General features: G+C 66.3%; 113 protein-coding genes, 1 tRNA gene and 7 pseudogenes (2 of these 121 only partly in view). 66 read left to right on the top strand and 55 right to left on the bottom strand.

The features are described 5' to 3' along the window. Together FGL25_RS15575 and FGL25_RS15570 are read right to left on the bottom strand one after the other, a co-directional pair. Positions 1–635, bottom strand: the start of a protein-coding gene (locus FGL25_RS15575; protein WP_138142212.1) for a class I SAM-dependent DNA methyltransferase. It extends 1,357 nt beyond the left edge of the window; the window shows 635 of its 1,992 coding nt (coding positions 1–635); the start codon lies at positions 633–635; its stop codon lies off the left edge, out of view. A 648-nt stretch (positions 636–1,283) separates the two neighbouring features. Continuing rightward, positions 1,284–1,913, bottom strand: coding sequence for a GIY-YIG nuclease family protein (locus tag FGL25_RS15570; protein ID WP_138142211.1), 630 nt, complete (start codon positions 1,911–1,913; stop codon positions 1,284–1,286). Between the two features lie 1,147 nt (positions 1,914–3,060). Here FGL25_RS15570 and FGL25_RS15565 point away from each other — a divergent pair. Both FGL25_RS15565 and FGL25_RS18035 read left to right on the top strand, forming a co-directional pair. Next, complete coding sequence (locus FGL25_RS15565; protein ID WP_046652720.1) at positions 3,061–3,324, top strand: hypothetical protein; 264 nt, start codon at positions 3,061–3,063, stop codon at positions 3,322–3,324. A 52-nt stretch (positions 3,325–3,376) separates the two neighbouring features. Next, the gene (locus FGL25_RS18035; RefSeq protein ID WP_125899619.1) at positions 3,377–3,991 is read left to right on the top strand and encodes an NYN domain-containing protein; all 615 of its coding nucleotides are present in this window, start codon (positions 3,377–3,379) and stop codon (positions 3,989–3,991) included. Positions 3,992–4,077: 86 nt separating this feature from the next. On the opposite strand, the gene FGL25_RS15555 is transcribed toward FGL25_RS18035, so the two are convergent. Beyond that, positions 4,078–5,229, bottom strand: a complete 1,152-nt coding sequence (locus FGL25_RS15555; protein ID WP_138142210.1) for a site-specific integrase — start codon at positions 5,227–5,229, stop codon at positions 4,078–4,080. Positions 5,230–5,542: 313 nt separating this feature from the next. Then, the gene (locus FGL25_RS15550; RefSeq protein ID WP_138142209.1) at positions 5,543–6,649 is read right to left on the bottom strand and encodes an AAA family ATPase; all 1,107 of its coding nucleotides are present in this window, start codon (positions 6,647–6,649) and stop codon (positions 5,543–5,545) included. A gap of 205 nt (positions 6,650–6,854) precedes the next feature. On the opposite strand from FGL25_RS15550, the gene FGL25_RS15545 reads away from it, so the two are divergent. Then, positions 6,855–7,232, top strand: coding sequence for a LysR family transcriptional regulator (locus FGL25_RS15545; protein WP_138142208.1), 378 nt, complete (start codon positions 6,855–6,857; stop codon positions 7,230–7,232). Positions 7,233–7,283: 51 nt separating this feature from the next. On the opposite strand, the gene FGL25_RS15540 is transcribed toward FGL25_RS15545, so the two are convergent. The 3 genes from FGL25_RS15540 to FGL25_RS15530 form a co-directional block, all read right to left on the bottom strand. After that, entirely contained in the window at positions 7,284–7,568 is a 285-nt protein-coding gene (locus tag FGL25_RS15540) for a hypothetical protein (protein ID WP_138142207.1), read from the bottom strand. Next, on the bottom strand, positions 7,565–7,951 hold the full coding sequence (locus tag FGL25_RS15535) for a hypothetical protein (protein WP_138142206.1): 387 nt from the start codon (positions 7,949–7,951) through the stop codon (positions 7,565–7,567). The genes FGL25_RS15540 and FGL25_RS15535 overlap by 4 nt, the downstream gene beginning before the upstream one ends. Positions 7,952–8,053: 102 nt before the next feature. Then, complete coding sequence (locus FGL25_RS15530) at positions 8,054–8,446, bottom strand: hypothetical protein (protein ID WP_138142205.1); 393 nt, start codon at positions 8,444–8,446, stop codon at positions 8,054–8,056. A 436-nt stretch (positions 8,447–8,882) separates the two neighbouring features. Between FGL25_RS15530 and FGL25_RS15525 the strand changes: the two genes are divergently transcribed. The 6 genes from FGL25_RS15525 to FGL25_RS15500 all read left to right on the top strand — a co-directional run bounded on the left by FGL25_RS15525 (position 8,883) and on the right by FGL25_RS15500 (position 19,045). After that, positions 8,883–9,134: a hypothetical protein gene (locus tag FGL25_RS15525; RefSeq protein WP_138142204.1), complete on the top strand. Its 252-nt coding sequence runs from the start codon at positions 8,883–8,885 to the stop codon at positions 9,132–9,134. A 126-nt stretch (positions 9,135–9,260) separates the two neighbouring features. Further along, entirely contained in the window at positions 9,261–11,651 is a 2,391-nt protein-coding gene (locus FGL25_RS15520; RefSeq protein ID WP_138142203.1) for a type I restriction-modification system subunit M, read from the top strand. Continuing rightward, positions 11,651–12,970 (top strand): restriction endonuclease subunit S, encoded by a 1,320-nt coding sequence (locus FGL25_RS15515; RefSeq protein ID WP_138142202.1) that lies wholly within the window; start codon positions 11,651–11,653, stop codon positions 12,968–12,970. The genes FGL25_RS15520 and FGL25_RS15515 overlap by 1 nt, the downstream gene beginning before the upstream one ends. 12 nt (positions 12,971–12,982) lie before the next feature. Next, positions 12,983–16,009, top strand: coding sequence for a type I restriction endonuclease subunit R (locus FGL25_RS15510; RefSeq protein WP_138142201.1), 3,027 nt, complete (start codon positions 12,983–12,985; stop codon positions 16,007–16,009). A 520-nt stretch (positions 16,010–16,529) separates the two neighbouring features. Further along, a complete protein-coding gene (locus tag FGL25_RS16910) occupies positions 16,530–17,837 on the top strand; it encodes a hypothetical protein (RefSeq protein WP_167493363.1) in 1,308 nt (435 codons plus the stop codon). Between the two features lie 149 nt (positions 17,838–17,986). Further along, positions 17,987–19,045: a ParA family protein gene (locus FGL25_RS15500; protein ID WP_138142200.1), complete on the top strand. Its 1,059-nt coding sequence runs from the start codon at positions 17,987–17,989 to the stop codon at positions 19,043–19,045. A gap of 98 nt (positions 19,046–19,143) precedes the next feature. On the opposite strand, the gene FGL25_RS15495 is transcribed toward FGL25_RS15500, so the two are convergent. The 7 genes from FGL25_RS15495 to FGL25_RS15465 all read right to left on the bottom strand — a co-directional run bounded on the left by FGL25_RS15495 (position 19,144) and on the right by FGL25_RS15465 (position 24,486). Further along, positions 19,144–20,298 (bottom strand): site-specific integrase, encoded by a 1,155-nt coding sequence (locus FGL25_RS15495; protein WP_138142199.1) that lies wholly within the window; start codon positions 20,296–20,298, stop codon positions 19,144–19,146. A 300-nt stretch (positions 20,299–20,598) separates the two neighbouring features. After that, a complete protein-coding gene (locus tag FGL25_RS15490) occupies positions 20,599–22,176 on the bottom strand; it encodes a hypothetical protein (protein WP_138142198.1) in 1,578 nt (525 codons plus the stop codon). A 160-nt stretch (positions 22,177–22,336) separates the two neighbouring features. Further along, positions 22,337–22,627 (bottom strand): hypothetical protein, encoded by a 291-nt coding sequence (locus FGL25_RS15485; RefSeq protein ID WP_138142197.1) that lies wholly within the window; start codon positions 22,625–22,627, stop codon positions 22,337–22,339. Further along, on the bottom strand, positions 22,627–23,007 hold the full coding sequence (locus FGL25_RS15480) for a hypothetical protein (protein WP_138142196.1): 381 nt from the start codon (positions 23,005–23,007) through the stop codon (positions 22,627–22,629). The genes FGL25_RS15485 and FGL25_RS15480 overlap by 1 nt, the downstream gene beginning before the upstream one ends. Before the next feature lie 97 nt (positions 23,008–23,104). Next, positions 23,105–23,401 (bottom strand): hypothetical protein, encoded by a 297-nt coding sequence (locus FGL25_RS15475; RefSeq protein WP_138142195.1) that lies wholly within the window; start codon positions 23,399–23,401, stop codon positions 23,105–23,107. A gap of 288 nt (positions 23,402–23,689) precedes the next feature. Continuing rightward, positions 23,690–24,127 carry a hypothetical protein gene (locus tag FGL25_RS15470; protein WP_138142194.1) on the bottom strand — a complete coding sequence of 146 codons (438 nt, stop codon included), beginning with the start codon at positions 24,125–24,127 and terminating at the stop codon, positions 23,690–23,692. Continuing rightward, complete coding sequence (locus FGL25_RS15465) at positions 24,124–24,486, bottom strand: hypothetical protein (RefSeq protein WP_138142193.1); 363 nt, start codon at positions 24,484–24,486, stop codon at positions 24,124–24,126. Before FGL25_RS15465 ends, FGL25_RS15470 begins: the two co-directional genes overlap by 4 nt. Positions 24,487–24,698: 212 nt before the next feature. Here FGL25_RS15465 and FGL25_RS15460 point away from each other — a divergent pair, with 212 nt between their 5' ends. Beyond that, positions 24,699–24,935 carry a helix-turn-helix domain-containing protein gene (locus FGL25_RS15460; RefSeq protein ID WP_138142192.1) on the top strand — a complete coding sequence of 79 codons (237 nt, stop codon included), beginning with the start codon at positions 24,699–24,701 and terminating at the stop codon, positions 24,933–24,935. Between the two features lie 65 nt (positions 24,936–25,000). On the opposite strand, the gene FGL25_RS15455 is transcribed toward FGL25_RS15460, so the two are convergent. Beyond that, positions 25,001–25,261 (bottom strand): helix-turn-helix domain-containing protein, encoded by a 261-nt coding sequence (locus FGL25_RS15455; RefSeq protein WP_138142191.1) that lies wholly within the window; start codon positions 25,259–25,261, stop codon positions 25,001–25,003. A gap of 172 nt (positions 25,262–25,433) precedes the next feature. On the opposite strand from FGL25_RS15455, the gene FGL25_RS15450 reads away from it, so the two are divergent. The 3 genes from FGL25_RS15450 to FGL25_RS15440 all read left to right on the top strand — a co-directional run bounded on the left by FGL25_RS15450 (position 25,434) and on the right by FGL25_RS15440 (position 28,400). Next, positions 25,434–25,811 (top strand): DUF4177 domain-containing protein, encoded by a 378-nt coding sequence (locus tag FGL25_RS15450; protein ID WP_138142190.1) that lies wholly within the window; start codon positions 25,434–25,436, stop codon positions 25,809–25,811. A 4-nt stretch (positions 25,812–25,815) separates the two neighbouring features. Next, complete coding sequence (locus FGL25_RS15445; RefSeq protein ID WP_138142189.1) at positions 25,816–26,304, top strand: hypothetical protein; 489 nt, start codon at positions 25,816–25,818, stop codon at positions 26,302–26,304. A gap of 89 nt (positions 26,305–26,393) precedes the next feature. Further along, a complete protein-coding gene (locus FGL25_RS15440; protein WP_167493362.1) occupies positions 26,394–28,400 on the top strand; it encodes an ATP-binding protein in 2,007 nt (668 codons plus the stop codon). Positions 28,401–28,562: 162 nt separating this feature from the next. Here the strand turns inward: FGL25_RS15440 and FGL25_RS15435 are convergent. From FGL25_RS15435 to hemC, 3 genes and pseudogenes are all read right to left on the bottom strand, one after another. Beyond that, positions 28,563–28,638, bottom strand: a tRNA-Thr gene (locus FGL25_RS15435). 47 nt (positions 28,639–28,685) lie between these two features. Then, the gene (locus FGL25_RS15430) at positions 28,686–29,384 is read right to left on the bottom strand and encodes a uroporphyrinogen-III synthase (protein ID WP_138142187.1); all 699 of its coding nucleotides are present in this window, start codon (positions 29,382–29,384) and stop codon (positions 28,686–28,688) included. A gap of 4 nt (positions 29,385–29,388) precedes the next feature. Beyond that, positions 29,389–30,272 (bottom strand): annotated as a pseudogene (gene hemC / locus FGL25_RS15425) (hydroxymethylbilane synthase). Between the two features lie 116 nt (positions 30,273–30,388). Here hemC and tsaD point away from each other — a divergent pair. The 3 genes and pseudogenes from tsaD to FGL25_RS15410 all read left to right on the top strand — a co-directional run bounded on the left by tsaD (position 30,389) and on the right by FGL25_RS15410 (position 33,008). Then, positions 30,389–31,579 (top strand): tRNA (adenosine(37)-N6)-threonylcarbamoyltransferase complex transferase subunit TsaD, encoded by a 1,191-nt coding sequence (tsaD, locus tag FGL25_RS15420; RefSeq protein WP_138142472.1) that lies wholly within the window; start codon positions 30,389–30,391, stop codon positions 31,577–31,579. Positions 31,580–31,621: 42 nt separating this feature from the next. Continuing rightward, positions 31,622–32,619: pseudogene (locus FGL25_RS15415) on the top strand (NAD(P)H-dependent glycerol-3-phosphate dehydrogenase). Then, positions 32,619–33,008 carry a Rieske (2Fe-2S) protein gene (locus FGL25_RS15410; RefSeq protein WP_138142186.1) on the top strand — a complete coding sequence of 130 codons (390 nt, stop codon included), beginning with the start codon at positions 32,619–32,621 and terminating at the stop codon, positions 33,006–33,008. The pseudogene FGL25_RS15415 and the gene FGL25_RS15410 overlap by 1 nt, the downstream one beginning before the upstream one ends. Positions 33,009–33,028: 20 nt before the next feature. Here the strand turns inward: FGL25_RS15410 and FGL25_RS15405 are convergent, their stop codons facing one another. From FGL25_RS15405 to FGL25_RS15380, 6 genes are all read right to left on the bottom strand, one after another. Beyond that, a complete protein-coding gene (locus tag FGL25_RS15405; protein ID WP_223850640.1) occupies positions 33,029–33,187 on the bottom strand; it encodes a hypothetical protein in 159 nt (52 codons plus the stop codon). A 72-nt stretch (positions 33,188–33,259) separates the two neighbouring features. Continuing rightward, positions 33,260–33,733, bottom strand: a complete 474-nt coding sequence (locus FGL25_RS15400; RefSeq protein WP_252970223.1) for a phasin family protein — start codon at positions 33,731–33,733, stop codon at positions 33,260–33,262. A 20-nt stretch (positions 33,734–33,753) separates the two neighbouring features. Continuing rightward, entirely contained in the window at positions 33,754–34,533 is a 780-nt protein-coding gene (locus FGL25_RS15395) for a creatininase family protein (protein WP_046652732.1), read from the bottom strand. 85 nt (positions 34,534–34,618) lie between these two features. Further along, on the bottom strand, positions 34,619–35,218 hold the full coding sequence (locus FGL25_RS15390; RefSeq protein ID WP_003166598.1) for a TetR/AcrR family transcriptional regulator: 600 nt from the start codon (positions 35,216–35,218) through the stop codon (positions 34,619–34,621). Continuing rightward, positions 35,218–36,810: a DHA2 family efflux MFS transporter permease subunit gene (locus FGL25_RS15385; RefSeq protein WP_138142185.1), complete on the bottom strand. Its 1,593-nt coding sequence runs from the start codon at positions 36,808–36,810 to the stop codon at positions 35,218–35,220. The genes FGL25_RS15390 and FGL25_RS15385 overlap by 1 nt, the downstream gene beginning before the upstream one ends. Further along, positions 36,807–37,928, bottom strand: a complete 1,122-nt coding sequence (locus FGL25_RS15380) for an HlyD family secretion protein (protein WP_138142184.1) — start codon at positions 37,926–37,928, stop codon at positions 36,807–36,809. The genes FGL25_RS15385 and FGL25_RS15380 overlap by 4 nt, the downstream gene beginning before the upstream one ends. Positions 37,929–38,065: 137 nt before the next feature. Between FGL25_RS15380 and nth the strand changes: the two genes are divergently transcribed. Further along, complete coding sequence (nth, locus tag FGL25_RS15375) at positions 38,066–38,830, top strand: endonuclease III (protein WP_252970222.1); 765 nt, start codon at positions 38,066–38,068, stop codon at positions 38,828–38,830. Between the two features lie 2 nt (positions 38,831–38,832). On the opposite strand, the gene FGL25_RS15370 is transcribed toward nth, so the two are convergent. Further along, on the bottom strand, positions 38,833–39,723 hold the full coding sequence (locus FGL25_RS15370; protein WP_138142183.1) for an ATP-grasp domain-containing protein: 891 nt from the start codon (positions 39,721–39,723) through the stop codon (positions 38,833–38,835). Between the two features lie 148 nt (positions 39,724–39,871). Between FGL25_RS15370 and FGL25_RS15365 the strand changes: the two genes are divergently transcribed. From FGL25_RS15365 to FGL25_RS15345, 5 genes are all read left to right on the top strand, one after another. Beyond that, a complete protein-coding gene (locus FGL25_RS15365) occupies positions 39,872–40,906 on the top strand; it encodes an adenosine kinase (protein ID WP_138142182.1) in 1,035 nt (344 codons plus the stop codon). A gap of 69 nt (positions 40,907–40,975) precedes the next feature. Further along, positions 40,976–41,695: a heme ABC transporter permease CcmC gene (gene ccmC / locus FGL25_RS15360; protein WP_138142181.1), complete on the top strand. Its 720-nt coding sequence runs from the start codon at positions 40,976–40,978 to the stop codon at positions 41,693–41,695. 12 nt (positions 41,696–41,707) lie between these two features. Further along, positions 41,708–41,860 carry a heme exporter protein CcmD gene (gene ccmD / locus FGL25_RS15355; protein ID WP_003166605.1) on the top strand — a complete coding sequence of 51 codons (153 nt, stop codon included), beginning with the start codon at positions 41,708–41,710 and terminating at the stop codon, positions 41,858–41,860. Next, on the top strand, positions 41,857–42,420 hold the full coding sequence (locus tag FGL25_RS15350) for a DsbE family thiol:disulfide interchange protein (RefSeq protein ID WP_138142180.1): 564 nt from the start codon (positions 41,857–41,859) through the stop codon (positions 42,418–42,420). The genes ccmD and FGL25_RS15350 overlap by 4 nt, the downstream gene beginning before the upstream one ends. 69 nt (positions 42,421–42,489) lie before the next feature. After that, entirely contained in the window at positions 42,490–42,720 is a 231-nt protein-coding gene (locus FGL25_RS15345) for a hypothetical protein (protein WP_076224635.1), read from the top strand. 51 nt (positions 42,721–42,771) lie between these two features. On the opposite strand, the gene FGL25_RS15340 is transcribed toward FGL25_RS15345, so the two are convergent. The 3 genes from FGL25_RS15340 to ftsY all read right to left on the bottom strand — a co-directional run bounded on the left by FGL25_RS15340 (position 42,772) and on the right by ftsY (position 45,254). Then, positions 42,772–43,434 (bottom strand): MarR family winged helix-turn-helix transcriptional regulator, encoded by a 663-nt coding sequence (locus tag FGL25_RS15340; protein WP_128719225.1) that lies wholly within the window; start codon positions 43,432–43,434, stop codon positions 42,772–42,774. A 234-nt stretch (positions 43,435–43,668) separates the two neighbouring features. Then, the gene (locus tag FGL25_RS15335; protein WP_003166610.1) at positions 43,669–44,313 is read right to left on the bottom strand and encodes an inner membrane-spanning protein YciB; all 645 of its coding nucleotides are present in this window, start codon (positions 44,311–44,313) and stop codon (positions 43,669–43,671) included. Between the two features lie 5 nt (positions 44,314–44,318). After that, positions 44,319–45,254, bottom strand: a complete 936-nt coding sequence (ftsY, locus tag FGL25_RS15330) for a signal recognition particle-docking protein FtsY (RefSeq protein WP_046652747.1) — start codon at positions 45,252–45,254, stop codon at positions 44,319–44,321. Between the two features lie 177 nt (positions 45,255–45,431). Between ftsY and FGL25_RS15325 the strand changes: the two genes are divergently transcribed. From FGL25_RS15325 to FGL25_RS15315, 3 genes are all read left to right on the top strand, one after another. Further along, complete coding sequence (locus tag FGL25_RS15325; RefSeq protein ID WP_138142179.1) at positions 45,432–47,480, top strand: NAD(+) synthase; 2,049 nt, start codon at positions 45,432–45,434, stop codon at positions 47,478–47,480. Between the two features lie 171 nt (positions 47,481–47,651). Then, positions 47,652–48,254, top strand: coding sequence for a DUF4168 domain-containing protein (locus FGL25_RS15320; protein ID WP_088410809.1), 603 nt, complete (start codon positions 47,652–47,654; stop codon positions 48,252–48,254). 64 nt (positions 48,255–48,318) lie between these two features. Next, positions 48,319–48,543, top strand: coding sequence for an alkylphosphonate utilization protein (locus FGL25_RS15315; protein WP_003166615.1), 225 nt, complete (start codon positions 48,319–48,321; stop codon positions 48,541–48,543). 128 nt (positions 48,544–48,671) lie between these two features. Here the strand turns inward: FGL25_RS15315 and FGL25_RS15310 are convergent, their stop codons facing one another. The 3 genes from FGL25_RS15310 to FGL25_RS15300 form a co-directional block, all read right to left on the bottom strand. Continuing rightward, complete coding sequence (locus FGL25_RS15310) at positions 48,672–49,565, bottom strand: alpha/beta fold hydrolase (protein ID WP_138142178.1); 894 nt, start codon at positions 49,563–49,565, stop codon at positions 48,672–48,674. Positions 49,566–49,627: 62 nt separating this feature from the next. Beyond that, positions 49,628–50,137 (bottom strand): D-glycero-alpha-D-manno-heptose-1,7-bisphosphate 7-phosphatase, encoded by a 510-nt coding sequence (locus FGL25_RS15305; protein ID WP_138142177.1) that lies wholly within the window; start codon positions 50,135–50,137, stop codon positions 49,628–49,630. Next, the gene (locus FGL25_RS15300; RefSeq protein WP_138142176.1) at positions 50,134–51,243 is read right to left on the bottom strand and encodes an AGE family epimerase/isomerase; all 1,110 of its coding nucleotides are present in this window, start codon (positions 51,241–51,243) and stop codon (positions 50,134–50,136) included. Before FGL25_RS15300 ends, FGL25_RS15305 begins: the two co-directional genes overlap by 4 nt. 201 nt (positions 51,244–51,444) lie before the next feature. On the opposite strand from FGL25_RS15300, the pseudogene FGL25_RS15295 reads away from it, so the two are divergent. Beyond that, positions 51,445–52,606 (top strand): annotated as a pseudogene (locus FGL25_RS15295) (DegT/DnrJ/EryC1/StrS family aminotransferase). A 5-nt stretch (positions 52,607–52,611) separates the two neighbouring features. Continuing rightward, on the top strand, positions 52,612–53,544 hold the full coding sequence (locus FGL25_RS15290) for a Gfo/Idh/MocA family protein (protein ID WP_128114678.1): 933 nt from the start codon (positions 52,612–52,614) through the stop codon (positions 53,542–53,544). A gap of 117 nt (positions 53,545–53,661) precedes the next feature. On the opposite strand, the gene FGL25_RS15285 is transcribed toward FGL25_RS15290, so the two are convergent. Continuing rightward, on the bottom strand, positions 53,662–54,117 hold the full coding sequence (locus FGL25_RS15285; protein ID WP_138142175.1) for a MaoC family dehydratase: 456 nt from the start codon (positions 54,115–54,117) through the stop codon (positions 53,662–53,664). A gap of 54 nt (positions 54,118–54,171) precedes the next feature. Further along, positions 54,172–55,144, bottom strand: a pseudogene (locus FGL25_RS15280) (threonine ammonia-lyase). Between the two features lie 64 nt (positions 55,145–55,208). Between FGL25_RS15280 and FGL25_RS15275 the strand changes: the two are divergent. The 6 genes from FGL25_RS15275 (at position 55,209) to FGL25_RS15255 (ending at position 59,492) form a co-directional block, all read left to right on the top strand. Beyond that, positions 55,209–55,517, top strand: coding sequence for a hypothetical protein (locus tag FGL25_RS15275; RefSeq protein WP_138142174.1), 309 nt, complete (start codon positions 55,209–55,211; stop codon positions 55,515–55,517). Continuing rightward, positions 55,514–57,022, top strand: coding sequence for a glycerol kinase GlpK (gene glpK / locus FGL25_RS15270; protein ID WP_138142173.1), 1,509 nt, complete (start codon positions 55,514–55,516; stop codon positions 57,020–57,022). The genes FGL25_RS15275 and glpK overlap by 4 nt, the downstream gene beginning before the upstream one ends. 24 nt (positions 57,023–57,046) lie before the next feature. Beyond that, positions 57,047–57,472, top strand: coding sequence for a phosphotransferase (locus tag FGL25_RS17740; RefSeq protein WP_252970221.1), 426 nt, complete (start codon positions 57,047–57,049; stop codon positions 57,470–57,472). Beyond that, complete coding sequence (locus FGL25_RS15265) at positions 57,393–58,109, top strand: phosphotransferase family protein (RefSeq protein WP_252970220.1); 717 nt, start codon at positions 57,393–57,395, stop codon at positions 58,107–58,109. Before FGL25_RS17740 ends, FGL25_RS15265 begins: the two co-directional genes overlap by 80 nt. Positions 58,110–58,198: 89 nt before the next feature. Further along, positions 58,199–58,675: an Rrf2 family transcriptional regulator gene (locus FGL25_RS15260; RefSeq protein WP_003166623.1), complete on the top strand. Its 477-nt coding sequence runs from the start codon at positions 58,199–58,201 to the stop codon at positions 58,673–58,675. 10 nt (positions 58,676–58,685) lie between these two features. Then, positions 58,686–59,492 (top strand): SDR family NAD(P)-dependent oxidoreductase, encoded by an 807-nt coding sequence (locus FGL25_RS15255; protein ID WP_138142172.1) that lies wholly within the window; start codon positions 58,686–58,688, stop codon positions 59,490–59,492. A 5-nt stretch (positions 59,493–59,497) separates the two neighbouring features. Here the strand turns inward: FGL25_RS15255 and FGL25_RS15250 are convergent, their stop codons facing one another. Next, on the bottom strand, positions 59,498–60,196 hold the full coding sequence (locus FGL25_RS15250) for a MarC family protein (RefSeq protein ID WP_138142171.1): 699 nt from the start codon (positions 60,194–60,196) through the stop codon (positions 59,498–59,500). A gap of 98 nt (positions 60,197–60,294) precedes the next feature. Here FGL25_RS15250 and pyrF point away from each other — a divergent pair, with 98 nt between their 5' ends. Beyond that, positions 60,295–61,017: an orotidine-5'-phosphate decarboxylase gene (gene pyrF / locus FGL25_RS15245; protein WP_138142170.1), complete on the top strand. Its 723-nt coding sequence runs from the start codon at positions 60,295–60,297 to the stop codon at positions 61,015–61,017. 81 nt (positions 61,018–61,098) lie between these two features. Here pyrF and FGL25_RS15240 read toward each other — a convergent pair whose 3' ends face one another. Further along, the gene (locus tag FGL25_RS15240) at positions 61,099–61,917 is read right to left on the bottom strand and encodes a hypothetical protein (protein ID WP_138142169.1); all 819 of its coding nucleotides are present in this window, start codon (positions 61,915–61,917) and stop codon (positions 61,099–61,101) included. A 207-nt stretch (positions 61,918–62,124) separates the two neighbouring features. Continuing rightward, complete coding sequence (locus FGL25_RS15235) at positions 62,125–62,367, bottom strand: DUF1674 domain-containing protein (RefSeq protein ID WP_040346456.1); 243 nt, start codon at positions 62,365–62,367, stop codon at positions 62,125–62,127. 97 nt (positions 62,368–62,464) lie between these two features. Here FGL25_RS15235 and htpX point away from each other — a divergent pair, with 97 nt between their 5' ends. The 7 genes from htpX to infB all read left to right on the top strand — a co-directional run bounded on the left by htpX (position 62,465) and on the right by infB (position 72,678). Beyond that, a complete protein-coding gene (htpX, locus tag FGL25_RS15230) occupies positions 62,465–63,466 on the top strand; it encodes a zinc metalloprotease HtpX (RefSeq protein WP_046652878.1) in 1,002 nt (333 codons plus the stop codon). A 173-nt stretch (positions 63,467–63,639) separates the two neighbouring features. Further along, on the top strand, positions 63,640–64,371 hold the full coding sequence (gene trmB, locus FGL25_RS15225) for a tRNA (guanosine(46)-N7)-methyltransferase TrmB (protein WP_138142168.1): 732 nt from the start codon (positions 63,640–63,642) through the stop codon (positions 64,369–64,371). Positions 64,372–64,461: 90 nt separating this feature from the next. Beyond that, positions 64,462–66,369, top strand: coding sequence for a methyl-accepting chemotaxis protein (locus tag FGL25_RS15220; RefSeq protein WP_138142167.1), 1,908 nt, complete (start codon positions 64,462–64,464; stop codon positions 66,367–66,369). Between the two features lie 167 nt (positions 66,370–66,536). Next, positions 66,537–67,133 carry a ribosome maturation factor RimP gene (gene rimP / locus FGL25_RS15215; protein WP_003166634.1) on the top strand — a complete coding sequence of 199 codons (597 nt, stop codon included), beginning with the start codon at positions 66,537–66,539 and terminating at the stop codon, positions 67,131–67,133. Further along, positions 67,133–68,875 carry a transcription termination factor NusA gene (nusA, locus tag FGL25_RS15210; protein ID WP_138142166.1) on the top strand — a complete coding sequence of 581 codons (1,743 nt, stop codon included), beginning with the start codon at positions 67,133–67,135 and terminating at the stop codon, positions 68,873–68,875. Before rimP ends, nusA begins: the two co-directional genes overlap by 1 nt. A gap of 18 nt (positions 68,876–68,893) precedes the next feature. After that, positions 68,894–69,568, top strand: coding sequence for an RNA-binding protein (locus FGL25_RS15205; protein ID WP_138142165.1), 675 nt, complete (start codon positions 68,894–68,896; stop codon positions 69,566–69,568). A 110-nt stretch (positions 69,569–69,678) separates the two neighbouring features. After that, positions 69,679–72,678, top strand: coding sequence for a translation initiation factor IF-2 (gene infB / locus FGL25_RS15200; protein ID WP_138142164.1), 3,000 nt, complete (start codon positions 69,679–69,681; stop codon positions 72,676–72,678). Between the two features lie 90 nt (positions 72,679–72,768). Here the strand turns inward: infB and FGL25_RS15195 are convergent, their stop codons facing one another. After that, positions 72,769–73,515 carry an SAM-dependent methyltransferase gene (locus FGL25_RS15195; RefSeq protein ID WP_138142163.1) on the bottom strand — a complete coding sequence of 249 codons (747 nt, stop codon included), beginning with the start codon at positions 73,513–73,515 and terminating at the stop codon, positions 72,769–72,771. A 139-nt stretch (positions 73,516–73,654) separates the two neighbouring features. Between FGL25_RS15195 and FGL25_RS15190 the strand changes: the two genes are divergently transcribed. From FGL25_RS15190 to pnp, 6 genes are all read left to right on the top strand, one after another. Then, positions 73,655–74,185, top strand: coding sequence for a hypothetical protein (locus tag FGL25_RS15190; protein ID WP_003166640.1), 531 nt, complete (start codon positions 73,655–73,657; stop codon positions 74,183–74,185). Between the two features lie 11 nt (positions 74,186–74,196). Then, a complete protein-coding gene (locus FGL25_RS15185; RefSeq protein WP_252970219.1) occupies positions 74,197–74,904 on the top strand; it encodes a DUF2459 domain-containing protein in 708 nt (235 codons plus the stop codon). A 66-nt stretch (positions 74,905–74,970) separates the two neighbouring features. Then, on the top strand, positions 74,971–75,423 hold the full coding sequence (gene rbfA / locus FGL25_RS15180) for a 30S ribosome-binding factor RbfA (RefSeq protein WP_046653043.1): 453 nt from the start codon (positions 74,971–74,973) through the stop codon (positions 75,421–75,423). 3 nt (positions 75,424–75,426) lie between these two features. After that, entirely contained in the window at positions 75,427–76,359 is a 933-nt protein-coding gene (gene truB / locus FGL25_RS15175; RefSeq protein ID WP_138142161.1) for a tRNA pseudouridine(55) synthase TruB, read from the top strand. 90 nt (positions 76,360–76,449) lie between these two features. Next, positions 76,450–76,719 (top strand): 30S ribosomal protein S15, encoded by a 270-nt coding sequence (rpsO, locus tag FGL25_RS15170; RefSeq protein WP_003166644.1) that lies wholly within the window; start codon positions 76,450–76,452, stop codon positions 76,717–76,719. A gap of 259 nt (positions 76,720–76,978) precedes the next feature. After that, positions 76,979–79,207 carry a polyribonucleotide nucleotidyltransferase gene (gene pnp / locus FGL25_RS15165; protein WP_040346467.1) on the top strand — a complete coding sequence of 743 codons (2,229 nt, stop codon included), beginning with the start codon at positions 76,979–76,981 and terminating at the stop codon, positions 79,205–79,207. Positions 79,208–79,363: 156 nt separating this feature from the next. On the opposite strand, the gene FGL25_RS15160 is transcribed toward pnp, so the two are convergent. Together FGL25_RS15160 and rph are read right to left on the bottom strand one after the other, a co-directional pair. Continuing rightward, positions 79,364–79,738: a hypothetical protein gene (locus FGL25_RS15160; protein WP_138142160.1), complete on the bottom strand. Its 375-nt coding sequence runs from the start codon at positions 79,736–79,738 to the stop codon at positions 79,364–79,366. Between the two features lie 67 nt (positions 79,739–79,805). Beyond that, positions 79,806–80,531 carry a ribonuclease PH gene (rph, locus tag FGL25_RS15155; protein ID WP_138142159.1) on the bottom strand — a complete coding sequence of 242 codons (726 nt, stop codon included), beginning with the start codon at positions 80,529–80,531 and terminating at the stop codon, positions 79,806–79,808. Between the two features lie 44 nt (positions 80,532–80,575). Here rph and FGL25_RS15150 point away from each other — a divergent pair, with 44 nt between their 5' ends. The 3 genes from FGL25_RS15150 to grpE are packed head-to-tail and all read left to right on the top strand — an operon-like array spanning position 80,576 to position 82,844. Beyond that, the gene (locus FGL25_RS15150) at positions 80,576–81,130 is read left to right on the top strand and encodes a GNAT family N-acetyltransferase (protein WP_252970218.1); all 555 of its coding nucleotides are present in this window, start codon (positions 80,576–80,578) and stop codon (positions 81,128–81,130) included. Next, positions 81,127–82,221: a heat-inducible transcriptional repressor HrcA gene (gene hrcA, locus FGL25_RS15145; RefSeq protein WP_138142157.1), complete on the top strand. Its 1,095-nt coding sequence runs from the start codon at positions 81,127–81,129 to the stop codon at positions 82,219–82,221. Before FGL25_RS15150 ends, hrcA begins: the two co-directional genes overlap by 4 nt. Beyond that, a complete protein-coding gene (grpE, locus tag FGL25_RS15140; protein WP_046653048.1) occupies positions 82,218–82,844 on the top strand; it encodes a nucleotide exchange factor GrpE in 627 nt (208 codons plus the stop codon). Before hrcA ends, grpE begins: the two co-directional genes overlap by 4 nt. 134 nt (positions 82,845–82,978) lie before the next feature. On the opposite strand, the gene FGL25_RS15135 is transcribed toward grpE, so the two are convergent. Both FGL25_RS15135 and FGL25_RS15130 read right to left on the bottom strand, forming a co-directional pair. Then, entirely contained in the window at positions 82,979–83,884 is a 906-nt protein-coding gene (locus FGL25_RS15135; protein ID WP_138142156.1) for a dienelactone hydrolase family protein, read from the bottom strand. Between the two features lie 73 nt (positions 83,885–83,957). Further along, positions 83,958–84,599: an alpha-ketoglutarate-dependent dioxygenase AlkB gene (locus FGL25_RS15130; protein ID WP_138142155.1), complete on the bottom strand. Its 642-nt coding sequence runs from the start codon at positions 84,597–84,599 to the stop codon at positions 83,958–83,960. A gap of 286 nt (positions 84,600–84,885) precedes the next feature. On the opposite strand from FGL25_RS15130, the gene dnaK reads away from it, so the two are divergent. The 3 genes from dnaK to dapB all read left to right on the top strand — a co-directional run bounded on the left by dnaK (position 84,886) and on the right by dapB (position 88,936). Continuing rightward, positions 84,886–86,793, top strand: coding sequence for a molecular chaperone DnaK (gene dnaK, locus FGL25_RS15125; protein ID WP_138142154.1), 1,908 nt, complete (start codon positions 84,886–84,888; stop codon positions 86,791–86,793). A 191-nt stretch (positions 86,794–86,984) separates the two neighbouring features. Beyond that, positions 86,985–88,190: a molecular chaperone DnaJ gene (dnaJ, locus tag FGL25_RS15120; protein ID WP_046653051.1), complete on the top strand. Its 1,206-nt coding sequence runs from the start codon at positions 86,985–86,987 to the stop codon at positions 88,188–88,190. Next, positions 88,187–88,936: a 4-hydroxy-tetrahydrodipicolinate reductase gene (gene dapB / locus FGL25_RS15115; RefSeq protein WP_138142153.1), complete on the top strand. Its 750-nt coding sequence runs from the start codon at positions 88,187–88,189 to the stop codon at positions 88,934–88,936. Before dnaJ ends, dapB begins: the two co-directional genes overlap by 4 nt. 76 nt (positions 88,937–89,012) lie before the next feature. Here dapB and FGL25_RS15110 read toward each other — a convergent pair whose 3' ends face one another. The 3 genes from FGL25_RS15110 to coaBC are packed head-to-tail and all read right to left on the bottom strand — an operon-like array spanning position 89,013 to position 91,153. After that, the gene (locus tag FGL25_RS15110; RefSeq protein ID WP_040347273.1) at positions 89,013–89,414 is read right to left on the bottom strand and encodes a BLUF domain-containing protein; all 402 of its coding nucleotides are present in this window, start codon (positions 89,412–89,414) and stop codon (positions 89,013–89,015) included. A gap of 48 nt (positions 89,415–89,462) precedes the next feature. Next, entirely contained in the window at positions 89,463–89,912 is a 450-nt protein-coding gene (gene dut / locus FGL25_RS15105; protein WP_003166655.1) for a dUTP diphosphatase, read from the bottom strand. Positions 89,913–89,929: 17 nt separating this feature from the next. Next, on the bottom strand, positions 89,930–91,153 hold the full coding sequence (gene coaBC, locus FGL25_RS15100) for a bifunctional phosphopantothenoylcysteine decarboxylase/phosphopantothenate--cysteine ligase CoaBC (protein ID WP_138142152.1): 1,224 nt from the start codon (positions 91,151–91,153) through the stop codon (positions 89,930–89,932). A gap of 133 nt (positions 91,154–91,286) precedes the next feature. Here coaBC and FGL25_RS15095 point away from each other — a divergent pair, with 133 nt between their 5' ends. Further along, positions 91,287–91,799 (top strand): S-type pyocin family protein, encoded by a 513-nt coding sequence (locus FGL25_RS15095; RefSeq protein ID WP_354702810.1) that lies wholly within the window; start codon positions 91,287–91,289, stop codon positions 91,797–91,799. An 11-nt stretch (positions 91,800–91,810) separates the two neighbouring features. On the opposite strand, the pseudogene FGL25_RS15090 reads toward FGL25_RS15095, so the two are convergent. Further along, positions 91,811–92,677, bottom strand: a pseudogene (locus tag FGL25_RS15090) (glutamate racemase). 329 nt (positions 92,678–93,006) lie between these two features. On the opposite strand from FGL25_RS15090, the gene FGL25_RS17735 reads away from it, so the two are divergent. From FGL25_RS17735 to FGL25_RS15080, 4 genes and pseudogenes are all read left to right on the top strand, one after another. Then, entirely contained in the window at positions 93,007–93,657 is a 651-nt protein-coding gene (locus tag FGL25_RS17735) for a hypothetical protein (RefSeq protein WP_252970217.1), read from the top strand. Beyond that, positions 93,654–93,980 carry a hypothetical protein gene (locus tag FGL25_RS17730; protein ID WP_252970216.1) on the top strand — a complete coding sequence of 109 codons (327 nt, stop codon included), beginning with the start codon at positions 93,654–93,656 and terminating at the stop codon, positions 93,978–93,980. The genes FGL25_RS17735 and FGL25_RS17730 overlap by 4 nt, the downstream gene beginning before the upstream one ends. Further along, positions 93,913–94,992 (top strand): M3 family metallopeptidase, encoded by a 1,080-nt coding sequence (locus tag FGL25_RS17725; RefSeq protein WP_252970215.1) that lies wholly within the window; start codon positions 93,913–93,915, stop codon positions 94,990–94,992. Before FGL25_RS17730 ends, FGL25_RS17725 begins: the two co-directional genes overlap by 68 nt. A gap of 237 nt (positions 94,993–95,229) precedes the next feature. Next, positions 95,230–96,194: pseudogene (locus FGL25_RS15080) on the top strand (magnesium and cobalt transport protein CorA). Here FGL25_RS15080 and FGL25_RS17720 read toward each other — a convergent pair. Then, a complete protein-coding gene (locus FGL25_RS17720) occupies positions 96,195–97,043 on the bottom strand; it encodes a phosphoenolpyruvate carboxylase (RefSeq protein ID WP_252970213.1) in 849 nt (282 codons plus the stop codon). Between the two features lie 91 nt (positions 97,044–97,134). Further along, positions 97,135–98,901, bottom strand: a pseudogene (locus FGL25_RS15075) (phosphoenolpyruvate carboxylase); the annotation flags it as partial. A gap of 317 nt (positions 98,902–99,218) precedes the next feature. Here FGL25_RS15075 and ffh point away from each other — a divergent pair. From ffh to FGL25_RS15055, 4 genes are all read left to right on the top strand, one after another. Next, positions 99,219–100,742 (top strand): signal recognition particle protein, encoded by a 1,524-nt coding sequence (gene ffh, locus FGL25_RS15070; protein ID WP_138142151.1) that lies wholly within the window; start codon positions 99,219–99,221, stop codon positions 100,740–100,742. 24 nt (positions 100,743–100,766) lie between these two features. Then, positions 100,767–101,264 carry a 30S ribosomal protein S16 gene (gene rpsP / locus FGL25_RS15065; RefSeq protein WP_138142150.1) on the top strand — a complete coding sequence of 166 codons (498 nt, stop codon included), beginning with the start codon at positions 100,767–100,769 and terminating at the stop codon, positions 101,262–101,264. Positions 101,265–101,374: 110 nt separating this feature from the next. Next, positions 101,375–101,902 (top strand): ribosome maturation factor RimM, encoded by a 528-nt coding sequence (gene rimM, locus FGL25_RS15060; protein WP_138142149.1) that lies wholly within the window; start codon positions 101,375–101,377, stop codon positions 101,900–101,902. Positions 101,903–101,970: 68 nt separating this feature from the next. Next, positions 101,971–102,675: a glutathione S-transferase N-terminal domain-containing protein gene (locus tag FGL25_RS15055; RefSeq protein WP_046653061.1), complete on the top strand. Its 705-nt coding sequence runs from the start codon at positions 101,971–101,973 to the stop codon at positions 102,673–102,675. Positions 102,676–102,721: 46 nt separating this feature from the next. On the opposite strand, the gene FGL25_RS15050 is transcribed toward FGL25_RS15055, so the two are convergent. From FGL25_RS15050 to FGL25_RS15040, 4 genes are all read right to left on the bottom strand, one after another. Next, positions 102,722–102,895 (bottom strand): YegP family protein, encoded by a 174-nt coding sequence (locus FGL25_RS15050; protein WP_076224443.1) that lies wholly within the window; start codon positions 102,893–102,895, stop codon positions 102,722–102,724. Between the two features lie 101 nt (positions 102,896–102,996). Beyond that, positions 102,997–103,560, bottom strand: coding sequence for a benzoate/H(+) symporter BenE family transporter (locus FGL25_RS17715; protein ID WP_252970212.1), 564 nt, complete (start codon positions 103,558–103,560; stop codon positions 102,997–102,999). After that, positions 103,503–104,168 (bottom strand): benzoate/H(+) symporter BenE family transporter, encoded by a 666-nt coding sequence (locus FGL25_RS17710; RefSeq protein WP_252970211.1) that lies wholly within the window; start codon positions 104,166–104,168, stop codon positions 103,503–103,505. Before FGL25_RS17710 ends, FGL25_RS17715 begins: the two co-directional genes overlap by 58 nt. 154 nt (positions 104,169–104,322) lie before the next feature. Beyond that, positions 104,323–105,120: an enoyl-ACP reductase FabI gene (locus FGL25_RS15040; protein WP_162200520.1), complete on the bottom strand. Its 798-nt coding sequence runs from the start codon at positions 105,118–105,120 to the stop codon at positions 104,323–104,325. Between the two features lie 154 nt (positions 105,121–105,274). On the opposite strand from FGL25_RS15040, the gene FGL25_RS15035 reads away from it, so the two are divergent. Beyond that, a complete protein-coding gene (locus FGL25_RS15035) occupies positions 105,275–105,616 on the top strand; it encodes a DUF2794 domain-containing protein (RefSeq protein WP_138142148.1) in 342 nt (113 codons plus the stop codon). A 137-nt stretch (positions 105,617–105,753) separates the two neighbouring features. Here the strand turns inward: FGL25_RS15035 and FGL25_RS15030 are convergent, their stop codons facing one another. Continuing rightward, entirely contained in the window at positions 105,754–106,500 is a 747-nt protein-coding gene (locus tag FGL25_RS15030) for a Bax inhibitor-1/YccA family protein (protein ID WP_003166666.1), read from the bottom strand. A 126-nt stretch (positions 106,501–106,626) separates the two neighbouring features. Here FGL25_RS15030 and thpR point away from each other — a divergent pair, with 126 nt between their 5' ends. From thpR to mmcB, 3 genes are read left to right on the top strand one after another with little or no spacing between them, the layout of a single operon-like run. Next, on the top strand, positions 106,627–107,166 hold the full coding sequence (gene thpR / locus FGL25_RS15025; protein WP_003166667.1) for an RNA 2',3'-cyclic phosphodiesterase: 540 nt from the start codon (positions 106,627–106,629) through the stop codon (positions 107,164–107,166). Further along, a complete protein-coding gene (locus FGL25_RS15020) occupies positions 107,163–107,729 on the top strand; it encodes a GNAT family N-acetyltransferase (RefSeq protein WP_138142147.1) in 567 nt (188 codons plus the stop codon). Before thpR ends, FGL25_RS15020 begins: the two co-directional genes overlap by 4 nt. 25 nt (positions 107,730–107,754) lie before the next feature. Further along, positions 107,755–108,201 carry a DNA repair putative endonuclease MmcB gene (gene mmcB, locus FGL25_RS15015; RefSeq protein WP_138142146.1) on the top strand — a complete coding sequence of 149 codons (447 nt, stop codon included), beginning with the start codon at positions 107,755–107,757 and terminating at the stop codon, positions 108,199–108,201. A gap of 4 nt (positions 108,202–108,205) precedes the next feature. Here the strand turns inward: mmcB and FGL25_RS15010 are convergent, their stop codons facing one another. From FGL25_RS15010 to FGL25_RS15000, 3 genes are all read right to left on the bottom strand, one after another. Next, positions 108,206–108,919, bottom strand: coding sequence for a M48 family metallopeptidase (locus FGL25_RS15010; protein ID WP_138142145.1), 714 nt, complete (start codon positions 108,917–108,919; stop codon positions 108,206–108,208). Continuing rightward, positions 108,885–110,165 carry a polyhydroxyalkanoate depolymerase gene (locus tag FGL25_RS15005; protein ID WP_138142144.1) on the bottom strand — a complete coding sequence of 427 codons (1,281 nt, stop codon included), beginning with the start codon at positions 110,163–110,165 and terminating at the stop codon, positions 108,885–108,887. Before FGL25_RS15005 ends, FGL25_RS15010 begins: the two co-directional genes overlap by 35 nt. A gap of 97 nt (positions 110,166–110,262) precedes the next feature. Further along, positions 110,263–110,644, bottom strand: the 3' portion of a protein-coding gene (locus tag FGL25_RS15000) for an SCO family protein (RefSeq protein WP_167493361.1). It continues 239 nt past the right edge of the window; the window shows 382 of its 621 coding nt (coding positions 240–621); its start codon lies off the right edge, out of view; its stop codon occupies positions 110,263–110,265.

The following is a 110,644-nucleotide window of genomic DNA, read 5'->3' as shown; positions in this document are numbered from 1 at the left end:
GCGCTCTGCACGAACATGCCGCCCGAACCGCAGGCCGGGTCCAGCACGCTGCCATGATCGGGTTCTATGGCGTTTACGATCATCTGCACGATGGAGGGCGGGGTGAAGAATTCGCCGCCGTCGTGAGCCCCCTGATCCGCGAACTGGGTCAGAAAATATTCGTAGATACGACCGAACACGTCCCCCTTGGCGCTTTGCAGCGCGGGGTCATTAAAGATGCGTAGCACTTCGCCCAGCACCTCGTTTTCAAGCTGCTGATACTCGTTCTTCGGCAGGACGCCTTTCAGGGCTGGATAATCCGTCTCCACCGCCTCCATGGCCGCTATGACTGCCGCAGCGCGGTCCGCCCCATCCGGGAGGCTAACCAGATAATCGAAGCGCGCTTCGGGCTGCAGGAAGATCGCTCCCCGGCTGGTGAAGTCTTCCTTGGTCAACGGGCGGACCACACCCCCCCGGCTGGGCAGCCCCGCTTCGATCTCAGGCTTCACGGCGAGGTAGCGGCTATAGGCGTGCCGAAGGAATATGAGGCCCATGACGGGCAGAAAGTACTCGTTACTCGCAAACTCGCTGTTCGCCCGCAGCTGATCGGCCGACGCCCACAGACGCTTCTCGACCGCTTCGATATTCGATTCCACTACCGGTACGCCCCTTTATGACCAGTCCTAGGCGTAGCAGCGTGGCGTTGTGCGCGACAAGAACGTCTGAAGGCTTAGCTTCGATCGTACCGTGCGAAGCCACCACCCAGCAGGGACCCACGCAACTACCAGCTGAAAGGGCTGCCCAGCTCAGAAGCCCGCGACTTGCTGGCTAGAGTGGCGCTAGAACGTGGTGCCGCTTGCGTGACTCGAACACGCGACCACCGCCCTACGAAAGCAAGCTCTCTTAAGAGCCCTTCCCACCGCATACCCACGGAACTCCCAAGCGGAAGCGTCTTCCGGCTTATCCCGGCCGGGCGTCAAAGCCAGTGGTGCCCTGGAAAGGTGGTGCCGCTTGCGTGACTCGAACACGCGACCCCCTCATTACGAACTCGTTTGAAGCCCGGCGGTCAAACCCAGCGCTGGTATGGCTTTGGATGCCATTGCGCATCCTGGAAGGTGGCACCACCCAAACACTTCCCATTCTGGCCCGATCGCGTGGTTCAATCGTTTCCTAGTTTGCGCGCGCTAACTCAGACCAAGTTCAAATTTCGACCTGCACCATACCTGCGGAGGTTCGCATTTGCGATCCGTTCCGGCGATCAAACGTCGGCCTCGTCATCGTGGGGATAGGTTGCTTCGTAGTGCTCAGATACCGATGCGACCATCGGCTGCCCTCCAATACCTGCCAGGCTGAACGGCATAGGGCGCGCCCGAAATGATCATCTGCGCGCGGGTCAGCGACACCACCTCGTCGCGCAGACGAACTTTCTTGGCTTCCACGATCTCGATGACGTCGCCGGTTTCGACGTGAACCAACTCCGATCCGATCGACAGACCCATCTCTTCGAAATTCAGTGGCGGACGCCGCTTCTTCTGTTCGAAGCTCCGTTCGGCTTCATACGCGCGAGGTTCTTCCTTCTTCACCTCACGCTCGGCGGCGGCTTCTGCTTCCGGCGTGAGGTCGGCACCAGGGAAGGCGTTCAGCAGTTCAATCAAGCGGAATGGCTCGATCGAGAAGAACTCACGGGCCGGGTTCACACGCTCTCGACCGAAGGCGACATGAAGCGCCTTCTCCACCTTCACTGCATCGTGGACCCGGCGGGCGACGGCCACACGAAACGGCAGGGGAACGCCTGTGGCCCGGCTCAACTCCGCCACGCGCCGTTCAACCGTGTCGCCCGATGTCCTGCCGATCTTCACGATTCCCGGCATGGCCTCGTTGGTGAGGACGTAAACGATCCCTTCGCCCATAGGGGATGATGCTAACTCGAACATGATGTCCTTATACGGTCATGAATACCTTCGCAGTACGAAATATAGCGCCCGTGAAGTTGTGTGTGATCAGGATTCAGCCGCTTCCCTCTTCTGCTCCCCTTCGCGTGTCACATCTTGTGACTGCGCGAGTAGGCGGGGATCATGAATCGCGCGCATATATGCTTCCCAAGCCCTTCGCTCCTCTACCGTGCCAAACGGAGCGTTGAAGTAAGCCATACCAGTCTCTCGCCAGCGCTGGATAAGTGCGGGGTCTTGATCAGGCGAGCCTTTGAAATCCTCTGGACCTGCCTTCCCTCCCATCTTGTCGAGCGCGCGCAATTTCGCCTCCCGCAGCAACATGGGAATTTCAGTAGGGTCGCCTGTAGCTGCCTCGAAAGCGGCATTATACTCGGCGATAGTTTGGGGACGGGGCTGTGGGTCTGGTGTGCCATGGGGGCCGCAACCGAAAAGAATTAGGGTTGAGCAAACCGCAGCAATGCCACTGCTATTCATTGCGTGGGCCCGGTCCTTCGACGGTGCCCTGTGTGCCCATCACTGACTCGAGTTTTTTCCCAAAATGATGGCCGACGAACAGAACTGCTGCAATTACTAGCGATACGCTAGCAAAGTTGGACCAGAGCATCTGTTCTTGCATCAAGCCTATGTTGTGCGTGCCAGAAGGCGCGGTGTCGAAGCCAGTCGCCACGGTCAGGCAGATTACACCCAGGATCAAGCAAGCCGCTGACAGATATCCGAGATTTAGGCGCTTCACGTCTCACTCCCTTCGCATTTGAGAAACCGGAGTTCGCCTGATTCGGTGGAGGTTGGAAGCTCGGCGGGGATGCGTCTGTCGGTTGTGAGACGAATACCCGCATGAGGTGCCTTCGCTCCGCTCTCTCACGGTGGCGCTCTAGGCTCAGGATTGTCGGCGATCAAAAAATAGCGCCCACCCGCACCCCTACGTGATGCCAGGACGCGGGCGAGGCGCTTGGGTTCAGGCCACCGGCTGCTGGGCTCTGCCGCCTCCACGGCCTTCAGAGTGTGTGAGCCACGAGCGCAACATAGTGTTATTTGATTGACTAGCGCGGACTAATGACGTTACACGAATTAAACAATTAGCGAGCGTTAATTGGGCGACCGCCTTGTTCGAGATCGTGGAGGGGACGAAATGAAGAAGCGGCATGAGAACGAGCTGAACCAGCTGCTGGAGAAGATAGCCTACGAGGGTCTGGCGGTGATCCCGAAATGGCAAATGGCCCTCTGGTATGATCAGGACCGATTTACAGTCGGTATCCGGCGGGACGTGCGGGAACGATGGATCGAACTGGCGTCCGAACTGCATTGGATTGAAGAAAAACCGCTCCACTTCGTGGAAATCAAGACGGACATTGTGCTGATGCACAACCCAGTTTTCTACGAGCACGACGAGTAGTCAAAAACCAGCGCGGCGTCTTTGCCGATGTTTTTACTGTTATGGGGATCTTATGACCACAGCTTGGTTTGTAGACGGGGGTTATGCGAGCAAGACTTGGCAGTCTGTGGCCGGTCGCGACCGTTTGGATTACGCGCTTCTGCGGCGGCATATAGAAGAAGACGCTGGAGAGGTCGTGGGGGACGCATATTATTTTGATTGCGACAATGATCCGCCGTCCGCTGGACAGACTGGCTTTCATCGGTTTTTAAGCTCTCCTCCTCCCCGCGGCCCGGGGTTGAGGGTGAAATTATACTGGCTTCAAAGCAAAGCTCATGAATGGCCCAAACATATGGGCGGAGGCCCAATCATACATCCTGTATCTGGCGATCAGTATGTCACGAAGACACAGAAAGCTGTCGATGTGGGTCTTTCGTTTCATATTATGCGGTCATTCAGTAAACGCGCTTGGAACAAGTTGTATCTCATTGCAGGTGATGGAGACTTTAGCGAAGTGATCCAGCATCTAGTCGAGAATGAAAACGTATCAGTCACTTTGATCGGTACTAGCAATTCCGTAAGCGGAGAGCTCGCTCCCTACGTCCGAATTATGGACTTCTCGGAAATCAAAGCGTCCGTAACAATGTCTGCACCTGCGAACGAATTTCCTCGATCAGTGGCGGTCTAATTCTCCTGCACTCCGCGCTACTGGAAAAAATATAGTGCCCACCCGCACCCCGACGTGATGCCAGGATGCGGGTGGAGCCCTTAAGCTTAGAACGCGGCCTGCTTTGCCGCCCCCGCCTCGACCGCCTTCAGCAGGGTGTCGTTGGCTAGGTGGGAATACCGCTGCGTGGATTGATAGCTGGCGTGTCCAAGGACCTTGCCGACGGCGAACAGATCCACGCCGCTGTTGACCATGAACGAAGCCGCACTGTGCCGCAGGTCATGCAGTCTCAGGCCCGGCAGTTTCGCCACCTCGATCGCCTTCTGCCAGCCGTGCTTGATCGACACGAAGGGCAGGCGGGTATCGGGGTTCGGCACGAGCCACGGACAGTCCTTGAAGCGCGGCAGTTCTTCGATGATTGCCAAGGCCGCCGTGGAGAGCGGCACATAACGCGACTTCCCGGTCTTGCTGGTCGGGATGAACCACGACCGGCGCTCGACATCGACATTCTCCCATCGGGCGTCCAGCAGTTCCCGCAACCGTGCCCCGGTGAGGAGCAGCAGGCCGACGATGTGCTCAAGCTGGGGGTTCTGAGACGCTGCCACCGCCTCCCTCAGCCGCGCCGCTTCCTCGGCCGACAGGAAGCGTTCACGACCGTTGTTCAGCGGTGCGCGGGGGATGCCCCGTGTCGGGTTTCGTTCAGTGCCCGGTATGTCCCAGCTTGCGCCAAGGACGAAGGACCGACCGAGCAATACCCTCAGCTTCTCCACTGACGCCGGAGCCAAGCCCGACGCCCGTTTTTCGCTCAGCCACTGAGCCACGGATCGGCTGTTGATGTCTGTCAGGCGTGTCTTTCCCCACTTCGGGATGATGTGGACCCGCATGCAGCTTTCGATATCGGCATAGGATTTCTGGTCCTTGGCGAAGGCGAGGTGTTTGGCCGCCAGCTCGCTATAGAGGGGGATCGACTTCGCCAGCGCCTTCTTCGCGCCGGGGTCGCCGCCCATTACCACCTCTGACCGAAGCTGCTGGGCCTTCTTTTTGGCGGCGGCGAAGGTGACGTCGTTAAAACCGCCAATCTTGTGCTGCTTCTGGCCGCCAGCCTGATCCTGATATCGCAGATAGTAAGTCTTGCCGCCGGTGCAGCGGCATTCCAGGACGAAGCCGGTGACGATGGTGTCGTACCAGTCGGTCTTCTTCTTGCCGACCTCGCAACCGGCGTTGGCGACGAAGGCTTGAGTCAGGTGTGCCTTGGGCATGGGTAATCTCCTTGCATGTTTAAGGGATCGGCGGGCGAGCGCCGAGGAGCCGCCGGGGAGGCGGTCAGTTGGGGTGGGGTGGTCTGGAGCGGGTCGGGCCCGCGAGGCCCCAGAGGCGGCCGCAGGGGCCACGCGTCAGGGGCGGGGATAGCCGGGCCATGGGGAGCCCGGAGCGTGCCCAGGCGGGCAGCAGGGGAGGGCGGCCGCAAGGGCGGCGCGTCGTGAGTTGGGCGGCGGAGAACCGCCCCAAATCCCCAGTTCCCCAGATCGTCAGCCAGTCAGGGTCGGTCGGCGTGTCTGGGGTTTTGGGGAATTAGGGAGTTGGGGTGCTGGGCCCCTCGGCTAGGCGATCTTTCAACAGGTAATAGGTGCGCTTGCCTCGAGCGCCTTTCTCGTAATTCCACAGATGCTTTTCGGGATCTGGCCCGGTGTATCGATCTAGGACGCGGTGGGCCTGTGCGCGGGAGACGTCGCCAGTGTGGGCAAGCGCCTTGATCATTTTATCCAGACCGACGTGCCCGTGACCCTGGGCAAGGTAAGCGCGGATGTAGACAATGACCTCGTCGTCGTTGGGTTGCTCACACTCGAGGGTGTGACCTTCCAATTCTTCTTGATAGACGGGACGGACAGATGCCAGCTTTTCGGCATACGTCAGGCCTTGCTCGGTGGAATAGGCATAGGCGACCTCCTGTGGGCTGTCCGCGCGGCTCTTCTGCTGGGTGAAGCGAATGACCCGTTCGGATGCCCCTGCGCTGCCCGTCATCGGTTCAGCGACATAGACGGCATCGAAGTCCTCGATGATATCGGTGGTGCCTTGATAGCGTATCGTGCCATCCGCGTTCCGGTTCTTGGCGGTATGTCCGAGGGCGATGATGGTGCCGCCCGCCATCACATACTCACGGCAGACCTGGGCGAAGCTGCTTGAGCGGCCCTTGTCCATGAGGTTGGTGAACTTCTTCAGGGTATCGATGACCACCACGGTTCCGCGAGCGCTGCCGTCCTGGGTGGCCTGAATGAGCTTGTCCACGAACTCATTGACCTTGAAGCCCTTGAGCCCGGGGGCCAGCATGTGGGCGTTCATAAGTTCTAAGATCTCGACCTTAACGGCCAAGCCTTTCCCGCTGTCGTCAGCGTTGATGTAGAAGAGGGCGTTTGGATCAAGCCTGCCCTCCTCAATGGCGTCCTGAATGAGCCGCATCACCGTGAGCGTCTTACCGGCGTTGGGCTGGGCGTAGATCATGGTCGCCTGACCCAGGAACATGATGTCGCCGAGCAGGGGCTTGGTGTCCACCGCCCTCGCATGGAGCTTCGCGGCGTCTCCTCTCAGGCTGTGTTGGATGAGTGGATTGGGCTTCTGAAATGGAGCCTTTGGCGTCGGTCCAGTGGGCTCGTCGGGGTGTTCGTCGGGGGCTCGATCCATCGCTCGATCTCCTTGGCTGCGTGATCAATGAGCGTGTTCTGACTGGGGAATTTTGAGCTGTAAACGAGAGCAAATTGCCGGTTTTCCAGCGGAAATGACATTTTCCTAGCGGACGATCCTTCCGTAAGAACCTTGCCAAAATCGTAGGCAAGATTAAATTTCGTTTAGGTTGGAGGGGGAGCGTATTCGTGAGGAGGAGGGCAGCATGGCGCTAACGCGACGGGAAGATGGAACCGAGTTCGGCGGCCTTCGAGTCGTTTGGCTGGAGGCTTTTGTGCGGTGTGCTCAAGCCAGAACACGAGCTGCGGTCGCCGCTCAGATGGGCATCGATCAGGCGACGGTGACGAAGCACATCAAGAAGCTTGAGCTGTGGCTGGCGAGGGGCCGTCTTCGTCCCTTGTTTGATGACAATGTTTGGCCAATTTCCCTGACCGAAGAAGGCAAGGAATTTCTGCCGCAAGCGGTGATGGTGCTGGAGTTGCTTCGTCGGGCTCGCATCGCCCCGGTCGAGATGCCGCAGGCGGATGCTTCGGTGGAGCAGGCTGAGCGCCCCAACTCCGCCATTGTGCAGGGAGGCGACTGAGAGGAAGCGATCCTTCATTGGCGCCGCTCCCTCTCTAATCCGTTTTGGTCTTCAGTGCGGGTGGTCGAGTTGCTTTCTCGGTGCCGGACTCCGCCTTCGCCCCGAAACTACGATGACGATACCGACGACCGCGAGGGCGACGATGCAGGCGAGAGGTTGAGCCACGGCTAGAGCGGAGAGCCCGAGGGTGCCGAGGAATGCCAGCGTTTTCTTAGGTCGGGCGATGAAGGAACCGATGAGGGTCAACAGCAGCAGTGCAGCTAACCCCACGGCCATCGCTCTGAGCACGGCCAGCACGACGCCCAGGATGAGCAGTACGAGCAGCTTGTTCATCATCCGCCCCGCGCCTCCTCGTTCCAGAAGTAGGCAAGGCATCGGTAGTGGATGCCAAGTTCGGTGCCGGGGCCGTTCTCGACGAACAGCCGAACGGGCATTCCCAGGGGAGGGGTGACGCTAATCTCGAACCAGAGGCCGTGGTCCTCGACCCAGTCGAAGGAAAGGTCATCGGCATCCTCGCCGGTGAAGGCGAACCCAAGGGCTGTGTTGATGACGTCCGGCGTATCGCCACCATGGATGACGATCAGGCTGGCGTCGGGATGATGTTTGGGGTGGCCGTAAAAATGCCAGCCCCGGAGGGCTAGCAGACAACGCAGTTTGGGATCGAGGTCGGGATCGCTCAGCGCGCTCGCCACCTCGGCAAGGTTGGTCAAGCAAAGCATAGGAAGACTCCTTCAGGCATGAAAAAAGCCCTCGCGGCGGTGCCGGAGAGCTCGGGTCGGATGGGTTGCCGTTATGGCTTGCGGGCAGTCAGCCTTGGCTGGTCAGGCTTCGGTTATCGAAGGCCGATTTGCGAAGCCGAGGCAGTTGAAGCGCAGGGTGTGATTGGTATCGGGATGGTCAGCCACGAAGACCAGCATCCCGAAATCGTCGGTGAGGACGTAGGCCAGCTCGAACCATGAGCCGTGGTCGTTGAACCACTCCCAGCCGGGCTGATTGGCCTGGTCCCAGGTGATGGGGAAGCCAACGGCGGCATGGATCTCCTCGGATTTATCGCCCGGCTGGACGGCAACGATCTGCAAAACCTCACCGAGGGAGCGATGTCGATCGGTATCCACCTGCCAGACCCTGAGGCCGATCAGGGCGCGGAGGGCGGGGTCGATGGTCGGGTCTGTGAGCGCGGCCGCAACAGCATCACGGTCGTTTAGGGAAAGCATGAGATGTCCTTTCAGGGCATGAAAAAACCCCCGCAGCGATGGCCACGGGGGTGGGTACAGATTGAGTTGGGGGGGGGGCGTCAGGTCGTCCTAGTGAACGGCCTTAAGTCAATGAAGCGCCAAGACTTCCTTCCTGCCCAGCGACAGGTTGGCATGAGTGGCATCATCTCTGACGAACTCAATGAGGCGGTCGCCTAGCGTGCCGAAAGCACGCTTAATGACAGGGTGGTGGCAGCGTTTGAAAGCCGTTCCCTCAGGCGCTTTGAGCGGGCAAACCTGACAGCGGCATGGTGACGCTGTGGGTCACGGTGGAGTACGAGTTGTCCAGAAGCCTGGCCTGCTCCCGGGAGCGGGGTGCCTTTCAAGGGCGTCAGCTTCAAATAAGATACCTTAATTCGCGCGATCACACGCGGTCGAAGCTAAGCGGGAGAAGTCTGTGCCGGAAGAGTTTGTCCTTGATCCGGATGAGGTCGCCGAAGCTGGGCGTATTATCCGAGGCACCCCGCCCGGCCTGTATACCTTGGCCAAACTCTATGGAGCCGAATGGGATATGAAGTTGAGCCCGACGACGTTTGGGGCGCGGTTCAAGGCGTCCGTGGTCGCCGGACGGCTGGGCGGTATCAGCCTGCATCCGGAAAAGACGGGAGCGAACGCGCTTCAGTACCGAGTGTATGATCAAGGGCGATAGCTGCTCACGATCGTTGCCGCGTGGCGCGAACCTACCTACGCTGTCCTTTCAAGACCAAAATAAAATTTGCGATTTAGGCTTGCAGCGCAGCGATAATAAAGAACTAAAGTACCGGGGCGTTTTATTATGAATTATGCTGTACACAATAAAATTGTATCATTTATTTGGTCTATCGCAGATGATTGCCTGCGAGATGTTTATGTGCGCGGTAAGTATCGTGACGTCATACTGCCAATGGTCGTCTTGCGCCGCCTCGACACCCTTCTCGAACCGACGAAACAGGATGTTTTGGAGGAAGTTCGCTTCCAGCATGGGGAGATGAAGGCGACGGAGCTTGATGACGCCCCTCTAACCGCAGCGTCGGGCTATGTTTTCTACAACACCAGCAAGTGGACGTTGAAGCAACTCTACGCCACTGCCACGAACAACCAGCAGATTTTGCTGGCCAACGTGGAGGAGTACCTCGGCGGGTTTAGCGATAACGTCAAAGAGATCATCGCCCGCTTCAACCTGCTCGAGCAGATGCGGCATATGGCGAACAAGCAGGTTTTGCTCGACGTCCTCGAAAAGTTCATTTCCCCTTACATCAACCTCACGCCCCATGATTCTGAAGACCCCGACGGCAACATGATGCCCGGTCTTTCGAACCTCGGCATGGGCTATGTCTTCGAGGAGCTGATCCGCAAGTTCAACGAAGAGAACAATGAGGAGGCCGGGGAGCACTTCACGCCGCGTGAGGTGATCCACCTGATGACCCACCTCATCTTCGACCCGATAGGCGGCCAGCTGCCTCCGGTGATGACCATCTATGACCCGGCCTGCGGCAGCGGCGGGATGCTGACCGAAGCTCAGAACTACATCAAGGACCCCGAAGGCCCCATCGCGGCCAAGGGCGACGTCTATCTGTATGGCAAGGAAATCAACGACGAGACCTATGCCATCTGCAAATCCGACATGATGATTAAGGGCAACAACCCCGAGAACATTAAGGTCGGCTCGACGCTAGCCACCGACGAATTTTCGGGCCATCGCTTCGATTTCATGCTGTCCAACCCGCCCTACGGCAAAAGCTGGAAGAGCGACATCAAGCACATCAAGGACGGCAACGACGTCATCGATCCGCGCTTCCAAGTCGAGCTGACCGACTACTGGGGCAAGATGGAAACCGTCGACGCAACGCCCCGTTCCAGCGACGGCCAGCTGCTGTTCCTGATGGAGATGGTGGGCAAGTTGAAGCCCATCGCCAACAGCCCCATCGGGTCGCGGATCGCCTCCGTCCACAACGGCTCCAGCTTGTTCACCGGAGACGCCGGCAGCGGCGAATCCAACATCCGCCGCTTCATCATCGAAAACGACATGCTGGACACCATCATCCAGCTGCCGAACAATCTGTTCTACAACACCGGCATCACCACCTACGTCTGGCTGCTGACCAACGCCAAGCCCGAGGCACGCCGGGGTAAGGTGCAGCTAATCGACGCCAACCTGATGTTCCGCAAGCTGCGCAAAAACCTTGGCGACAAGAACTGCGAATTCGCGCCGGAACACATTGACCAGATCACAGCTGCCTATCTCGCGTTCCAGCCGGTCGAACGACAGATTGACGCGAATGGCGATCCAACCGGCATCGCGGTGCAGATTTTCGACAACACCGATTTTGGCTATCACAAGGTCACCATCGAACGCCCCGACCGCCGCCGCGCGCAGTTCAGCGCCGAACGACTGGAGCTCCTGCGCTTCGACAAGTCCTTGCGCGAGCCGATGGAGCATTTGTGGGCCGAACATGGCGACAAGGTCTATGAGCCCGGCTTCCTGAAAGGCCACGCCAAGGCGATCCACGCCTGGTGCGAGGAGCGGGAGATCGCGCTGAACGCCAAGCAGCGGGTGAAGCTGGTCGACACAACTGTCTGGCTGCGCCAGCGCGATATGATCGAGGTCGGCCACCAGCTGAAGGAGGCGTTAGGCACCGAGGAAACGGCGGATTTCAACGTCTTCCGCGAGCAGGTGGCCAAGGTACTCAAGAGCCGCAAGATCAAGCTTACCGCGACCGATAAGAACACGATTCTGAACGCGGTCAGCTGGTATGCCGATGATGCAGAAAAGGTCATCGGCAAGACCCTGCGCTTCACGAAGTCCGAGCTGGAGGATGAGGCCGCGCGGCTGGGCTGCAGAATCGACGAACTGGGCGACTTCGGTCTTTATGCTCAGCCCGATGGCAGCTGGCTGACATTCGAGACCAGCACAGATTTGCGCGACAGCGAGGCGGTGCCGCTGAAAGACAGCATCCACCGCTATTTCAAGGCCGAGGTAAAGCCGCATGTGCCCGAGGCCTGGATCAACCTCGACACGGTCAAGATCGGCTACGAGATCAGCTTCAACAAGTATTTCTACCGCCACAAGCCACTGCGCAGCCTGGATGACGTGACGCGGGACATTCTGGCGCTGGAGCAAAGGGCCGATGGCCTGATCGCCGATATTCTGGGGGTGAAACCCGCCGATCTGTCGGAGGCGGTGTGATGACGCTCGCCGCTCTTGTCGCAGACGATGGGCATGCGCCCACCCCTGACCAGCTTCCGCGCTTCCCAGCCGAATGGAGGCTCGCTCGCTTCCGTCATGTGTTCAATTTCAACAAGGGGCTGACGATCACCAAGGAGAACCTTCAGGATGAAGGCATTCCTTGCGTGAGCTACGGGGACGTTCATTCGAAGTACGGATTTGAAGTTGACCCGGACCGTCATCCGCTAAAATGCGTTGACGCCTCCTACATGAAAAACAACCAGTCCTCGCTGCTCCGGCGTGGCGACTTCGTTTTCGCGGACACCTCTGAGGACATCGAAGGTTCGGGCAATTTCACCTGTTACAGCAGCGAAAGACAGGCGTTTGCGGGCTATCACACCCTGATCGCCAAACCAAAGGTGCCTATGAGCTTCCGTTTCATGGCCTATCTGCTGGACTCGACAACCTTCCGTGCGCAGGTGCAGACCGAGGTGACGGGGGTCAAAGTTTTCAGCATCAGCCAGGCGGTCCTCAAGCCAACCTTTGTGTGGTTCCCCCCGGAGCAAGAACAGGACGCCATCGCGGCGTTTCTGGATGAGAAATGCGCCAAGGTGGACGAGGCGGTGCGGATCAAGGAAGAACAGATCGCGCGCTTACGCGAGCGGCGGCAGATCCTGATCCAAGAGGCCGTCACTCGCGGCCTGAACCCCACCGCCCCCATGAAGGACAGCCGCATCGACTGGATCGGCCAGATTCCCGCGCACTGGGAGCAACTTGCGAACAAGCACATCTTCCGGCTCAGGAAAACTCTCGTCGGCAAGCGGTCATCCGAGTACGAACTGCTCTCGCTGACCCTGCGCGGCGTCATCAAGCGTGACATGGAGAACCCCGAAGGCAAATTCCCCGCCGAGTTCGACACCTATCAAGAGGTCCGCCCGGGCGATTTCGTGTTCTGTCATTTCGACGTCGAGGAAACGCCCCGGACCGTCGGGCTTTCCGAGTTCTTCGGTATGATCACCGGCGCCTATACCGTATACTCGGTAGCCGATGGCATCGATCCGCGCTTCCTGCTGCACTTCTATATCTTTGCAGACACCGACAAAAAAATGCGTAGCCTCTACAAGGGTCTGCGCAACACGATACCGAAGGAGGCGTTCGGCGCATTCAAGACGCCGCTGCCCCCGATCGAAGAGCAACGCGAGATCGTAGCCCACATCGACGAAGCGTCGCGCAAGATCGAGGATGCCATAGCGATCAAGGCAAACCAGATCGCTGCGCTCAAGGAATACAAGACCAGCCTGATCAACGCGGCGGTCACGGGCAAGATCAAGGTGGCGTAAGGGGGGGCGACCATGGTCAGCAACACCAAGGAAGTGGCTCTGGAACAGGCGATCCAGCGGCACCTGACAGGCCTGACGACCGAAGATCTGGCTGGCCAAAGCGCCCCGGCTGGCCATGGCCCCTTTCGTCTTGGCCTGCCCTCTGATTTCGACGCCGAATACGCGCTCGACACCCGTCTGTTGTGGGAGTTTCTGGAAACCACCCAAGGCAAAGAGCTGGCCAAGCTGAAGGCCCGCAATCCCGGTGACTGGAAGCGCAAGATCCTTGAACGCTTTGACCGGCTGATCAAGAAGAACGGCGTGCTGCATCTGCTGAAGAAGGGCCTCGCCGTCGATGACGCCTTCTTTGCGCTGATGTATCCCGCGCCGCTGGCCAGCTCGGCCGCCAAGGTGCACGAAAACTTCGCCGCCAACATCTTCAGCGTCACCCGGCAGGTCCGCTATTCACAGACCAACCCGGGCGAAGAGATCGACATGGTCCTCTTCGTCAACGGGCTGCCGCTGATCACCATCGAGCTGAAGAACGCGTGGACCGGCCAGACCGCCCGTTATCATGGGCAGAAGCAGTACCGCGACGGCCGCGACGCCACCCAGCCTCTGCTGCAGTTCGGCCGCGCGCTGGTGCACATGGCCGTGGACGCCGACGAGGTGTTCATGACCACGAAACTCGCCGGGCCCGCGACCTACTTCCTGCCCTTCAACAAGGGCCACAACGAAGGCGAGGGCAACCCGCCCAACCCCAACGGCCACAAGACCGCGTACCTTTGGGAAGAGGTTTTCACCAAGGAAAGCCTGGCAGGCATCATCCAGCATTTCGTGCTGCTGGAGGGTAAGACGACCGACCCACTGGCGAAGAAGACCCTAATCTTCCCACGCTATCACCAGCTGGAGGTCGTGCGCAGCCTACTAGCCCATGCCGCCACGACGGGCGTCGGGCACAGCTATCTGATCCAGCACTCGGCGGGTTCGGGCAAGTCGAACTCGATCACCTGGACGGCCTATCAGTTGATCGAGACCTATCCGACCAAGGCAGGCATTCCGGGCGCCAAGGGACTGGACCAGCCGCTCTTCGATAGCGTCATCGTTGTCACTGATCGCCGGCTTCTGGACAAGCAGCTGCGCGAGAACATCAAGGACTTTTCCGAGGTCAAGAACATCGTCGCCCCGGCGCTGCGGTCGGCCGACCTGAAATCGGCGCTGGAGAACGGCAAGAAGATCATCATCACGACGATCCAGAAGTTCCCCTTCATCATCGAAGGTATCGCCGACCTGAGTGACAAGCGGTTCGCAGTGATCATCGACGAGGCTCATAGCGGCCAGAGCGGCAGCGCGCATGACAACATGAACCGGGCGATGGGCGCGGGCGATCAGGATGCGGACGAGGATGATCCACAGGACCGGATCCTCGCAGCTATGCAGTCGCGGAAGATGCGCGGCAACGCCTCTTATTTCGCCTTTACGGCCACGCCCAAGAACACGACGCTGGAGAAGTTCGGCGAGCGCCAGGCGGATGGCAGTTTCAAGCCCTTCCACCTCTACAGCATGAAGCAGGCCATCGAAGAAGGCTTCATCCTCAACGTGTTAGCGAACTACACGACTTACAAGAGCTATTACGAGATCCAGAAGTCGATTGCCGACAACCCCCTGTTCGACACTAAGAAAGCCCAGAAGAAACTGCGCGCCTATGTCGAGCGCAGCCAGCAGACGATCAACACCAAGGCCGAGATCATGCTCGACCATTTCATCGAGCACGTGGTGACGCCGAAAAAGCTGCGCGGTAAGGCCAAAGGGATGATCGTCACCCAGAACATCGAGGCGGCCATCCGCTACTACAAGGCGGTGACCAAGCTGCTGGCAAATCGGGGAAGCCCGTTCAAGGCGCTGATCGCATTCTCGGGCGAAAAGGCCGTGGATGGGGTGACCTACACCGAGGCCGAGATGAATGGCTTTCCGGAGGCCGACACGCGGGATCGGTTCGATGAGGACGACAATCGGCTGCTGGTGGTGGCCAATAAATACCTGACCGGCTTCGACCAGCCAAAGCTGGCCACGATGTATGTGGACAAGAAACTGCAGCACGTTCTCGCTGTGCAGGCTTTGTCGCGTCTGAACCGATCGGCACCGAAACTTGGGAAGCGGACAGAGGATCTGTTCATCCTCGATTTTTTCAACGACGCGGCCGACGTTAAGGCAGCATTCGATCCCTTCTACACCGTCACAACCCTTTCATCTGCCACAGATGTGAACGTTCTGCATGAGCTTAAGGGATCTCTCGACCAGGTCGGCGTCTATGAATGGCGAGAGGTCGAAGAATTCGTCACGCGCTACTTCGCGGGTGAGGATGCTCAGGCGCTCAGCCCCTTGGTCGACGGGGCTGCGGATCGATTCGACCAGCAACTGGAACTGCCTGAGAAGGACAAGATCGACTTTAAGGTCAAGGCGCGACAGTTCGTCAAGATCTACGGCCAGATGGCGTCGATCATGCCGTTCGAGGTCATCGAGTGGGAAAAGCTCTTCTGGTTCCTAAAATTCCTGGTGCCGAAACTGAAGATCAAGGACCCGGACCAGGACATGCTGGACGAACTGCTGGAGGCGGTCGATCTGTCTTCCTACGGCCTCGAGAGGACCAAGCTGAGCCATACGATCGATCTCGACGCATCTTCAACCGAGTTTGACCCGCAGAACCCCAATCCACGGGGGTACCGGGATGGTGAACCCGAACGGGACCCCTTGGATGAGATTATCCGCTCCTTCAATGAAAGATGGTTTCAGGGATGGAGCGCGACACCTGAAGAACAACGGGTCAAGTTCATCAATGTTGTGAACAGCATTCGATCTCACCCTGACTATCATGAAAAGTACGAGGAGAACACCGACCCCTACAATCGTGGTTTGGCCTTAGAGAAAATGCTTAACGAGGTGATGCTCAAGCGCCGAAAGGAAGAACTTGAGTTGTATAAATTATTTGCATCTGATGCGGCGTTTAAAGCTGCATGGAGCGAGAACGTCAAAAGAATGCTGATGACTAACCTGCCGTAAGGCAATGCTTCCGGTTAGGAACTCATCGCGAATCTGAGCCGACATACAGCCATGCCATATTGGCCGACCGAGGTTGCTGAGCTGCGATAGGTGCCGCCCGCTATCTATGAGGCTGAAGGGCCTTCCACTAGGAACCCACGTAACTCCCAAGCGGAGGTGCCTTCCCGCCCATCATGGGGCGGCTTCCTATCTAACACTACTCAGGAAAGGTGGTGCCGCTTAGGTGACTCGAACACCTGACCCCCTCATTACGAACTCGTCGGAAGGAAAGCCATCAAACCCTGTGGTGGTAAGGGTTTGAGCGCCATTCTGGTGTCGTGAAAACAGCTCCTCCCACCTACTTCCCAGATTGGCTTGAAGGGGCGCTTAGACCGCTTCCTAAGTTAAGATCGATAGCTCAGTCCGATGTGAAATTTCGACCTACGCTATACCTGCGAAAGGTCCGGTCGGGGTGGTGGAGCGATGGGCGTTCTGGGAAAACAATGTGAGACACTGATGCCGCAGGGGAGGCAGGCCGTCCATGAATGCTTTAGAAGTTCAGATCGCGCGCTATCTTGCTGCCAAGGCCATGCAGCGCAGCCGGGTCACCTACCAAATGGTCGGGGACTGGGTGGGGTGGGGGCATCCAACAGGTAGGGGGCTCGGCCCTCACTTGGAGGTGATCCTTCACGAGCTGGCGGACAGAGGCTTGCCAGCTCTGACCCTTATTCTGGTTCCGAAGGGAAAGACACGCCCAGACGACGACGCCATGGGCCATATCCGGGCTAGGCTTGGCGACATCGACGTTGCAGCGGAGCAAGATCGCGTTTTCGATTTCGACTGGTCGGTCGTCCCGGAACTCGCGCCACGGCCGGACGAACTGCCCGTCGGTCGGCAGATGTGGCTCACCTCGTTCTGGGGCTTTGATCCCGCCGACTGGGGCTGCATTGGGTTTGCAAACGAAGGCAAGCGGAACGCCTTCCTCAGGGCCACCCGACCGGGTGTGCTGGTGGCCATTTACGTCACCAAGGGCAAGGGACCGGAAGGGATGCGCGGCAAGCTCGTCGGCGTGTTGGAAGTCTCTCATGAGGTCGGTCCAGCGCAGGCGTTCATCGCGGGCGATCGGTGGGCCAAAAAGGAGGCTGATCCGGAGTCTCGGGGCAAGTGGTCCTACGCCGTCAGGGCAACCCGCGCTTGGCGCGTGGTTCCGGAGGACTGGAAGCCGATCGAAGAAATCCTGCCCACGGCGTATGCAAGCGCTGACCCGCAGTACATCGGTTCTGACGGGGTTTCGGTGCCACCTGAGGAGGCCGGCGCGCTACTCGCCCTCGATGTCTACGAGGTTCCGGTCTACGGGCAATCAGGAGAGATAGACGCCTCAATCACGACCCTTGAACGCTCGGTTTCGAGCGGCCGTGCTGGGCCAGTCGCTACCCGCCCATTCTGGGTTGGTGAACCTGACGGGCCTCGCCACCTCTACATCTTCACGCTGGAAGGCGACCTATCGGTCTGGCTCGGCCGATCACCGGCTGAGATTGGCGATCGAAAAATCATCAAAGTGGGCTTCTCGAAGAGTCCCCTCGCCCGTCGCGATCAAATTCAATGGGCATATCCTCAGGGATCTTACGTGTGGAAGGTTTTCAAGCCCGACGACCCTTACGCGACTGGCCCATGGCCCTGCGGCGATGTCGCTCGGGCAGGTGAGGACGCAATGAAGGCGCGACTTATCGACGATGGTGCTGAGAAACTTGGCGGTGAATTCTATCTGACCGAGGAGTGGTCGATCCACTACGCTTGGTCGGCGGGTCAGCGTGTCGCTAGAGAGATTGCCGATCGCCTATCAGAGTGAGAACCGCGTCCGACGTGACGCCAGTTGTGGGTTCCGCGCATGTGGCAAGAAAAATTATGAGTAAACAGCCTATGTGTGCGATCACCGCGCTCTAGGCCGACACGAAGCTTCGGGACCGGCCAGCTCGCTTCGATTTGCAGGGAAGTTCAATGGCTGTTTATGCGCTCTGGAATAATAAGGGTGGCGTTGGAAAGAGTTACCTGACGTTTCAGGTCGCCTGCGAGTACGCCAGGACTCATCGGAATCAGAGGGTGCTCGTGATCGATTTGTGCCCTCAGGCGAACTCGTCGAGCATGATCTTAGGTGGAATGGTTCGCGGAGAGGTGGCTATTGAGAACCTTGCCGGTCAGACTCCACCTCGCACGATTGCGGGATACGTCGCTGACCGCGTGGTAAGCCCTTATGTCAATACTCATTCTGGTGCGAACTATCTGACGCAAGCCAGCACGATCAATCATTCCGTTCCGGACAATCTTTACATTGTATGCGGCGATGAAGAGCTTGAGATGCAGGCAGCAAGCGTTCAGTTGGCGTGTGCTGCAGGACCCGCAGATTCTTGGAGGATCGTGCACACTTGGATTCGGGATCTTATAGAAGATGTTCGCTCTTCTTGGGGGCAGCAGGATATTACGGTATTTTTAGACTGTAATCCAAGTTTCACTATCTATACGGAACTCGCCATCGCTGCATCTGATCGGCTGATCATCCCGTTTTCAGCGGATGGGTCTTCAAAGAGAGCGGTCCGGTCCGTGTTGTCGCTGGTTTATGGAATTTTGCGCCGCCCTGGACAAATTCAATCTCAGTTTAACAGAAATATTCAAACATATCGCATGGCGCTGCCGCAAATATACTCATATGTTGGCAACCGTCTCACACAGATGAACAATAGTTCTGCTAGCGCATTCAGGAATGTAGTTACAGAGATATTTTCTGAAGTATTTCGTGTTTGGCAAGCAAATCCCGGGTTGTTTTACGTTCATCCAACGGGCTCCCCAGCTCCCACTACAAGACAAGGTTTTCGGACTATGTTCGAGGAGCAGATCAATGACGCCAACACAGCGTCCGTTGTATCGGGAGCTTTGGGCATTCCGATCTGCTCGCTAACAGCAGGACAGAAACAATTCGCCGGACGTTCGGCGCAAGTCAATCAATCGCAACTGGATAAACAGCAGCCAAATATTCGGAATTTTGTTGCGAAAATCGAGTAAGAAGCGTCGATCACACAATTTGAGCTTGTGCATGTGAAAAAATAAGCGTCCCACCCGCACCCCGACGTGATGCCAGGATGCGGGTGAAGCGCTTGGGTTCAGAAGGCCGCCTGTTTCGCCGCCCCGGCCTCGACGGCCTTCAGCAGGGTATCGTTGGCCAGGTGGCTGTAGCGCTGGGAGCTCTGATAGCTGGCATGACCCAGCACCTTGCCGACGGCGAACAGATCGACGCCGGAATTGACCATGTTACTAGCCGCGCTGTGCCGGAGATCATGCAATCTCAGCCCCGGCAACTTCGCCTCCGCAATCGCATGCTGCCAGCTATGCTTGATCGACACGAACGGAAGTCGGGTTTCCGGGTTCGGCACCAACCATGGGCATCCTTTGAAGCGCGGCAGCTTCTCGATGATCGCCACGGCGGGCGTGGACAACGGCACATGGCGCGACTTGCCGGTCTTACTGGTCGGAATGAACCATGACCGACGTTCGACATTAATGTTCTCCCATCTAGCCTCCAGCAGTTCTCGCAACCGCGCCCCTGTCAGGAGAAGCAGGCCAACGATGTGCTGAAGCTGGGTGTTCTGGGACGCCTCCACCGCCGCCTTCAGCCGCACCGTCTCCTCTGGCGTCAAGAATCGTTCGCGGCTGTTGTTTAAAGGCTTTCTGGGGATGCCCCGTGTCGGGTTCCTTTCGGTGCCGGGAATGTCCCAGCTGGCCCCCAGGACGAAGGATCTCCCCAGGACTACGCGTAATTTCTCGACCGAAGCCGGAGCTAAGCCGCCGACACGCTTTTCATTTAGCCACTGACTGACGGACTGGCTGGTCATGTCGGTGAGGCGGGTCTTGCCCCACTTTGGAACGATGTGGACGCGCATGCAGGATTCCAGATCGTCGTAGGACTTGAGATGGATCTTGGCGAAGGCGAGGTGCTTGGCGGCGAGTTCGCTGTAGAGGGGGATGGACTTCGCCAGAGCCTTCTTCGCGCTGGGGTCGCCGCCCATCACCACTTCCGACCGAAGCTGCTGGGCCTTCTTTTTGGCGGCGGCGAAGGTGACGTCGTTAAAGCCGCCGATCTTGTGCTGCTTCTGGCCGCCAGCCTGATCGATATAGCGCAGATAGTAGGTCTTGCCGCCGGTGCAGCGGCATTCAAGCACAAAGCCTGTTACGGTATCATCATACCAATCTGTCTTTTTCTTACCGACTTCACAACCGGCATTGGCGACGAAGGCCTGGGTCAGACGAGCCTTGGGCATGGGTGGTTTCCTTGCGTGATTAATGGTCGGCGGACGAGCGCCGTGAGCCGCCGGGAAGGCGGTCGGATGGGGGGGGATCTGGAGCGGATCTGGCTCGCGTAGCCCCCGAGACGGCCACAGATGGCGCGCATGGGGGGCGGGGATGGCCGGGCCATGGGGAGCCCGGAGCGAGCCCAGGCGGGCTACGCTCACTGCCGTTCGGGTGGCGGAGGCCGGGTCAAAAGAGGGGAAGGGGCGACTCCCCCTTTTCCCCTTTCGGTCGGCCTCCGCCGGGTCCGATGCGGCGATGGAGGGTCGCCGCTATCCGACGGCTATCCTCCAGGAGCGTCGTTCGGAACTGTCGCCAGGCTCAATGCGAAGCTGGTCAGCCCTTCGACCTCGGTTCTTGCTGAGAAACCAACCAAGCTTGCCCCGGTTGATGTACCGACCGTCCATGATGGGAAGGTCCTCAAGGGCCTCCATCAAGGCGGGATGTTCTTCAGCCTTGGCGATAATCTGGCGAACCGTCACAGATTTGGTGCCGAAGACATCGAACCAAACCTCCAACAGAGCAGCCAGCGCCTGCCGGTCAGGGTCGTGTGAGACCTGATCGATCAAGCTTTGAGCCGGGTCGGGCAGCCCCATCCAGATCAGGGGCTGTCGGCACAGACGCGACCATTCATCGTATGTGCCGATCGGAGGACATGCGGCCATCGGCTCTCCCGCTGCGCGGAATGCCGAGATGATGGTCAGGACGCAGGCTACAGCTCGGGCTCGGTGGCTCTTCATGTCGCCCACCGGATCGTTGCGAAACGACCGAAGGGCTGGAGCTTCATGGCGAGGAGCGAGACGTATCGAAACCACCCGTCGCCTGAGATCGCGCTCAGGTTCGATGTTGTTGCCCGTGCCGAGAAACAGCGCCCGTGTGAGGACTGTCGCGCTGCGGTTGGTGCCCAACATACGTTCAGTCGTGGTGGGACTGGTCAGCATCCGGTTGATCGCGCCGAACGGCTTCCAGTTGGTCTGCATATCGTCAAAGACGACTGCAGCTGGTTTCTCGTTCAGCACAGTGACGATCAGTTTGCCTGCTTCGTCCGCTCCTGTCGGGTAGCTGACTCGGTAAGGCTCATCCGGACCGGCGAACAGCGCGATGATGTCCGCCAGATAGCTTTTGCCGCTGCCAGACGTGGTCGCGGTGATGTTGAACGCTGGTGCGACGGACAGAGCGGGACGGACTACGGCGGTGAATATCGCTGAAAGTGCAGCGGATCGGTCCGCATCCGTCTCGAATTCGAACTCATCCAGGAGATGGTTCAGATAGTCCATCGCGGGTTCGGCATAGTCTCTGCTGGAGTTCTCCAACCCGCGATAGTCCGACGGATCGAAAGCGCTATACACACCCGTTCCAGGGTCATAGCCCGGTCGAGTTATCAAAGTGCCGTCCTCGCCGAAGTAGGGCTGACGGGCTATCCCGTTCAGCGGCTGGAGGTGGTGACGGTCCTGGCCGAACAGCAGCGCTTTGACGACGCCTTGAGGCGGGTCGCAGCGAAGCCAGAGGTTGTCCCGCCCCTTCCGTTCCCAGTTGATGGACGCGGAGAGGAAGGTTCTCAGGGTCTGTTCGTTCACCAGTTCGGTTGTGATCCCGCCGCCAGCCTTTTTGACGATCCGCAGCAGACCGCTTCCGCTGGTGTAGTAAACGCCGGTGTCGGCCAGCACCTTCTCGGCATCGGAACAGTTCAGGTGCATCTCACCCGGTGAAACACGGATAGTCGGTTTGTCCGGATAGGAGCCTGGATCGGCTATATTCGGTCCTGGTGGACTGATGGATGGCGCGCCGTCATCGGTCGGCGGGGAGCTCCTTTTTTCAATGTCATTTTCATTGGGATTTGGCTCGGTCATAGATCCTCGCAGAGCCCTTCCACGGGATGTGGTAAAAAGGGTTAAATCAACGGGATCGCGGACGTCATAAAAAGCGACGTATAATCAGGACGTTGTGGCGATTTCGAAGAATGGCGCGAACGGCCCTGAATTTGGCTTCAAAGCCGTCCGTACCATGAGCTTATTTCCTGGCTGGTTTGCAGAAGATATGAAGCGGCTGAGCCTTACGTCTTTGCTTCGCTAGAATGATAGCTACGCCTATCACCGTGAAAGCAGCGATGAAGGCGAAGGGCTGGGCGACCGCGAGGCTCGACAGGATCAAGGTGCCCAGAAACACCATCGTCTCCCGAGGTCGCGCGACGAACGCGTGGACCAGCGCCAGCAGCAGGACGACGGCCAGCACCATCAGCAGGGTGCGAACCAACGCCAAGGCCATGCAGAGGATGAGGAAGGCGAGCAGCTTCTTCACCATCAGCAGGCCTCCTCGGCCCAGAAGTAGGCAAGGGATCTGTAGTGGACGCCCAGTTCAGTACCTGGACCGTTCTCGACGAACAGCCGGACGGGCGGGCCGAAGGGAGGGGTGATGACGACCTCGAACCAGAAGCCGTGGTCTTTCACCCAATCAAAGGCCAGGTCGTCCGCATGTTCGCCGGTGAAGGCGAATCCCAGGGCGGTGTTGATCACGTCTGGCGTGTCGCCGCCGTGGATGACGATCAGGCGGGTGTCGGGATGGTGTTCTGGATGGCCGTAGATGCGCCAGCCCCGAAGGGCCAACAGACGACGCAGGTCGGGATCGAGGTCAGGATCGCTCAGCGCGCTCGCCACCTCGGCAAGGGTGTTCAGGCAGAGCATAGGGAAGGTGTCCTTCGGGCATGAAAAAAGCCCTCGGGCGAAGTGCCGGAGAGCTCGGGTCGGATGGATTGTCGGTTCGCCAGTCGGCGGTGGTGGTTCAGGTCTTGTCCGCCTCCGGTGATCGATCAGCGACGCCAAGGCAGTTGAAGCGGAGGGTGTCGTTGGTCTCGGGATGATCCGGCACGAAGACCAGCATCCCGAAGTCGTCGGTCAGGACGTAGGCAAGCTCGAACCATGAGCCGTGGTCGTTGAACCACTCCCAGCCGGGCTGCTCGGCCTGGTCCCAGCAGATCGGATAGCCGACGGCGTCATGGATGACCTCGGCCGGATCGCCGGGCTGGACGACGACGATCTGCAGGATGTCCTTCAGGGGACGCCTGCGGTCGGTATCCACTTGCCAGATCCTAAGGCCGATGAGGGCGCGTAGATCGGGGTCGAGGGTAGGGTCTGTGAGTGCAGCCGTTACGGCGTCTCGGTCGGTGAGTGAAAGCATGGTCTGGATAGCCTTTCCGGGCATAGAAAAACCCCCGCAGCGCGTGGCCACGGGGGTCGGTGAAGTGAGATTTGAAGTGCCCTCAGGCGGGCGCAGTGAACGGGCTCAAAGTCGATGAAGGGCTACGACTTCCCCGCCTCGCAGACGGAGGAAGGGCAAGGCAGCCTTCATGCGGGTCGGCCCGACCGCTTACCTTGCCGCAGGGACGCTTGGCGACAGAGCCGTGGCGGCCTGAGAAAGCCGTTCTCTCAGGCGCTTAGATCGCGACATGCCCGATAGCGGCATGGTCCCGCTGTGCGTGACGTTGAAGTAGTAGCCGTCCTGCACAGAACCATCACCAGAGCGGCCCCTGGACGGAACCATGGTGGCGACGATCTGGTGGCTGTCGAACAGGAACTTGATGGTGGCCTGATAGCCCTTGTTCGGGTGTTCAACGCGCACGATAGGATCGCTGCCGAACTCCACGTTCATGGCGTCCACCAAGATTTGGTCGGCCTGAGCTTCAGAGATCAGGAACACAGGCTCGCTTTGGCTGACATAGGTGCCCGGCGTCCGTGCGGGTGCTGAGGCGCAACCGCTAAGGGCCAGAACACCGGCGTAGAGAACAGCAGAAACAACGGCTCTCATTGGACACCTGTTTGGGCAGGCTTAGGCCTACGGCCACGTGTCAAGAAGAGGACGCCGCCACCGACAGCCAGGGCCACGGTGCCCCAGAGCAGGAGCGACTGATAGAGGGCCATTCTGCGGTAGGTGACGTGGAGGTCTGGTGAGGTCAGGGCGTAATGCATCTTATACTCTTCTGCCTCTTTGTACTCCTTGGAGGCATAGCCTGCGTCAAATCCAAGTTTGCTGACGAGCTCTCTCTGGAGTTCGATCTGACTCTCAAATTTTTTCAGCGGCAAGTAGTGAGACGCCCATAGGCCTCCAACGACGACATAGAAGGCAGCAATAGCAGCCAATCCTATGCGGACTACATTCTTATTCATCTGGTAGTTCTCATTTGTCTTGTGTGAGATGCGCCAGGACTTGCACATCATATAAGATGCCGAGATCTGCGCTCGGCGTTGCATCAGGTGTGGGCTTGGTTGGCTTGCACTTGGCAGAGCAGCAGCGACGTTCCCCCAAAACGTAAATAACCCGATCTGGGATATCCCGATTTAGGTTTTAGCGGAAGTGCCTCATCTCGGAGGGGCGCTCTTTGCCATCATCGATCTTCACGCAGCGGCATCAGGAGTTCATCACCTTCATCGCTTCAGTAAGGAAGGCAGCCGAAATCACTCAGGTCGAGCTTGCGGAGCGATTGGGGAAGCGACAGAGCTTCGTGTCGAAGGTGGAGCGCGGCGAGCGGCGGATCGACGTGATCGAGTTCTGCCAGATCGCCGAAGCCCTCGGTCAGGATCCGGCGAAGCTTCTGCAGAAATTCATCGACCAGTAGCCCCAAGGCTGCGCTATTGAATCGACGATCATGCCGGAAAGACCTCGGCCCGAAGTCACTCGTGATTACACGTCAAGTTTGGCCGGAAGGCTGCGTAGGAGTTTGTCGAATAGCTGACGTTCGTCGACACCGATCGCGCGCGCTATGGCTATCAGATCAATGACATTCATCTGACGTTCGCCGACCTCGATCTTAGCTAGCCAGCCGTGGTGGGTCTTGCCGAGACGGCTTTCTACCTCTCGCTGCGTCAGGCCCTGAGCTTTGCGAGCGGTTACTACAACTTCGACTGCCGCTCGGTACTCCGGCGATGAAACCCACTTCCGCATTAGCCGTGCCTTCCAAGGGAGGAAGACCTGCGCTAATGGCCGTCACCGCTGGTTCTATTTCGGTACCAACGTGCTGTGAGAATTTGGTCGCAGCGGACATTCCTAAAGGAAGGCTAGCGAACGTTGCGATCATCAACTATCAGCGTTCTTTGTGGTTCGCTGCGGGGGGAAAATGGAATACGAATACAAGGTGATCGATGTAGCGGACGGAGCCATCAGCTCCCTGCTGCTTAATGAAGGGCGGATCGAGACCGATGTGCTCGAATCCTATCTCAATGCGATGGCGGCTGAGGGATGGCGGGTGGTCTTCATGGCCAATGTCATGCAGCGCCATCTGGTCATCAGTGATCGTGAAACGTTGATGGTGACATTCGAGCGGCGTGTGCCTGAAGATCAGAGAGAGGCCCGTGCAGCTCGTGTCCTCGACGATGTGATCGCAGCCGAGGACCGCGCCAAGGTTGTCGGTCGCAAGGCTGCAGCAGGGACTGTCGGTCTAGCGTTGGGCGGTGTCTTGCTGGGTGCAGCGCTATCGGGCGGCGATGAGGCGTAGAGCTATGGATTTTCAGTCCCAGGTTGCCGCGCGGCGTGCCGAACGCGAACAAGTCGCGAGAGAGGCTCAAAAGATAGCGTCCGAACAGGCGCGGACTCAGGCCTTGGCCGAACGCGCGCAGCGTGAAAATGCGCTGGAAGCCATCGCTGCCGATCTTTCAAATGATGACATCAAGGTAGTTCGGCAGGGCGAGGATCTTACCATCCTACAATCTTCAACGCCTACGCTCGATCTGGAGGGGCTGCGTCGTTCCAAGATCGACAAGTTGCTGAAACACGAGGCCCGCAAGATGTGGTCGCCAGCAGAGAATTGGCAGGTGATCGGCCTTATGGTTGCTGGTGTCTTCCTGCTTCCGTGGTTCTGGGTTCTTGGGCTCCTCGTCTTCGGCGTCGGCGGGGCACGGCGCTGGGCCCTGAACAATCGATACCGGGCGCAAGTGCGCCGACAATACCCCGTGCTGTTCCCGCCCAACCAGCCAAATGGCGCGGTTTGATTCGCTGAACGACCTGGCGAACACTGGGAGGTATCCACTGGGGGTTGTCACCGCCCACACATAGCTGCTCTATGCGGACGCGAGGGCAGATGGTCGACAATACAGAGCACTTTCCGGTCGAGGTTCAACCCGACTTCGTCGATAAACAGACGCGCGCGAGACCGATTCCGGCTCTGTCTGAGTTGATCTGGAATGGCCTCGACGCCGATGCGACCCGGGTCTCTGTCGAGTTAGAATACGGGGATCTTGCCGGCGGTCTGTCGAAGATTGTGGTGCACGACAACGGCAAAGGATTCCCGCGTTCTGAGGCCAGAGGTTTATTCAAGAATCTGGGCGGATCGTGGAAGCGCGGCACACGGCAAACTCCGAGCGGCCGTCAGATACATGGCCAGGAAGGAAAGGGTCGCTACAAGGCTTTCGCCCTCGGTCGCGCGGTCACATGGCATGTCACGCACGAAGAGGCTGGCGACGCATCGTCGTTCGAAGTGTCGCTGTTTTCGGACAATCTGACGGACGTTGCAGTTACGCCGCAGCGCCCAGCCGGTACGCCAAGAACAGGCGTGACGGTCGCTGTTAGCGACTTGCATCACGACTTTCGCGTGTTCGAAACAGAGGAGGGGCTCCAAGATTTAGCTGAGACTTTCGCTCTCTATCTGTCAAACTATCCGAACGTACAGATCGAGGTCGCCGGTCGGCGGGTCGATCCTGCGACCGCAATGGTCGGTGAGCCGGTTACGATCGAGCTCGAGCCTATCGTCTCCGACGAAGGGCCGCACCCGGCGTCGCTGCAGATCATTGAGTGGAAGTCAGCAACCAAACGGGCCCTATATCTCTGCTCAGCAGATGGCTTCCCGCTCGACACCTCCGAGACCCGCTTCCACGTTCCTGGCTTCGCGTTCTCAGCTTACCTTCGATCCGATTACATCAGTCGACTTCAGGAAAAGGGGCTGCTCGGCCTCGGAGAACTAGACCCACGGCTTGCCGAGGCTGTGGACCAGTCTCGTGAGGCAATCAAACGGTACTTCCGCGAACGGGCAGCCGCTGACGCAAAGTCAATCGTGGACGAATGGAAGGCCGAGCAAGTCTATCCCTTTGAGGGCGAACCAGTCACCACGGTCGAGAAGGCAGAGCGCCAAGTCTTTGAGATCGTCGCCGCGCAAGTCCAGCGCATTGCGCCAGAGATTGGCGGTGGTAGCAAAAAAGGAAAAGCGCTTCACCTTCGGATGTTGAAGACGGCACTCGAGCGCGGGCCGGAGGAACTTCAGATCATCCTGCGCGAGGTGCTTGACCTGCCGGTCGCCAAACAGAAGGAACTTGGCGCGCTGCTGCAGGAGACGTCGCTTTCCTCGATCATCTCCGCAGCCAAGACGGTCGCCGATCGCCTGAAGTTCCTTACGGCGCTGGAAACCATCATCTACGACCCCGAAAAGAAGGGCCGACTTAAAGAGCGAACTCAGCTTCATAGAATCCTTGCTCAGGAGACTTGGCTCTTCGGCGAGGAATATAATCTGTGGGTCAGCGATCTCGGCCTCCGACAGGTTCTGAATCGGCACAAGGAACACCTCGATCCGAGTCTGGTGATCGATGAACCGGTGAAGGTTCATGGTCAGCGGACGGCTATCGTCGATCTTATGTTCTCGGCGCAGTCCAAGCGGCATTTGGCCGAGGAAGTTGAGAACCTCATCGTTGAACTCAAGGCACCCGAGGTTGATATCGGCTGGAAAGAAACAGGTCAGATTCTGAAGTATGCCCACGCCGTGGAAAATGATGACCGCTTCCATCGAGTCAAAAACGTCAGATGGCATTACATAGTCATCTCAAACGCTTACGATTCGCAGACGGCGGGGTTAATCAATTCTGTCGACGCCGAGCGTCGTTTAATAGGGCGATCCGCCACTGGCACCGTTCAGGTTATGACTTGGGGTGAGCTCATCCAAGAAAACCGGGCGCGCCTGCTTTTCTTCCAGCAGCGTCTTGAACACTCGGCTGGGGAAGGCGAGGCGCTCAAATACCTTCACGAGAAACACGCCGCCCTGCTGAAGGGTGTCGTTGATGAGTCAGATTGGGTTGAGGAACAGCCTCCTGCTGAGGCTTAAGCCCGACAACGGATCGGTTGGATCGACCGAAAGCACGGAGGCTAATGGTCGAATCAGTAGCGGCCAAAAGGCCTCCCCACCGCATACCCACACAGCTCCCAAGCGGAAGCCACTTCCGGCTTATCCCGGCCCGGCGTCAAAGCTAGTGATGCTCTGGAAAGGTGGTGCCGCTTAGGTGACTCGAACACCTGACCCCCTCATTACGAATGAGGTGCTCTACCAGCTGAGCTAAAGCGGCCCCGGCGTCGTTCGCGCGCGAAGGCGTGAACGAGCGAGGAGGGCTCTTTATACGGGAGCGGAGGGCTTGCCAAGAGCCGATAGCATCGCCGGTTCGTCTGGTGCGGCGGCGATGCGGATTTGCGCGAAATCGAAGGGGCGCAGGGGGATGGCGGCCGCTTCGGATATGCAGATGGCGACGCGGCCGGATGAGGCGGCGCGAGGCAGATCGGCGGCTAGCGCGCGGGCGGCGCGGGGGGAGTGGAGCATGACCGCGTCGAAAAGCTCGGGAGCGGGCGCCTGGGTCTCGAAGGCGGCGTAGACGGGCAGGCGATGGACCGGGCGGTCGGGCAGCAGGGCGGGCAGGTCGCCCGCCGGTTCGCGCGCGCCGGGGGCCAGCAGGGGGCCGGGTGGGGCTGCGGCCGTGATCAGGCGAGCCAGGGCGTGGATGTCGCCGGCGGCGGAGCGCACATCGGCGAAGCCGGCGGCGCGGGCGGCCTCGGCCGTGGCGTCGCCGACGGCGAAGACGGGGTGGTCGCGAAAGCGCGGGATCAGGGGGGCGAAGGCTTCGACGCCGTTGGGGCTGGTCAGGGCGAGGGCGGCGACGGCGGCCGGGGCAGGCGCGGCGTCGAGGGCGCCGGGCAGGGGCGCCAAGGTCAGCAAGGGCGCGACGAGCGGGGTGAAGCCCAGCGCCGTCAGCCGGTCCGCCGTGCGGGCGGCGCCCGGCTCGGCGCGCGTGACCCAGACGCGGCGGATCGGCGGCGTCATGACCCTAGAGCGCGATCTTCTGGTCGCCGGCGACGGCCTGGATCTGACCGCCGAGGTCGAGGCCCAGGGCGCGGGCGGCGGCGTGATCGACGTCGGCGGCGATGTCGCCGGAGCGCGTCCAGCGGCTCGACCCGTCGGGGCTGAGCATTTCGGTGCTGAGGCGCAGGCGGTCGTCCGCGATGTGGGCGTAGGCGCCGATGGCGGTGCGGCAGGAGCCTTCCAACGCGGCCATGGCCCCCCGCTCGGCGGCGACGGCGAGGGCGGTGGGGGCGTGGTTCAGGGCGCGGGTCCAGGCGGCGTCGACGTCGCCTTCACGCGTCTGCAGGGCCAGGGCGCCCTGGCCCGGCGCGGGCAGGAAGGCGTCCAGCGGCAGGCGCTGGCGGATGACCTCGCCGAGGCCGAGGCGGTTGAGGCCCGAACAGGCCAGCAGGATGGCGTCGAAATCGCCGTCGCGCAGCCGCTTCAGCCGGGTGTCGACGTTGCCGCGCAGCATCTCGATGTTCAGGTCGGGACGCAGGGCCAGGGCCTGGGCCTGACGACGCAGGGAGGCGGTGCCGAAACGGGCGCCCTGCGGCAGGTCGGCGAAGGTGGCGTAATGGTCGCTGATGAAGGCGTCGCGGGGGTCTTCGCGCTCGGGCACGGCGGCGATGGCGAGGCCCGGCGGCTGTTCGGCGGGGACGTCCTTCATCGAGTGGACGGCGACGTCGACGCCGGCTGTCCAGCAGGGCCTCCTCGATCTCCTTGGTGAACAGGGCCTTGCCGCCGATTTCGAGCAGGCGACGGTCCTGGATGCGGTCGCCGGTGGTGACGATCTCGACCAGAGGAACCAGGGTTTCGATCTCGGCCTCGGGCACGCCGAGGGCGCGGCCGATGGGCGCGCTGCATCATGGCGGACTGGGCCAGGGCCAGGCGCGAACGTCGGGTGCCGATGCGCAGGAGAGGTTGAGTCACGTCGAGACGCCGTTGCGAAAGGGGGGGCGGGTCGCTAACTCCGCCGAATGAAGATGGACGCGGACTATAGCAGGGCGACGGACGGGGCAACCGAACGCGGGTCGGACGGTTTGACCGTGCTGGGCCTGGAGACCAGCTGCGACGAGACCGCCGCCTCGGTGGTGCGGCTGTCGGCGTCGGGCGCGCAGGTGCTGTCCAGCGTCATCCATAGCCAGATCGACGACCATGCGGCCTATGGCGGGGTGGTGCCGGAAATCGCCGCCCGCAGCCATGTGGAGATGATCGACGGCGTGACGCGCCGGGCCATGAGCGAGGCCGGGCTGGACTGGAGCGCGCTGGACGGCGTGGCGGCGACGGCGGGGCCGGGGCTGGTCGGCGGGGTCATGGTGGGCCTGAGCTACGGCAAGGCGGCGGCGCTGGCGCGGGGCTTGCCGCTGATCGCGGTCAACCATCTGGAAGGCCATGCAGTGTCGGCGCGGCTGGGGGCGGAGACGACCTATCCCTTCCTGCTGCTGCTGGTGTCGGGCGGGCACTGTCAGCTGCTGGAGGTGCGCGGCATCGGCGACATGAGCCGTCTGGGCACGACCATCGACGACGCGGCGGGCGAGGCCTTTGACAAGATCGCCAAGGCCATGGGGCTGGGCTATCCGGGCGGGCCGGCGCTGGAGAAGCTGGCGGCGTCCGGCGACGGGTCGCGCTTTGATCTGCCGAGGGCGCTGCTGGGGCGCAAGGATTGCGACTTCTCCTTCTCGGGGCTGAAGACGGCGGCGTCGCGCCTGGCCCAGATCTGCGAGACGGAACAGGATCGGGCCGATCTGGCCGATGCGGTGCAGAAGGCGATCGCGCGCCAGCTGGCCGAACGCTCCGAGCGGGCGATGAAGGATTACGCCGAGGCGCATCCGGAACTCGCTGACGGCGCCCTAAAGCAGCCGAGCCCCGTGGGCGAGGCGATAGGGCAAAAAGAAAGACTGTTTGTCGTGGCGGGCGGGGTCGCCGCCAACAAGACGATCCGGCGGACGCTGGAGGATCTGGCGACCAAGCACGGCTTCGCCTTCCTGGCGCCGCCGATGGCCTATTGCACCGACAATGCGGCGATGATCGCCCTGGCGGGGGCTGAGCGGCTGGAAAAAGGGCTGACGTCGGACATCGATGTCGCCGCCCGGCCGCGATGGCCTCTGGACGAGACGCGCGCGAGCGTTGATCCTGTGCACAAGAAAACGGGCCGCAAGGGCGCCAAGGCTTAAAGCGGCCTGGCTCTCGGCGGGGGTCGGGGGACCGGAGAAGACATGGAATTTCATACGGCAGGCGTAATGGCGGCGGCGCCTGGGGCACGGCCCTGGCGCAGAGCGCGGCGGCGGCGGGTCTGGCCGTCATCCTGCAGGCGCGCGAGCCCGAGGTGATCGAGAGCATCCGCACGCGCCGGATGAACGACGCCTTCCTGCCGGGGGTCGAGTTGGATTCGGCCATCAACGTCACCTCGGACCTGGCGGATCTGGCCGACTGCGACCTGATCCTGGCCGTGCCGCCCGCCCAGCATATGCGGGCGACGTTGCAGGCCTTCGCGCCCTACGCCCGGCCGGGCCTGCCGATCATCCTGTGCTCCAAGGGCATTGAGCGCGGCTCGCTGAAGCTGATGACCGACGTGCTGGCCGAGACGATTCCCTCGGCCACGGCCGCCGTGCTGTCGGGGCCGAGCTTCGCCGCCGAGGTGGCGCGGGGCCTGCCCAGCGCCGTGACCCTGGCCTGCGCCGATGCGGCGATGGCCGAGGCGCTGGCGGGCGCCCTGTCGGGGCCGGTCTTCCGCCCCTATTACGCCGACGACCTGATCGGGGCCGAGACGGGCGGGGCGCTGAAGAATGTGCTGGCCATCGCCTGCGGCATTGTCGAGGGCCGCGAACTGGGGCGCAGCGCCCATGCGGCCGTCATCACCCGCGGCTATGCCGAGATCGTCCGCGTCGCCACGGCCCTGGGCGGCAAGGCCGAGACGGTGGCCGGGCTGTGCGGCGTCGGCGATCTGGTGCTGACCTGCTCCAGCCCGCAGTCGCGCAACATGAGCCTGGGCCTGGCCCTGGGCCAAGGCCTCAGCGTCGAGCAGGCGCTGGAAGGCAAGCGCTCAGTGGCCGAGGGCTATGAGAGCGCGCCGGCCGTGCGCGAACTGACCCGCAAACTGGGCGTCGACACGCCGATCTGCGAGGCGACGGCGGCGGTGCTGGCGGGCGAGCTGACGGTGGATCAGGCGATCGAGAGCCTGATGAGCCGCCCGCTGAAGCCCGAGCGCGAATAGTGGCGCAAGAGGGTCCGGCGGCCGAGACGCAGGAGCGCAAGCGGGTCTGGAAGACGCCGCCGAACGTGGCCCTGTGTCTTGAGGCGGACATCAATGATCCCGGCTCGCGCGGTTTCGTGCTGCAGATCGGCGAGGCCTTCTTCCACGGCTTCGTGGTGAAGAAGGACGGTCGGGTCGCGGGCTGGGTGGATCGCTGCCCGCACGCGGGCTTTCCCATCGCGGTGGAGCTGGACCGCTATCTGACGCCGGACGGCTCGCTGATCCTGTGCGGTTGGCACGGGGCGGCGTTCGAGCCGCTGTCGGGCGCCTGCGTCTCCGGACCCTGCGCGGGCGGCAAGCTGACGCCTTGGCCGGTCGAGGCGCGGGACGGGGTTATAAGGACGGCGTAAGGGCGGAAGCCGCGTCCCGCCTATTCCTTCGGGACCAGCTTGGGATCCTTGGTGAAGGCTTCGTCGACCTCTTCCTCGGTGATCCGCTTGGAGGGGTCGCCGGGCTGGTTGAGGTTCTGCTCCTCGGTGCCGTCGCCCATCATGCCGGGGTGGGGGTCTTTGGGGTCTTTCTCGGCCATGGTGATCTCCTCCGCATGGATGCAAAGGCAATCCGGCGACAGCGCGGGGCGTTCCATCACGCCCGCGCGAGGTCAGCGCTTCAGGCGTCGCGCATTGGCCGTGGCCTTGGCGTGGACGGGGGCCATGGTCTTAGCCTGCGCCTTCAGCGCCGCGCCGTAGAAGGACCAGCCGTCGTTCAGCGCTCGGCTCCAGGCGCCCAGGGCCCAGTCGGTCTGGGCGGCGGCGAAGGCGAAGGGGGTGTCGGCGCGGGCCAGTTTGGCCAGGCAGTCGGCGGCCTCGGCCCCCTCGCGCGCGGCCAGACGCCCGGCGCGTTCGGCCAGGTCCAGCGCGCCGGTATAGGCGGCCCCGGCCGAGGCCGTCATGGCCTCGACCTTCTCCACACCCATGCGGCTGAGTTCGGCGTGGTCGGCGCGCAGGGGGTCGGCCAGAGCCTCGCCCATGATCTCGAACCGTCGCGTGATGACGGCGGCCGAGGCCTGGGCCAGTTCCTGACCGGCCTGGGCGTTGCGCAGGGCGTTGCGGGCCGTCTTCTGCATGGGGCTCATGCAACGACCCTGGGCTGGTTTCAGGCGACCGGCAAGACTTCTTGCGCGAAGTCGGTCAGGTCGCGGATCAGGGCCGGAACGGCGGCGTCGATGATGCGCTGGCCCTTTTCCGGGGTCGCCTGGGCCGGGTCCGAGCCGATGCGGCCGTCGGGGAAGCGGGCGCGATAGTCGTTGGCGTCGCGGATCGGGCCGAAGGGGGCGATCTTCGGCTCATAGGCGGCGGTCTTGATCCGGTCGGGATAGCCGGCCTGGGTCACGGCGATCTCGGACGGGGTGGCGTGGCTGCCGTGGCCGGTCGGGAAGATGTCCTCGCACAGCTTCTGCACGCCTGGCAGATCCCACCAGTTGCGCAGCTTCAGCACGAAGGGCGGACGCTCGGCCCAGGGCTCGGGCGTGAAGGACCAGTCGGCGTAGATTTCGGCGAAGGCGGCCTCAATGGTGGCGACGTTGCCGCCGTGGCCGTTGAGGAAATAGATGCGCTCGAAGCCGTGGCGCGTCAGCGACGACACCCAGTCGGCGATCGCCGCCATGAAGGTCGACGGGCGCAGGGTGATGGTGCCGGGAAACGCCAGGTGGTGCTGGGCCATGCCGATGTTGAAGGTCGGCGTGACGATCAGGCTGTCGTCGCCCTTTTCGGCGGCGTGGGCGATGATCTCGGGGCACAGCCAGTCGGTGCCCAGCAGGCCCGTCGGCCCGTGCTGTTCGTTCGAGCCGATCGGCACGATCACCGTCTTGGACAGAAGGGCGCCGGACTTCAGGCGCTCGTCGATCTCGGGCCAGGACGACAGGTGGATCAGCATGGGAAGGACTCCGACGGGCGGGAGGTGAGGGGACTGGGGGCGGCTTTACGCTGATCCGCCTTCAGGGCCAATCGAGCGCGAACGCCTATTGCGGCGCGAAGGCGCGCACGAAGCGACGGGCGGCCTCGCGGGCGCGGGCGGGGATGTCGTCGATCTCGGGGTGGGGCAGGCCCAGCACCGAGCGCAGGTGGCCGTGGCCCAGCACCATGCCGGTGAACATCTCGGCGGCGGCGACGGGATCGGGCGCGGACAGGCGGCCCAGGCGGTCCTGCTCCTCCAGCCAGACGGCCAGACGGCGCAGGTTCTGGCCGGGCCCGGCGTCATAGACGACGCGCGCCAGCTCTGGCGCCTCGGGCGAGGCCAGGGCCATGCCGCGCAGGGCGACGCCGCGCCCCTCGATGCAGACGCGCCGGATCAGGGTCTCGGCCACGCTTGCCAGGGCGGTCTCGACATCCATGTCGGAGGCGAGGGGGGCCAGGGTCTCTTCCGAGCGTTGGGCCGCCAGGTCGCGGGCGATGTCCGTCTTGGTCGGATAGCGGTTGTAGAGGGTCTGTTTGGACACGCCCGCGCGCCGGGCGACCTCGGCCATGGAGACCTTGGCGCCCTTCTCCATGAAGAGTTCGGCGGCGGCGCGCAGGATGGCGCGGCTCTTGTGTTCGTCGATCTGGCCGAGGGCGCGGGGCATCAGTGGGCGTCCGTAGGAGCTGCGGAGGGATTGGGCTTGGCCGGTTTGGACAGCAGGGTCAGGAAACCGGCGCAGGCGCAGCCGATGGCTAATAGGGCGAAGGCGTCGCCGAAGGCCAGGGTGGTCGCCTGTTTCTGCAACAGGCCGTAGATCGCCTTCATCGCCGAGGCCTGGGGGTCGATGGAGCCGGCGAAGCGCACGGCCATGCCCGCCATCATGTCGCGCACCCCCTGATGGGTCTGGTCGATGGCGCTGGTCAGCTCGACCATGTGCAGGGCGGTGTTCTGGGTCAGGGAGGTGTTGAGGATGGCCAGGCCGAAGGCGCCGCCGACGTTGCGCGACAGGTTCACCAGGCCCGAGGCGTTCTTGACCATGTGCGGCGGCAGGGTGGCCATCGTCACCTGCTGCGAGGCGATCATGGCCAGCATGACGCCGGCCCCGCGCATGGCCTGGACCCCGGCGAACTCCCAGAAGCCCCACTGATCCGTCACGATGCGGGCGTCCCACATGCCCCAGGCGGCCATCATGAAGCCCACGAACATCAGGATGCGCGCATCCACCGCCCGCACCAGCCGCCCGGCGATGGGGCCTGTGGCGAACATGGCCAGGCCGGAGACGACCATGGTGGTGCCGACCTCGGCCGCCGAATAGTCGCGCACCCGCCCCAGGAACAGCGGCAGCAGGAAGGTGCCGCCGAACAGGGCCGCGCCGACGATGAAGGTCATCAGCACCCCGACCACGAAGTTGCGGTTGCCGAAGGCGCGCAGCTCGACGATCGGATTGCGGTAGCTGAGCGAGCGCCAGACGAAGGCCGGACCGCAGACGGCGGCGACGACGCTGAGCAGCAGGATCATGTCGTCGGCGAACCAGTCCTCCTTGGAGCCCTCTTCCAACACGAACTGCAGGCTCATCAGGAAGGCGGCCATCAGGGCCAGGCCCAGCCAGTCGAAGCCCTTGGACAGGCTGGGGTCGCCCTTGTCGAAATGGGCGTAGCGCCCGACCAGGAACAGGACGATCGCGCCGGGAAAGACGTTGATGAAGAACAGCCAGCGCCAGCTGAGCCATTCCGTCAGGTGCCCGCCTAGCGTCGGGCCGACGGTGGGGGCCAGCGTTACGATCAGCCCCATGATGACGCTGGCCGTCACGCGCCGCTCGGGCGGGAAGGCGGTGAAGGCCACGGCGAAGACGGTCGGGATCATGGCCCCGCCGACGAAGCCCTGGAGCGCGCGAAAGACGATCATCATCTCGATCGACGACGACAGGCCCACGGCCACGCTCATCACCAGGAAGCCGAGACAGGAGGCCAGAAACACCTTCTGCGTGCCCCACAGCCGCGACAGGTATCCCGACAGGGGGATCATCACGACCTCGGGGATCAGATAGGCGGTCTGGATCCAGCTGATCTCATCGGCCGAGGCGCCGACCCCGGCCTGGATCTGCGGCAGGGAGGCGGCGACGATCTGGATGTCCAGAATGGCCATGAACTGGCCGATGACCATGCCGGCGAAGCCGAGCAGCAGGACGGTCCAGTTGATCTCGGGCTGATCGGCGGGGGCCGAGGCCGCCGCTGTCGGGGCCGCCGTCTGGCTCACCGGGCGGAGCTCGGGGCGGCGGCCTGGGCCAGGGCCGTCTCGCCCATGTGGGCCTCGGCGAAGGCAGGCCCGCCCTGGCTCTTCAGGTCGACCTTGACCTCGACCGACAGGCCGGGCCGCAGGATGATCGGCTGGCCCGAGGCGTCGCGCTGGACGACGATGCGGACGGGCACGCGCTGGGTGATTTTGGTGAAGTTGCCGGTGGCGTTCTCGACCGGGATCAGGGCGAATTCCGAGCCGGTGGCCGGGGCGAAGCTGTCGATACGGCCCTGCAGCGACCGGCCGGGGAAGGCGTCGGCCTTGATCTCGACCTCTTGGCCCAGACGCATCCGCCCGACCTGGGTCTCCTTGAAGTTGGCGACGACATAGGTGTCCTGCAGCGGCACTACGGACATCAGCTGGCCGCCCGCCTGCACCACCTGGCCGAGGCGCACGCCGCGCGCGCCGACGACGCCCGCGACCGGGGCGCGGATCACCGTGCGGTCCAGCGTCAGCTGCGCCTGATCGACCAGGGCGCGCGCCTGTTCGACGGCGGCCACGCTCTGCTGGCGCGAGGAGCCGAGGACGGCGGCGGTGCGCTGTTCGGCGGTCAGGGCGGCCTGGGCCTGGGCGACCGAGGCGCGGGCGGTCTCGGCGGCGGCGCGCTGGGTCTCGATGCGCTGCTGCGACACCCAGCCCTGATCGGCCAGCTTGCCGTAACGGTCGACCTCGGCGTGGGCGAGGTTCGCCTGGGCCTGGGCCTGGGTCACGGCGGCGGCGCGGGCGGCGATCGTGGCCTGCTCCTGCTCGGTCCGGGCGTCGACGTTGGCGACGGCGGCGGTCAGGGCCGCCAGATTGGCCTGGGCCTGGGCCAGGGCGGCGCGGGCGTCCGCGTCGTCCAGCCGGACCAGCACCTGACCGGCCTCGACGCGCTGGTTGTCCTTGACCAGGACTTCGACCACCTCGCCGCCGATGCGCGGGCTGACGGCCACGGTGTCGGCCTGGACGAAGGCGTTGTCGGTGCCTTCCCAGCGCTGCTTGCCCTGCCACCAGACCACGCCGCCGATAATCAGGCCCAGGCCGACGACGCCGGCGACGATCAGGGGCAGGCGCTTCTTGAACGGGGCGGGGAGGGCCATGGGGGAGACAGCTCGCTTCAATTTCGCGCGTAAAATGGACGGCGCAGTCCAGAATACAAGGCGCGACTGCGATTTTTTGTCGCATCGTCGCGAGCGCGCGACATTGACGCCGGGCGCGGGGAAGGCGAAGCGGGGGCATGGCTCCGTTGAAATCCGCCTCCCGCCAGAAGAAGGCCGTTCAGAAGGCCGGGCTGACCCCGCCGCCGGGCAAGCGTTCGCGCCAGCCGAAGAAGGCCCCCGTCGGCGCCGTCATCAGCTGGCCGCCGGATGAGGACCGGGTGGAGGAGATCTTCGTCCGCCTGTCAGGCGTCATGCCCGATCCGAAGACCGAGCTGGACTTCGTCAATCCCTACACCCTGGTGGTGGCCGTCGCCCTGTCAGCCCAGGCGACCGACGTGGGGGTCAACAAGGCGACCAAGGCCCTGTTCGCCGTCGCCGACACGCCGCAGAAGATGCTGGCCCTGGGCGAGGAGGGGCTGATCCCCCTGATCGCCTCCATCGGCCTTTACCGCACCAAGGCGAAGAACGTCATCGCCGCCGCCCGGATGCTGATCGAGAAGCACGGCGGCGAGGTGCCGCTGAAACGCGCCGACCTGCAGGCCCTGCCGGGCGTCGGGCGCAAGACCGCCAGCGTGGTGCTGAACGAACTGGGGATCGAGCCGGCCATCGCGGTGGACACCCACGTCTTCCGTGTTTCGCACCGGCTGGGCCTGGCCAATGCGGCGACGCCGGACAAGGTGGAGGTCCAGCTGCACCAGGTGGTGCCCGAGGCCTGGCTGCCCAAGGCGCACCACTGGCTGATCCTGCACGGCCGCTACACCTGTCTGGCGCAGCGGCCGAAGTGCAGCGCCTGCGTGATCTCCGATCTGTGCCCGTCGCGGGCCAGCTTCATGGGCGTGTAGGCTTAACGCTCCAGCTGCGCCCGCACCGCCTGACCGAAGCGGGCGCCGGCTTCAGGCGCGGCGGCCAGGTAGAAGTCCGGCTCGATCAGTTCGGCCTCCATCAGCACCCAGTCGCCGTCGTCGTCCTTGGTCATGTCGATGCGGGCGTAGAGCAGGTCTTCGTCGATGGCGGCCAGGGTGCGTTCGGCCAGATCGAGCGCGCCCAGGGGCGCGGCCTTTAGCGCCTGGTATCGGCCGCCGTACTGGGTCTGGATGCGGAACTCGCCCGCCGCGCCGGGGCGCTTGTTCACGACGTGGCTCAGTTCGCCGCCGAAATAGAGCAGGGAGGTCTCGCCCTCGGTCTCGATGGCCTTGAGATAGGGCTGGATCATCGTTCCGCCGACGGGGGCGTCGGCCAGGGCCGCGTCCAGCAGGTCGCCCGCCGCCACCCGCAGGGTGCGCCAGGCGCCGCCCGAGACGGTCGGCTTGACGATCAGGGTCTCGGCCCCCGTGGCGGCGAAGGCGGCTTCCAGAACCGCAGCGTCGACGTGGTCGGCGAAGATCGTCTCGGGCACGGCGACGCCTTTTTCCGCCAGGCGGGCCAGATAGCGTTTGTCGGCGTTCCAGCGCAGGGTCGCGGCCGGATTGGCCAGGGGCGCGCCCGCCTCGGCCCAGGTCGTGCAGGCCTGGACCCAGTGGTCGTGATCCTGATGATAGCCCCAGACCAGCAGCGGCAGGACCAGGGGGAAGTCCATCAGGGCGCGGGCGTTCTCGACGTGGTCGGTCCAGGGCGTCGGCCGCGCCGTGATCCCCGCCGTCGCCAGCGCCTCGCCCAGCCGGTCCAGCACGCCGGGCCACAGGGTCGAATAGGTGGGGTCGGCCGGATCGGGGGTCAGGACGGCGACGTCGGTCATGGGCGCGGCTCCGCATGGCCCGGCAGGGCGGTGTGCAACAGGTCCATCGGCTTTAGGCCGCCGCCGGATCGGCGTGAAGGGCCGCTTTTCGCACGAGGGCAGGGCCGGCGCACTGGCGCGCAGCCGTCTCGCCCGCTATGGGGCGGACATGACCCAATCCCTGCCCGCCTTCGCCCAAAACGCCCGTTTCGACGTCTGCGCCCTGGGCAACGCCATCGTCGACGTCCTGGCTCCGTGCGATGCGGCCTTCCTTGAGGCCAAGGGCCTGATCCCCGGCTCGATGCAGCTGGTCGACGAGGATCAGAGCGCGACCCTGTATGACGCCATGGCGGCGGGGGTCGAGGCCTCGGGCGGTTCGGCGGGCAACACCGTGGCGGGCGTCGGCTCGTTCGGCGGGCGCGCCGCCTATATCGGCAAGGTGGCCAAGGACACCCTGGGCGAGGTCTTCAGCCACGACATCCGCGCCGTCGGCGTCCACTTCGACACCCCCGTGCTGGAAGACGGCGCGGGCAAGGGCTTCGGCACCGGCCGCTGCCTGATCAACGTCACGCCGGACGGCCAGCGCACCATGTGCACCTTCCTGGGCGCCGCCAACCAACTGACCACGGCCGACGTCGACGCGGGCGTGATCGGCGACAGCGCCATCGTCTATCTGGAAGGCTATCTGTTCGATCCGGCCCCGGCCCGCGCGGCTTTCGAGGCCGCCGCCGCCGCCGCCCATGCGGCGGGCCGCAAGGTCGCCATCACCCTGTCGGACAGCTTTGTCGTCCACCGCTGGCGCGCCGAACTGCTGGCCTTCATCGAGACCTCGGCCGACATCGTCCTGGCCAATGAGGCCGAGCTGCACGCCCTGTTCGAGACCGAGGACTTCGACCACGCCGCCGCCCACCTGGGCCGCATCGTCGAGGTGGCGGCCGTGACGCGCGGCGCCGCCGGTTCGGTGCTGTTCCGCGGCGGCGAGCGGGTCGAGGTCGCCGCCTATCCGGTCGAGAAGGTCGTCGACACCACGGGCGCCGGCGATCAGTACGCGGCGGGCGTTCTGCTGGGCCTGTCGCGTGGCCTGTCCCTGGCCGAGGCCGGGGCTCTGGGTTCGCTGGCCGCGTCGGAGGTCATCGCCCACTGGGGTCCGCGCCCGATGGTGGGGCTGAAAGACCTGGCGGCGCAGCACGGCCTGAGCCTCTAAGAGCCGCGACAAAGGGTCGGACGTCGCGCCCGCTTGCCGTGGGGCGCTGGGCCGCGTAATCGGCGGCCCATGTTCGGCCTCGCCAATCCCGACCGCTTCATGCGCTTCACCGGCCCCTTGGTGCCGGTGTTGTGGATATGCGCGCTCGGCCTGCTGCTGCTGGGGACGTGGTTCAGCTTCGCCGCGCCGGGAGACTATCAGCAGGGCGACACCGTCCGCATCATGTTCATCCACGTTCCGGCCGCCAGTCTGGGCCTGATGGCATATGCGGCGCTGGGCGTGTCCAGCTTCTTCGCCCTGGTGTTCCGCCATCCGCTGGCCGATGCGGCGGCGCGGGCGGCGGCCGTGCCGGGCGCGGCCTTCACGGCCCTGGCCCTGGTCACCGGCTCCCTGTGGGGCCAGCCCATGTGGGGGACGTGGTGGGTGTGGGACGCGCGCCTGACCAGCGTGCTGGTGCTGCTTCTCTTCTACCTCGGCTACATGGCCCTGCGCGCCTCGATCGACGATGAGGCCAAGGCGGCGCGGGCGGCGGCGGTGCTGGGTCTGGTCGGCCTGATCAATCTGCCGATCGTTAAGTTTTCGGTCGACTGGTGGAACACCCTGCACCAGCCCGCGTCGCTGCTGCGGTCGGGCGGGACCAGCGTGGACCCGGTCTTCCTGCCCGCCCTGCTGACCATGATGGCGGCCTACGCCGTGCTGTTCGGGGCGATCTGGCTGACGTCGATCCGCACCGAGGTCCGTCGCCGCCGCGTTCTGACCCTTCGCGCCCGCGCGGCGCTGGAAGCCTGATGGAGGCGCTTCGTGCTTGATCTGGACATGAGCCCCTACGGCGCCTTCGTCTGGCCCGCCTGGGGGATCAGCGCCGTGGTGCTGGCCGCCCTGTCGGCGCGCGCCCTGATCGCGGCCCGTCGCTGGAAGCGCGAGCTGGCCCGGCTGGAGGCCGCGCGCAAATGAAACGTTGGCTGTCTCTTGCGCCCATCGTCGTCCTGGCGGCGCTGGGGATCTTCCTGATGACGCAGATGGACCGGATGGCGGGCGATCCCGCTGCGGGTCCGACCTACAAGCCGGACGCCCTGGTCGGCCAGCCGATCCCGGAGACGACGGTCCTGCCTATCCTGGCGGGCGGTAAGGCTAGCGACGACCTGCTGGACCTGAAGACGGCGGGGGTCGGCAAGCCGATGATCGTCAACCTGTTCGCCAGCTGGTGCGCGCCGTGCCGTCTGGAGCATCCGCATCTGATGACGCTGAAGGAGCAGGGCATCGCCGTGGTCGGCGTGGCCTATAAGGACGATCCCGTCGCCACCGACGCCTTCCTGGAAGAGCTGGGCGATCCCTACCGCCTGGTGCTGGTCGACCGCGAGGGACGCGCCGGGCTGGACCTGGGCGTGTCGGGCGTGCCCGAGAGCTTCGCCGTCGACGCCTATGGGACCATCGTCGCCAAGTCCTCGGGGCCGATCCTGACCGACGCCGATCTGAAGAAGCTGACCGACGCCCTGAACGCCCCGGCGCGTTGAGGCGATCGCGCGAAACAGGGTGAATCGCGCATTAACCATATCTAGACGAAGCGCGGGCATCCTCAGCCCATGTCCGCGATTTCGTCCGAGCGGCCGGCCTTTCCGCCCCAGGCGGGCGGTGCGGCCCACGCCCTGAGAACGGCCCAGTCGGCCTTCTTCCGCCAGGCCATGGGGTTGGCGGCGCCGATGGCGGCCGAGGAGACTGCGCGTCCCGCTGCAGCGGCTGCTGCGCCGGTCGAGCAGGCGGCGCCGACGTCGCGCCTGCAACGCCCCGGCTCCCTGCTCGACATTCGGGTTTAGGGCGCAGCCTCAATACCCCGCTCATCCCGGCGGACGCCGGAAGGGAAGGACTTAGCCTTCAGCCGCGTCCTTGAGCGGAACCACGACGGCGTCGGCGACGTCGTCGGTCTGTGCTTGCTCCACGACCGGCTCGCCCTTTTTCTTCTTCTTGCCGCGGCCGTCGGTCTTGCCGTCGCCCTTGCGGGCGGCTTTTTCCGCCTTCTTGGCGTCCTTGGCGGCCTTCTTCGCCGCCTTGATGTCGGCGCGAGCCTGTTCGGGGGCGGCGTCGGCGGCGTCGGACAGGCTGCACAACAGGTCCAGGAAGCTGTCGCGCTTGGACTTGGGCAGCAGGCCCATGATCCGCTTGTCGGCGGCCTCGACGCGCGGGCGAGCGGCCAGCAGGGCGGCCTCGCCCTCGGGCGACAGGCGCACGGCCTTGGCGCGCGCGTCCAGCGTCGAGCGTTCCCGCTCCAGCAGGCCCTTGGTCGTCATCCGCGCCACCAGGTCGGCCAGGGTCGAGCGGTCGATGCCGGTGGCCTTGACCAGATCGGTCTGAGTCAGGCCCGAGCGGGCGGCCACGGCCTCCAGCACGGCGAACTGGCGCTGGGTCAGGCCGTCCGGCCCTGCTTCCTCGGCGTAGATGTCCAGCGCCAGCTGCAACGCGCGGTGCATCAGATGGCTGGGCGATTCCGCCAGCCCGCCCTTGATCTTCGCCTGCTTGCCCGACTTGATCATCGTCTTCGTCCCCGAACAGCCCGATACCGGCCGTGGCCGGATGATGCTGCAACAGCTAACAGCCCGGCTTAACGCTTTGACGACGTTAAGGCTGACGGTTTGAAGACATTTAGTTGGTGGGCCTACCGGGCTTCGCCCTACTTGAGGCCCAGAATGGGTGCGTGAACGGGCCACTCACTCCGTCATCCTCGGGCTTGACCCGAGGGTGACGGCGAGAAGCGAGACGCTCTGAACCTAGAGGCCCGTGTCGGGGGAGACGGGGCCGCGTTCCTCGTCCTTGGTCATGTTCTTCAGGATCAGCGGCACCTGCGACAGGCCGAAGATGGAGGCCGCGATCCACAGCACGCCGCGGAAGGCCGTCCAGACGCCGTTGGGATCGGGCGTCCCCAGGTTCAGCGTCGACCAGATGGCGGTGACGGCGGTCGGGCTGCGGAACACCTCATTGGCGATGGCGACGGCCAGGAAGTAGAGGCCGTAGCGGAAGGTCAGCTTGCGCCAGGCCTCATCCGTCACCTTGATGGCCGAACCCAGCAGGGCCTTGAACGGATACTTCTTCAGCGGCAGCGAGCCCAGCAGGACGGCGGCCAGCAGGCCGTTCTGCACCGTCAGCTTCAGCTTCACGAACAGATCGTCGTCGGTGACGATGGTCAGGATGCCGAACACCAGGGCGAAGCCGCCGGTGATCAGGGGCATGGGCGCCAGGCGCCGCTCCAGCACGAAGCCGACGGCCAGGGCGATGATCGAGGCGATGACCAGAACCCAGGTCGCCTTGATCATGTCGCGGGTGATGAAATAGGCGGCCATGAAGGCGACCAGGGCGCCGAAGTCGACGGCCTGACGAATCCACTGCGGACGCTTGGTTTCGGTCGCTTCACTCATACGCTTCAGTCCTCAAGCCCGACCAGGGATCGGGAAAACGCGCGGGCGTCGAACGGTTGCAGATCCTCGACCCCTTCGCCGACGCCGATCAGCTTGATCGGGGCGTCCGAGGCCTGGGCCACGGGCACCAGGACGCCGCCGCGCGCGGTGCCGTCCAGCTTGGTCATCACCACGCCCGAGACATAGGCGGTGCGGCCGAAGATCTTTTCCTGCTCCAGCGCATTGCGGCCGACGGTGGCGTCCAGCACCAGCAGGGTTTCGTGCGGGGCGTCGGCGTCGACCTTCTTCAGCACGCGCACGATCTTGAGCAGTTCGTCCATCAGGGTCGACTTGTTCTGCAGCCGCCCGGCCGTGTCGATCAGCACGACGTCGAAGCCTTCTTCCTTCGCCTTGGCGAAGGCGTCGAAGGCCAGGCCGGCGGCGTCGGCGCCGTCGCGGCGGCTCTCGAAATGGGCGCCCGCGCGGTCGGCCCAGACCTTGAGCTGTTCGCGGGCGGCGGCGCGGAAGGTGTCGCCGGCGACGATCATCACCTTGGCGCCCTTGGCCGTCAGGTCCGAGGCGATCTTGCCCAGGGTCGTGGTCTTGCCCGAGCCGTTCACGCCGACGAACAGGACGACATAGGGCTTGGGCCCCGACAGCGGGTCGAACGTCGCCTGACGCGGCGTCAGTTCGGCGGCCACGGCCTCGGCCAGGGCCTCCTTGATCTCGCGCTCGTCGGAGGTCTTGCCGAAGCGCAGCTCGCGGAAGCGCTCGACGATGCGGGCCGAGGCGGCGGGGCCGAGATCGCTCTCGATCAGATGCTCTTCCAGCCGCTCCAGCGCCTCCTCCGAGAGGGGCTCTTTGACGAAGGTCGAGACGACCTGATCGGTCATCTGTTTCGAAGACCGGGACAGGCCTTCGCTCAGCCGCTGGAACCAGCCTTTTTTGGGCGTATCGCTCATGACGTGAGCCTTAGCCGACAGCGGTTCGCAGGTCACTACAAACCGCTCATCCCGGCCGACGCCGGGAGCCAGTGCTTTGGCTTCGCGGCGCAACCCTATATTGATCGGGAAGGCCGCAAGGTCTGTGCCTATGGCTCTCACTGGCTCCCGGCGTCGGCCGGGATGAGCGGAAAATAGATGGCGAAGTCTGAGACGCATTCCTTCCACGCCCCGCGCAGCCACGGCTTCGTGCGCGTCGCCGCCGCGACCCCGGTGGTCCATGTCGCCGATCCGGCCGCCAACGCCGAGGAACACGAACGGCTGATCCGTCAGGCGGGCGCGCAGGGCGCAGATATGCTGGTCTTCCCCGAACTGTCCTTGAGCGCCTACGCCATCGACGACCTGCACATGCAGGCGGCTCTGCTGGAGGAGGTCGAGCGCCGGATCGCGCGTCTGGCCGAGGTCGCGGACGAGGCGGGCGTCATCGCCGTGATCGGCGCGCCGATCCGCAACGGCGACGCCCTGTTCAACTGCGCCGTAGTGCTGGGCGGGGGCGAGGTGCTGGGCGTGGTCCCCAAGACCTATCTGCCTAACTATCGCGAATATTATGAGAAGCGCTGGTTCGCGCCTGCGGCCAGCCGCAGCGAGGACGCTGTCGTCCTGAACGGTGCGAGCGTCGATTTCGCGCCGGGCCTGATCTTCGAGGCGACGAACCGTCCGGGCTTCGTCTTCGCCGTCGAGATCTGCGAGGATTTCTGGGCGCCTCAGCCGCCCTCGACGCGGGCGGCGCTCGCGGGGGCGCGCATCCTGTGCAACCTCTCGGCTTCCAACATCGTCATCGGCAAGGCGGACGAGCGCGCCCTGCTGTGCGCCAGCCAGTCGGCGCGCACCCTGTCGGCCTATGTCTTCGCCGCCTCGGGCTGGGGCGAGAGCACGACGGATCTGGCGTGGGACGGTCAGGCGACCATTCATGAACTGGGCGCCAAGCTGGCCGAGGGCGAGCGGTTCGCGCTGGACAGCCATCTGACCGTCGCCGACGTGGACGTGGATCGCATTGGTCTGGACCGCCTGCGCAACGGCACCTTCGCCGACTGCGCCCGGCTGGAAGGCGAGGCCGCGACGGTGGTTCCTTTCGAGGCGGGGGAGGGGCCGACCGACGCCCTGATCCGTCCGCTGGACCGCTTCCCCTTTGTGCCGGACGACGCCGCGCGTTTGGATCAGGACTGCTTCGAGGCCTTCAATATTCAGGTCCAGGGGCTGATGCGGCGGATGACGGCGACGGGGTCGAAGGCGCTGGTGATTGGCGTCTCGGGAGGGCTGGATTCGACCCAGGCCCTGCTGGTCGCCTGCCGCGCCTTTGATCGGCTGGAGCTGCCGCGCACCGGCATCCTAGCCTTCACCATGCCGGGGTTTGCGACGTCGGACGGCACCAAGTCCAACGCCTGGGCGCTGATGAAGGCGCTGGGGGTGACGGGGGCCGAGATCGACATTCGCCCCGCCGCCGAACAGATGCTGCGCGACATCGGCCACGCCTTCGCTGATGGTCAGCCAGTCCACGACATCACCTTCGAGAACGTCCAGGCGGGCCTGCGCACCGACTATCTGTTCCGCCTGGCCAATCAGAACCACGGCTTCGTGCTGGGCACCGGCGACCTGTCGGAACTGGCCCTGGGCTGGTGCACCTATGGCGTCGGCGACCACATGAGCCACTACAACGTTAACGGCGGGGTGGCGAAGACCCTGATCCAGCACCTGATCCGCTGGGTGGCCGAGCGCGGCCTGGTCGGCGAGGCGGCGACCCCGACGCTGCACGCCATCCTGGCCACGGAAATCTCGCCCGAACTGGTGCCGGCGGGCGCCGACGGCGCGATCCAGTCGACGCAGAGCATCGTCGGCCCATATGCGCTGAACGACTTCTTCCTGTTCTACATCAGCCGCTTCGGCCTGAAGCCGTCGAAGGTCGCCTATCTGGCGCATCAGGCCTGGGGCGATCCGGCGCGCGGGGACTGGCCGTCCGGCCTGCCGCAGGGCGAGCGCGTCGCCTACGACCTGGCGACCATCAAGGCCTGGCTGCGCAAGTTCCTGATCCGCTTCTTCCAGACCAGCCAGTTCAAACGCTCGGCCGTGCCGAACGGGCCGAAGGTGGTGACGGGCGGATCGCTGTCGCCGCGCGGCGACTGGCGGGCGCCGTCGGATTCCTCGGCGCGGGTGTGGCTGGACGAACTGGACGCCAATACGCCGGGCTGATGCGCGCGGGGGTTGAAACGACCCGACTGGGGTTTACCCGCCCGCACGGCGCGGGTTAGCGTTTTCTTCTCCCCGCCCTCTGTGAGCCTGACACACCCGGTCGTGCGGGAGAGCCCGGATCTGTCCGGGTCAGCCTAGGGCTGAGCGTTCGGGGCTGAAGAAGGATACGCCATGCGTTTTGCAACGGCCGCCGCCCCGACCGCCATTCTGGCCGCCCTGTTCCTGACCGCCGCGCCCGCCCTGGCGCAGGACGCCGCTCCCGCGCCCGCCGCCGCAGTAGCCGCAGCCGGCGAACCGACCGACGCGGAACTGACCCAGTTCGCCGCCGCCATGAAGACGGTCCAGAGCGTGGCCGCGACCGTCCAGAACGGAGCGCCCACCGAGGACCAGCAGGCCCAGATGGCCGCCGCCGTGCAGAACTCGGGCCTGGCCGTCGAGCGGTTCAACGCCATTTCGGCCGCCGTTTCGGCTGACCCGATGCTGCAGGCCCGCGCGGCTGTGGCGGGCGCGACGCCGTCCGCGCCCGGCTCGGTCGGGGCCGGCGTCACCGACGCTGAAGCCGGTCAATTCGCCGCCGCCATGGGCGAGATCTCGGGCATCGCCCGCGCCCTGAACGGCGCCCAGCCGAACGCTGAACAGCAGGCCGAGATGGCCGCCGCCATCCAGAACTCGGGCCTTGAGATCGAGCGCTTCAACGCCATTTCCGCCGCTACGGCCCAGGACGAGCATCTGCAAGCGCGCATCGCCCTTGCCCAGGCGCGTCAGGGGGAATAGGCCAGTTGAAACGAGGGCCGTCGCTGATGCGGCGGCCCTTCTTCCATTTCAGACAGGACTGATCATGAGCGACGACGTCACCAAGGACTCCAACGGCAACCTCCTGTCGGACGGCGACAGCGTGACCCTGATCAAGGATCTGAAGGTCAAGGGCTCGGGCGGGGTGACGCTGAAGCGCGGCACCCTGGTCAAGAACATCCGCCTGACCGGCGACCCCGACGAAATCGAGGCCAACGTCGAGAAGGTGCGCGGCCTGGTCCTGCGCACGGAGTTCGTGAAGAAGGCATAATTTAAGAGGGCCTACCGCGCTTCGCGCTACTTGAGGCTCATTTAAGCCGGCCTACCGTGCTTCGCGCTACTTGAGGCCACGTAACTGGTCGACCGGGCCTCGTGCTGCGGGAGGCCCGGCAGGCTGCCTCAGCCAACTTCCGCCAGAAACTCGAAGATGGCCGCGCGCGCCTCTGGCTCGTCCAGCATGGGGGCGTGGCCGACGCCGGGAACCTCGGCATAGGCCATGGCGGGGGCGGCCTTCTTCATCTTGTCGGCGATGGCGGAACTGAGCAGGTCCGAGGTTCCGCCGCGCATCAGCAGGGTCGGCTTCTTGCGCGCCAGCGCCCGGAACGAGGGCCAAAGGTTGGGAACCAGGGCCTTGGATCCCGCCGCCTTGATCGGCGCCGCGATGTCGGGGTCGTAGTCCAGCACGGGCGCCCCTTCGGTCCCCTCGCGGAAGACGCGGCGGGCGAAGGCGGCCCAGTCGGCGTCCGTATAGTCGGGGAAGGCCGTCTCATTGATCCGGCGGGCGTAGGCGGTCGCGTCGTCCCAGCTTTCGATTACGACCGGCTGGCCGGTATAGGCGGCGATGCGGGCCAGGCCCTCGGCCGCGACCTCGGGGCCGACGTCGTTGAGGATGGCGGCGGCGATGGCCTTGGGCTTGATGGCCGTCAGCGCCAGGGTGATCAGCCCGCCCATGGAGGTGCCGAGGAAGACCGCCTTCTCGATCCCTGCCTGCTCCATCAGGGCCACGACATCCTTCGCATAGACGTCCGGCGTATAGGTCATGGGATCGGGCGCCCGGTCCGAGCGTCCGCGCCCGCGCACGTCGACGGCCAGGACGCGGCGGCCGCTGTGGGCGATCAGGCCGGCGATGACGCCGAAATCGGCGCTGTTGCGAGTCAGGCCGTGGATGGCGATGACCGGCAGGCGCGCCGGACCTTCGGCCGGGGCGTAGTCGCGCGCGTAGAGGTTCAATCCGTCCGGCGAGGTCCAGCGCCGCTCGACGTAGCGGTCGGCCAGCGGGGTGGTCATCGGCATGGATCGTCTCCGAACAGCAGTTCCGTTCGAGCGACGTTAATTCATCGATTGCGGAATAGCGATCAGGCGCGCGGCAGATCGCGGATGAATTGATCGAGATCGCCCTCGGTGAAGCGGTGGCCCGCCACGCCCGCGCGTCGCGCCGCCTCCATGTCGGACGGCTGGTCGCCGATCATCAACGAGCGGGAGAGGTCGAGGTCGTGCTCGGCGGCGGCCCTCAGCAACATGCCGGGATTGGGCTTGCGGTCGGGGTGGTCGGGATGGCGATAGCGTTCGTCCGCCGCTTCAGAATGGAAGGGACAGGCGTAGACGGCGTCGATGCGTCCGCCGCCTTCGGCCAGCCGCGCGACCAGCCGGCGGTTGAAGTCGTGCATGGTCTCTTCGCTGAACATGCCGCGCGCCACGCCCGACTGGTTGGTGACGATGACGGTGACGTAGCCCGCCGCGTTCAGCCGCTTCACCGCCTCCGCCGCGCCGGGGATCAGCACCAGTTGATCGGGCCGGTGCGGATAGCCGCTGTCGACGATCAGCACGCCGTCACGGTCGAGGAAGGCGGCGGGGCGCTGGGTCATGCGGGCGCCGTCAACAGGGCCGAGAAGGCGGTCATCAGGTGGTAGAGGCTGGAGGCGGGAACGGCGGCGTCCAGCGGTCGTCCCTCGGCGTCAAAGGCGTCGATCCACAGGCCGGGCGTCGTCGTGGCCAGGTGGGTCTGGAACAGGCGATCGATCAATCCGGCCGCCCTGAGGTGTTCGCCGCGCGCATGCAGGACGCGCAGAAGCTCGGTCTGGGCCCACAGGCGTACGCCGCCGTCGCGGACCTGGCCGATCCGGTTGATCTCGCGCACGGCCAGCCCATCCGCGCGGACCCCGCAGGTCAGGCCGCTGGTGTAGAGCGCGCGCGCGGGGGAGCTCAGGTCCGGCAGGCCGAGGCGCGCGGCTTCGCCCAGCAGCCAGACCCATTCCATGTGGTGGCCGGGCTCGATGCACTGGCCTTCTGAACCGGGGCGCGGGCTCCAGTCGGTCTCGTAGAACTCGCCCAGCATCAGATGCTCGCGGTCGAAGAAGCGCCGGTTGAACAGGTCCAGCACCGAGCGCGCCGCCGTTTCAAAGGCCGGATCGGGCGCTGTCGCCTGCCAGGCCAGCAGGGCCTCCAGCATGTGCATGTGCGGGTTCTGGCGGCGCGGCAAGACCGGGGGCAGGGCCTCCTGCCAGCCGCCGTGGACCGGGTCGGCCATCTGCGCCTGGATGGCCGCCAGCGTCTCCAGCGCCAGCGGCTGCGCCTGTTCGTCCTTCAGCACGCGGTGCGCGGCGGCCAGGGCGAACAGGACGAAGGCCAGGTCATAGAGGTCGGGCGTGGCGTCGATCACGACCCCTGCGTCGTCCGTGGCGCGCACCCACAGGCCGTCGTCCCGGCGGTTGTTGCGGATCAGGGCGTCCAGCGCCGCGCGGGCGATGGGTTCGCCGTCGGCCCAGCCCAGCGCGACGGCTTGGATGAAGACATAGGTTTGCCGCGCCTGCACGCGGGTGCGGCGGGGGACGCCCGTGACGGGCCGCCCGTCGAAGTCCAGCTTCTCGAAGAAGCGGTCCTGATCGTCGATCCCCGCCGTGGCCCACAGCGGCAGGGCCTGGCCGAACAGCCAGTCATGGACCCGGTTCCTGGCGGCGGCGTCGAAGCTCATGGGTCCGGCTTAGGCGGCGCTCTCGCCTTTGCCAAGCGGCGGTTTCGTTGCATCGCGCAACGCCGAAGTGACTCCGGGGGGTTTGTTCAGCACCCCGCCGCTTTGCTAGGACGCAGGCTGACACAGACGACCCGCCTTCGCGTCCGCGCCCCGGAAGACGATTCCCCGCCGCGCCGGCCCCATCGAGAGAGCGACATCGCAATGACCATTCCCTTCATCGACCTTCAGGCCCAGCGTCTGCGCCTCGGCGGCAAGATCGAGGCCGCCGTTCAGGAGGCCGTCGTCGGCGGCGCCTGGGTCATGGGCCCGCAGGTGCGCCAGTTCGAGGCCGACCTGGCCGCCTTCGGCAAGGCCAAGCACGCCCTGGGCTGCGCCAACGGCACCGACGCCCTGGCCCTGCCGCTGATGGCCTGGGAGATCGGGCGCGGCGACGCGGTCTTCGTCCCCAGCTTCACCTTCGCCGCCACCGCCGAGGTCGTGCCCTGGTTCGACGCCGAGCCGGTCTTCGTCGATGTGGACGAGAACACCTACAACATGGACCCGGCGGCGCTGGAACGCGCCATCGAGGGCGTCAAGGCCGAGGGCCGCCTGACACCGCGCGTGGTCATCGCCGTCGACCTGTTCGGCCAGCCCGCCGACTATCCGGCGATCAAGTCGATCTGCGACAAGCACGGCCTGAAGCTGATCTCGGATTCGGCCCAGGGCTTCGGCTGCACCATCGACGGCGCGCATCCGCTGAAATGGGCCGATGTGACCACCACCAGCTTCTTCCCGGCCAAGCCGCTGGGCTGCTACGGCGACCGGCGGGGCGGTGCTGACCAACGACGACGACCTGGCCCAGCTGATGGATTCCATCCGGGTTCACGGCAAGGCGGTGGGCGTCGACCTGAAGGACCGCACCTTCGACCATGACCCCAAATATCTGAACATGCGCATCGGCCTGAACAGCCGTCTGGACACCATTCAGGCCGCCGTCCTGATCGAGAAGCTGAAGGTCTTCGCTGAAGAGATCGAATGGCGCAACGCCGCCGCCGCCCGCTATAATGAAGGCCTGCGTCCCCACGTCGCCAAGGTTCCGGACGTTCCGGCGGGCAAGGTCTCCAACTGGGCGCAGTATACTGTCGAGCACTCCGACCGCGACGCCCTGGCCGCACATCTGAAGGATCAGGGCGTGCCGACGGCGGTCTATTATCCGATCCCGCTGCACCTTCAGCCCGCCTATGAGCACTATCCGCGCGGCGCGGGCGGCCTGCCCGTCACCGAGCGGCTGAAGGATGTGGTGATCAGCCTGCCGATGCACGCCGATCTGGATGCGGCGACGCAGGACCGCATCATCGCCGCCGTCGCCAGCTTCAAGGCCTGATCCGCATGACCATCCATCAGACCCCTCTCAAGATCGGCGTCGCGGGCGCCGGCGTCATGGGCCGCAACCACGCCCGCGTTCTGGCCGAACTGCGCGACGTCGAGCTGACGACCGTCTTCGATCCGGACGCCGTGACGGCCGAGGGCGTGGCCGCCGCCTATGGCGCGACCGCCGTGACGACGGCCGAGGCCTTCGTCGCCGCCGGACTGGACGCCGCCGTCATCGCCACGCCGAACCGCTATCACGCCGAACTGGGCGTGGCCCTGCTGAACGCGGGCGTCCATGTGCTGGTGGAGAAGCCGATCGCGGCCACGGTGGCCGACGCCCAGGCCATGATCGACGCGGCCAGGGCCAATGACCGCGTGCTGATGGTCGGCCACGTCGAGCGCTTCAACCCGGCGGTCGAGACGGTCAAGCGCGCCATTGACGGCGACGAGATCATCTCCATCCAGATCACCCGCGTCGGTCCCTTCCCGCCGCGCATGGGCGAGGTCGGGGTGGTCATCGACCTGGCCGTGCACGACATCGACATCATCCGCCATCTGACCGGGTCGGAGATGACCGAGGTCCAGTCCCTGCTGGGCCACACCCACGCCTCGCGTGAGGATTCGGCCCTGCTGCAGTTCCGCATGGACAATGGGGTGATCGCCCACATCACTACCAACTGGGTCACGCCCTATAAGACCCGCGTCCTGCAGGTGGCGACCAAGAACCGCTTCATCGTCGCCGACCTGATCACCCGCCAGGTGACGGAATTCTTCGGCCAGCAGCCGGACGGCTCCTATTCGACGCGGATGCTGAACGCCTGGCCCGCCGAGCCGCTCAAGAAGGAGCACGAGGCCTTCATCCACGCCATCCGCACCGGCGAGACGGCGGCGGTCAGCGGCGAAGACGGCCTGCGCAACCTGGAAGTGGCGCTGAGGTGCCTGGGGGAGTGATCGCCTAATTTAACTCCGCTCACCCCGGCGGACGCCGGGGCCCAGTGAGAACTACAAGCGCGGCGTCTGAGGCCAAAGCACTGGATCCCGGCGTCCGCCGGGATGAGCGGGGAGAGTTTAGGCCTTCACCACCTGCATCGTCAGCCATTCGGCGATCAGGGCGGGCTTGTCGCCGCCGTCGATCTCGACGGTCAGTTCGTGCTTCAGCAGCCACCGGCCGTCGCCCCTGTCCTCGGCCGACAGCAGTTTGAAGCGGCCGCGCACGCGCGATCCCGACGGCGCCGGGGCGAGGAAGCGCAGGCGGTCGAAGCCGTAGTTCACCCCCATGACCAGATCGTCCAGCGGGGCGATCGCATCCATGCTCATGGCCGAGGCGAGGCTGAGGGTCAGGAAGCCGTGCGCGATGGTCCCGCCGAAGGGCGTCGCCTTGGCGCGCTCGGGATCGACGTGGATGAACTGCTCGTCCTCGGTCAGTCCGGCGAAGGCGTCGATGCGCGCCTGATCCAGCGTGAACCAGCGGCTGACGCCGACCTCCTGACCGATCAGGGATTGAAGTTCGCTGGCCTTGGTCATGTGACGCCCTCCCGTTTGCGCCAGCCTTGCGCGGGGAGGGGGCGGAGGCAAGGCCTACCCTTCGAACCGTCCCTCGATGATCTCGCTGAACAGGCCGGGGTCGACGTTGCCGCCCGACAGGACGACGCCCGTGGTCAGGCCCTTCGCCTCGACCTTGCCCGACAGCAGGGCGGCCAGCGATACGGCGCCGCCCGGCTCTATGACCAGTTTCAGCCAGCGGAAGGCGAAGCGCATGGCCTCTGCGACCTCGGCGTCGGTGACGGTCGCCGCGCCCGCCAGGCGTCGGTTGATCGGCCAGGTCAGCTCGCCCGGAATAGGCGCCATCAGGGCGTCGCAGATGGAAGGCGACCCTTGCGGATGGGCGGTGCGCCGGCCCGCCTCCAGCGAGCGGCGGGTGTCGTCGAAGGCGTCGGGCTCGACCACGATGACGCGAGTGTCGGGGCTCTGTTCGGCCATGACCAGATTGATCCCGGCGATCAGCCCGCCGCCTGAGGCGCCGCACAGCAGCTGGTCCATCGGCACGCCCGCTTGCTCCAGCATCTCCAGCCCGACCGTGCCCTGGCCCTCGATGATGAAGGGATCGTCGAACGGCGGGACCAGCACCGAGCCGCGCTCGGCCGCGATCTCGGCGCCGATGGCCTCGCGGCTTTCGGTCCAGCGATCGTAGAAGCGGACCTCGCCGCCGAAGGCGCGCACGCCCTCGACCTTCACCGTCGGGCTGTCCGACGGCATGACGATGACGGCGGGCGTGCCGATGGCCTGGCCGCCGCCGCCACGCCCTGCGCATGGTTGCCGGATGAATAGGCCACGACGCCGCGCGTCTTCTCTTCCTCGGTCAGGCGGCTGACGCGGTTATAGGCGCCGCGGAACTTGAAGGCGCCCGCGACCTGAAAGGTTTCGGCCTTCATCAGGACGCGCCCGCCGACGGCCTCGTTCAGGGCCGGATGCTCGATCAGCGGCGTGCGGACGGCGGCGGGGCGATCTGGCGGGCGGCGTCGACGACGCCTGAGAAGGAGGGCGCATGCATGAGAAATCGATACCTTCATCTGTCGGCTTGTCGGGTTCGTATGCGCCACGCAGGATACGGTCTCATGAATCCTTATTTGCTCATTGACGCGCAACTCGACTGTCAGGCCGCCGAAAAGGGCTGGGTCGTGTTCAGGGAATGGGCGAACATCCCCGCCCGATTCTTCTATATTCCGGGGCATGACGGTCATGACTGTTTTCAGGTCTCGATTGCGCCTCCTGTCATGGACGCCCTTGTCGTGACCGCTTGCTCCGTAGACACGAATGACGATCAGAACTTCGAGCGGGTCTGGCGAGGCGGCATTGAAGAAATCGACAGCCTCCTGTCCTTGGCCATCGATCAGATCGAAATCTGGAAAAACCGCGCCTCATGAACCGTCTCATCCTCGCCATTGATCAGGGCACCACCTCGACGCGGGCGATTGCGTTTGAAGTCTCGCCTGAGGGGGCGTTCAACGCCGTCGCGGTCAGCCAGATTGATCTGGCGCAGCATTTCCCGCAGTCGGGTTGGGTCGAGCATGACGCGGCCGAGATCTGGCGCGCGACGCTGCAGACTTGTCGCGAGGTGGTCAGGAAGGCGGGCGGCGTCAGCCGCTTCGCCGCCATCGGCATCACCAATCAGCGCGAGACCTCGGTGATCTGGGACGCGGCGACCGGCGAGCCCCTGCACCGCGCCATCGTCTGGCAGGACCGGCGTACGGCCGAGGCCACGGGCAAGCTGGCGGCGGCAGGGCATGAGGCGATGGTGCAGGCGGCGACGGGCCTGATCCTCGATCCCTATTTCTCGGCCTCGAAATACGCCTGGCTGCTGGACGCCGTGCCCGGCGCGCGCGAACGGGCGGCGCGGGGCGAGGTCAAGCTGGGCACCATCGACGCCTGGCTGATCTGGAAGCTGACCGGCGGAAACAGCCACGTCACCGACGCCACCAACGCCAGCCGCACCAGCCTGATGGACCTGAAGACCCGCGCCTGGCGCCCGGACCTGTGCGACCTGTTCGGCGTGCCGATGCAGGCCCTGCCGGAAATCCGCGACTGCGACGCCCTGTTGGGGAAGGCCGATGCGTCCCTGCTGGGGCGCGCCCTGCCCATTCATGGGTCGGCGGGGGATCAGCACGCGGCGCTGGTCGGACACGGGGCGCTGACGGCGGGGGACGCCAAGATCACCTACGGCACTGGCGCCTTTCTGGTCGCCAATGTCGGGGCGGCGCCGGTGGCCTCGACCTCGCGGCTGCTGGGGACGCTGGGCTATGCGGCGGGAGGGCAGGCGGCCTATGCGCTGGAGGGCTCCATCTTCTCGGCCGGGTCGGCGATCCAGTGGCTGCGCGACGGGCTGAAGGTGCTGTCGGACTCGCGTCAGTCCGAGGCCATGGCCCAGACGCTGACGGGCAACGGCGGGGTCTATCTGGTCCCCGGCTTCACCGGCCTGGGCGCGCCGTGGTGGGAGCCGGAGGCGCGGGGCACGGTCGTCGGCCTGACCCGCGACAGCGGACCGGCGCACATGGTCCGCGCCGCGCTGGAGAGCCTGGCTTATCAAACCCGCGACCTGCTGGACGCCTTGACCAAGGACGGGGCGCCGCCGCTGAAGCGGCTCAAGGTCGACGGCGGCGTCACCGCCAACGCCTTCGCCATGCAGTTCATCGCCGACATCTGCGAGGTCGAGGTCGAACGCCCGGCCTTCCAGGAGATGACGGCCATGGGGGCGGCGCGGCTGGCGGCCTATGGCGTGGGCCTGACCGAGGCCCTGTGGACCGCACCGGCCGAGGCGCCCGCCGTCTGGACCCCGCGCATGGGAGCCGAGGAGCGGGCGCGGCTGCTCAAGGGCTGGCGCGGCGCGGTCAGGGCGGCCATCATCGCCGCCCAGCCGGAGGAGGGGGAATGACCGAGGGCCGCGGATTCACAGGCATTGGACGCTCAAACTGCGTTTTCGGGCACGCGCGAGGTGGACGACCGCCATCGGCTGGACGAGGCGGCGCTGGACGCCTGGCTGGCGGCGAACGTCGAGGGCTACGCCGGGCCGCTGACCATCCGTCAATTCAAGGGCGGCCAGTCCAACCCGACCTATGAGCTGACCACGCCGGGCCGGACCTATGTGCTGCGTCGCAAGCCGCCGGGCGCGCTGCTGGCCAGCGCCCACGCCGTGGACCGCGAGTTCGCCGTCATTTCCGCCCTGCACGCCCAGGGCTTTCCGGTCGCGCGGCCTTATGCTCTGTGTGCGGACGATGACGTCATCGGCTCCATCTTTCTACGTCATGGAGAAGGTCGAGGGGCGCATCTTCTGGGACTTGAAGCTGCCCGGCCTGACGCCGCCGGAGCGCCGCGCGATCTATGACGCCCAGGTCGATACGCTGGCGGCGCTGCACCGACTGGAGCCCGACGCCGTCGGCCTGGCCGACTACGGCAAGGCGGGGAACTATTTCGCCCGCCAGGTGGGGCGCTGGACCAAGCAGTATCGCGCCTCCGAGATCGAACCGATCGCGGCCATGGACCGGCTGATCGCCTTCCTGCCCGACAGCCTGCCGCCCGAGGGGCCGACGCGGATCGTGCATGGGGACTTCCGCCTCGACAATCTGATCCTCGATCCGGCCGAGGCGAAGGTGCGGGCGGTGCTGGACTGGGAGCTGTCGACCCTGGGCGACCCGATGGCGGATTTTTCCTATCTGCTGATCGCCTGGGTCATCCCGGCGTCCCTGCGCAACGGCCTAGCGGGGGCGAATCTGAAGGCGCTGGGCATTCCCTCGGTGGATGAGACGGTCGCGCGTTATGCGCAGAAGACCGGGACGGCGGCGCCGACGAACCTGAACTGGCTGTTCGCCTATAATCTGTTCCGGCTGGCGGCCATTTGTCAGGGCATAGCCGGACGGGTGCGCGACGGCACCGCCGCCAGCGCCCATGCGAAGGCCATGGCGGCCCAGGTCGGCCCGCTTTCGGATGCGGCCTGGGGCTTTGCGCGCAGGGCCGGGGCCTAGCGGAGCTATATGGAAACAGTTTTTGTTACTGATCGATTTGGTGAAACGCTCACGGAAGGCCTACCTTCCCATCAGGAGCATGAACCCTGATGTCTGACAGCCAACGTTTTCCCGTCGCCGCCCACGCCCTGGCCTATCTGGCCCACAAGGGCGCCTATGCGGCGACCGAGGCCGAGCCGAGCGCCGTCCTGGCGGCTTCGGTGCCGACCAATCCGGTGGTGATCCGCCGGGTCACGGCCCTGCTGGCCAAGGCGGGCCTGATCGCTACGCGCCCCGGCGCGTCGGGCGGCTCGTGGCTGCTGCGGCGGCCCGAGGATATTCGCCTGGATGAGGTGCTCAAGGCGGTGAACGGCTGCGCCCAGCTGGGCTCGCCGCCCGCCGGCGCCAAGGGCTGCCCGGTCGGCGAGCATATTCCGCGCCAGGTGGCCAAGGCCCTGACGGCGGCGGATCAGGCGGCGGGCGCGGCCCTGTCGAAGATCACCATCGCCGACCTGCTGGCCGAAGATTCCGAGGTGCTGCGTCCGTTCGCGCCGCATCCGTGCTGCCCCAACGCCGACGCGGCCTGACGAGGCGTTCTTGGGGGAGGGGCGTCGCACCGTTCTGATCACGGGGGCTTCGGCGGGCATCGGCGCCGCCCTGGCGCGCGTCTGCGCGGCGCGGGGCCATGACCTGATCCTGACCGCCCGGCGCGAAGGGCCGCTTCAGGCCCTGGCCGAGGAGCTGGCCGGCGCCCATGGCGTCGCCGCGACCGTCGTCGTCGCCGACCTGGCTGAATCCGAGGCGCCTGCGCGTCTGGTCGAGGCGATCGCGGCGCGGGGGCTGAGCGTCGACGGCCTGATCAACAATGCGGGCTTCAGCCGCACCACGGGCTTTCTGACGACCGATCCGGCGGACCACGCCGCCATGATCCGGGTCATGCTGAGCGCGCCGGTCGAGCTGTCGCGCCTGGTGTTGCCCGGCATGGTCGCGCGCGGCTGGGGCCGGGTGTTGAACGTGGCCTCCCTGGCCGGACAGATGCCGGCGACGGGCGGCGACACGCTTTACGGCCCGATCAAGAGCTTCCTGATCAAGGCGTCGCAGGGGTTGTGGCTGGAGACGCAAGGGACCGGCGTGCACGTCACCGCCCTGTGCCCCGGCTACACCTATACCGAGTTCCACGACGTCAACGGCTCGCGCGAGCAGGTCTCGGCCGCCTATCCCAAGTGGATGTGGATGGACGCCGACCGCGTGGCCCGCATCGGCTGGGACGCGGTCGAAGCCAATCGGCCGCGCGTGACGCCGGGCGCAGCCAACAATGTGCTGGCGGCGCTGGGCGGGCTGCTGCCCGACGCCCTGGCGCTGAAGATGGTCGGCGGCCACGCCAGACGGCTGGACCGCCTCTAGAGCATTTAGTGCCCGCCGGAGGGGTAGGGGGTGGTGACGCCCGCGCTGAACATGCCCGGCAGGGCTTCGCCCAGACCCATCAGGATGAACTGGATCGCCAGGGCGCACAGGATCAGGCCCAGCACCCGCACCACGATGGCCATGCCCACGTCGCCCAGGATGCGGCTGATCGGGCCGGTGGCGGCGAAGCACAGGAAGGTGACGACGCAGGCGGCGACCATGGCGGTCAGCGACGCCGCCGTGCCCGCCGCGCCCAGCTTCTGGGCCTCGCCCGCCTGGATGATGATGGCCGAGATGGCGCCCGGCCCGATCATCAGGGGAATGGCGAAGGGCACGATCAGGCGCTTGAACCGGCGCTTGGCGTAGCCGCGCACGTCCTGGGCGTCGGTCGCGGCGTCGGCGTCGGCGAAGATCTTGAGGAAGTCCTCGCGCGCCATGTCCAAGCCCAGCAGCAGCAGCAGGATGCCGCCCGCGATGCGGAAGGCGGCCAGAGAAATGCCGAAGAACTGCAACAGGCCCAGGCCCGTGAAGAAGAAGAAGCCGAGGAAGACCGCCGCGAAGGCGCAGATCATGGCCGAGACGGTGATGCGCTGGCGCAGAGAGGCGCCCGCCGTAGCCGCCGCGAAGATCGGCACATTGCCGATCGGGTCCAGCAGGGCGAACAGCGCCACGAACAGGTTGACCCCCAGATCGACCGCGTTCATTGCTTGCCCCCGCCTTAGAAAACCCGCCGCGCGACCGCGACCCCTTGTCTCACCTATCGGGGCATCCGCGCGCGCCTGCAAGCCGCCGAGAGCCGGAAATGTCAGCAGACCGTCCCAATCGCCCCTTCGACCCGCGCGTCATCTGCGCCCTGGACGTGCCGACGATCGATGAGGCGCGCGCCCTGGTCGAACGGATCGGCGATGCGGTCGGCTTCTACAAGGTCGGGCTGCAGCTGTTCGCCTCGGACGGCATGGGGCTGGCGCGCGAGCTGAAGGCGTCGGGCGCCCAGGTGTTCCTGGACTGGAAACTGCACGACATCGGCGCGACGGTGGAGAAGGCGACGGCGGTGCTGGCGAATGCGGGCTGCGACCTGCTGACCGTCCACGCCCGGCCCCAGGTGATGGCGGCGGCGGCGCGCGGCGCGGCGGGATCGGAGCTGAAGATCCTGGGCGTCACCGTCCTAACCAGCCTGACCGACGACGATCTGAAGGCGGACGACCACTGCCTGTCGGCGGCCGAACTGGTGGAACAGCGGGTGCGTCAGGCGTTGGAGGCTGGAATCCACGGCGTCGTCTCCAGCCCGCATGAGGCGGGCCGCGCGCGTGAAATCGCGACGAGGGCGGGGCGTGAGGACTTCCTGATCGTGACGCCGGGCGTGCGGCCCGCAGGCGCGGCCATGGACGATCAGGCGCGCGCCGCGACCCCGGCCAGCGCCCTGCAATCTGGGGCGACCCATCTGGTCATCGGCCGTCCGATCACAGCCGTCGCCGATCCGCGCGCGGCCGCCCAGGCGATCACCCAGGAGATCGCCCTGGTCTGAGGCCTATGGGCTTGATCCGTAAGGGGTCTGCTTCACGTGAAACAAGAAGGGGCGGCGTCTGCGGACGCCGCCCTTTTCGTATCAGCCGCGTTCGCCGCGTTCCTGGCGATAGGGCCGCTCGGTCGGAGACGGCGGCGCCGGCGGGGCGGGCGGCACGGCGTAATAGCCCTGGTCGAAGTTCACGACCGGCGGAGCGGTTTCGACGCGCGGCGGCTCGACGTAGACGTTGGGGCGGGCCACCTCGACCTGGGCCGGGGCGACGCGCACATCGGCGGCGGCCACATGGACCGGCGGCGGCGCCACGTGGACGCGGGCCGGTTCAACGTAGACCGGGGCCGGCTGCACATAGACTGGCGGCGATTCCACATAGACGGGCGGTTGCGAGACATAGACCGGCGGCTGGCTGACGTAGACCGGCTCTGAACGGTAGTAGACGGGCTGGGGCGGCGGGCCGCAACGGCCGCAGTCCTGGCCGTATCCGCCCTGATAATAGCCCTGCTGGTAATAGCCGCCGCCGCTGTACTGGCCGCCGTAACCGCCATAGCCGTAGCGCGCCCAGGGGTAGCGGCCGTAGCCGTCGACCGGATAGCCGAAGGGCATGGAGCGGGTGACGCCGGAATAGGCGTAGCCGCCGTGCTGGATCGGCGGCTGCGACGGAGCCATCACGACCGGCGGACGAACTCCGGCGCCGCCGTAGCCGTAACCATAGCCGTAGCTTTCGATCGGGCCGTAGCCGCCCTGCCAGCCGGTGTCGCTGTACCAGGTCTGGGCGCGGGTCTGGACCACGGGACCGCGGGCGTAGCCGGCGGCGGCGTTGTATCGGGCGCCGGCCTGATGAGCCTCGGCCGCTCCGGCGATGAGGATCGCCGCGCCTGCGGCGGCGTAGAATAGAGCCTTCATGGCTGCGCTCCTTGTTTCAGCCGTAAAGGTTAATGCGGATCTGGCCGGAGCGTTCACTATTCTCCCGTCAAGGGAACGGGGAGGCCGCATCGGCGGGAGGCATGAGGCGTCCAGACCGCCTTCGCTCAGGCAGCGAACCGCCGCGCGGGGAGCGTTAGCGCCCTACCAGCTCAAGCAGCGAGCCGCCGCGCGGGGAGCGCTAGCGCCCTAAAAGTCCACCGCCAGACCCTTCTTCTCCCAGTCGCCGAAACGGGTGGGCTCCGGTCCCTTGCGGCCGCCGACCTCGTTCGGAAGCGCGGCGGCCTCCTCGGCGGCGCGGCGTTCGGCCGCCTCCAGCAGGGCGCGGCGGGCGGCCTCGTTCAGGGGGCGCTCGGGCGTGGCGTGGGGCACGTCGGCGTTGAAGGCTTCCTCGGGGGAAGGTTCAGTCGGGGGGGTGGGCTGTTCGGTCACAGGTCGCCTGCCTTGAGAGCGGGGATACTGGGGCTCAAATAGACGTTCCGGCTGAACACGCCACCCCTTGAAGTCCGACAGCGCGACCGAAGCCCGTATGAACCATCTGAAGACATTCGCCCTGCTGGCCGTGATGACCGCCCTGTTCATGGGGATCGGCTATCTGATCGGCAAAGGGCCCGGCATGGCGATCGCCCTGGTCGCGGCGGCGGGCATGAACCTGTTTTCCTATTGGAATGCGGACAAGATCGTCCTGAAGATGTACCGCGCCCAGCCGGTGGATGAGACCCACCCCAACGCCGTGGTGCGCGCCTATGTCGCCGATGTGAAGCAGATGGCCGGCGACGCGGGCCTGCCCCTGCCCAACATCACCATCATTCCGAACGATCAGCCGAACGCCTTCGCCACGGGACGCAATCCTCAAAATGCGGCGGTGGCGGCGACGACGGGCCTGCTGGACATGCTGACGCGCGAGGAAATCCGCGGCGTCATGGCGCACGAGCTGGCCCATGTGAAGAACCGCGACACCCTGACCATGACGGTCACGGCGACGGTGGCGGGCGCCATCGCCATGCTGGCCAACTTCGCCCTGTTCTTCGGCGGCGGGGACGACCGCGAGCGGCCGGGCGGCATGATCGGGACCATCGCCCTAATGCTGCTGGCGCCGATGGCGGCGGGTCTAGTGCAGATGGCCATCAGCCGCACCCGCGAATATGAAGCCGATCGCGTCGGCGCCGAGATCGCCGACGACCCTCAGGCCCTGGCTTCGGCCCTGCAGAAGATCGAGGCCTATGCGCGCGGGGCGGTCAACGCCCCGGCCGAGCGCAATCCGGCGACGGCCCATATGTTCATCATCAATCCGCTGAACGGGAAGGGGGCGGACAATCTGTTCTCGACCCACCCGGCCACCGGCAATCGCGTCCGCGCCCTGATGGAGCTGGGCGCGAAGATGGGCATGGGCGGGCGCGTGCGTCCGGCGGCGGCCTTCGTCGCGCCTGCGCCTGTCGCCTCCAGCACGTCCGCCGCGCCGGTCCGGGGGACCAGCGTGCCGACGACCGACGACGCCCCCGCCGCGCCGCCGCGCGGGCCGTGGGGCTGAGGCTTCCGCAAGTATGGAGCTTTGCGTGAGCGGGCTTAAGCCGCTAGAGCGAAATCGGTTCAGTTGGACGAGTGTCCAACTGAACACAGATATTCGCTCCAAGCATAATTCTGGACCATTGTTCTGGGTTCAGTCGATTTCGACTGAACCGAAAATGGTCTAGAGCGCGCGCCATGACCGACGAGACCGATCCCAAACCGTTCGACGCCGACCGCCCCGAATGGGCCAAGGCGCATGGCCCGCTGCGCTCCTTCGGACGCATCAAGTCGCGGCCGATCAAGGCGAAGCAGGCGGCCCTGTTCGACACCCTGATGCCGCGCATCGCCGTGCCGGACCCGGCCAAGGGGCCGATCGACCCTCAAGCCCTGATGCCCGGCGCGAAAGCGGCGTGGCTGGAGATCGGCTTCGGCGGCGGCGAGCATCTGGCGGCCCAGGCGGCGCGCCATCCCGAGGCGGTGATGATCGGCTGTGAGCCCTTCCTGAACGGCGTCGCCTCGGCTTTGCGTCACGTCGAGGAAGGCGGGCTTCAGAATGTGCGGCTGCACGCCGACGACGCCCGCGCGGTGATGACGGCCCTGCCGGACGCCTCGCTGGACCGGGTGATGATCCTATTCCCCGACCCCTGGCACAAGGCGCGCCACAACAAGCGCCGCTTCCTGCAGGACGAGACGGCGGTGGAGATCGCCCGCCTGCTGAAGCCGGGCGGCCGCGTGCGTTTCGTCACCGACTGGCTGGACTACGCCGACTGGGCGCTGGAGCGGCTGGCGCGTACGCCGGGACTGACGCGCCGGGAGACGGGCACCGACTGGTTCGCCGCGCCCGAAGATCACGTCGTCACCCGCTATGAGGAAAAGAAGCTGGGCGACACCGATCCGATCTTCCTGGAGTTTGAACGCCTGGCCTGAACCTACGGCCTGGACGATTCTACGAACGACGGTTTTCTTTGTGTTTACTCCCGTCCGTCACCTTGGCTTTGACAGTCAGGGGGATGATGTATGGGCGGTTTGACGATCAGCGGGCGGGTGAACCTGCTTTCGGTGCTGGCGGTGGCCGGACTTCTGCTGGTCGCGGGCCTGTCGTTGATGAAGCTTGACGGCGTGCTGCGCGATGAGATCGCGGACCGCACTCAGAAGACCGTCGAGGTGGCCCATAGCGTCGTCGCCCACTATCACGCCCAGGAGCGGCTGGGCGTCATGACCCGCGCCCAGGCCCAGGCCGCCGCCCTGTCGACCCTGCGCGCCCTGCGCTATGGTCAGGACGACTATTTCTGGGTCAACGACATGCAGCCGCGCATGGTGATGCACCCCTTCAGCCCGCAGCTGGAAGGGGAGGATCTGAGCGCCAAGACCGACGCAGACGGCGTCTTCATGTTCCGCGAGATGACCGAGGTCGCCCGGCGCGACGGCGGGGGCTTCGTCAACTATCGCTGGGCCAAGCCGGGCCAGCAGGAGCCTGCGCCCAAGGTGTCCTATGTCCAGGCCTTCAAGCCGTGGGGCTGGGTGATCGGCTCGGGCGTCTATACGGATCAGATCGTCGCTACCGTGGGACGTGCGGCCTTGGCTCTGGGCGGGATGGCGCTCGCCGTGGCGGTCGCCGTGGGCGCCGCCGGATGGTTCCTGGGGCGATCAGTGGCGCAGCCGGTGGTGGCCCTGGCCGCACGGATGAAGCGCCTGGCGGACGGCGACAGGACGACAGCCATTCCGGGCCTGGCGCGGCGTGACGAGATCGGGCGGATGGCCGGCGCCCTTGAGGTGTTCCGCGACGCCGCCATCGCCAACGACCGCCTGGAGGCCGAAGCTGCGGCCCAGCGTCAGGCGGCCGAAGAGGAGCGCATCCGCGTCGAGGCTGAAAAGGCCCAGACGGCCGAGGAGGACCGCATCGCCATCACCGCCCTTGGCCAAGGCCTGAACGCTATGGCGTCGGGCGACCTGACCCATCGCATGACCGTGTCGGTGGCGCCCAAGGCGGAGCAGCTGAAGGCTGACTTCAACGCCGCCATCGCACAGTTGGAAAGCGCCGTGGCGGCGGTCGTGGCCAATGTCGCGGCCATCCGTTCGGGCTCGAACGAGATTTCCGAAGCGTCGGACGACCTGTCGCGCCGCACCGAACAACAGGCGGCCAGCCTGGAAGAGACGGCGGCGGCTCTGGATCAGATCACCGCCACGGTGAACCGGACCGCCGACGGCGCCCGTCAGGCTTCGGGCGTGGCGCATTCGGCGCGCGACGACGCCGAGGGCAGCGGCCAGGTGGTGCGCGACGCCGTAGAGGCCATGAGCCGGATCGAGGCGTCGTCCAACCAGATCGGCGACATCATCGGGGTGATCGACGAGATCGCCTTCCAGACCAACCTTCTGGCCCTGAACGCGGGCGTCGAGGCGGCGCGCGCGGGCGACGCCGGCCGCGGCTTCGCCGTGGTGGCCTCCGAAGTGCGCGCCCTGGCCCAGCGTTCGGCCGAGGCCGCCAAGGAGATCAAGGCCTTGATCTCGGCCTCCAGCCAACAGGTCGGCGCGGGGGTGGCCCTGGTCGGACAGACGGGCGAGGCCCTGCAGCGCATCGTCGGCCGCGTGGCTGAAATCGACGGCCTGGTCGCGGAGATCTCGGCCTCGGCCCAGGAGCAGGCGACAGGCCTGCAGCAGGTCAACACCGCCGTGAACCAGATGGATCAGGTGACGCAGCAGAACGCGGCGATGGTCGAGGAATCGACGGCCGCCAGCCACTCGCTGGCCCAGGAGGCCGACGTCCTGGCCGCCTCGGTGGCGCGTTTCCGCATCGGAGGGGCTGTCGCGCCCGAGTCTTCGCCTGCGCCGGCCTCGGCGCCTCGGACCGTCGCGGTGCTGAAGACCGTCGGTCGCGGCGGCGCCGCTCGGCTGCAAGAGGTCGAGGACGACTGGGAGGAGTTCTGACCGGACGGCCTGATCGTATGGCCTTGATTGTCATGGGGTGACGGCGGGGGCTGACACGGCCCCCGCTTTCGCCTATATGACCGCTCACATCGTTAGACCGACGTCCAACGGCGTCGTATCAAGCGGCGGCCCGGACGGACCGTCGCTTTTGTTTTTGGAGTAGCCGCTTGCGGGCCAAGACCGCCGAAGACCGTGCTCTGCTGGAGCTGATCGACCCCGTGGCCGAGAGCCTGGGGCTGGCGGTCGTGCGCGTGCGCCTGATGGGCGGGACGCTGCGTCGCCGCCTGCAGATCATGGCCGAGCGCCAGACCGACCACGACATCTCGGTCGAGGAGTGCGCCCGTCTGTCGCGCGCCGTGTCCGAGGTGCTGGACGCCGCCGACCCGATCTCGGGCGAATATCTGCTGGAAGTCTCGTCGCCCGGCATCGACCGGCCGCTGACGCGCCTGATCGACTTCGACCTGTTCGAAGGGCTGGAGGCCCGGCTCGAGACCGACCGCATGGTCGAGGGCCGCAAGCGCTTCAAGGGCGTCGTGGCCGGGACCGAGGGCGAGAACATCGCCATCGATCTGGACGGCGAGGACGAGACCGCCCTCATCCCCTTCGCCTGGCTGGCCGACGCCAAGCTGGTGCTGACCGACGAACTGCTGAAACGCGGCGCGGCCCTGCGCGCGGCGCGTGGCGAACCCGAAGACGACGGCCTGCCGGAAGGCGCGCCCGACGCTGAACAATCCAACTCCGACTCCACTAAGGACGACGCCTGATGGCCGTGACCGGAATCTCCGCCAACCGTCTGGAACTGCTCTCCATCGCCGACGCCGTCGCGCGCGAGAAGAACATCGACCGGGAGATCGTCATCGAGGCGATCGAGGAAGCGATCCAGAAGGGCGCCAAGTCGCGCTATGGCGCGCACCACGACATCCGCGCCCAGATCGACCACAAGACCGGCGAGCTGAGCCTGACCCGTCACGTCACCATCGTCGCTGACGACTGGCAGCCGGAAGACGAGCTGGAAGAGTTCAACGACAGCGCCATGGTGCGCCTGCGCGACGCGCTGAAGCGCGACGCCGAGGCCGAGGTCGGCAAGGAATACGTCGAGATCCTGCCGCCGTTCGAGTTCGGCCGCGTCCAGACCCAGATGGCCCGCCAGGTCGTGACCGGAAAGGTCCGCGAGGCCGAGCGCGCCAACCAGTACGAAGAGTTCAAGGATCGCGTCGGCGAGATCGTCAACGGCACGGTCAAGCGCGTCGAATACGGCAACACCATCGTCGACCTGGGCCGTGGCGAAGGCATCATGCGCCGCGACCAGTCGATCCCGCGCGAGGTGTTCAACGTCGGCGACCGCGTCCGCACCTACATCTACGACGTGCGCCCCGAGGCTAAGGGTCCGCAGGTCATGCTGTCGCGCGCCCATCCCGGCTTCATGGCCAAGCTGTTCGCCCAGGAAGTGCCGGAAGTCTACGACGGCGTGATCGAGATCCGCGCCGCCGCCCGCGACGCCGGTTCGCGCGCCAAGATGGCCGTCCTGTCGAACGACAGCTCGATCGACCCCGTCGGCGCCTGCGTCGGCATGCGCGGCTCGCGCGTTCAGGCGGTCGTCGCCGAACTGCAGGGCGAGAAGATCGACATCATCCAGTGGAACGAGGACGAGCCGACCTTCATCGTCAACGCCCTGGCCCCGGCCGAAGTGGCCAAGGTGGTGCTGGACGAAGAAGCCGACCGCGTTGAAGTCGTGGTGCCGGACGAGCAGCTGTCGCTGGCCATCGGCCGTCGCGGCCAGAACGTCCGCCTGGCCTCGCAGCTGACCGGCTGGCAGATCGACATCATCACCGAGTCCCAGGACTCCGAGCGTCGCCAGCGCGAGTTCGCCGAGCGCACCGCCCTGTTCCAGGAAGCCCTGGACGTGGACGAGACGATCGCCCAGCTGCTGGTCACCGAAGGCTTCGCCACGGTCGAGGATCTGGCCTTCGTCGAGGCTTATGAAATCTCCGAGATCGAAGGCTTCGACGAGGACACGGCCGAAGAGCTGCAGACCCGCGCCCGCGAACACCTGGAGCGTCAGGCCGCCGAGCTGGACGCCAAGCGCGTGGCTCTGGGCGTCGAAGACGGCGTTCTGGACGTGCCGGGCGTGACCGCCGCCATCGCTGTCGCCCTGGGCGAAGGCGGGGTGAAGACGGTCGAGGATCTGGCCGACCTGGCCACCGACGAAATCCGCGGCGGCTATGAAGTGCGCGGCGGCGAGCGCGTGAAGGTTCCGGGCGTGCTGGAAAGCTTCAATCTGAGCCAGGAAGACGCCGAAATGCTGATCCTGCAGGCGCGCGTGGCCGCCGGCTGGATCGACGCTTCGGAGCTGCCTCAGCCGGAGTACGTCGAGGAAGAGACGCTGGAAGGCGACGTCGAGTTCGACGGCGAAGTCCAGGAAGACGCCCCGGCTGATGAAGCCGACGCTGACGCTGATGCAGAGGCCGCTTCCGGCGACCTCGACGATCAGTCCCGCGACATGTGATGGGAGCCGCAGCCGTCCATGAGGTCGTCCGAGACGTTGATCGATAGGGATCGTCAGGACCTGGCGTCGCGCCAGGCCCTCGATGAATCTCGCCTGATCCGTTTCGTGGCGGCCCCGGACGGGGCGGTGGCGCCCGATCTGGGGCGCAAGCTTCCGGGGCGCGGCCTGTGGGTCGCGGCCGATCGCGCCTCGCTTGAGGCCGCGATCAAGAAGAACCTGTTCGCGCGGGCGGCCAAGGCGCCGTTGAAGCCCGCCGCGGACCTGCCCGATCTGGTCGAAAGCCTGCTGGTTCGGCGCTGCCTGGACCAGCTGGGTCTTGCCCGGCGCGAAGGCGTGCTTATCTCTGGCTTCGAGAAATGCGCTGCGGCGATCCGCAGCGGCCGCGCCGCATGGCTGATCGAAGCCGCCGACGGCTCGGCCGATGGGCGCAGCAAGCTTCTGGCCCTCTCCAGACACGCCTCGCCCGCCCCTGAAATCTGCGGGGCTTTCAGCGCGGACGATTTGAGTTTGGCCCTTGGGCTGGAAAATGCGATACACGCCGTCCTGCTGCAAGGCGGGCGGGCCGATCGCTGGACCATGGAGGTTCAGCGGCTGGCGGGATTTCGACCTCTCTGTCCCCAGAGCTGGAACCGGGCGGGGCCCGAACACGGCGCAGAGGACGACCGGAGCGCGGCTCCGGAAGGAGAGCCTTAGGGTTTGAGCGGCTGCGGGCCTGTTTCCGAAACAACGGAGGCGGGGCCGCATTCTGCTATGGGTGATTGAGAGACGAAGGCGGAATTCTCCGCCCTGAGTAAAGCGACCGGATGAGCGACGAAAACAACAATTCCAACGACGGCAAGACTCCTGCCAACACGCCTTCGCAAACGGGGCCGCGCGCGCCGTTGAGCCTGAAGCCGCGTGCGGCGGGCTCGGTCTCGACCGGCACGGTGAAACAGAGCTTCAGCCACGGCCGTTCCAAGACCGTCGTCGTCGAGACCAAGCGCCGCGCCGGCCCGCAGGGCGGGCATCAGCGTCCGCAGGGCTTCGACGTCGCGCGTCCGCGCCCCGAAGGCGGCGCGCCGCGTTCGGCCGCGCCGCGTCAACCGGCCGGCGGCGCCCTGTCGCCCGAGGAACAGGAGGCGCGTCGCCGCGCCATCGCCCTGGCCACGCAACAGGCCGCCGAGCGCGAGCGCAACGCGGTCGCCGCCAAGGCCGCCGCCGAAGCCGCCGAGCGCCAACAGGCCGCCGCCGCCGAAGCCGCCGCCGCCAAGGCCGCCGCTGAAGCCGCCGCCGCCAAGGCCGCCGCCGAGGCCGCCCGCGTCGAGGCCGCCAAGCTGAGCGCAGCGGCGCCGGCGCCCGCTCCGGCCCCCACGCCGGCCAAGCCGGTCGCGCCGAAGGTTGAAGCGCCCAAGGTCGAGGCTCCGAAGGTCGAAGCCAAGCCTGAGCCGGCCAAGCCGGCGGCCCCGGCCGCGCCCAAGCGCCCGGCCGTCAACTTCGGCCAGCGCGCGCCCAAGATCCCGACCGGCCGCGCGCCGCTGGAGCGTCCCGCCTTCGGCGGTCGTTCGGCCCGCGAACAGGCCATGGGCGACGGCGAGCGTCCGCAGGCCCGTGAACAGGCGCCGCGCGAAGGCGGCCGCGAGGGCGCCGAGCGTCCTGCGCGTCCGGCCCAGACCGTCCGCTATTCGGCGCTGAACCCGCGTCCGGCCCCCGGCGCCCGCACCGGCGCGCCCGGCGCCTCGCGTCCCGGCGCCCGTCCGGCCCCGAACCAGCCTCCGGCCCAGCCCGAAGTGGCGCGCCCCAGCCGCGCCGGCGGCGGCTTCGCCCGTCCGGCCACCGGCCGCGAGGACGATCGCGAGAAGCGTTTCGCCGACAACGCGCCCGGCAAGGCCGTCAGCCGCACGCGCGGCGAGCCCAAGCGCCGCGAAGGCCGCCTGACCATCCATTCGGTGGCGGGAGGCGACGAGGACGCCGTCGAGCGCATGCGCTCGCTGGCCTCGGTGCGCCGCGCTCGCGAACGCGAGAAGGAAAAGCGCCGCGGCGGCTCGACCGAAACGCCCAACCGTCCGCGTGAAGTGGTCATTCCCGACACCATCACCGTCGGCGAACTGGCCAACCGCATGGCCGTGCGCGGCGTCGACATCATCAAATTCCTGATGCGTCAGGGCCTGATGATGAAGATCAACGACGTGATCGATTCCGACACCGCCGAACTGGTGGCCGAAGAATACGGCATGGCCGTCAAGCGCGTGTCCGAATCCGACGTTGAAGAAGGCTTCATCGCCGACGCCGACGACGCCGATGCGGGCGAGATCCGCGCCCCGGTCGTGGCCATCATGGGTCACGTCGACCACGGCAAGACCTCGCTTCTGGACGCGCTGCGCACCACGGACGTGGCGGGCGGCGAAGCCGGCGGCATCACCCAGCACATCGGCGCCTATCAGGTGCGCCTGGCCGACGGTCAGCGCATCACCTTCTTGGACACGCCGGGCCACGCGGCCTTCTCGGCGATGCGGGCGCGCGGCGCCAACGTCACCGACATCGTCGTCCTGGTCGTGGCGGCCGACGACGGCGTCATGCCGCAGACGGTCGAGGCCATCCAGCACGCCAAGGCGGCGGGTTCGCCGATCATCGTGGCGGTCAACAAGATCGACAAGCCGGACGCCAATTCGCAGAAGGTCGTCAACGAGCTGCTTCAGTATGAAGTCATCTCCGAGAGCCTGGGCGGCGACACGCAGATCATCGAGCTGTCGGCCAAGGAAAAGATCAACCTCAACGGTCTGACCGACGCCATCCTGCTGCAGGCCGAAGTCATGGACCTGCGCGCCAACGCCGACCGTTCGGCCGAAGGCGTGGTCATCGAGGCCAAGCTGGACAAGGGCCGCGGCCCGGTCGCGACCGTCCTGGTCAAGCGCGGCACGCTGAAGCGCGGCGACATCGTCGTGGCCGGTTCGGCCTGGGGCAAGGTTCGCGCCCTGCTGAACGAGCGCAACGAACAGCTGCCGGAAGCCGGTCCGTCGGTTCCGGTCGAGATCCTCGGCCTGGACGAGGCGCCGTCGCCGGGCGACGTCTTCGCCGTGGTGGAATCCGAGGCCCGCGCCCGCGAACTGACGGAATACCGTCAGCGCGTGAAGCGCGAGAAGACCCAGGTCTCGGGCGGCTCGCTGTCGCTGGTCGACATGATGTCCAAGCTGCAGTCCAAGAAGGTCAATGAACTGCCGGTCCTCATCAAGGCCGACGTTCAGGGCACGGCCGAAGCCATCGTCGGCTCGCTGGACAAGATGGGCAACGACGAGGTCCGCGCCCGCACCGTCTATTCGGGCGCCGGCGGCATCACCGAGAGCGACGTCAACCTGGCCAAGTCGGCCGGTGCGCCGATCCTGGGCTTCAACGTCCGCGCCTCGAAACAGGCGCGCGACCTGGCCGAGCGTGAAGGCGTCGAGATCCGCTACTACTCGATCATCTACGACCTGCTGGACGACATTAAGGGCGTGCTCTCGGGCATGCTGGCGCCGCTCCAGCGCGAAACCTTCCTGGGCAACGCCAAGGTGCTGCAGACCTTCGACATCACCAAGGTCGGCCGGGTCGCAGGCTGCCGCGTCACCGAGGGCGTGGTCCGCAAGGGCGCGCGCGTCCGCATCATCCGCGACGACGTGGTGGTGCTGGAGCTGGGCGTGCTCAACACGCTCAAGCGCTTCAAGGACGAGGTCAACGAAGTGCCTTCGGGTCAGGAGTGCGGCATGCAGTTCGCCGGCTTCCAGGACATCAAGGAAGGCGACTACATCGAGTGCTTCACCGTCGAAGAGATCAAGCGCACCCTGGACTAGGACGCTTGAGCCTCACGGCCTGAAACATGAAGGGCGCGGTTTCCACGGAAGCCGCGCCCTTTGTCTTTGGGGATGAGCGGGTGAGTGAGGTCACGCCTCGACGGCGGACTTCAACGCGCCATCCGCGAAGGTCAGGGTGAAGCGCTGAACCGGCGTCGCGTCGTTCGCCTGAAGCTCAATCTCCAGCCGTTCTCCGCACAGTTCGGCGCCGAGCAGGTCGACCTCAATCTCCCCCAGCCAGGCGCGGCCCGTGACCTGCTGATAGGTTTGCTCCAGCTCCAACCGGCACGGCGTTCCGTCGGCGCCCGTCCAACTCCATTGACCTGCGACCGAGGCGGGAACCGTCCATTTGTAGATGTAGCCGTCGGCGACCTTGATCCGCTCGTCGGCCTGCCAGTCGCCCATGTCGAAGGCGTGGGAGACGATGCGGGCGCCGGGCTTCAGCTGGCTGAGCAGGCGCGGGCGCAACTGCACATTGATGGACTGAAGCAGATAGAGGCTGACCACGGTGGCCTCGCGGACATCGACGCTGAACAGATCTTCCTCGCGGAAGTCGACCATGTGTTCGACCCCGGCCCAGCCGGCGAACTCCATGGCGTCGGCGATCCGCAGGGGGTCGACGTCGACGCCGACGCCGCGCGCGTCGCGATCGCGGGCGGCGGCGATGACGATGCGTCCGTCGCCGCAGCCGAGGTCGTACAGACGATCATTGGGGCCGACGCCCGCCAGACTCAGCATGGCCTCGACCGTGTCCTCCTCGGTCGGCACGAAGGGCACGGCGAGGTAGTGATCCGGATCCTGGGCGTAGTTGTCGATGTCGAAGGGGTCTGTGAACACGGTCTTGGGTCATGTAGCGGGGGGAGGGGCATCATGACGGATCGACCGCCGTCTTTCCACTCGATGGGCTTCATCTGAAGCTCGCTTGGCCTTAGGGTTCGGCTCTATCGCGTCGGGGGGCGCTAATGAATGGGCCGCCATGCCTCGTCCTGACCTGTCTCTGCTGCTGATCGTCGCCGGCCTGGGCGCCCTGGCGACGCCGGCGATGGCCGATACTCGTTTCCTGTCCTTCGATGCGCGCGACCGCGCCACCCAGGCCCTGACGCGCGGGGTGACGCTGGAGGTCGAGCGCGGCTGGTTCGGCGCCACTTCGGTGAGGAATCTGTTCTCTTCGACCTCGCGCGGGTCGGCCCGGTTCGAGCGCGGCGGGCCGGATCAGGTGCGCCGCGTCCTGCCGCAGGGGGCGGCGGACGGCGGGGTCTACAGCATCACGACCGACGGCGACGGCCGCGCCCTGTCACGCGCCCTGTGCCCCGGCTCGGACGAGGCCTTCATCGTCGTGGGGCGGGTGCGCGCCGGCCATCCCCTGACGATCGAGACGGTCGGGCGCTGGGCCGACGGCCAGTTCCGTCACTGCGTCACCCTGAACTACGACTATCGCGGCGAATGGGCGACGATGCAGGGCTCTTCGCCCGCCCGCGACGTCCCTGCCGCCTTCGGGACCAACTAGGCGGCGCGGAGGTGCTGATCCGCTGGAGCCTGGCTGTCCTGATCGGCCTGCTGGCCGGGGTGTGGACGGCGCAGCGGCCGGGCGATCCAGCGTTGTTCCCCGCCGCATCGTCGGAGACGGCGATTGTCGTCCATCTGCTCGACAACGGCTTTCACACCGACCTGGCCGTGCCGCGCGCGGCGCTGGCGACGGGCGACGACGCCCTGGCGCGGGCGGTGCGGGCCCTGCCGCCGGGCGACTGGGTGCGGATCGGCTGGGGCGACTCCGTCTTCTATGTCGAACAGGGGGCGATCAGCGGCCGCCTGCCCGACGGGGCGCGGGCCTTCTTCAAGCCCGGCGGCAATCCTTCAGTGCTCATGCTGGACCCCGATCCGGCCGATCCGGCGCTGTTCGCCGAGCCGGGGCGGGCGACGCTGCGCCTGTCGCCCCAGGGCTTCGCCGCCCTGCGCACACGGGTGGCGAATTCGCTGCGGCTGGATGAAGGCGGGCAGGTGGTGGTTTCGGCGCAGAGAGACGGCGACGACGCCGTCTTCTTCTACGCCAGCGGCGAGACCTTCTGGGTCGGGCATCTGTGCAATCACTGGACGGCCGAGGTGCTGAACGCGGGCGGCCTGCCCATGCCCATGGCCCGCAGCCTGACCTCGGGCGCGGTGATGCGGGCGGCCCGGCAGGCGGAACAGGGTGCGGCGGAACTGGACTTGAGCGGCGCAGGCGACTAGACCCCGCCCCTTCGCGTTTCAGAGCCGGCGTCCGATCCCCGGCGGCGCGAGCAGGAGGAGCCCACGATGGCCCGCAAGCAACACACCCGCAACGCCAGCGGCCCGCTGGGGCCGTCGCAGCGCCAGTTGCGCGCCGGCGAACTGATCCGCCACGCCCTGGTCGACGTCATGCGCGAGCATGAGATTCATGATGAAGCCCTGGTCGGCGTCTCCGTCACCGTGACCGAGGTGCGGATGAGCCCGGACCTGCGCCACGCGACCTGTTTCGTCGAACCGCTGGGCGCCGGCGTCGACGCCGCCGAAACGACGGGTCACGAGAGCGAGATCATCAAGGCGCTGAACGACCATGCCAAATTCCTGCGTGGCCAGTTGGGCCGCCGCATCGACATGAAGTTCACGCCGGACCTGAAATTCCGCCACGACGAGAGCTTCGACACGGCCAGCCACATGGACCGTCTGTTCAATGATCCGCGCGTGCGCGCCGACATCGAACACGCTGACGACCAGGGCGAAGACTGAGTTATGGCACGACGCAAGAAGGGCGATCTCGTCAACGGCTGGGTGTGCCTGGACAAGCCCTATGAGATGGGTTCGACCGAGGCGGTGACGAAGATTCGTCGCCTGTTCAACGCCCAGAAGGCGGGCCATGCGGGGACGCTGGACCCGCTGGCCTCGGGCATACTGCCCATCGCGCTGGGCGAGGCGACCAAGACGGTGCCCTTCATGATGGAGGCGCAGAAGGTCTATCGCTTCACCATCCACTGGGGCATTTCGACCGACAGCATCGACCGCGAGGGCGAGATCATCGCTCGTTCCGACGTGCGCCCCTCGGTCGAGGCGGTGAAGGCCGCCCTGCCGTCCTTCGTCGGCGAGATCGACCAGACGCCGCCGGCCTTCTCGGCCGTACGGGTCAATGGCGAGCGCGCCTATGATCTGGCGCGGGCGGGGGTTGAGGTTGAACTTCAGTCCCGTCGCGTGACCATTCATGAGGCGGCGGTGACGGCCGCGCCGGACGCCGATCACGTCGAGATCACGATGCGCACGGGCAAGGGCGTCTATGTCCGATCCCTGGCGCGCGACCTGGCGATCATGCTGGGCGCCGAGGGCCATGTCTCGGACCTGCGGCGCGAGCGCGTGGGGCCGTTCTCGATCGACAACGCCGTAACGCTGGATTTTCTGGAAGAGTTGGCGCATAAGGGCGCCGCCTTTGAGGGCTTGCTGCCCGTTTCGACCGCTCTGGACGACATCCCGGAGTTGGCCGTGACGGATCAGGACGCCCTCTCTCTGAGGCAGGGACGGCCGATCGTTCTGCTCCCCCGACAGATTGAAACGCTTAAGGCCCGGCTCACCGCCGGTTCGCGGCTGGTTTCGGTCTTCGAGGGCGGAACCCTGGTCGCGCTCGGCAATCTCAGGGCCGGTCGGCTTGAACCCGATCGTGTTTTCAACCTCCCCTGACGCAGACTTTCCAGTTTGCCGATAGGACACCCAACGCCCTCAAACAGCGAGCCTCCGCGAGGCGAGCGATAGGGCAAGAAAGGACTCTCGATGTCGATTACGGCTCAACGTAAGGCTGAAGTCATCGCCGACAACGCTCGCTCGACGGGCGACACCGGTTCGGCGGAAGTCCAGGTCGCGATCCTGACGGAACGCATCGCCAACCTGACCGAGCACTTCAAGACTCACAAGAAGGACAACCACTCGCGTCGTGGCCTGCTGAAGCAGGTTTCGCAGCGTCGTCGCCTTCTGGACCACCTGAACAAGACCGACAGCGCCCGCTATCAGGCGCTGATCGCCAAGCTGGGCCTGCGTCGCTAAGGCGCGCCCGGTTGCGGATCGGATAATTCCACGAGGCGCGGGCGGACACGTCCGCGCCTCGTTCCGCTCCTAGACTACGCTTTCCCGCGCGCCGCGGGTCTTACCGGCGCAACCGACGCGAGGGCCTTGAACCCGGTCCTCAATCACCCGCCCGGCCGCGATGTCGCGGTCAGGTCAACGGGGACCGTTAAGGACTGAACGGCCTGACGCTCCGCACACCCCCGACGGGAATACGCCCGCGGGAGACGAAAGACGAAACATGTTCGATATCAAACGCAAGACGATCGAGTGGGCCGGACGCCCCTTGACCCTCGAGACGGGCCGCATCGCCCGTCAGGCCGACGGCGCCGTGCTGGCGACCTACGGCGAGACCGTGGTCCTGGCCACCGTCGTCTACGGCCGTCAGCCCAAGCCGGGCCTGGATTTCTTCCCCCTGACGGTCAACTACCAGGAAAAGACCTTTGCGGCCGGCAAGATCCCGGGCGGCTACTTCAAGCGTGAAGGCCGTCCGACCGAGAAGGAGACCCTGGTCTCCCGCCTGATCGACCGCCCGATCCGCCCCCTGTTCGTCAAGGGCTTCAAGAACGAGACCCAGGTCATCGTCACCGTGCTGCAGCACGACCTTGAGAACGATCCCGACATCCTGGGCATGGTCGCCGCCTCGGCCGCTCTGACCATCTCGGGCGTGCCCTTCATGGGCCCGATCGGCGCCGCGCGCGTCGGCATGATCGACGGCGAGCTGGTGCTGAACCCGGCCATCGACCAGATGGGCGAAAGCGCCCTGGACCTGGTCGTCGCGGGCACGCAGGACGCCCTGATGATGGTCGAATCCGAAGCCAAGGAGCTGTCGGAAGAGAAGATGCTCGAGGCCCTGATGTTCGCGCACGCGGGCATGCAGCCGGTGATCGACGCCATCATCGATCTGGCCGAGCACGCCGCCAAGGAGCCGTTCGACTTCCAGGCCGAAGACCACTCGGACGTGGTCGCCTCGATCAAGGCGCTGGTCGGCGAAGAGATCAAGGCCGCCTACGCCCATCCGGGCAAGTATGACCGCCGCTCGGGCGTCGACGCCGCCAAGAAGAAGGCCGCCGAGGCCCTGGTGAAGACCGACGAGAAGCCGGAAGGCGTCGACTCGTCCAAGTTCTCGGCCGCGTTCAAGGAATGCGAAGCCGACGTCCTGCGTCGCGACATCATCGAGAACAGCCACCGCGTCGACGGCCGCGCCCTGGACAAGGTCCGCGCCATCGTCTCGGAAGTCGGCGTCCTGCCGCGCACCCACGGTTCGTCGCTGTTCACGCGCGGCGAAACCCAGGCCCTGGTCGTCGCCACCCTGGGCACCGGCGAGGACGAGCAGTACATCGACAGCCTGACGGGCACCTACAAAGAGTCCTTCCTGCTGCACTACAACTTCCCGCCCTATTCGGTCGGTGAAGCGGGCCGCATGGGCTCGCCGGGCCGTCGCGAAATCGGCCACGGCAAGCTGGCCTGGCGCGCCATCCGCCCGATGCTGCCGTCGAAGGAAGACTTCCCCTACACCATCCGTCTGGTGTCGGAGATCACCGAGTCCAACGGCTCGTCCTCGATGGCCACGGTCTGCGGTTCGTCGCTGGCCCTGATGGACGCCGGCGTGCCGCTGGCGCGTCCGGTCTCGGGCATCGCCATGGGTCTGATCCTGGAGCCGTCGGGTGAGTTCGCCATCCTGTCGGACATCCTGGGCGACGAAGATCACCTGGGCGACATGGACTTCAAGGTCGCGGGCACCTCGGAAGGCATCACCAGCCTTCAGATGGACATCAAGGTCGCCGGCATCACCAAGGAGATCATGCAGCAGGCCCTGACGCAGGCTTCGGCCGGTCGTCTGCACATCCTCGACGAAATGTCGAAGGCGATGGAGGCTCCCCGCGCCGAGCTGGGCGAGTTCGCGCCCAAGATCGAATCCATCAAGATCGCGGTCGACAAGATCCGTGAAGTGATCGGTTCGGGCGGCAAGGTCATCCGCGAGATCGTGGAAAAGACCGGCGCCAAGATCGACATCGGCGACGACGGCACCATCAAGATCGCCGCCAACGAGCAAGAGAAGATCGAAGCTGCCAAGGCCTGGATCCAATCCATCGCCTCGGAGCCGGAAGTCGGCACCATCTACACCGGCAAGGTCGTGAAGGTCGTCGACTTCGGCGCCTTCGTGAACTTCTTCGGCGCCAAGGACGGCCTGGTCCACGTGTCCCAGATCGCCCTGGAACGCGTCGCCAACCCGGCCGACGTCCTGTCGGAAGGCCAAGAGGTCAAGGTCAAGTTCCTGGGCTTCGACGATCGCGGCAAGACCAAGCTGTCGATGAAGGTCGTCGATCAGGAAACCGGCGAGGACATCACCGACAAGATCAACGCCGAGCGCGCTGAACGCGGTGAAGCTCCGCTGTCGGAAGACACCGGCGGCCGTCCCAAGGGCGACCGTAACGGCGGCGACCGCGGCCGTCGCCGTCGCGACTAAGCCTCGGCGTTATCGCTGAACTGAAGAAGGCCCCGGCGGAGCGATCCGCCGGGGTCTTTTTTGTGCGCTATCGCTCGCGACGCGGTCGCGCGCTGTTTGAGCGCGCTTGAGGCGATACAGAACGCGGCGTCATCCCTCTCCCAACAGGAGAGGGAGCTAGCCCTTGCACTCTTTCGGCGGGGTTTCGCCGTCGCGGGTCCACATCGCGCAGGAACGATCGATCTCGCCCTGGATCAGGTCGCAGGGGTTGGAGGCGTGGCAGGGCGGGCGGGTCGCGGGGCTGACGGCGATGCAGCGCTGGACCAGGCGGGCCGAAGCCGCTTCGCCTAGGGTCTCAAGGCAGGGCCGGTCGTCGATCGGAACCGGCTGGGGCGCCATGTCCGGGCCTTCGGGCAGGCGGGCCTCGGGCTCGCGGGCGGAGGAAGGCGCGGGCGTCGGGGCCGGCGCGGAGGCCGCCGGCTCCGGGCGCGGCTGGCAGGCGGCGAGCAGGCCGCCGAGGATCAGGCAGGCCAGAAGGGGCGGTCGGGTCATGCGGGGCTCCGGGATCGGGGTTCGCCTTTGCAACGACGATGGCCCCGATCCGGCTCCGCGAAAAGCCTTATCGGCGGGCGGCCTCGACGGCGGCGCGCTGCAGGGCGAACAGTTCGGTGCAGCCGATTTCGGCCAGTTCGAACAGGCGGTCGAACTCGGCCCGGCTGAAGCCGCGCTTCTCGCCGGTGGCCTGGATTTCGACGATCTGGCCCGCGCCGGTCAGGACGAAGTTGCTGTCGGCCTCGGCGGTGGAGTCTTCCTCATAGTCGAGGTCCAGCACCGGCAGGTCGTTGAACACGCCGCAGGACACGGCCGCCACCTGATCCAGGATCGGATCGGTCGTCAGCACGCCCTCGTCCTTGAAGTAGTTGAGCGCCGAGGCCATGGCCACCCAGGCGCCGGTGATGGAGGCGGTGCGCGTGCCGCCGTCGGCCTGGATCACGTCGCAGTCGATCAGCACCTGACGCTCGCCCAGCGCCTTGAGGTCGACCACGGCGCGAAGGGAGCGGCCGATCAGGCGCTGGATTTCCTGGGTGCGGCCCGACTGCTTGCCGGCGGCGGCTTCGCGGCGGCCGCGCGTGTGGGTGGCGCGCGGCAGCATGCCGTATTCGGCCGTGACCCAGCCCTGGCCGGTGTTGCGCATCCAGCCCGGCACCTTCTCCTCGATCGAGGCCGTCACCAGCACCTTGGTGTGGCCGAAGGACACCAGGCACGAGCCCTCGGCGTAGCGGTTGACGCCGGTTTCCAGCGTGACGGTGCGGAGTTGTTCGGGGGTGCGTTCGGACGGGCGCATGGGAATTCCTTGGAAGCGGGATGGCGCGTGCTTATCCTGAAACCATGAGCCTGTCCCGTCCTGACCCGTCTGCCGTGCGTCTTCGTCCGGCCGTGGCCGCCGACGCCGCGATCCTGGCGCGCTGGGACACGGCGCCGCATGTCGTCGCCTGCCTGACCGACGACCCCGACCAACACGAGGCCGCCGACTGGGACGAGGAGCTGGCTGCGCAGTCCGACGTCTTCCGCTATTTCATCGCCGAGGTCGACGGCCGTCCGATCGGCGCCATGCTGGACATCGACCCGGCGGGCGAGCCCAACGGCTATTGGGGCGAGGTCGAGCCGAACCTGCGCGCCCTCGATATCTGGATCGGCGAGGCCGACGCCCTGAACCGGGGCCATGGGACGCAGATGATGACCCAGGCGTTGGACGCCTGTTTCGCCCGGCCGCAGGTCGAGGCGGTGGTGATCGATCCGCTCAACTCCAACACGCAGGCGCATCGTTTCTATCAGCGGCTGGGCTTCCGGCCGGAGGGGCGGCGCGTTTTCAACGGGACGGACGACTGCCTGGTCCATCGCCTGACCCGCGCGGACTGGGCGGCGCGGAGGATGGCGGCATGAGCCTGCTGAATCCCTCGCCGGGCCTGGCGACGCTGGACGCGCGGGCGCGCGACATCTTTCGGCGGGTGGTCGAGAGCTATCTGGAGACGGGCGAGCCGGTGGGGTCGCACACCCTGTCGCGCGCCGGGCTGGACCTGTCGCCCGCTTCGATCCGCAACACCATGCAGGCGTTGACGCAGGCCGGGCTGCTGGCCTCGCCGCATACATCGGCCGGGCGGGCGCCGACCCATGCGGGCCTGCGGCTGTTCGTGGACGGCCTCTTGGAAGTCGGCGACATCGGCCAGGAGGAGCGGCGCGAGATCGACGCCCGGCTGGCCGTTCTGGGCGCCAAGGGCGGCGGCCGCAATGTCGAGGAGGCGCTGGATGCGGCCTCGTCCCTACTGTCGGGTCTGGCGGGCGGGGCGGGAATCGTCGCCAGCCCGGTGCGCGAGGCCGGGGTGCGCCATGTCGAGTTCGTGGCCCTGGGCGGCGGACAGGCGCTGGCTGTGCTGGTGGCCGATGACGGGGTGGTCGAGAACCGGCTGATGAACCTGGCGCCGGGCGTCACGCCTTCGACCCTGCAGGAGGCGTCGAACTTTCTCAGCGCCCGGCTGAAGGGCCGTCCGCTGGCCGAGGCCCGGCATGAGATGAAGGCTGAGATGGAGGCCGCGCGGCGCGATCTGGACGCCGCCGCCGCCCGCCTGGTCGAGGACGGGCTGGCCGCCTGGAGCGGCGGCGCGGGCGGCGGAGGCCACGACCGCAACCTGATCGTGCGCGGGCGCGGCAATCTGTTGCAGGACGCCCGCGCGGCCGAGGATCTGGAGCGGGTGCGCGTCCTGTTCGACGATCTGGAGCAGAAGGAGCAGCTGATCGGCCTGCTGGACGACGTCGGCGCGGCCCAGGGCGTGCGCATCTATATCGGCGCGGAAACGCGACTCTTTTCGCTTTCGGGTTCCGCCGTGATCGCGGCGCCCTATATGTCGGGCCGGCAGCGGGTGCTGGGCGCCATCGGCGTCATCGGACCCGCGCGGTTGAACTACGCCCGTGTCATCCCGTTGGTGGACTATACCGCCCGGGTGCTGGGCCGGATTCTGGACGGACAAGAGACGTGAACGACATCAACGACGAGACCCGGGATCAACTCGAGCAGGACATCAAGGAGTCCGAGGCGGATGCTGCGGCGGAAGGCGCCGACGGCGACATGGCTGTGGTCGACGCCCTGATCGCCGAGCGCGACCAGTGGAAGGACCGCGCCCTGCGCGCCGTGGCCGAGGCCGAGAACGTCAAGCGCCGCGCCGAGACGCAGCAGAACGACGCCCGCGCCTACGCCATCCAGCGCTTCGCCAAGGATCTGCTGAGCGTGGCCGACACCCTGGAGCGCGGTCTGGCGACGGCGCCCAAGGATGCGGACGGTCCGGCGGCCGCCATGGTCACGGGGCTGGAGCTGACGCAGAAGTCCCTGCTGTCGGCCTTCGAGGCCAACGGCCTGACCCGCGTCGACCCGGCGCCGGGCGACGCCTTCGATCCGCACCTGCATCAGGCGATGATGGAGCAGCCCTCGGACACCGTGCCGGGCGGGGCCGTCATCCAGACGCTGCAGCCGGGCTACGCCCTGTTCGGCCGCACCGTGCGCGCGGCCATGGTGGTGGTCGCGGCCAAGGGCTCGGGCGCCGCGGCGGGCGGCGCCTATGCGGACCCGAACACGACCGGCGGGAATTTCGACGCCAAGGCCTGATGGTCTTCGCGCGCTGAAACGACGACGGCCCGGCGCAGATGCGTCGGGCCGTTTTTCTTTGCTTGGCTTCCCGCGCCGCGCTTGCGGCCAGAGCATTGGACCCCGGCGTCCGCCGGGGCGAGCGGAAGGAAGGGTCAGTTTTTCAATCTCGAATTGAACAGCGCCAGCAGCCGCCGCCAGCCGTCCTTCGCGTCCGCCTCGCGATAGGAGGCGCGATAGTCGGCGTGGAAGCCGTGCGGGGCGTCGTCATAGAGGATGATGGAGCTGTCGCTCCGGCCTGCGGCGCTCAGGGCGTCGTTCATCGCCTTGACCGTGTCGTTGGGAATGCCGCTGTCCTGGCCTCCATAGAGACCCAGCACCGGCGCCTTCAGCTCGCCCGCCAGGTCGATGGGCCAGGGGCGGCCCGCCGTCTTCTGTTCGTCAGTGGCCGTGGCGGCGGGGGACAGGCGGCCGTACCAGGCGACCCCGGCGTCCAGCGTCGGGAAGCGGGCCATGGCCTGCCACACCACCTTGCCGCCCCAACAGAAGCCGGTGATCCCGACCTTGTCGGCCTTGGCCCAGGGCTGGGCGCCGATCCAGTCCAGCGTGGCGCCGATGTCGCCCATCACCTGGGCGTAGCCGGCGGCGGCGACGATGCGCTGGATCGCCTGCATGTCGCTGAGCGGGGCGGGATCCTGGACGCGAACGAAGAAGGCGGGGGCCACGGCCGCATAGCCCGCCTTGGCCAGGCGGCGGCAGACGTCGCGGATGTATTCGTGCACGCCGAAGATCTCGGACACGACGATGACGACGGGGAAGGGGCCGGCGCCTTCGGGTCGGGCGACATAGGCGGGCAGGGCGAAGCCGTCGGGCGCCGGATAGGCCGCGTCGGCCGTGATCAGGCCCGCCGTGTCGGTGGCGATCGGCTGGGCCGACTGGCTGAAGGCGGCGGGGGCGTAGGCGGCGAAGAACAGGCCGCCCGCCGTGGCGGCACCCAGGCTGCGGCGGCTGGGGGCGATCTGGTCGGGGCTCAGGCCCTCGGGCCGGGTGATCAGGGTCATCTCGGGTCTCCGGTCGGCGCTGTGGAAGGCGTGACAGTGCCCCGGCTTTTTGCGCGCCGTCGAGTCTTTCCGCCTAGCCCGCGACCCTCAGGGTCAGGTTGACCCGCCCGCCGCCGGGCAGCAGCCGCGACGAGCCCGTCAGCAGCCGATCGATCCCGTGACGCGCCAACCGCGCCGGTCCGGTCAGGGCGCAGACGTCGCCGGAGGCCAGGCGCACGGCGGCGGTCGCGCCGCCCTCGGCCGGGCCGATGCGGAACACCGCCGTGTCGCCCAGGGAGATCGACAGCACGGGCGCCGTCAGGTCGCGCTCGTCCCGGTCCTGATGCAGGCCCATCTTGGCCTCGCCCTGATAGAGGTTGACCAGGCAGGCGTCGGGCGGGCTCGGCCAGCCGGTCAGGGCGTCCCACAGGTTCAGCAACCGGTCGGGAATGGCGGGCCAGGATGCGCCGGTCACGGGATGGGTCGGCTGATAGCGATAGCCCGTGCGGTCCGACACCCAGCCCAGGGCGCCGAAATTGCTCATCCGCACCGAGAAGGGCCGCCCGCCCGGCGTGACGGGGCGATAGAGGGGCGCCGCCTCAAGCCCTCGCCGCACCTCGGCCAGCAGTTCTGCCTGTTCAGCGGCGTCCAGCAGGCCGGGCCACAGGCGAAAGCCGGCCGTCGGCGCTTCCCTCAGCTCTTTTCTGGACGGTTGCAGGCGGTTTTGCGGGATCATCGACCGAATTTAGCGGCGCCGCGTCGCCTTGTCCGCCATAAGGCGCGGAATCTGGCCGGAACCGGGCGGAAGGCCTTGCAGCCCCTGCGGTCTTTCCCATATCCGAGCCAATCCGGCGATAACCCCCTTTTCGTTAGGGGTTTGTCCGCCGACCCCATCCACCGCCGAACCGGGCGTCGTCCGGCGAGGCATGATTTCAAAAGCCCAACTGGGGGCGGTCACGCGCGGCGCTTGATGTTACGAGGCCGCCGCATCGCCCGCCGCAAGGAGTGAAAAAGACAAGCCCATGGCCAAGATCATCGGCATCGACCTCGGCACGACCAACTCGTGCGTCGCCGTCATGGACGGCAAGAACCCCAAGGTCATCGAAAACGCCGAAGGCGCCCGCACCACCCCGTCGGTGGTCGCGATCCAGGACGGCGGCGAAATCCTCGTCGGCCAGCCTGCGCGCCGTCAGGCGGTGACCAACCCCGCCAACACCTTCTTCGCCATCAAGCGCCTGATCGGCCGCAACTATGACGATCCGGTGGTGGCCAAGGACAAGGGCATGGTGCCCTTCGAGATCGTCAAGGGCCCGAACGGCGACGCCTGGGTCCAGGCGCACGGCAAGGACTATTCGCCCCAGCAGGTCTCGGCCTTCACCCTGGGCAAGATGAAGGAGGCCGCAGAGGCCTATCTGGGCGAGAAGGTCACCCAAGCCGTCATCACCGTTCCGGCCTACTTCAACGACGCCCAGCGTCAGGCGACCAAGGACGCCGGCAAGATCGCCGGTCTGGAAGTCCTGCGCATCATCAACGAGCCGACCGCGGCCGCCCTGGCCTATGGCCTGGAGAAGAACGACGGTCAGAAGATCGCCGTCTACGACCTGGGCGGCGGCACCTTCGACGTCTCGATCCTGGAGATCGGCGACGGCGTGTTCGAGGTGAAGTCGACCAACGGGGACACCTTCCTGGGCGGCGAGGACTTCGACCTGCGTCTGGTCGACTACCTGGCTGACGAGTTCAAGAAGGAGCAGGGCGTCGACCTGCGCCAGGACAAGCTGGCCCTGCAGCGCCTGAAGGAAGAGGCCGAAAAGGCCAAGAAGGAGCTGTCCTCGACGACCCAGTACGAGGTCAACCTGCCGTTCATCACCATGAACGCCTCGGGCCCGCTGCACCTGAACATCAAGCTGTCGCGCGCCAAGCTGGAAGCCCTGGTCGACGACCTGGTTCAGCGCACCATCGAGCCCTGCGCCAAGGCGCTGAAGGACGCGGGCCTGAAGGCCTCGGACATCGATGAAGTGGTGCTGGTCGGCGGCATGACCCGCATGCCGATGGTTCAGGAAGCCGTGAAGAAATTCTTCGGCAAGGAGCCGCACAAGGGCGTGAACCCCGACGAGGTCGTGGCCCTGGGCGCCGCCGTTCAGGCGGGCGTGCTGCAAGGCGACGTCAAGGACGTGCTGCTGCTGGACGTGACTCCGCTGACCCTGGGCATCGAGACCCTGGGCGGCGTGTTCACGCCCCTGATCGAGCGCAACACGACGATCCCGACCAAGAAGGCCCAGGTCTTCTCGACCGCTGACGACAATCAGTCGGCCGTGACGATCCGCGTCTTCCAGGGCGAGCGCCCGATGGCCGCCGACAACAAGGTGCTGGGTCAGTTCGACCTGATGGGCATTCCGCCCGCGCCGCGCGGCATGCCGCAGATCGAGGTCGCCTTCGACATCGACGCCAACGGCATCGTCCACGTGACGGCCAAGGATAAGGCGACGAACAAGGAGCAGTCGATCCGCATCCAGGCCAACGGCGGCCTGTCGGACGCCGACATCGAGAACATGGTCAAGGAAGCCGAAGCCAACGCCGCGGCCGACAAGGCCCGCAAGGAGCTGGTCGAGGCCCAGAACGGCGCCGACAGCCTGGTCCACTCGACCGAGAAGGCTCTGGCCGAGCACGGCGACAAGATCGACGACGCGACCAAGGCGACCATTCAGTCGGCTCTGGACGATCTGAAGTCGGCCAAGGACGGCACGGACCCCGAGGTCATCCGCGAGAAGACCAACGCCCTGGCTCAGGCCTCGATGAAGCTGGGCGAGGCCATGTACGCCGCCCAGCAGGGCGGGGCCGACGGCGCCGCTGAAGGCCAGCCCGCCGACGACGGCGTGGTCGACGCCGAGTTCGAGGAAGTCTCGGACACGGACGAGAAGAAGGACGCCTAACCCGGCGCCCCGCTGATGTTCGGCCCCGCTTGCCAGACGGCAGGCGGGGCCGTTTCATGAAACTTGCATCATTCGACCGGGCGCCCATGTCATCAGGCAGGCCGTCGGTCATCCGCGAACGGAGCGCCTCCAGATCAAGAGAGGCCGAACAGAACCCTGGCGCGGCGGGAAAGTAAGAGGACGAACGCCTGATGGCGCAACGTGACTATTACGAGATTCTGGGGGTCGAGCGGACGGTCGATGCGGCCGTGCTCAAGAGCGCCTATCGCAAGCTGGCGATGGAGCACCACCCCGACCGCAACGGCGGCTCCGAAGAGTCCGTGGCCCGCTTCAAGGAAATCTCCGAGGCCTACACCGTCCTGTCGGACGAGCAGAAGCGCGCGGCCTATGACCGTTTCGGCCATGCGGGCGTGGGCGGCGGCGCGGGCGGGGGCAATCCCTTCGGCCAAGGCGGCCAGGGCTTCCACGACATCAATGACATCTTCTCCCAGGTCTTCGGCGACGCTTTCGGGGACGCGTTCGGCGGCCGGGGCGGCGGCGGACGCCAGAACCACGGGCCGCGTCGCGGCTCGGACCTGCGCTACGACCTCGAGATCACCCTGGAGCAGGCCTATAAGGGCGCCGAGGTCGAGATCGCCATCCCGACCCTGATGACCTGCGAGGTCTGCGACGGCTCGGGGGCCAAGGCGGGCACCAAGCCGACCATCTGCAACACCTGCGGCGGCGCCGGGCGCGTGCGCCAGGCCAACGGCTTCTTCCAGGTCGAGCGCACCTGCCCCCGCTGCGGCGGTTCGGGCGAGATGATCGCCGACCCCTGCACCACCTGCCGGGGCCACGGCCAGGTCCGCAAGACCCGCAAGCTCAGCCTCAAGGTGCCGGCGGGCGTGGATGACGGCTCGCGCATCCGCCTGTCGGGCGAGGGCGAGGCCGGCCAGCGCGGCGGGCCGCGCGGCGACCTCTATGTCTTCCTGTCGGTGCTGCCGCATGAACTGTTCGAGCGCGACAACCTGGACCTGCTGGTCACGGTGCCGGTGCCGATGACGGTGGCGGCCCTGGGCGGCATCGTCGACGCCCCCTGTCTTGTTTCCGACGCCTGCGACGGCAAGTGCAAGGCGGCGGTCGAGGTGCCTGCGGGCGCCCAGACCGGCAAGACCGTCCGCATCAAGGGCAAGGGGATGCCGCACCTGAACGGGCGCGGGCGCGGCGATCTGGTGGTCGAGCTGTTCGTGGAGACGCCGACCGATCTGACCGCGCGTCAGAAGGAGCTGTTGTCCGAACTGGCCGCCTCCCTGGGCGAAACCCAGACGCCCCGCAACACCAGTTTCGCGGGCAAGGCCAAGCGTTTCTGGGCCGACATCCTGGGCGGCGACGCCGATAATCCGAAAGAGACCGCGTGAGCGACATCTTCCACGCCGGCATCTCCGGCGCCCGGGGCCGCATGGGCCGCGCCGTTTCACAGGTTCTGGACGCCCGCGAGGACGTGGTGGTGGCCGCCCGTTTCGATCGCGGCGAGACGGTCGATCTGAAGCTGTGCGACGTCATCATCGACTTCTCGACGCCCGAGGCTTCGGTCGCCCTGGCCAAGGCTTGCGCTGCGGCGGGCGGACCGGCGCTGGTCGTCGGCTCGACCGGCCTGACGCCCGAGCAGGAGGCCGAGATCGAGGCCGCCGCCGACAAGATCGCCATCGTCATGAGCGGCAACTTCTCCCTGGGCGTGAACATCCTGATCGGCCTGGTCGAGCACGCGGCCCTGCGGCTGGATGCGCGCGACTGGGACATTGAGGTGCTGGAGACCCATCACAGACGCAAGGTCGACGCCCCCTCGGGCACGGCCCTGATGCTGGGCGAGGCGGCGGCCAACGGCCGTGGCCGCGACCTGAAGGAACTGCGCAGGGCCCCTTACGACGGCATCACCGGCCCGCGCGAAACGGGCAAGATCGGCTTCGCCTCCCTGCGGGCGGGCGGGGTGATCGGCGACCATACGGTCATGTTCGCGTCGGAAGACGAGATGCTGACCCTGTCGCACTCGGCCATGGACCGCAGCCTGTTCGCCAAGGGCGCCGTGGCCGCCGCCGCCTGGGTGCGCAACCGTCGCCCCGGTCTCTACGACATGCAGGACGTGTTGGGTTTCCGTCAGGCTTGATGCAGGGGCGCTGGCGCGCGCCTGCGCTATCGCTCGCCGCGCGGCGGCTCGCTGCTTGAGCGCAACGTCCTTCCGGTCAGGCGGGTTCGGCCAGAAGGGCGCCCATGGCCGCGCGCCAGGCGCCCAGATCGTTGGAGCGGCTGTCGATCAAGCGGCGGAGCGCCTCGCACCGGCCACGCGCCGGCGCCGTCATGCCCCAAGCCGGGAAGGCGCGGCGCTCGATCTGGCCACGAGCGACGACCTCGATTTCTTCATGCCGCTCATCGAAATGCAGATGGAGCATCAGAATATCCAGAGCTGTCGGCGTTCCTTCGAGAACCTGCACGAACACGCCGTCCTGTAGGGTCAGCGCGCCGGTGATGCTGTTCTGAGCGTTCAGGAAGGCGGCGATATGGACGATGTCCGTCATCGCCGACGCCTCCTCCTCTGGGGCCAGTCGCGAGCGGCTGCAATAGACGAGCTGGTCCAGCGTGTTCATGGCGACCACGCTAGACCATTATCTACGGGTGTGAAAGCAAAGTCGCGGTCAACGTCCGGTTGAGCCGAAGCCGCCGGCTCCGCGTGCGGTCTCGTCCACCGCCTCGACCTCGATCATTTGCGCCTGTTCGTATCGGGCGATGACCATCTGGGCGATGCGGTCGCCGCGCTTGATCTCGAACGGCAGCTCGCCGAGGTTGATCAGGATGACCCCGACCTCGCCGCGATAGTCGCTGTCGATGGTGCCGGGCGAATTGGGCGCCGAGATTCCGTGCTTCAGCGCCAGGCCCGAGCGCGGGCGCACCTGGGCCTCATAGCCGGGCTCCAGCGCGATCTTCAGGCCGGTGGGGATCAGCTTGCGTTGACCCGGCTCCAGCACCACGGTCTCGCCCTCGCCGAGGGCGGCGCGCAGATCCATGCCGGCCGAACCGGGGGTCTCATAGGCGGGCAGGGCCAGGCCCTCGGCGTGGGGCAGGCGTTCGACGCGGATGACGGTCATGTCAGGGAGGGTCTCTCTCAGGCCTTGAAGTGATCGGCGATGCGCAGGGCCAGCTTGCGCGCCACCTCGGTCTTGGACTGGCGCGGCCAGGGTTCGGCGCCATTCTGGGTGAACAGGGTCACGGCGTTGCCGTCCGAGCCGAAGACCTCGTCGGACACGTCGTTGCCGACGATCCAATCGCACCCCTTGCGCGACAGCTTGGCGCGGGCGTTGGCCTCCAGGTCGCTGGTCTCGGCGGCGAAGCCGACCACCAGTTTCGGACGGCGCGGACCAGGGGCGGAGACGCCCGCCAGGATGTCGGGGTTCTCGATCAGGGCCAGGGACGGCGGACCGCCGGGCTTTTTCTTGATCTTGCCCGAGGCGACGCCGTCCACGCGCCAGTCGGCCACGGCGGCGCTCATCACGGCGATGTCGGCGGGAAGAGCCGCTTCGACGGCGGCCTTCATCTCTGTCGCGGCCTCGACCCAGACGCGGTTGACGCCGACGGGCGCATCCAGCGCCACGGGACCGGAGATCAGCGTCACCTGCGCCCCCAGCTCGGCCAGGGCGGCGGCGACGGCGTAGCCCTGCTTGCCGCTGGAGCGGTTGGTCAGGCCGCGCACAGGATCGATGGGTTCAAAGGTCGGTCCGGCGGTGACGACGGCGGTCTTGCCGGCCAGCGGGCGGCCGTCCGGTCCGGCCAGCAGGCGGGCGATCGCGTCGAAGATGACCGGCGGCTCGGCCATGCGGCCCGGCCCGAACTCGCCGCAGGCCATGACGCCGTCGTCCGGCCCGACCACGGCCATGCCGTGAAAGCCGTCGAAGCCTTTCAGCCGCGCGACATTGGCCTGAACCGCCGGGTGCAGCCACATGCGCACGTTCATGGCCGGGGCCAGCAGCACCTTCTTGTCCGTGGCCAGAAGCGTGGTCGAGGCCAGGTCGTCGGCCATGCCGTTGGCCGCCTTGGCGATCAGCCCGGCCGTGGCGGGCGCCACCACCACCAGATCGGCCCAGCGCGACAGCTCGATATGGCCCATGGCCGTCTCGTCTTCCGGCATGAACAGAGCTTGCCGCACCGGATGGCCGGTCAGGGCCGCCAGCGACATGGGGGTGACGAACTCGGCCCCGGCCTTGGTCAGGACGGTCATGACCTCGGCGTCCGCCTTCTTGAGCAGGCGGATCAGCTCCAGCGCCTTATAGGCGGCGATGCCGCCGCCGACGATCAGCAGAACCTTGCGGCCGGAAAGCGAGGGTGCGGTCATGCGGAAATCTGTAGCCGCGTCGCGTGACGGCGTCGAGACAAAGCGGTCTGGTTGGTGCGGGTGTAAATGGAACATTGTCGGAACAAAAATCTTGTGCCTAACTGTGTTCGACGGAATGTCGGGAGGGGTTTCCATGCGGATGCGGGTGACGGCGGCGCTGGCCGCGACGGTGCTGGTGCTGGCCGGGTGCGACAACGGCGGTTCGGCGGTGGAGACGCGCGAGAGAAGCGCGGCCGAGCCGGTCGGCCTGACTTCGGCGGGGGCGCCGGATGCTGCGGTCGAGACGGCTGCGGTCGAAGCGGCCAAGCCGCCCGTCACCGCCAATCGGCGCGAGACCGCCGACGCCAAGGTGCAGAGGCTCTATGCGCGCAACGGCGCGGATTTCGGCGCCAAGTCGGCCGATGACTATCTTCAGAAGGTGCGGGCCTTCACCGAGATGCGCCAAGGGGAACCGAGACGGTCAAGCGGCCGAATGGCGACACCCTGTTCTATTCAGGCCTCGACCAACACCTTCGCCGTCGTGGACCGCAACGGCGTCCCGCGCACCATGTTCAAGCCCGACGACGGCCCCGCCTATTGGGCGCAGCAGAAGGAGCGGGCGCCGACCTTCGGCCAGCGCCGCAACGCGTCAGGCTCCGCCGAGTAGGGGGCGTCGGCCTAGGCCGGATCGAACGTCAGGGGCGCGCCCCAGAACTGGGCGACCAGATCCGACTGCGGGCCGGGCGTGCCCGTGGTCAAGAAGTCGCGGCGCGCCGACGCGCCCAGATCGTATTCCGGGTGGCGGTCGAAATAGCGCTCCAGAGAGTCGGCCACGGCGGCGGGCTGGCTGATGACCTGGACGCCGGGCGGCAGGGCCTGGGCGAACAGGTCGGCCACGATCTCATAGTGGGTGCAGCCCAGGATGGCCTTGTCCGGGATGGCGGCCGATGCGGCGGCGCAGGGCGTCGACGTGGTCGTCGACCACCACCTTCAGCTCCTCGGGCGGGGCGCCCAGCTCGATCAGACCGGCCAGGCCGGGGCAGGCCTCGGTGAAGACGGCCAGGTCGTCGCGCCGCTTGTCGATCTCGATCTCATAGACGCGGCTCATGGCCGTGGCGGCGGTGCAAAAGACGCCGGTGATGTCGATCGCCTGCTTCTTCTCGCCCTCTAGGCGGCTTTCGCGCTCGGCCTCGAACGACCAGGGCAGGCCGGTGGCCGCCTCGATGGTCGGGACGATGATGCCCAGGACGTTGACCGGGCGGCCCAGCTTTTTCGCGCATCCCCGGAATCCAGGTCTGCTGCAGGCGGCGAAGGGCGATGGCCGAGGCGGTGTTGCAGGCCAGGATCACCACCGAGGCGCCGGCCTCGAACAGGCGTTCGCACCCCGCGCGGGTCAGTTCGACGATGTCCTCGCCGCCGCGCCCGCCATAGGGGGCGTGGGCCTGGTCGCCCAGATAGATGAAGTCCCGCGTCGGAAAGCGGGTCGTGAGTTCGGCGGTGGACCGTCAGGCCCCCCACGCCGGAGTCGAAAACGCCTATCGCCATGCAGCGGCCTTTAGCCTCGCGGGGGTTTCGCCGTCCAATAGTTAGGACTAAACCGGATTTATGCGACGCCAAAAGCCCTTGCGGCCGAAGGACGTCCGAAACAGCAATGGTTGGGAGACCTGGATGCACAGACCGCCATCTTCTCATCGGGGGCGCGAGCCTCTTCGCCCTGTCGGGCTGCGCCTCGGCCGGGGCCGTGGAGAACGCCGTGAGCGGCGCCGTCGGCCGCCCTGACGACCGCCGATGAGGCCCGCATCGCCCGCGCCGTCCTGCCGGCGACCGCGCCGCGCGCCGAGCTGCTGCAGCCCTGGACCGGTCCGTATGAGGGCGTGCCGCCGTGGGACAAGGTGACGGCGCCCAAGATGCGCGAAGCCATCCTGGAAGGCATCGAACTGCAACGCGCCGACATCGCCGCGATCGCGAACAACGCCGAAGCCCCGACCTTCGCCAACACCATGGCGGCGATGGAGATGGCCGGCGAGCCGCTGGACCGCGCCCTGAACGTGTTCAGCGTCATGACGTCGAACATCGGCGGCGAGCAGTGGGACGTTCTGGAGACCGAGCTGTCGCCGATCCTGTCGGCCGCCTCGGACGAGATCACCTTCAACGAGAAGCTGTTCGCCCGCATCAAGGCCGTGGCCGACGGCGCCGACGCGGCGGGCCTGAACGCCCAACAGAAGCGTCTGGCCGAGCGCAGCCGCGACGCCTTCGTGCGCAACGGCGCCGCTCTGGACGCCGCCGGCAAGGCCGAGCTGGGCCGCATCAACACCGACCTGTCGAATGCCTTCACCAGCTTCGGTCAGAAGGTGGTCGCCGACGAGAACACCTGGACCGTCATCACTGATGAGGCCGGTCTGAAGGGCTTGCCGGGAATCGAACAAGGCCGCCGCCGCGGCTGCGGCGCGCACGCGCAACGTTCAGGGCTGGGTCATCGTCAACACCCGCTCCAGCGTCGATCCCTTCCTGACCTTCGCCGATGACCGCGCCCTGCGTCAGCAGGTGTGGACCAAGTTCGCCAAGCGCGGCGGACAACGGCGACGCCAACGACACCAAGTCGACCATCGCCCCGCATCGTCGCCCTGCCGTCAGCAGCGCGCCCGCCCTGCTAGGCTTCGGCAACCACGCCGAATGGCGCATGCAGGACACCATGGCCAAGACCCCGGCCGCGGCGATGGACCTGATGCAGCGCGTCTGGGCCCCGGCCAAGGCCCGCGTCGCCGAGGAAGTCGGCCGACATGAAGGCGATCGCCGGTCACGACATCGAGCCGTGGGACTACCTCTACTACGCCGAGAAGGTGCGTAAGGCGAAGTACGACCTCGATCAGAACGAGCTGAAGCCCTACTTCGAGCTGCACGCCGTGCGCGCGGCCTCCTTCTACATGGCCGAGCGCCTGTACGGCTTCGTCTTCAAGCAACTGCCCAAGGGCCAGGTCTCGACCTTCGAGCCGGACGTGACCACCTATGAGGTCACGGACAAGGCCACCGGCAAGCTGATCGGCCTGTTCTACGCCGACGACTTCGCCCGTCCGGGCAAGCGTTCGGGCGCCTGGATGACGACCTATCGCTCGTTCTCGAAGCTGACGGGTTCGAAGCCGATCCTAGCCTCGAACAACAACAACTTCGTCAAGGCGCCGGACGGTCAGCCGCTGCTGATCTCGCTGGACGACGCCGAAACCCTGTTCCACGAGTTCGGCCACGCCCTGCACTACTTCTCGTCGGTGGTGACCTATCCGTCGTTCGGCAACACGCCGCGCGACTTCGTGGAATATCCGTCGCAGGTGCACGAGCACTGGGTGCTGAGCCGCCCTATCCTCGACGGCTACATGAAGCACGTCGAGACCAAGCAGCCGATGCCGCAGGCGCTGGTGGACAAGATCGAGGCCTCCTCGACCTTCAACCAGGGCTACGCCACGGTCAGCTACCTGTCCTCGGCCCTGGTCGACATGGACCTGCACACCCAGGCGACGCCGCCGGCCGACATCGACGCCTTCGAAAAAGCCTCGCTGGGCCGTCTGGGCATGCCCAAGGAGATCGTGATGCGGCACCGCCTGCCGCAGTTCAATCACCTGTTCACCTCGGACGCCTATTCGGCCGGCTACTACTCCTACCTGTGGTCGGAAGTGATGGACGCCGACACCTGGGCCTACTTCGAGGAGTCGGGCGACGTCTTCAATCCGGACATCGGCGGCCGCTTCAAGTCGATCATCCTGGCGCCGGGCAATACCACGGATCGCGGCGACGCCTATCGCCAGTTCCGCGGCCGCAACCCGGACGTGGCGGCCCTGCTGAAGGTGCGCGGCTTCCCGACTTCTTAAGAGGGGGCCTACCGCCCTTCGGGCTACTTGAGGCCCGTTAGGCGCCTCGGGCCGCGTCGGGTCGAGAAGGCGAAAGCCTTCTGACCGCGGCCCAACCAAAGAGGGGGCCTGGCGGAGAAATCCGCCGGGCCTTTTCTATTTCGGGCCGGGGTGGCGTAAGCCTTGGCTGTGTCACGGGCTGCGTCGGGTCGAGAGGGCGGAGCCTTCTGATCGCGGCACAGCAAAGAAGGAGCGCCCATGAGCGTCGTCGCCTCCTACGTCTACAAGGACGGCAAGCGGGTGCGCGAAGCGCCGCTGACGCCTCAGGGGCTGAGCCTGGCCAGGGGGAGTACCTCTGGATCGGCCTGCACGAGCCGTCGGATGAAGAGTTCGACGTCCTGGTGCGCCGTTTCCACCTGCACCCCCTGGCGGTCGAGGACGCCTTGTCGGCGCATCAGATCCCCAAGCTGGAGGTCTACGGCTCCGAACTCTTCATCGTCGCCCGCACGGCCCAGGCCAAGGGCGACCGGATCCTGTATGGCGAGACCCACGTCTTCCTCGGCCCCAACTACGTCATCACCATCCGCCATGGATCGGCGCGGGCGCACACCCAGTTGCGCGCCCAACTGGAGGCCTCGCCGCACCAGTTGAGCCACGGGCCGGACTTCATCCTGCACGGGGTGCTGGACTTCATCGTCGACGGCTACATCCCCATCATCGACGCCATCGAGGACAAGGTGCTGGAGATGGAGCAGGTCGCGCTGGACAGCTTCCTGTCGCGCGACGACATCACCCGCCTGTTCCAGTTGCGTCGCGAACTGGTGAAGTTCAGCCGGGTGCTGGGGCCGATGGAGGAGCTCTGCGTCAAGTTGCAGTCGCTGGACCTGCCCTGCATCGACCGCGAGGTGCGGCCCTACTTCCGCGACGTGGCCGACCATGTGCGTCGCGTCGCCAGCCGCGCGGCGGGCCTGCGCGACATCCTGGCCTCGGTGTTCGAGGTGTCCAACCTGCTGGAGCAGCAACGCCAGGGCGTCATCACCCGCAAGCTGGCCGCCTGGGCCGCCATCCTGGCGACGCCGACGGCGGTGGCGGGCATCTACGGCATGAATTTCGAGCATATGCCCGAGCTGCGCTGGACTTATGGCTATCCGGCGGTGCTGGCCTTGATCGTCGCCATCTGCATCGGCCTTTACGTCACCTTCAAGCGGACCCGGTGGCTGTGATCAGCCGCTGTTCCTGAGACCCGCCGCCACGCCGTTGATGGCGAGCAGGATGCCGTTGCTGACGCGCGGGTCGTCGTCGCCTGCGCGGCGACGACGGATCAGCTCGATCTGCACATGGTTCAGCGGCTCGACATAGGGCATCCGCTGGCGGATCAGCCGGTTCAGTTCGGGCTGGCCGCCCAATAGAGTCTGTTGGCCGGTGATCGATAGGACGGCCGCGACGGTGCGGTCCCATTCGGCGCGGATGGCGTCATAGATGCGCTCGGCCAGGGCGGCGTCGGGGACCAGCCCGGCGTAGCGGCGCGCGATGGCCATGTCGGCCTTGGCCATCACCATCTCCATGTTCTGGACCACGGTGCGGAAGAAGGGCCAGGCCTCGGCCATGGCGCGCAGTTCGGCTGGGTCTTCGCCCTGAACCGCCGAGCCGAAGCCGAACCAGCCGGGCAGCATGACCCGCGACTGCGACCAACTGAACACCCAGGGAATGGCGCGCAGGTCCTCGATGGCAGGGGAGGCGGTGCGGCTGGCCGGGCGCGAGCCGATCTTCAGGTCGGCGATCTCGGCGATGGGGGTGGCGGCGCGGAAATAGTCGACGAAGCCCGGCGTCTCATAGACGAGGGCCCGATAGGCCTTCATCGAGGCGGCCGACAGGCGCGCGGCCGCGGCCCCGTGCTCGGCGCTGTAGCCCGCGTCGGACTGCGGCCCCAGCGAGGCCAGCAGGGTTCCGCAGGTCAGGGCGTCGAGGTTGCGTTGGGCCACTTCCGGCTCGCCGTATTTGTTGGCGATGACCTCGCCCTGTTCGGTGACGCGGATGCGGCCCGCGACGGTGCCGGCGGGCTGGCCCAGCACCGCTGAGAAGGCGGAGCCGCCGCCGCGCCCCGACAGCGCCGCCCCGGCCGTGGAACAGCTGCAGCCGCACCCCCGCCGCGCGCGTGACCTCCAGCAGGGCGCGCGAGGCCTCGTGCAGCTCCCACCCCGAGGTCAGGTAGGAGCCGTCCTTGTTCGAGTCCGAATAGCCGATCATCACCTCCTGCACCCCGCGCGCCTCGGCCACGGCGCGGGCCGAGGGCTCGGCCAGGACGCGCTCCAGCGTGGCGCGGGCGGCGCGCAGGTCGTCGATGGTCTCGAACAGGGGGGCGGCCTGAATGGGGCAGGCGCCGGGATCGGCCGGGTCGTAGAGGCCGACCTCCTTGAGCAGCAGATAGACCTCCAGCATGTCCGAGGCGGCGTCGGTCTTGGACACGATGTGGGTGCGGATCGCCTGCGGGCCGAAGGTCGAAAGGGCCTCGGCGGCGGCCTGAAGGATGGCGCGCTCCTTCAGCGTCTCGGCCGCGTAGTCGGCATAGGGGGAGAAGAGGGGACGGGGACTGGCCAGTTCGCGCGCCAGCACGGCCAGCCGTTCGGCCTCGTCCAGGGCGGCGTAGTCGGGGCAGACGCCCGCGACCTTCAGCAGGTCGGCGACCACGCGCTGATGCACGTCCGAATTCTGGCGCAGGTCCAGCGTCGCCATGTGGAAGCCGAACACGTTCGCCGCCGTGATCAGCCGCGCCAGCCGGTCGTCGGCGAAGACGGCGCCGTGGGTCCGCACCAGGCTGTCATGCAGGATGTTCAGGTCGGCGCGGAAGGCGTCGGGTCCGTCATAGGCCGGGGCGTCAAAGCGGGCCGGGCGCGGCGTCGGCTCGCCGGTCAGGGCGGGGTGGGCGGCCGACAGCCGGGCGTAGATCTGGCTGAGCGCCCGGCGATAGGGTTCGTCCGCGCGCTGGATGGAGGCGTCGCCCGACCCTTGCGCCAGGGCGGCCAGTTCGGGCGTGACGCGGGTCAGGTCGATGGACAGGCTGAGTTCGGCGCCCAGGGCGTGCACCTCGTCCAGATAGAAGCCCAGCGCCGCACGGGCCTGGCTGCGGAAGGCGGCGCGCAGGGTGTCGGCGTCGACATTGGGGTTGCCGTCGCGATCGCCGCCGACCCAGGAGCCGATGCGCACGAAGGGCGTCAGGTCGGGCGCGTCGAGCAGGCGGCGCCACTCGGCCAGCTGGGCCGGGGCGACATGAAGAAAGATGCGCTGCAGCCAGTCGACCACGGTGTCGATCTCGTCCTGCACCACCAGGGCCGAGGCGCGGGTCAGCCGCGTGGCCCACAGGATGACGATCTGGCGGCGCAGGGCCGCCTTCAGGGTTTCGGCGTTGCAGGCGATCCCGTCGCGGTCGCAGCCGTCCAGCAGTTCGCCGACCGCCGTGGTGCGGTCGATGACGCTCTTGCGCCGCACTTCGGACGGGTGGGCGGTCAGCACCGGCGAGATCAGGGCCTGGGCCAGCAGGTCGCGCACGGCGTTCCTGTCGGCGCCCGCCTGGGCCAGACGCTTGAGCACGCCTTCGGGGGTGTCGGCCCGTTCGCCCGCCTCGGCCTGGGCCTGGGCGCGGCGCTTGCCTGCGCGATCCTCGGCGACGTTGGCCAGCAGGGAGAAGGCGGCGAAGCCGTGCGTCAGGCCGATGGCCTGATCCAGCGACAGCTCGCCCAGCAGCCGCTCCAGCTCCGAAGCGTCGTCCGAGGCCGGGTCGCGGTGATAGGCCACCGAGGCCCGCCGCACCGCCTCGATACGGTCGTAGAGATCCTGGCCGCCCTCGTCGCGGATCACTTCGCCCAGCAAGGCGCCCAGAAGCCGGACTTCGTCGCGGAGGCGGTCGTGGGGAAACTCGGGGGATTGGGTCATGTAGGTCGTCTCTCAGCGGGGAGGCCGGACAGGGACCGTATCAGCGGGATCCGAACGCGCCAGCCCATGCTGCAACGCAGAAACCCTTTGTGTGGTCGCCTTTCGTCGCGAGAAACGGAGTCGACATCGCCTTGCTTTTCCGCCATAAGCCGCGACTTCCGGCGCAATTGAACCTGCGCCTCCACCGGGACGACCCCATCCTTTCATGGATGGATGAGCCCGGAGAGGGCCTCTGTCGACGTGATCGTTCGCAGAGGTCGCCCGCCTATGGGCGTTTCTCATGGAGGCTGACGGCCCAGGCGCATGAAAGGGTTTGAATGTTCGAGGCTCTGAACGAGCGGCTGACAGGCGTCTTCGACCGGATCACCGGGCGCGGCGCCCTGTCCGAAAAGGATGTCGAGGAGGCCCTGCGCGAGGTCCGCGTCGCCCTGCTCGAGGCCGACGTCGCCCTGCCGGTGGTCAAGGACTTCATCGCTCGCGCCAAGACGGCCGCGACCGGCGAGGAAGTCATCCGCGCGGTCAAGCCCGCCGATCAGGTGGTCAAGATCGTCTATGACGGCCTGGTCGACATGCTGGGCGGCGAAGAGCCGGTTCCGCTGAACACCAATGCGACCCCGCCCGCCGTCGTGCTGATGGCCGGTCTGCAGGGCTCGGGCAAGACGACGACCTCGGCCAAGCTGGCCTTGCGTCTGTCGAAGTTCGACAAGAAGAAGGTCATGATGGCCTCGCTGGACACGCGTCGTCCGGCGGCCATGGAGCAACTGGCTACGCTCGGTCAGCAGATCGAGGTCGCGACTCTGCCCATCGTGGCGGGCGAGAGCGCGGTCCAGATCACCCGCCGCGCGCTTCAGTCGGCCAAGCTGCAGGGCTTCGACGTCCTGATCCTCGACACCGCCGGCCGCATCACCCTGGACGAAGGGCTGATGAATGAGGTGGCCGAGGTCGCCGAGATCGCCAAGCCGATCGAGACCCTGCTGGTGGCCGACAGCCTGACGGGTCAGGACGCGGTGCGCACCGCTAGCGCCTTCCACGAGCGCCTGCCGCTAACGGGCCTGGTGCTGACCCGCGCCGACGGCGACGGGCGCGGCGGCGCCATGCTGTCGATGCGCGCCGTCACCGGCCTGCCGATCAAATATCTGGGTGCGGGCGAAAAGGTCGATGCGCTGGACGTCTTCGACGCCCGCCGCGTCGCCGGCCGTATCCTGGGTCAGGGGGATATCGTCGCCCTGGTCGAGAAGGCCGCGGGCGAGCTGGACCAGGCCAAGGCCGAGAAGATGGCCCGCAAGCTGGCCAAGGGCCAGTTCGATCTGGACGACCTGGCGGGTCAACTGAACCAGATGAAGAAGATGGGCGGCCTTCAGGGCATCATGGGCCTGCTGCCCGGCGTGGCCAAGCTGAAGAACCAGATGGCCGAGAACAACGTCTCGGACAAGATGATCGACCGCCAGCTGGCCGTCATCAGCTCCATGACCAAGGCCGAGCGCAAGAAGCCGGACCTGCTGAACGCCAGCCGCAAGAAACGTGTCGCCAAGGGCGCCGGGGTCGAGGTTCAGGACATCAATCGCCTGCTGAAGCAGCACCGACAGATGGCCGACATGGTCAAGTCGTTGTCCAAGGGCGGCGGCAAGAACCTGCAGAAGATGGCCTCCATGATGGGCGGCCTGCCCGGCATGGGCGGCGGCGGTCCGGACATGAACCGCCTGAAGGCCCTGGGCGGCGGCAAGATGCCGGAACCCTCGGCCGATGAAATGAAAGCCATTCAGGACCGCCTGGCGGGTCTGGGCGGCGGACAACTTCCGGGGGGCCTTCCGGGTCTGCCGGGCTTCCCCAAAAAGAACTAACGCCTTTCTAGAAAGAGACTGAAAATGCTGAAGATTCGTCTGGCCCGCGGCGGCGCCAAGAAGCGCCCCTACTACCACATCGTCATCGCCGACTCGCACAGCCCGCGCGACGGCAAGTTCATCGAGCGCGTCGGCAGCTATAACCCGATGCTGCCGAAGGACAGCGCCACCCCGCGCATCGTCCTGAAGGCTGACCGCATCTCGGAATGGCTGGCCAAGGGCGCTCAGCCGACCGACCGCGTGGCCCGCTTCATCAGCCAGAGCCAGGACGAAGTTCTGGTCGGCAAGGTCAAGTGGACCCAGAGCAACAACCCGAAGAAGGGCGAGCCGGGCAAGAAGGCCCAGGAACGCGCCGCCGAGCGCGCCCAGCGCGAAGCCGACCGCCTGGAAGCCGAAGCCGCCGCCAAGGCCGAGGCCGCTGAAGCCGCCGCCGCCGCTGCTGCTGCTCCGGCTGAGGAAGCTCCGGCTGAAGAAGCGCCCGCTGCTGAAGTCGCCGCCGAGGCGACCGAAGAGCAGGCCTGAGCCTTATCTCTTCATCCGGCCCCGGCCGGTTGAAACGGGAAAGCAGCGTCCTTCCGGGGCGCTGCTTTTCTGCTATCTGGACCCATCGCATCGGCAAACGGAGCCCGGCCATGAGCAGCGAAGACAAACTGATCCTGGTCGGCCAGATCGGCGGCGCCTTCGGGGTGAAGGGCGAGGTGCGGATCAGCGCCTATACCGCCGACGCCATGGCCCTGGTCGGCTATTCGCCGCTGCTGGGCGCCGACGGCAAGCCGGTGCTGACCCTGCTTTCGGCGCGGCCGGACAAGGCGGGCGTGGTGGCGCGCGTCAAGGAGATCGCGACGAAGGAAGAGGCCGACGCCCGGCGCGGCCAGAAGCTGTTCGTCACCCGCGACGCCTTGCCTGAGCCTGAAGAAGACGAGTTCTACCTGACCGACCTGATCGGCCTGGAGGGGCGCGATCCGGCCGACGTGGTGCTGGGCAAGGTGAAGTCGGTTCAGAATTTCGGCGCCGACGACATGCTGGAGATCGCCCCGGCCGAGGGCGGCCCGACCTGGTATCTGCCCTTCACGCGCGAGGCGGCGCCTGAACTGCACATCAAGGAAGGCTGGCTGCGTATCGTTCGCCCGAGCGAAGTCAGCGATCTCGACGAAGACTGACGCTGACACGGTTGCGGATTGCGCGCAGGCTTCCAACATGGAGGGGGTCACACCAGCCGGAGCGCTTCATGGCCGATCTATCCGCCTTTCCCGTCACCCGCCAGTTTCCGCCGCAGCATCCTGACCGGCTCCAGCTCTATTCCCTGACGACGCCGAACGGGGTGAAGGTCTCCATCCTGCTGGAAGAGCTGGGCCTGCCCTATGAGGCGCACCGGGTCGACATCAGCAAGGACGAGACCTGGACGCCTGAGTTCCTGTCGCTGAACCCCAACGGCAAGATCCCCGCCATCATCGACCCCGACGGTCCGGGGCATAAGCCGCTGGCCCTGTTCGAGTCCGGCGCCATCCTGGTCTATCTGGCGGAGAAGGCGGGGCGCTTCCTGCCGACCGATCCGGCGGCGCGCTATGAGACGCTGCAGTGGGTCTTCTTCCAGATGGCGGCCATCGGCCCGATGTTCGGCCAGGTCGGCTTCTTCCATAAATTCGCCGGGCGCGAGTACGAGGACAAGCGGCCGCGCGATCGCTACGTCGCGGAATCGCGGCGTCTGCTGGGCGTGCTGGAAGGGCGTCTGGAGGGCCGCCAGTGGATCATGGGCGACGACTACACCATCGCCGACATCGCCATCCTGGGCTGGGTGCGCAACCTGATCGAACACTATGGCGCGGGCGATCTGGTCGGCTATGCGGACTTCCCGCGCGTGGCCGCCTGGCTGGCGCGCGGGCTGGCCCGACCGGCCGTGCAGCGGGGCCTGAGCATCCCGGCGCAGCCTTAAAGGCGAGGTTGCGGGGGCGGGCGGTGCGCCGCGCCCCCGCGCAGTCTCAGACTTCTTCGGTCGGGGCGTCGCCGACGTATTTCTTGATCGACTCGATGGCGCGCTTGGCGCCCGACTTGTCGGAATAGCCTTCGGTCGAGAAGATGATTTCCGAGTTGTATTTGAACCGGACGCGGAACTCGCCGGCCTTGTCCTGATAGACTTCGAACTTGTGCGCCATGATCGCCTCGCTCTGACGGCCGCCAGTCGGCCGAGGCGAGGAAGCTGCCACGGCCCCGCTCAAGGCGTAAAGGGCGTGAAATGTAAAAGGCCGTGAGGCGATCAGCCGCGCGCTGGAATCCAGCGCCGCGCCGCCAAGGCCAGGAAGCCGACCGCCAAGCCCCAGAAGGCCGAACCGACCCCGAACAGGGCCACGCCCGACGCGGTGGCGGCGAAGGTCAGCACCGCCGCCTCGCGATCCTTGGCCGCGGCCATCATGGCGCCCAGTGATCCGGTCAGGGGCGCGATCAGGGCCAGGCCGGTGATGACTGCCAGGGCGCCGGTCGGCATGGCGATGAACAGGCCCGCCAGCGGCGCCGCGAACAGGGCGACGACCAGGTAGAACAGGCCGTAGATCACGCCCACGGTCCAGCGTTTGGAGGCGTCGGGGTGAGCGTCCGGCTCGGTGCAGATGGCGGCGGTGATGGCCGCCAGGTTGACGCCGTGCGCGCCGAACGGCGCCAGCAGGGTGCTGGTCAGCCCGCCCCAGAAGATCAGCTTTCCGGCGGGCGGGGCGTAGCCTGCGGCTCTCAACACCACCAGTCCGGGCAGGTTCTGCGAGGCCAGCGTCACCAGATACAGCGGCAGGGCCAGGCTGACCGCCGCCTTCCAGTCGAAGGCGGGCATGACGGGCGACAGGGCGCCGAACAGGCCGGTCCCTCGGGCAGGGCGACCTGACCGCGCACGGCCAGAACCGCGAAGGCGAAGACCAGAATCGCGGGCAGGGACCAGGCGGGCGCCAGCCTGCGCATGATCAGAAAGACCAGCAGAAGCCCCGCCGACAGCATCAGATCGGTCGGAAACACCAGAAACAGCTTGAGACAGAAGGGCAGCAGCACACCCGCCAGCATGGCCGAGGCGATGGCCGCCGGAATTCGCTCCGCCAGTCGGCCCAGCGTCGGGACCAGCCCGGTCAGCACCATCATCAGCCCGGCGATGACGAAGGCGCCCACGGCCGTCGACCAGCCGAGGCCCAGCGTCGAGGCCGCCAGCAGGGCCGCGCCAGGCGTCGACCAGGCGAGGACCACCGGCATCTTCAGCCGCCAGCTCAGCACTGCGCCGGGCAGGCCGATGCCCAGACACAGGGCGGTGACCATGGAGATGATCTGGCCGGGCGACGCGCCCATCGCCTGTCCCGCCTGAACGATCAGGGCGACCGTGCCGCCGAAGCCGACGACGGTCGCCACGGCGGCGGCGGAGAAACTGGCGGGCGGCGGCAGGCGCAGGGCACTCATGCGTTCAAGCTAGGCCGAGGGGCGGACGCCTGAAAGTAGAAATGCGGCTTTCCGCTCATCCGGCGGACGCCGGGATGAGCGGATAGTGGGGGGAGATGCAAAAAGGGCCGCCGGTGTCCCGGCGGCCCTCTGTCTGTCCGAAACCCGGTCGGGTTCAGCCTTCCATGTCGTCCGGCAGGCCGACGGCGTGGAAACCGGCGTCGACGTGGACGACTTCGCCCGTGGTCGAGCGGCCCAGGTCCGAGCATAGCCACAGGGCGGCGCCGGCGACGCCTTCCATCGAGGTCTCTTCCTTGATCAGCGAGAACTGCGCCGACTTGGAGTGCAGGCCGCGCCCGCCCGAGATGCCGGCCAGCGACAGGGTGCGCATGGCGCCCGCCGAGATGGCGTTGACGCGGATGTTCTTCGGACCCAGGTCGCGCGCGATGTAGCGGGTCGCGGCTTCCAGGGCGGCCTTGGCCACGCCCATGGTGTTGTAGTTGGGGATGACCCGCTCGGACCCGAGGTAGGTCAGGGTGATCATCGAGCCGCCGTTCGGCATCAGCCGGGCCGAACGCTTGGCCACGTCGACGAAGCTGAAGGCCGAGATGTTCATGGCCAGCAGGAAGCTGTCGCGGGTGGTGTTGTCGACGAAGGAGCCCTTCAGTTCGTCCTTGTTGGCGAAGGCCACCGAGTGGACGACGAAGTCGATCGTGCCGAATTCCTTTTCCAGCTCGGCGAAGGCGGCGTCCATGGAGGCGTCGTCGGTGACGTCGGCCTGGATCAGCAGCTTGGCGCCGACGCTTTCGGCCAGCGGGCGCACGCGGCGCTCAAGACCCTCGCCCAGGTAGGTGAAGGCCAGCTCGGCGCCCTGGGCGGCCAGCTGCGAGGCGATGCCCCAGGCGATGGAGCTGGAGTTCGCGACCCCCATGATCAGGCCCTTCTTGCCCTTCATGAGGTCTCCGGTGGGCATGTCCCAGCCTTCGCTCGTCGCCATGGGTTCGTCTCCGTATCTAGAACTTGTTCCGCCTTTTGGACGGGCGCGCGGCGGGTGACAAGCGTTCAGGCCTCGGCCGGCCTTAATCCGCGAGGCTGGCGTTTCTCCGCAGGCAGCCTAAGTTGAAGCCATGAGCTTCGACGTCGACAGTCCGAATGCGCAACCGGAGGCGGGGCCGGTCTTCTTCGACCGCCGCGAACTGGACCAGATGCTGCGGGTCTATGGGCGGATGGTGGCGGCGGGCGAATGGCGCGACTACGCCATGACCGGCCAGAAGGACCACGCCGAGTTCGCCGTCTTTCGCCGCCACGGCGACGCGCCGCTCTATCGGATCGAGAAACGTCCGGCCCTGCGCCTGAAACAGGGGCAGTGGGCCGTGATCGGCGAGGGCGGCCATGTGCTGAAGCGCGGCCGCGACCTGGCCCAGGTTCTGCGCGTCTTCGACAGCCGCAAGTTCACGGTGGTGGAGTAGGCGGCGACAAAAGAAAAAGGCCCCGACGTCGCCGTCGGGGCCTCATTCTTTCTTGGCCTATCGCCCTTCGGGCTGCTTGAGGCCTGCGCTCAAGTCGGCCGTGACCGCGTCACGGCCATAGCGCACTTGGAAAGCCCCTATTCGCGGCTGCCCATGAAGGCCAGCAGGAACTGGAACAGGTTGATGAAGTTGATGAACAGGCTCAGCGCGCCGAAGCCCGTCGCCACGCCCATCGCGTTCTTGTCGCCGCCCAGGGCGTAGTAGGTCATCTTCAGGCGCTGGGTGTCATAGGCGATCAGGCCCGAGAAGATCAGTACGCCGGCGCCGGAGATGATCAGGTACATCACGCCCGACTGCATGAAGATGTTCACGATCGAGGCGATGACCAGACCGATCACGCCCATGATCAGGAAGGTGCCCATGCCGGTCAGATCCTTCTTGGTCGTATAGCCGACCAGGCTCAGACCCGCGAAGGCGGCGGCGGTGACGAAGAAGGTCGAGGCCAGCGAGCCGTTGGTGTAGCGCAGGAACAGCACGCCCAGGCCCGCGCCGATGGTGGCGACCACAGCCCAGTAGAGCATGTTCACGCCCTTGGCCGACGGGTTCTTCATGAAGAACATCGAGCCGAACAGCATGACCAGCGGCGAGAACTGGACGATCATGCCCAGCATCGTCAGGCCGATGCGGCCGTCGTCCATGCGGGCGAACAGCAGCTGCTGCACCGCCGGGACGTTGCCGGTGACGTAGGCCAGGGCGCCCGCGACGACCAGACCGATCGCCAGCTTGTTGTAGACGCCCAGCATGAAGGCGCGCAGACCGGCGTCGACGGACATGTCCGCCGACTGCGGAAGCGGGCGCGCATAGCCGTTGTTGAAATCGCTCATCGCGAAAGAAGTCTCCCATTCGGCCGGGAATGTCCCGACCTTTGGCTGAAATATCGGGATGCAGACGCATCCTTGCAAGAAAAACCGGACTTCCGGCCGCCGGTTCCGCCCGCTACCAAGGGTCGCATGTTGCGCCTGTTCACCGCCATTCCGATCCCCGAGGACGTCGCCGAGACCCTGGCGCGGCGTCAATCCGGCCTGCCCGGCGCGCGCTGGCGGCCGCTGGACGCCCTGCACGTCACCCTGGCCTTCTATGGCGAGGCGTCCGAGCGGACGGCCGACGATCTGGCCTCGGAACTGACGCGGGCCGAGGGCGGCGGGGCGTTCGAGATCACCCTGAACGGCGTCGGCGCCTTCGGCGACGCCCACCGCAGCCATACCCTGTGGGCCGGGCTGGAGCGGTCCGAGCGGCTGAACGTCCTGGCCGGGCGCTGTCGGTCGGCGGGCGAGCGGGCGGGCGTTCCGCCTGAGAAGCGCGAATACCGGCCGCACGTCACCCTGGCCTATCTGAAGCCCCAGGCGAACCCCGACCGCATCGGCGCCTGGATCACCGGGCACAATCTGCTGAAGTCGCCGCCGATCCGGGTGGATCGCTTCGGGCTTTACTCCAGCGTTTTGACCGGGGACGGCAGCGTCTACACCCTTGAACGCGAGTATCTGTTGTGATCGATCGCCCGACGTCCCCTCTCGGTCCGACGCTGGAGACCGAACGCCTGTTCCTGCGTCCGCCGACGCTGGAGGATTTTCCGCGCTGGGCCGACTTCATGAGCGACCCCGAGACGACGCGCTTCATCGGCGGGGTGCAGTCCCGGCATGAGGTGTGGCGCGCCATCGCTTCGGTCGCGGGCATGTGGGCGCTGCACGGCGAGGGCATGTTCTCGCTGATCGAGAAGACGACCGGCCTGTGGATGGGGCGCATCGGGCCGCTGCATCCCTATGGCTGGCCGGGCCGCGAGGTGGGCTGGAGCCTGCACCGCGACGCCACGGGCAAGGGCTATGCGATCGAGGCCGCCGCGGCGACGATGGACTACGCCTGCGACGTGCTGGACTGGCCGGACGTCATCCACTGCATCGACCCCGACAACCGGGCGTCAGAGAAGGTGGCCGAGCGGCTGGGTTCGATTAATCGCGGGCCGGGCGTCATGCCGCCGCCGTTCCATGAGCACGCGGTCAACCTGTGGGGCCAGACGCGCGAGCAGTGGCGCGTGAACCGGCAGCGCTTGCGGTAGGAACATAGGCGGAACATAAAGGCGAATGCCCGCCGCCGCGCTTCACCTCGAACTGGTCTTCAGCCGCCCCGAAACGACCTTGTCCGTCACGCGGGGGGCGGCGCGGCTGATGCTGGACATGGGTTATGCGCCCCTGCTGGAGGTCTGTTTGCCCAATGGGCGGCGCGCCGACGTCATGGCCCTGGGGCCCAAGGGCGACCTCGTCATCTGCGAGGTGAAGTCGGGGATCGACGACTACCGCGTCGATCGCAAATGGCAGGAGTACGGCCCCTTCTGCGACGCCTTCTACTTCGCCGTCGCGCCGGAGTTCCCCGAAGGCGTGCTGCCGGACGAGCCGGGCCTGATCGTGGCCGACGGCTTCGGCGGGGCGGTGGTGCGCGACGCGCCGGCGACGCCCCTGGCGCCCGCGCGCCGCAAGGCCCTGACCCTGGCCTTCGCCCGCCTGGGCGCGCTCAGGACGATGCGGGACTGAAGCCCTATCCGCCCACCGCGTGCAGGGCTGCGCCGTGATCGCGCAGCCAGCGGCGGTGCGGGCGGTGATCTCCGACCAGGCGGGCGACCACGGCCCAATAAGCGGGGCTGTGGTCGGCGTGGACCAGGTGGGCGACCTCGTGCGCGGCCAGGTAGTCGGCGACGGCGGGCGGGGCCATGATGACGCGCCAGGAATAGCGGATCGAGCGGTTGTGCGGGCTGCATGAGCCCCAGCGCGAGCGGGTGTCGACGATGGACACCTTCACCGGCTTCTGGCCCAGGGTCTTCAGATGGACGTCGGTTCGCTCGACCAGGAAGTCGCGCGCGGCGCGGCGGAACCAGTTCTCGATGCGGCGCGAGAAGGCCTCGCCCTCGCCGCCCGAGCGCAGCACCGGTCCCTCCGGCGTGTCGATCAGGCGGGCCGCTCCTGCGCCCCCGCCGGCTTCTAGGCGCACCGGGCGACCCTGCCAGGTCACGACCGCGCCCGGCTCGAACGGCTGGGCGTCAACGCGCGCGGCCAGTCGCTCGGCGATCCATCCGGCCTTGGTGCTGGCGAAGGCCACCACCTCGCCCAGGCGTCGCTCGCTGGGCGCTACGGCCACGGCTTCGCCGGCGCGGGCGTCGATGCGGATCGACAGCCGACGCGCGCGCGGATTGACCGACAGCCTCAGGGCGCCGCCGCCCTCAAGCGGCAGACGCTGACCGTTCCGGTACGACACTGAGGGCTTCGTTCTGGGCGATGAAGTCGCGCACGCGGGGATAGATCTCCTCGCGGAAACGGCGGCCGTTGAAGACGCCGTAGTGGCCGACCTTGGGCTGCACGTAGAGCAGGCGACGATCGTCGGGAATGTTGGGCGTCAGGCCGTGCGCCGCCTGGGTCTGGCCGACGCCGGAGATGTCGTCCATCTCGCCCTCGATGGTGGCCAGGCCGATGTCCGTGATCGCCGTCAGATCGACCGTCTCGCCGCGATGCTGCAACAGGCCGCGGGGCAGCAGATGCTGCTGGAAGACGATGTCGATGGTCTGGAGATAGAACTCCTCGGTCAGGTCCAGCACCGACAGATATTCGTCGTAGAACTGCTCGTGCTTCTCGACCCCGTCGCCGTCGCCTTCGACCAGGCTCTCGAAATAACGGCGATGGGCGTCGACGTGCTTGTCCTCGTTCATCGACATGAAGCTGTAGAGCTGGACGAAGCCCGGATAGACCCGCCGCCCCACGCCCGGATAGGGCCAGGGCACGGTGTGGATCATGTTCGACTTGAACCAGGTGAAGGGCTTTTCCTCGGCCAGCTGGTTCGTCACCGTCGGCGACAGGCGGGCGTCGATGGGCGAGCCCATGAAGGTCATGGAGGCGGGGCGGTTCGGGTCGTTCTGCGCCGCCATCACCGCGCAGGCGGCCAGCACCGGCGGCCCCGGCTGGCAGACGCCGACGACGTGGGCGCGCGGCCCCGCCGCCGCCAGCATGTCGCGCACGTGGTCGATGTAGTCGTTGAAGTCGAACCTACCTTCCAGCATCGGCACCTGGCGGGCGTTGGTCCAGTCGGCGACATAGACGTCGTGGTCCTGCAGGAAGGTCTCGACCGTGCCGCGCAGCAGGGTGGCGTAGTGGCCCGACAGCGGGGCCACGATCACCACGGCGGGCGCCGCCGCGGGTTTGCCCGCGCGCTTCAGGTCGCCGATGTTGCGGGCGAACCGCACCAGTCGGCACCAGGGCGAGGACCAGACGACCTGTTCGGTGGTGCGAACCGGCTTGCCGTCGATCTCAAGCGTCTCCAGCCCCCAGTCGGGCTTGCCGTACCGGCGGGTCAGGCTCTCGAACACCTCGGCCGAGGCGTAGGCGGTGCGGCCGATGGCCGTGTCCGACGCCGGATTGAACGGAGAGGTCCAGAACTGGCGGGCCATTTGGGCCCCGATCCGGAACGGCGTCGCCGAATGATAGGCGAGCTCGTGAAAAGCGTAGAGCATGAAACCCCGACTGCGGCCCCCGCCGATGCGGAACGCCGATCATACAGAGTGCTGCGCCGCAAAAAAGACCGGCGGCGTTTCGTTCAGGGAAAGGTGATCAGCCCTTCTCCATCGCATTCTCGATCAGGGTGGCGGTGCGGCTGGGCCCCAGGTCGTGGGCGACCGCGCTGCGGAACTTTCCGTCTGGGCCCATCAGATAGACGGTCAGGCCGTGATTCATGGTGTAGCCCTCGCCCTCGCCGACCTTCTGATAGAAGGCGCGATAGGCCTTGGCGGCCTTGGCCACCTGTTCCGGCGTGCCGGTCAGGCCGATGACGCCGTCGGGGAAGCCGTCCGACGAGAGGTAGTCCTTCAGCATCTGCGGCGTGTCGCGCTCGGGGTCGATGCTGATGAAGACGATCTGCAGATCCTTGGCCTTGTCGCCCATCCGCTCCTGCACCGCGTTCAGCACGCCCAGGGTGGTCGGGCAGTAGTCGGGG

Source organism: Brevundimonas vancanneytii (genome assembly GCF_901421975.1).
GTDB classification, from domain to species: Bacteria; Pseudomonadota; Alphaproteobacteria; order Caulobacterales; family Caulobacteraceae; genus Brevundimonas; species Brevundimonas diminuta.
The sequence above is the reverse complement of the archived record's forward strand: the minus strand, read 5'-3'. Positions and strand labels throughout refer to the sequence as shown.

Coding starts and splice junctions, on each gene's coding strand:
- FGL25_RS15285 (WP_138142175.1), bottom strand. CDS start 54,117: ATGACCAAGGCCAGCGAACTTCAATCCCTGATCGGTCAGGAGGTCGGC.
- pyrF (WP_138142170.1), top strand. CDS start 60,295: ATGTCAGCAGACCGTCCCAATCGCCCCTTCGACCCGCGCGTCATCTGC.
- FGL25_RS17715 (WP_252970212.1), bottom strand. CDS start 103,560: ATGCCCGCCTTCGACTGGAAGGCGGCGGTCAGCCTGGCCCTGCCGCTG.
- FGL25_RS15035 (WP_138142148.1), top strand. CDS start 105,275: ATGAGCTTCGACGTCGACAGTCCGAATGCGCAACCGGAGGCGGGGCCG.
- FGL25_RS17710 (WP_252970211.1), bottom strand. CDS start 104,168: ATGAGTGCCCTGCGCCTGCCGCCGCCCGCCAGTTTCTCCGCCGCCGCC.
- dut (WP_003166655.1), bottom strand. CDS start 89,912: ATGACCGTCATCCGCGTCGAACGCCTGCCCCACGCCGAGGGCCTGGCC.
- FGL25_RS15480 (WP_138142196.1), bottom strand. CDS start 23,007: ATGCTCTGCCTGAACACCCTTGCCGAGGTGGCGAGCGCGCTGAGCGAT.
- FGL25_RS15445 (WP_138142189.1), top strand. CDS start 25,816: ATGGATTTTCAGTCCCAGGTTGCCGCGCGGCGTGCCGAACGCGAACAA.
- FGL25_RS15430 (WP_138142187.1), bottom strand. CDS start 29,384: ATGACGCCGCCGATCCGCCGCGTCTGGGTCACGCGCGCCGAGCCGGGC.
- FGL25_RS15265 (WP_252970220.1), top strand. CDS start 57,393: ATGGAGAAGGTCGAGGGGCGCATCTTCTGGGACTTGAAGCTGCCCGGC.
- FGL25_RS15150 (WP_252970218.1), top strand. CDS start 80,576: ATGAGCCTGTCCCGTCCTGACCCGTCTGCCGTGCGTCTTCGTCCGGCC.
- FGL25_RS15300 (WP_138142176.1), bottom strand. CDS start 51,243: ATGAGCTTCGACGCCGCCGCCAGGAACCGGGTCCATGACTGGCTGTTC.
- FGL25_RS15500 (WP_138142200.1), top strand. CDS start 17,987: ATGGCTGTTTATGCGCTCTGGAATAATAAGGGTGGCGTTGGAAAGAGT.
- FGL25_RS15450 (WP_138142190.1), top strand. CDS start 25,434: ATGGAATACGAATACAAGGTGATCGATGTAGCGGACGGAGCCATCAGC.
- FGL25_RS15055 (WP_046653061.1), top strand. CDS start 101,971: ATGGCCGATCTATCCGCCTTTCCCGTCACCCGCCAGTTTCCGCCGCAG.
- FGL25_RS15260 (WP_003166623.1), top strand. CDS start 58,199: ATGTCTGACAGCCAACGTTTTCCCGTCGCCGCCCACGCCCTGGCCTAT.
- nth (WP_252970222.1), top strand. CDS start 38,066: ATGGCTCCGTTGAAATCCGCCTCCCGCCAGAAGAAGGCCGTTCAGAAG.
- trmB (WP_138142168.1), top strand. CDS start 63,640: ATGACCGACGAGACCGATCCCAAACCGTTCGACGCCGACCGCCCCGAA.
- FGL25_RS15340 (WP_128719225.1), bottom strand. CDS start 43,434: ATGATCAAGTCGGGCAAGCAGGCGAAGATCAAGGGCGGGCTGGCGGAA.
- FGL25_RS15345 (WP_076224635.1), top strand. CDS start 42,490: ATGTCCGCGATTTCGTCCGAGCGGCCGGCCTTTCCGCCCCAGGCGGGC.
- glpK (WP_138142173.1), top strand. CDS start 55,514: ATGAACCGTCTCATCCTCGCCATTGATCAGGGCACCACCTCGACGCGG.
- FGL25_RS15130 (WP_138142155.1), bottom strand. CDS start 84,599: ATGATCCCGCAAAACCGCCTGCAACCGTCCAGAAAAGAGCTGAGGGAA.
- FGL25_RS15040 (WP_162200520.1), bottom strand. CDS start 105,120: ATGCCCACCGGAGACCTCATGAAGGGCAAGAAGGGCCTGATCATGGGG.
- FGL25_RS15050 (WP_076224443.1), bottom strand. CDS start 102,895: ATGGCGCACAAGTTCGAAGTCTATCAGGACAAGGCCGGCGAGTTCCGC.
- FGL25_RS15370 (WP_138142183.1), bottom strand. CDS start 39,723: ATGACCGACGTCGCCGTCCTGACCCCCGATCCGGCCGACCCCACCTAT.
- truB (WP_138142161.1), top strand. CDS start 75,427: ATGGCACGACGCAAGAAGGGCGATCTCGTCAACGGCTGGGTGTGCCTG.
- FGL25_RS15315 (WP_003166615.1), top strand. CDS start 48,319: ATGAGCGACGACGTCACCAAGGACTCCAACGGCAACCTCCTGTCGGAC.
- FGL25_RS15320 (WP_088410809.1), top strand. CDS start 47,652: ATGCGTTTTGCAACGGCCGCCGCCCCGACCGCCATTCTGGCCGCCCTG.
- ftsY (WP_046652747.1), bottom strand. CDS start 45,254: ATGAGCGATACGCCCAAAAAAGGCTGGTTCCAGCGGCTGAGCGAAGGC.
- FGL25_RS15220 (WP_138142167.1), top strand. CDS start 64,462: ATGGGCGGTTTGACGATCAGCGGGCGGGTGAACCTGCTTTCGGTGCTG.
- FGL25_RS15470 (WP_138142194.1), bottom strand. CDS start 24,127: ATGAGAGCCGTTGTTTCTGCTGTTCTCTACGCCGGTGTTCTGGCCCTT.
- dnaJ (WP_046653051.1), top strand. CDS start 86,985: ATGGCGCAACGTGACTATTACGAGATTCTGGGGGTCGAGCGGACGGTC.
- thpR (WP_003166667.1), top strand. CDS start 106,627: ATGTTGCGCCTGTTCACCGCCATTCCGATCCCCGAGGACGTCGCCGAG.
- FGL25_RS15160 (WP_138142160.1), bottom strand. CDS start 79,738: ATGACCCGACCGCCCCTTCTGGCCTGCCTGATCCTCGGCGGCCTGCTC.
- rph (WP_138142159.1), bottom strand. CDS start 80,531: ATGCGCCCGTCCGAACGCACCCCCGAACAACTCCGCACCGTCACGCTG.
- htpX (WP_046652878.1), top strand. CDS start 62,465: ATGAACCATCTGAAGACATTCGCCCTGCTGGCCGTGATGACCGCCCTG.
- FGL25_RS15400 (WP_252970223.1), bottom strand. CDS start 33,733: ATGAGCCCCATGCAGAAGACGGCCCGCAACGCCCTGCGCAACGCCCAG.
- FGL25_RS15455 (WP_138142191.1), bottom strand. CDS start 25,261: ATGCGGAAGTGGGTTTCATCGCCGGAGTACCGAGCGGCAGTCGAAGTT.
- FGL25_RS17730 (WP_252970216.1), top strand. CDS start 93,654: ATGACCGCGCCCTGCGTCAGCAGGTGTGGACCAAGTTCGCCAAGCGCG.
- FGL25_RS15405 (WP_223850640.1), bottom strand. CDS start 33,187: ATGGCCGAGAAAGACCCCAAAGACCCCCACCCCGGCATGATGGGCGAC.
- FGL25_RS15110 (WP_040347273.1), bottom strand. CDS start 89,414: ATGAACACGCTGGACCAGCTCGTCTATTGCAGCCGCTCGCGACTGGCC.
- FGL25_RS15390 (WP_003166598.1), bottom strand. CDS start 35,218: ATGCCCCGCGCCCTCGGCCAGATCGACGAACACAAGAGCCGCGCCATC.
- dnaK (WP_138142154.1), top strand. CDS start 84,886: ATGGCCAAGATCATCGGCATCGACCTCGGCACGACCAACTCGTGCGTC.
- FGL25_RS15250 (WP_138142171.1), bottom strand. CDS start 60,196: ATGAACGCGGTCGATCTGGGGGTCAACCTGTTCGTGGCGCTGTTCGCC.
- FGL25_RS15190 (WP_003166640.1), top strand. CDS start 73,655: ATGCCTCGTCCTGACCTGTCTCTGCTGCTGATCGTCGCCGGCCTGGGC.
- FGL25_RS15135 (WP_138142156.1), bottom strand. CDS start 83,884: ATGACCCTGATCACCCGGCCCGAGGGCCTGAGCCCCGACCAGATCGCC.
- FGL25_RS15380 (WP_138142184.1), bottom strand. CDS start 37,928: ATGGCCCTCCCCGCCCCGTTCAAGAAGCGCCTGCCCCTGATCGTCGCC.
- FGL25_RS15515 (WP_138142202.1), top strand. CDS start 11,651: ATGACGCTCGCCGCTCTTGTCGCAGACGATGGGCATGCGCCCACCCCT.
- rbfA (WP_046653043.1), top strand. CDS start 74,971: ATGGCCCGCAAGCAACACACCCGCAACGCCAGCGGCCCGCTGGGGCCG.
- ccmC (WP_138142181.1), top strand. CDS start 40,976: ATGTTCGGCCTCGCCAATCCCGACCGCTTCATGCGCTTCACCGGCCCC.
- FGL25_RS15325 (WP_138142179.1), top strand. CDS start 45,432: ATGGCGAAGTCTGAGACGCATTCCTTCCACGCCCCGCGCAGCCACGGC.
- rpsP (WP_138142150.1), top strand. CDS start 100,767: ATGCTGAAGATTCGTCTGGCCCGCGGCGGCGCCAAGAAGCGCCCCTAC.
- FGL25_RS18035 (WP_125899619.1), top strand. CDS start 3,377: ATGACCACAGCTTGGTTTGTAGACGGGGGTTATGCGAGCAAGACTTGG.
- FGL25_RS15365 (WP_138142182.1), top strand. CDS start 39,872: ATGACCCAATCCCTGCCCGCCTTCGCCCAAAACGCCCGTTTCGACGTC.
- FGL25_RS15290 (WP_128114678.1), top strand. CDS start 52,612: ATGACCATCCATCAGACCCCTCTCAAGATCGGCGTCGCGGGCGCCGGC.
- coaBC (WP_138142152.1), bottom strand. CDS start 91,153: ATGACCGCACCCTCGCTTTCCGGCCGCAAGGTTCTGCTGATCGTCGGC.
- FGL25_RS17725 (WP_252970215.1), top strand. CDS start 93,913: ATGAAGGCGATCGCCGGTCACGACATCGAGCCGTGGGACTACCTCTAC.
- pnp (WP_040346467.1), top strand. CDS start 76,979: ATGTTCGATATCAAACGCAAGACGATCGAGTGGGCCGGACGCCCCTTG.
- ffh (WP_138142151.1), top strand. CDS start 99,219: ATGTTCGAGGCTCTGAACGAGCGGCTGACAGGCGTCTTCGACCGGATC.
- FGL25_RS15555 (WP_138142210.1), bottom strand. CDS start 5,229: ATGCCCAAGGCACACCTGACTCAAGCCTTCGTCGCCAACGCCGGTTGC.
- FGL25_RS15535 (WP_138142206.1), bottom strand. CDS start 7,951: ATGCTTTGCTTGACCAACCTTGCCGAGGTGGCGAGCGCGCTGAGCGAT.
- FGL25_RS15530 (WP_138142205.1), bottom strand. CDS start 8,446: ATGCTTTCCCTAAACGACCGTGATGCTGTTGCGGCCGCGCTCACAGAC.
- FGL25_RS15565 (WP_046652720.1), top strand. CDS start 3,061: ATGAAGAAGCGGCATGAGAACGAGCTGAACCAGCTGCTGGAGAAGATA.
- FGL25_RS15570 (WP_138142211.1), bottom strand. CDS start 1,913: ATGTTCGAGTTAGCATCATCCCCTATGGGCGAAGGGATCGTTTACGTC.
- FGL25_RS15350 (WP_138142180.1), top strand. CDS start 41,857: ATGAAACGTTGGCTGTCTCTTGCGCCCATCGTCGTCCTGGCGGCGCTG.
- rimM (WP_138142149.1), top strand. CDS start 101,375: ATGAGCAGCGAAGACAAACTGATCCTGGTCGGCCAGATCGGCGGCGCC.
- FGL25_RS15095 (WP_354702810.1), top strand. CDS start 91,287: ATGCGGATGCGGGTGACGGCGGCGCTGGCCGCGACGGTGCTGGTGCTG.
- FGL25_RS15030 (WP_003166666.1), bottom strand. CDS start 106,500: ATGAGCGATTTCAACAACGGCTATGCGCGCCCGCTTCCGCAGTCGGCG.
- FGL25_RS15310 (WP_138142178.1), bottom strand. CDS start 49,565: ATGCCGATGACCACCCCGCTGGCCGACCGCTACGTCGAGCGGCGCTGG.
- FGL25_RS15550 (WP_138142209.1), bottom strand. CDS start 6,649: ATGGATCGAGCCCCCGACGAACACCCCGACGAGCCCACTGGACCGACG.
- FGL25_RS16910 (WP_167493363.1), top strand. CDS start 16,530: ATGAATGCTTTAGAAGTTCAGATCGCGCGCTATCTTGCTGCCAAGGCC.
- FGL25_RS15440 (WP_167493362.1), top strand. CDS start 26,394: ATGGTCGACAATACAGAGCACTTTCCGGTCGAGGTTCAACCCGACTTC.
- FGL25_RS15305 (WP_138142177.1), bottom strand. CDS start 50,137: ATGACCCAGCGCCCCGCCGCCTTCCTCGACCGTGACGGCGTGCTGATC.
- FGL25_RS15005 (WP_138142144.1), bottom strand. CDS start 110,165: ATGCTCTACGCTTTTCACGAGCTCGCCTATCATTCGGCGACGCCGTTC.
- FGL25_RS15520 (WP_138142203.1), top strand. CDS start 9,261: ATGAATTATGCTGTACACAATAAAATTGTATCATTTATTTGGTCTATC.
- FGL25_RS15540 (WP_138142207.1), bottom strand. CDS start 7,568: ATGATGAACAAGCTGCTCGTACTGCTCATCCTGGGCGTCGTGCTGGCC.
- FGL25_RS15510 (WP_138142201.1), top strand. CDS start 12,983: ATGGTCAGCAACACCAAGGAAGTGGCTCTGGAACAGGCGATCCAGCGG.
- FGL25_RS15395 (WP_046652732.1), bottom strand. CDS start 34,533: ATGCTGATCCACCTGTCGTCCTGGCCCGAGATCGACGAGCGCCTGAAG.
- tsaD (WP_138142472.1), top strand. CDS start 30,389: ATGGACGCGGACTATAGCAGGGCGACGGACGGGGCAACCGAACGCGGG.
- FGL25_RS15335 (WP_003166610.1), bottom strand. CDS start 44,313: ATGAGTGAAGCGACCGAAACCAAGCGTCCGCAGTGGATTCGTCAGGCC.
- FGL25_RS15465 (WP_138142193.1), bottom strand. CDS start 24,486: ATGAATAAGAATGTAGTCCGCATAGGATTGGCTGCTATTGCTGCCTTC.
- FGL25_RS15545 (WP_138142208.1), top strand. CDS start 6,855: ATGGCGCTAACGCGACGGGAAGATGGAACCGAGTTCGGCGGCCTTCGA.
- FGL25_RS15490 (WP_138142198.1), bottom strand. CDS start 22,176: ATGACCGAGCCAAATCCCAATGAAAATGACATTGAAAAAAGGAGCTCC.
- FGL25_RS15205 (WP_138142165.1), top strand. CDS start 68,894: ATGAGGTCGTCCGAGACGTTGATCGATAGGGATCGTCAGGACCTGGCG.
- FGL25_RS15495 (WP_138142199.1), bottom strand. CDS start 20,298: ATGCCCAAGGCTCGTCTGACCCAGGCCTTCGTCGCCAATGCCGGTTGT.
- nusA (WP_138142166.1), top strand. CDS start 67,133: ATGGCCGTGACCGGAATCTCCGCCAACCGTCTGGAACTGCTCTCCATC.
- FGL25_RS15275 (WP_138142174.1), top strand. CDS start 55,209: ATGAATCCTTATTTGCTCATTGACGCGCAACTCGACTGTCAGGCCGCC.
- rpsO (WP_003166644.1), top strand. CDS start 76,450: ATGTCGATTACGGCTCAACGTAAGGCTGAAGTCATCGCCGACAACGCT.
- infB (WP_138142164.1), top strand. CDS start 69,679: ATGAGCGACGAAAACAACAATTCCAACGACGGCAAGACTCCTGCCAAC.
- FGL25_RS15240 (WP_138142169.1), bottom strand. CDS start 61,917: ATGAAGGCTCTATTCTACGCCGCCGCAGGCGCGGCGATCCTCATCGCC.
- mmcB (WP_138142146.1), top strand. CDS start 107,755: ATGCCCGCCGCCGCGCTTCACCTCGAACTGGTCTTCAGCCGCCCCGAA.
- hrcA (WP_138142157.1), top strand. CDS start 81,127: ATGAGCCTGCTGAATCCCTCGCCGGGCCTGGCGACGCTGGACGCGCGG.
- FGL25_RS15485 (WP_138142197.1), bottom strand. CDS start 22,627: ATGGTGAAGAAGCTGCTCGCCTTCCTCATCCTCTGCATGGCCTTGGCG.